Below are 115,343 nucleotides of genomic sequence, written 5' to 3'. Positions count from 1 at the left end.
ACCCAGGAGATCACTGTGAGGGATCAGCAGCAATCAATTAATGTAGTACTACAAACCGATTCAGAATCTTTAGATGAAGTTTTAGTCATTGGTTATGGGACACAAACTAAAAAGGAAATTACCGGTGCCGTGAGTGTGGTAGGTTCCCAAACTATCGAAGACCTTAACCCTACAAGGGTTGAGCAGGCTTTACAGGGAACTGTTGCTGGTGTGAATGTCACATCTACCTCAGGATCACCAGGAAGTAGCTCCACTATTAATATTAGGGGAATTAGTACCAACGGCGATAACAGACCATTAATATTAGTAGATGGGAACGTTATTGAAGATCTGAGTGTGATCAATCCTAATGATATTGAAAGTATTAACGTTTTAAAAGATGCTACCGCCGGTATTTATGGTGTACGAGCAGCCAATGGGGTTATCCTCATCACCACCAAATCTGGAACCTATAATACAGATCTAAAAGTGGAGCTGGACGCTTATACCGGAATACAACAAACCACGAGAAAACTTCCTGTTCTCAACGCTACAGAATATGCGGTGATCGTAAATGAAGCATATGCGGCGGCTGGAGAAAATCCGCCTTTTACCAATTTTAGAAATCTTGGTGAGGGAGTAGATTATCAGGATGAAGTGTTTTCTACGGCTCCAATTTCAGACATTAACCTTAATGTTTCTGGAGGAGGAGAAAAGTCAAAGTATTCTGTAGGAGCTTCCTATTTCAATCAGGATGGTATAGTAGGAGGTAGTAAGTCTAATTATGACAGACTTACCGCGAGACTTAATTATAATCTTGAAATAATAGAGAACCTTAAGCTCAATGTCTCAAGTATATATACCAATACAAATAGAAGCACGTTATCTGAAAATGCTCTTGGATCTGTATTATTTAATGCGGTGAACATGAATCCCAATCTGCCTATTTTCGATGAAAATGGTGATTTCACGCTTGCAGAGGGACTAGGGAACGAGGTAATTAACCCACTTGCTCAAATTGCAGATACTTTCAATGATACAGAGATCAATAAAATAAGTGGTGTTGGTGGTCTTGAATATATTCTGTGGGATAAATTATCAGCAAAAACTCAATTTCAGTTTAACTATTCTGAAGTAGATGGAAAATTTTTCTCTCCTGAGGTATTTTACGGTTCAGGAAAGGTTTTTAATGTAGACCGTAATAGTGTAACAGAAAACTTTGAAATATATCGCGATTATACATGGGATAACTTTTTAACCTATGATGATAGTTTTGGAGACCACAACCTGAAATACCTTCTGGGAATGTCAGTTTTTAAAACCACTGGAGATCTTGCCTCTCTTACCGGTTTTGAACTTCCCACCAATGATTATGGAAATGCCAGTATTGCTAATGCTGCTGAGGTTCAGGATAATTATCAAAATGGAGGTAATACTTTCGATTCCAGACTGCTTTCTTACTTCAGTAGATTACAATATGATTATAAAGGGAAGTACCTTTTTTCTGGTCTTATAAGACGTGATGGTTCTACAGCATTTGGTCCTGAAAATAAGTTTGGATGGTTTCCTTCAGCTTCTGTTGGTTGGGTGATTTCTGATGAGAATTTCCTTAAGAACAGCGATGCTCTAAACTTTTTGAAACTGCGTGCTAGTTACGGGATTATAGGGAATGATAGAATTCCTGCTTTTAGATATACCTCGTTATTAAACGGAGAAGGAACCTATGTTTTTGATAACGAACTGGTTTTTGGTAAAGCCGGTGGCGCTCTGGGCAATCCGGAAATTAAATGGGAAAAACAAAAAACGCTGGATGTTGGTTTAGATCTAAGACTTTTTGATTCCAGGGTTGATATAACAATGGATTATTTTAAGAAGAGAACAGAAGACCTTCTTGTTGTTTCCCAGGTGTCAGGTATTTTGGGAGTTGGAGCTCCCGGTGCTGCTCCGCCAGTTATAAATGGTGGTATTGTAGAAAATGAAGGTTTTGAATTTTCTATTGGTTATAATCAGATGGTAAATGACAATTTTAAGTTTAATATCAATTATAATCTTACAGTGCTTCAAAATGAGGTGATCTTTGTGAATAGTGAAAATGGCTTCCTAACCGGCGGGTCCTTCGGGATCGGACAGGAGCCACCATCAAGAATGGAAGCTGGTAAAACTTTAGGTTATTTCTACGGGCTGGAAACGAACGGGATCTTTCAGAATCAGGATGAAGTAGATAGCAGTGCAGAACAACCAAATGCAGCTCCTGGAGACATTAGATATGTAGATCAAAATGGTGATGGTATTATAGATACAGAAGACCGTGTGAATATTGGAGATCCTATTCCAGATTTCACGATGGGGATGAATCTGGGTTTCACCTTTAAGAACTTCGATTTTAATGCATATGCTTTTGCCTCTTTAGGTAACGAGATCGTTAGAAACTATGAACGTAATCAGCCTAATACCAACAGAACGAATTCCTATTTGGGAAGATGGACGGGTGAAGGTTCTACAGATAGTTTCCCAAGGGTAACCATAGGTGCAAATTCAAATAATTTGTTTTCAGATTTTTATGTAGAAGATGGTTCTTATCTGAGACTGCAGAATGTGCAATTGGGATACACACTGGATTCAGACCTTATAGCAAACACAGGAGTAGAAAAATTTAGAATCTATGCCTCTGTAAATAATGCATTTACGCTTACCGAATATAAGGGATATGATCCTTCGGCATCTAACGGTGCTCCTATTGGGGGTGGTATAGATCAGGGATTCTATCCGGTGCCTAGAGTTTATATGTTAGGAATTAATTTGAAATTTTAATTAGATGAAAACGAAAATAAACACAATCAATTGGATCCTCGCCTTTGCTTTTCTGGCATTGTCTGGATGTAGTGATGACTTCGTAGATATAAATAGCCAGGACGAGAACTCTGAAGACTATTTTAATACACCCGAAGAATATGATCTGGCATTGGTAGGAGCTTACGACTTACTTCAATCTACTTATCTAAATGTGATGCTAGGTGAAATAGCATCAGATAACACACTTGCCGGTGGCGAGAGTGCTACAGATGTTCCCGGTATTCAGGAAGTAGATGATATGGTTCACACACCGGTTAATCAGCAACTAAGGGATATCTGGAGCTGGATGTTTGCGGGGGTGAACCGTGCAAATTATGTACTGGAGTTTCAGGATAAGATAGATTTTGATGGAAAAACAGAGATCATTGCCCAGGCAAGATTCTTAAGAGCCTATTATTATTTTGAGCTTGTAAAGTGGTTTGGTGATGTCCCGTTAGCTGTTAATGAAAGAATACTGTTTGGGTCCCAGTTTGATATTCCAAGAACTCCCAAGGCAGAAATTTATGCGCTGATAGAACAGGATCTCATGTTCGCAGCTTCCAATCTCCCTGCAACCCAGGCTCAGGAAGGAAGAATAACTTCTGGAGCTGCACAGGCATTACTCGGGAAAGCTTATTTGTATCAGAATAAATTTACTGAAGCTGCCGCGGCATTTGAGCCGGTTATTAATGGCCCGTATTCTTTAGTACAGGATTATGAAAGCATATTTGAACCTGAAGGAGAGAATAATTCAGAATCTATATTTGAAGTTCAGTATACCGATAAAGAAGGAGCAGGATTTGGATGTTTACAATGTAGCGAAGGTAATGTTGCGGTTGGATTCAATGGAATTAGAAATTATTCAGGACCGGTATTCGAATCAGGATTCAGTTTCAATGTACCAGTACAGGAAGTAGTAGATATCTTTTCAGAAGACGATTTGAGAAAAGACGTTGCCATTCTTGATATTGAAGCATGGGCAGCTCAAACGGGAGCAACTTATTCTGAAGGATACGAACATACGGGATATTTCAATAGAAAATATATCTCAAGACAGGGAGACCTTAATACAGGGGATGCCAACCTTACAAATCCAAATAACTATCGAGCAATTAGACTGGCAGATGTTCTTTTAATGGCTGCGGAAGCTAATTTCAAAAAATCATCCCCAGATGAAGATAAGGCCAGGAATTACCTGAATCAGGTTAGAGATAGAGCAGGCCTTGAAGATGTAACACTTTCAGGTAGCAATCTTTTAAACCAGATATATGAAGACAGAAGACTTGAGCTTGTAGGAGAAGGACATCGTTTCTTCGATCTTGTAAGAACAGGAAGGGCTGCCGATGAAATTGATGGTTTCGTTTCAGGTAAACACGAATTATTCCCTATTCCGGCTATAGAGATACAGTTGGCAGGAAACAATTGGGAGCAAAATCCAGGTTATTAAAAAATTATAAAAAGAATAAAGATGAAAATATTCAGAATCTTAGCAATGCTTACCATCTCGCTTCTATTATTTACAGGATGCGAGGATGATGAAATTATGAATTATGCATTTCAGGAAATTTCTGCTCCTACAAATGTAACCGCATCTTTTGATGTGATGCAGGATGATTCAGGAACTGTGACCGTTACTCCTAGCGGTGATGGTGCTACAACCTTCGAAGTTTATTTTGGAGATACCGAGGATGAAACTCCCACGATCGCTGCTGCAGGAGAGACTCTTACTCATGTATATGACGAAGGGGAGTATATGCTTAGGGTGGTGGCCGTTGGATCTACAGGACTTACCAGCGAATTTAACCAGATGCTTACGATTGCCTTTAGAGCTCCTGAGAATTTGGAAGTAACAGTAGATCAGCCTGCAGGTGATCCAAGGAATATCACATTGAGTGCTTCTGCAGATTTTGCGACATTATTTGATGTGTATTTTACAGATTCAGAAGATGAAGAGCCTGTTCAACTAATGCCGGGAGAAAGTATTCCTTATTCATATGATGCTCCTGGGACCTACAGTATAAGAGTGGTTGCTCGTGGAGCAGGAGTTGCTACTACAGAAACTACGGTAGAAGTCGTGGTTCCAGAAGCTAATGATCCGGTTAAATTTCCTATCACTTATGATGAACCAACAGTAAATTATGCTCTTGGGGTATTTAATGGAGCCAGTTTTGAGGTGATTACAAATCCAGATCTATCTGGCGCGAATACGGCAGAAAATAACGTAGGTGCACTTACAAATTCTGGTGGTGCTTTTGAAGGTGGTTTTTATAATCTGGGGGAACCTCTGGATTTTAGTGGTAGTGCTAAAACAATATCGGTTAAAATTTGGTCTGATGTTGCGGTACCGGTATTACTTAAATTTGAAGGTGGTGTAAGCGGGGAACGTCAAACGGAAGTGACCGCAAATCATACTGGATCTGGATGGGAAGAACTCACCTTCAATTTTGCTACAGATGCCGTAAAAAGCTTTGTTGATGGAGATCCAGAGAATGGAACCCCATTCGTGCCTACTGGGCAGTATGGAACTATGGTTATCTTTATTGATGGTCCTGGAAATACAGCAGGTACCTTCTACCTTGACGATTTTAAACAAACTGGCGCTGCATTTGCTTCTGATATCGTTCAGGATTTTGAAGGAACTGCACCAGCTTTTACAGTATTTGGAGGGATTGCTGCAACTGAAGTTGTTGATAATCCAGACCCATCCGGGGCAAATACCACCTCTAAAGTGGCTAAACTTACCAAATCCTCGGGATCTGAGGTTTGGGCGGGTACTTTCTTTGAAACTGCGGCACCTTTAGATCTTAATACATATAATACAGTACGGGTTAGAACATGGTCTCCAAAGGCCGGGGCTACCGTTAGATTTAAATTAGAAAATCAAGCTGATAATAGTCTTTTCTACGAGGTAGATGCGGTTACTACGGTAGAGAACCAATGGGAAATTTTAGAATTTGATCTTAGTGGCGCTGATTCTTCGGTAGATTTTGGAAGAGTGGTGTTGTTTTTTGATTTCGGTAATAATGGAGATGACTCTGTTTATTATTTTGATGAGATCCAGTTGACCAATGGCGGAGTGGAAATGGCTTCGGATATGGTGATCGAAGATCTGGAAGGCGATGCTCCTGCTTATACCGTATTTGGAGGTATTCCGGGAATCGAAATTATCGATAATCCGGATCAATCGGGTGTAAATACATCAGCAACCGTAGCTAAACTCACAAAAACTGATGGATCTGAAGTTTGGGCGGGGACTTTCTATGAAGAAGAAATGCCGCTGGACCTTGATACTTACAGTAAAATGAAGATTAAAACCTGGTCTCCAAAAGCAGGAGCTACCGTTCGACTCAAGTTTGAAAATCTTGCAGATAATTCGCTTTTTTATGAGGTAGATGCTGTAACTACAGTAGAGAACGAGTGGGAAATTTTAGAATTTGATCTAAGTGGAGCTGATACTTCAATAGAATATGGCAGAGTAGTACTTTTCTTCGATTTTGGGAACAATGGAGATGGTTCTGAATATTACTTTGATGAATACACATTATCTAACTAGAATATTTGAAGACTATGAAGATGTTTAAAAATATAGCAATACTAACTCTGTTCATCGGATTGTTCTCCTGCCAGGAAGATGATCTTAATCTGGATACCATTATGGTTCCATCAGATCTTAGTATAAGTTCACAAATTAGTGATGATGGTTCAGGCCTTGTGCAGTTTAATGCTTCCGCAAACAATGCCATCACCTATGAATATAATTTTAGCGATGGTTCATCTGCGGTTGCGCCTAGCGGAAATTACACAAAACGTTTTACCAGGACAGGTCTTAACACTTACCTCGTAACCGTGGTTGCCTATGGGCAGGGAGGAGTTAGCAGTTCAAAATCTGTTGAGGTAGAAGTAAGGAGTGATTTCTCAGACCCTGACACTAAAGAATTTCTTACCGGAGGTAGTTCAAAAACCTGGTATGTTGCCTCTGCCCAGCCAGGGCATTTGGGTGTTGGACCTACAGAAGGGAATGGTTTTGAAAGCCCGATCTTTTATACTGCCGTGCCTTTTGAAAAAGGAGGAGATGAAGTTAGTTCATGTTTTTATACCGATGTGATCACTTTTGCTGAGAGTGGTGAAAACATTACTTATGAACTTAATAACAATGGCTTCACTTTCTTCAATGTAGACTATGCCGGAGAATTTGGAGGCGCTGCCGGGCAGGATGAATGCCTTGCTCTGGATACTTCAGGTGAAAAATCGGTGACACTTGCACCGGCTTCTTCAGGAATTCCCATGGAGCAATCTACGGGAACTGAGATCCAGATAGGTGGTGACGGATTTATGAGTTATTATATTGGTGCGAGTAACTATGAAGTGCTTGATATTACTCAAAACACTCTTTATGTAAGAGCTGTGATGGGAAATAATCCTGCATTGGCATGGTATCTTAAGTTCACTACAACGCCGTATGATCAGCAAACCGCCGGCGGAGGCGAAGAAGAACCTGAAGAATTTCAGACTCAATTTGAGGATCTAGCATGGTCTGATGAATTTGACGGAGACACGCTGGATACGGACACCTGGAACTATGAAATTGGAAATGGAACTAACGGTTGGGGTAATGGAGAAGTCCAGTATTACACTGAAGATAATATAAGCGTTCAGGATGGGAATCTTGTAATCACGGCGAAAAGGGAATCTGAAAGCGGATTTGAATTTACTTCAGGAAGGATCACCACACAGGATAAATATGAATTTACCTATGGGAGAGTTGAAGCGAGAGCAAAAATGCCTGAAGGGGGTGGAACATGGCCGGCAATTTGGATGCTTGGAGCTAATTTTGATGAAGTAGGGTGGCCTCAAACCGGCGAGATCGATATTATGGAATGGGTTGGAAACAATCCTGAAGAAACTTCTTCAGCGCTACATTTTCCAGGGAATTCTGGCGGTAACGCTGTGGTAGGTAGAACAGCCATTGCAAATGCCTCTTCTGAATTTCATACCTATACTGTAGAATGGACCTCAGAGAATATCATTCTTTTACTTGACGGTGAAGAGTTCTTTACTTTCACTAATGAAGCATCTTTACCATTTAATAAGGATTTCTTCCTTATAATGAATGTGGCTATGGGAGGCGGTCTCGGTGGAACCATAGACGATAATTTTCAGGAGTCATCGATGGAAGTAGATTATATAAGAGTATACCAGTAATTGTTTGTTTAGGCTATAAATTCCCGGGGTTTCGGCTCTGGGATTTATTCAATTAATCATGAGAAGATATTATTTAATTATTGTGTCCCTTTTTTTCGGGACCATGGGAACTTATTCCCAAAAATCAACGATTCCAAGTTCAATTAAGAACGTGGAGGCTAAAGTAGATTCTGTTCTTAATTTGATGACTTTAGAAGAAAAAGTTGGGCAAATGGTTCAGTATAATGGTAGCTGGGACCTAACAGGACCGGCTTCTGAAACCGGTAATAAGCAAAAGGAAGAAAGGCTCAAGAAAGGTCTTGTGGGTTCTATGCTCAATGTACTTTCTGTAGAAGCCACTGAAAAAGCACAGAGAATGAACATGGAAAATTCCAGGATGAAAATTCCTTTGATGTTTGGTTATGATGTGATCCATGGGTATAAAACAATCTTTCCTGTGCCGCTTGCAGAAACTGCCAGCTGGGATATGGATGCTGCACAGGAATCTGCAAGAATTGCCGCTTTAGAATCTGTTGCTGAAGGAGTGAACTGGACCTTTTCACCAATGATAGATATTTCACGTGATGCGCGTTGGGGTCGCATTATGGAAGGTTCAGGAGAAGATACTTATTTAACCTCTAAAGTGGCGGTTGCAAAAATAAAGGGATATCAGGGGGAAGACCTGGCTCATCCAAATACTATTGCGGCAACGGCCAAGCATTTTGCGGGATATGGACTTGCAGAAGGCGGAAAAGATTATAATGCCGTAAATATTGGAAAGAATGAACTTCATAATGTGGTGCTGCCCCCATTTAAAGCAGCTGCAGATGCAGGAGTGGCCACTTTCATGAACTCCTTTAATACTATTGACGGTATTCCGGCAACAGGAAACGCTTACCTGCAAAGGAAGGTCTTAAAAACTGACTGGAACTGGACCGGATTTATGGTTTCAGACTGGGGTTCTATTGCTGAAATGATCCCTCACGGTTTTGCATCAGATAAAATTCATGCTGCTGAAATTGCTGTTAAAGCCGGTAGTGATATGGATATGGAAGGTGGCGCCTATGAAGCCGGCCTTCAAAAACTGGTTGCTGATGGTAAAATTGATGAAACTCTTATTGATGATGCGGTAAAAAGGATTCTTCGGGTAAAGTTCAAAATGGGACTTTTTGAAGATCCTTACAGGTATATGAATCCTGATCTTAAAAAGAATGTCCAGTATCAGGACCATTTATCTACTGCGCGCGATATTGCTAAAAAATCCATAGTTCTTTTAAAGAATGAAAATGAGCTTCTTCCCATTAAAAATTCAGTAAAGAAAATAGCAGTTATTGGTCCGTTGGCAGATGATAAAGACACGCCCATTGGAAACTGGAGGGCACAGGGAGAGACAAATTCGGCTGTTTCGGTATTGGAAGGACTTAAAAATGCCAATTTAGATGCTGAGATCACGTATGCCCAGGGAGTAAAACTTGGCACGGGTGAAAGAAGTTTTCTAATGCCACTTAAGATCAATAAGACTGATACTACGGGAATGGGCGAAGCAGTGAGAAATGCCAAAAATGCCGAGCTGGTTCTAATGGTTTTGGGAGAAGATGCTTTTCAGTCTGGAGAAGGAAGAAGTCAGGTGAATATAGGACTGGCAGGACTGCAAAAGGAATTACTGAAAGAGATATATAAAATAAATAAAAATATAGTCCTTGTGCTCATTAATGGGAGACCGATGGAAATTGCCTGGTCTTCAGAGAATATCCCAGCGATCGTGGAAGCCTGGCAACTTGGATCTGAAAGTGGGAATGCCATCGCAGACGTACTTCTTGGAAAATATAATCCCTCGGGTAAATTACCGGTCTCTTTCCCCAGAGCGGTCGGGCAGGAACCACTGTATTATAATCATAAAAATACAGGAAGGCCAAGTAGCGCTGAACATGTAACCTATGCTCATTATACCGATATAGAGAACGGACCACTGTATCCTTTTGGCTTCGGACTAAGTTATACAGATTTTGAATACGGAAAACCATCAATTTCAGCCAGTAATTTAAAAGCTGGTGATTCCCTTAGTTTTAGTATTTCTGTAACTAATTCTGGCAATGTGAAAGGGCAGGAAGTGGTTCAGCTCTATTTACATGATTTGGTGGCAAGTGTTGCAAGACCTGTAAAAGAATTAAAAGGTTTTCAGTTGCTTGTACTTGAGCCGGGAGAAACTAAAAATGTGGAATTCATAATTACTGAAGAAATGCTTAAATTTTATACCGCTTTAGAAAAGTGGGAAGTAGAAGAAGGTGAATTTGAACTCATGGTAGGAGGAAACTCTGAAGAGGTACAATCTTTAAAATTTAATTTCAGCAAATCATGATAAAGTATTCCGAAATAATATTATCAGTATTTCTTGCAATGGGAACATTTTTCCCCGTAACTGGCCAGGAGAAAATGATCTTTCAGGAAGATTTTAATGGGGATCGTCTGGATATGAGTATCTGGAACTACGAAGAAGGTGATGGTTGCCCGAATCTTTGTGGATGGGGAAATAACGAAGAACAGGTCTATGACCGCAAATATGTTGAGGTGAAAGATGGAAACCTGGTGATCACTGCTGTAAAGAAAGAAGGACAATATTATTCAGGAAAGATCAACACTAAAGGGAATATAGAAATTACTTACGGAGTTATAGAAGTTAGAGCAAAAGTCGCTACAGGTAAGGGCCTCTGGCCAGCTATTTGGATGTTGGGTGCTGATATTAGTGAGGTTGGTTGGCCTGCCAGTGGCGAAATTGATATTCTTGAATATATAGGCAGAGAGCCGGGAATGGTCTTTACTTCACTTCATACTCCTGCCAGTCATGGGAATACTATAAACACAAAAAAGACGAGAATTGAAGATATCGAGGAAGGTTTCCATACGTATAAGACCGTTTGGACAAAAGATTATATCGAGTTTTTTGTAGATGATCATTCCCTGTATAAATTCATTCCAGAAAAAGATGATGAAGAGCATTACCCCTTTAAAAAGGATTTCTATTTTCTTATAAATATGGCTGTTGGAGGAAATTTAGGTGGCGCTGAAATCAACGACGAAGCCCTGCCTGATAAATTTTATGTGGATTATATAAAGGTAACTGAGTTGCCTGAAGAGTTGAAATAATTTCTATTTCCTAAAATTAGTAGATCCAGCCTGTATAAAAAAGTGAGAAACCTGATCCTGAATTTATTTCAGGATCTTATATAATTGAAAATAAAGATCAATTAAGAACTGAAATAAGTTCAACGTTAAGCTCTTTTATGTGTTATTCTAAGGAGAGAGAGGAGTTTCTGTCAAGCTGGAAGATTCTCTGCTTCCCTGGGTTTTGTTCTAATTTAAATTTCGTTTTTCAATAAAAAAGCGTTTTAAAAGTGAAGAAGCTTCTTCTTTCATCACTCCAGGGATTACTTCGGTTTTTGGATGAAGTTTCACACCAAATTTCCTATAACCTCTCTGAGTGTCTTCTGCGCCAAATACAATTTTTGAGATCTGACTCCAGTACAATGCGCCGGCGCACATCTGGCAGGGTTCCAGGGTGACATACATGGTGCAGTTCTGCAGATATTTGCCACCAAGAAAATTGGCAGCTGCAGTGATCGCCTGCATTTCAGCATGTGCAGTGACATCATTCAAAGTTTCTGTTAGGTTGTGGCCTCTGGCAATAATTTTATCATTGATAACCACGACGACCCCCACAGGAATCTCTCCTTTTTCATAGGCAGATTCAGCTTCTTCCAAAGCCTTTTTCATAAAATAGTCATCGTTGAAAGGAGAAAGCATTTTTAAAATTTTCCTGAAAGATATAAATTTTGAGTTTTCCTTTGGCTTCAGTAGTTCTTATTTCAGATTCCTTAATGTAACTTTGTTGGGTATGGCCACGAATATTTTAAATAAAATAAACAGTCCCGAAGATCTGCGAAAGCTTAAAAAACAGGATCTTGATCAGTTAACATCAGAGTTACGTAAATTCATCATTGATATCGTGGCAACCAAAGAAGGACATCTTGGGGCAAGTCTTGGTGTAGTAGAACTTACCATTGCCCTTCATTATATTTTTAATACTCCTGAAGATCTGCTGGTCTGGGATGTAGGCCACCAGGCTTACGGTCATAAAATTTTAACCGGAAGAAGAGATGTTTTTGACACTAATCGCCAATTAAACGGCTTAAGTGGTTTCCCTAAGAGAGATGAAAGTGAATACGATACTTTTGGAGTGGGGCACTCTTCCACTTCAATTTCAGCTGCTTTGGGGATGGCGATCGCTTCTAATTTAAAGGGAGCTACAGAAAAACAACATATTGCGGTAATCGGGGACGCCTCTATTGCTAGCGGGATGGCCTTTGAAGGGCTTAATCATGCCGGTGTCACCCAGGCAAATTTACTGGTAATTCTTAATGATAACGCAATTGGAATAGACCCCAGTGTTGGAGCTTTAAAGGAATACCTTACCAAAGCCAGGGTTGGATATAAACCTTCCAGCGATAATATTATTGAGGCTTTAAATTTTAAATATTTCGGTCCTGTAGATGGTCATGATCTGGAAGGTCTTTTAAATACACTGAAGGAAATGAAAAGTATAAAAGGCCCAAAGTTCCTTCATGTAATTACAAAGAAGGGGAAAGGTCTTAAAAAGGCGGAAGAAGATCAGGTGAAGTATCATGCTCCCGGCAAATTTGAACCGGAAACAGGCGAACTGTTGAAATATGATACTGACGGACTTCCTTTAAAATATCAGGACGTATTTGGTCTAACATTGGTTGAGCTTGCCGAAAAAAATAAAAAGATCATAGGGATCACACCAGCAATGCCTACTGGCAGTTCATTAAAATATATGATGAAGGCTTTTCCTGAAAGAGCATTTGATGTTGGGATTGCGGAGCAACATGCGGTAACGCTTTCTGCGGGAATGGCTACGCAGGGTTTTGTAGTGTATTGTGCGATCTATTCTACATTTTTACAAAGAGCCTACGATCAATTAATTCATGATGTAGCACTGCAAAATCTACCTGTAGTCTTTTGCCTGGATCGTGCAGGTCTGGTGGGTGAAGATGGCGCAACACATCATGGTGTTTTTGATATAGCTTATGCCAGGGCGATCCCAAATCTTATAGTCGCTGCACCCAGAAACGAGGTGGAACTCCGAAATTTGCTCTATACGGTACAACAAGGTTTAACCTCTCCAGTAATTATCCGCTATCCAAGAGGGAGAGGTGTTCTAAAAGAATGGAAACTACCATTTAAAAAGCTTGAAATTGGTAAAGCAGAGCATTTAAAGGAGGGTTCAGAAATTGCTGTATTAAGTCTTGGGAATATGGCAGGAAACGTTAAAGAAGCTATTAAAGAACTCAGTATGGTAGATCAGGAAAAGATCGCTCATTACGATATGAGATTTGTTAAACCCCTGGATAAGAAAATTCTGAATAAAATTTTCAAACAATTTTCTAAAATTATTACTGTGGAAGATGGAGTGATACATGGCGGTTTTGGATCTGCAATTTTAGAATATGCGGCAAACGTAGGTTTTAAAGGCGATTTAGAGCTTCTCGGTATTCCAGATAAATTTATTGAGCAAGGAAGTGTAGAAGAATTACAAGAAATAGCAAAAATTAACGTTCAAGGAATACAGCAAAAGCTGGAATCTATGATTTGATTTTTTTATTTTCGCAATTCCGAAAACCTAGTTCCATAAATGAAGTTCCAAATTCTACTATTCTTATTCTGCATTACATCAATTAAATCTCTAGCATCTGAATTTAAGTACCTTGCGATAAGGGACACTACAGCAACCACCGTTAAGGATACTACCAATACAGATTCTATGCTCATCTACTGGACAGAAAAGAATACCTTTGGTATGAATCTTAGCGAAGTAGCTTTTGTGAACTGGAATTCTGGAGGGAACAATTCTGTTTCGGCTCTTTTTTATGCAGGTTTTGACAGGAATTTTGAAAAAGATCTTACCATGTGGAAAAATTCTGCCTCTTTAAGATATGGGATCAACGCCCAGGAGGGCAGGGAAATAAGGAAGACAGAAGATGAATTACGGCTAAGATCGTCTTTTGGATTTAGAAAGGATAGTACATCAAACTGGTATTATTCAGCCAGGTTCAGTTTTAATACACAGTTTTCTAACGGATATAAATACCCGGATACCGAAGTGCCTATTTCGCAGTTCATGGCTCCCGGGTATACTTTTTTAGGTGCAGGAACCGAGTTTTCACATCCGGAAGAAGATCTTGCAGTTTATCTATCTCCCATAACTTTTAAATCTACCTTTGTACTGGATCAAAAACTGGCCAATGAAGGGATGTTTGGAGTAGAGCCCGCCGTAACCGATGAGCTGGGAAATATCATTAAAGAAGGTGAAAAATTACGGACGGAATTTGGTTTTCTGGTTACCAGTGATTTTAGTAAAGAAGTTTTTGATAATATAGACCTTAGTAATCAATTAAGCCTGTATTCAGATTATCTAAATAAATTTGGAAATATTGATGTAGACTGGCAAATGGCCGTAAATATGAAAGTGAATGATTTTGTGAAAGCAAATGTAGGCACCCATATTCGGTATGATGACGATGTGAAATTTAAAGAAGACATCAACGGAGATGGAAAACTGGAAACCTCCGGGCCACGTCTTCAGCTTAAGCAAATGCTTGGCGTTGGAGTGGTTTATGAATTTTGAGCAAAATTCAACTTTGTACGTTGTTTTCCAGGTTCATTGATAACTCGTGAAATATAGACCTTAAATTCTGTTCCAAAATTATCTTTGCTGATTAGTTCTACCTTACCTCCATGAGCTTCAGCAACCATTTTAACGAGGGTTAGACCTATTCCCCAGCTTTGTAATTCTTTCTTATTAGTACCTTTAGTATGGTCTAGAAAATTAAAAATTTCTTCTTGCTTTTCCTGTGGAATTGGAGGGCCAAAATTGTGAACTGCCAGACTTAAAAAACGCTCACATTCCTTAACAACTTTTAAACTGATTGGTTTTTCCGATTCCCCGTATTTAACTGCATTGGTGATAAGGTTCTCCAGAAGTCTTCTAATGGCTGTTGCGTCAAAAATTCCATTAAGCTCTTTATCTGCACATTCAAAAATTATCTTTTCTGAATAGATTTCTTCAGCTTCTTCATAAATAGTCCGGATATCTGAAAAGAGATTTATTTCAGAAAAACTTAGCATCATACCCTCTCCGGCTTTGACAGAAATAGAGTCCAGCAAACCTTCAATCATATGCAAAGCTTTGTCTACGCTATACATGCTCATTTTTCTCATCCTCTCTACCCGTTCAGGTCCGGCTTTTAAATCCAGCATTTCTATGCCAAGGCGAGCTGCAGATAAGGAATTTCGAATATCATGAGCCAATGTTCCAATCAGCTTATTTTGCATTTCCTGAATGGATTTGGTAAAAGCCTCCACAGATTTGAGCATGGATTTATCTATGCAGCATTTAAGTAGATGAATAGCCCCTGTATCAGTAACCTTGTGATTGTTGAACACTTCAATGATCTTATTATGAAAGATCATATACTCATGTATGATCTGGTCTACCGTAAAGTATTCTGAAGAAGCGCGGTGCCTCCCGTTCCAGGCTATTCTCTTCAATCTTCGCAATCTTAAAATCCTGTATATTCCAGTCTATAGTATCATGGCGCTCAAAAATATCAATGATATCGTCCAGAATATTGGGAATATGATCGTGTAAAGCTATTTTATGAGCGTGCTTTGCTGCATCTACATGTTGTAAAACTTCTTTTTCCCAGGCACAAATAATATTATCATGATTTTCCTGAAGTATTTGGGGAATTCTTTTCATTACTTGATTTTAGTCTGGTTTGCTGAAAGGAAAGAAGTGTAAATATTTAATTTTTTGAAAAATGTTTCACAAACATAGCTAAATATTTGATATGCAGACAGTCACAAAAAAATATATTTTTATACTATTTAAGTATTTAAACCCTGGAATTTTTTAAATGAGGATACAGTAAGTCCATCTGTGAGGGATGCTATATAGGAGCAAATTCCGATGAGTTTTTCATAAACTGAATGCTCCTCTTCGAGATAATTCAACTGAGGAACAGATTTTAGTACCAGCCTGGTGAAATTGGAATTTTCTTCTTCAACACCAGGAAGTATGGCTTTTGTGTAAGTATCCAGCAAATAAGAGAGCATGCGGTAACCGGCAATCTCTTTACTTATAACTTCTTCGCTCTGATAGATCTTTTCAATACTAATTTTTATAATATCCTTTATCTGGGCTTCATAACTGCTTTTATCAAACAGCGATTCATGAAACTCTCCTTTTAAAATAGCCTCTTCATTTTTGAGGAAAATATCTGCAGCTTCAGTAATAAGTGTATTTATTGCCAGCGCCCTAAGATAAGCCAGTCTATCTGCCGTATTTTTTAACTGATTATACTTGCCGGTGTTAATGTTATCTTTCACCAGTTTTATTAGATATTCAAGGGCGTAATCCTCATCAATAAGACCGAGGTTGATCCCGTCTTCAAAATCGATGATGGTATAGCAAATATCATCTGCCGCTTCCACAAGAAAAGCCAGTGGATGCCTGGTGTAACCAACATCTTTTCCTTCTCTGGTCTTTTTTAGCCCTAATTCTTCAGCAACCTCTTCAAAAGTTTGTCGCTCACTTTGAAAAAATCCGAACTTTTTATCTTCAATTTTTTTCGTAGGCTTATGTGGCAGAGATTCTTTTGGATATTTTGTGAAAGCACCAAGAGTAGCATAAGACAGTCTTAAACCACCTTCAATTCCCGGCCTGTTTTCAGTAAGAATTTTGAAACCGTTTGCATTACCCTCAAACTTTATAAGGTCCTGATATTCTTTTTCTGAAAGCTGATCTTTAAACCGCTTTCCATTACCATGGCTAAAATACTCCCCAATAGCTTTTTCTCCAGAATGGCCAAAAGGAGGGTTTCCAATATCATGTGCTAAAGCAGCTGCAGCAACGATGGCCCCAAAATCGTTCATTTGATACCCAAAGGTATCCCGTAAATGAGGATGTTTCTCCAATAATTTCTGACCTGTTAACCTACCCAAAGAACGACCAACTACTGAAACTTCTAAACTGTGGGTTAACCTCGTATGAACAAAATCTGTTTTTGAAAGGGGAATAACCTGGGTTTTATCCTGAAGACTTCTGAAAGCTGAGGAGAAAATGATACGGTCATAATCTACCTCAAAACCAAGTCGGGTTTCATTCTGTTCCTTTCTAAGTCTTTTATTGGTGTCTCCAAATCGCTTAAGAGATAAGAGTTGTTCCCAGTTCATTTTAGTTGATCGTTTCAGTGATTAGTCCGTAGATTTTGATGGTAAAAATAAGTAAAAAAGAGGCGTTTGGAAATTTTGCAATAGGGATCCTGGATTTTAATCCAGAATCTTCTGCTCCAGGAAGATTTGGAATAAAAAAAGGGAAGTAACTACTACTTCCCTCTTCTTAAATTCAAATTTGAATTAGCCAAATTTTTAAGATCCGCACATTAAGCAATCATCCCCTTCTCCTTCTTTAGACTGAGCAATAATAGCTCTTAGTTCCTCTGGTGACAAAGCTCCTTCTTTTTCAGATTGTTCAGAGATAGCAGGCGTGGTTTCTGCCTTTAGTTTTTCTGCAGCTTTTGCCGGTGCTTCTGAAACTACTGCTACGGGTTCTTTTTTCTTTTCTTTTTCCAGGGTGAATTTAATGGCATCCACCGCAGATTTGGTTCGAAGATAATACATTCCTGTTTTGAGTCCGCTTTTCCATGCATAAAAATGCATTGAAGTAAGCTTGCTGTAATTGGCATTTTCCATAAAGAGGTTGAGCGATTGCGACTGATCTATAAAATATCCTCTATGCCTGGACATGTCTATAATATCTTTCATGCTCAGTTCCCAAACCGTTTTATAAAGCTCCTTTAGATCTTCCGGAATAATATCAATATCCTGTACAGATCCATTATTTCTCATAATAGCATTTTTAACGTCATCTGTCCAAAGATTTCTGGAAACCAGATCTTCCAGCAAATGTTTATTTACCACGATAAATTCACCTGAAAGTACTCGTCTAGTATAGATATTGGATGTGTAGGGTTCAAAGGCTTCATTATTTCCTAAAATCTGGGAAGTGGATGCAGTTGGCATAGGAGCAAGCAAAAGTGAGTTTCTAACTCCATTCTTCATTACCTGTTTACGAAGTTTTGCCCAATCCCATCTACCGCTTAGATCTTCATCCTTGATACCCCAAAGATTGTACTGGAATTCACCTTCACTAATAGGAGAGCCTTTAAATGTTGAATAAGGACCTTCTTCTTTTGCCAGTTCCATGGACGCTGTTACCGCAGCAAAATAAAGTGTTTCGAAGATCTCCTGGTTTAATTTCTTAGCTTCATCTGAAGTGAATGGCATTCTTAACCTTATAAAAGTATCAGCAAGACCCTGCACGCCAAGTCCTACAGGCCGATGACGTATATTGGAGTTTTCAGCTTCTTTTACCGGATAGTAATTACGGTCAATTACCTTATTAAGGTTTTTTGTAACCCTTTTGGTGATCTTAAAAAGTTCTTTATGATCAAACTCGTTTCCTTTAACGAACATTGGTAAGGCGATAGATGCAAGATTACAAACTGCTACTTCATCTTTACTGGTATATTCCAGGATCTCTGTACACAAATTGGAAGAACGAATAGTTCCCAGATTTTTTTGATTGGATTTACGGTTCGCAGCATCTTTATAAAGCATGTACGGAGTTCCCGTTTCAATTTGAGACTCCATGATCTTTTCCCACAGCTCACGAGCTTTTATTGTTTTGCGACCTTTGTCTTCTTTTTCATATTTCTCATAGAGCTTTTCAAATTCATCTCCATAAGTATCAAAAAGTCCAGGGCATTCGTGTGGACACATTAATGTCCATTTTTCATTCTGTTCCACTCTTTTCATAAAAAGATCTGGCATCCACATCGCATAAAATAGATCACGGGCACGCATTTCTTCTTTTCCGTGGTTCTTTTTAAGATCCAGGAAATCAAAAATATCGGCATGCCATGGCTCTACGTACATGGCGAAAGAACCTTTTCTTTTTCCACCACCCTGGTCTACATACCTGGCAGTGTCATTAAAAACGCGAAGCATTGGGACGATACCGTTGGAAGTGCCGTTTGTACCAGAAATATACGAACCGGTAGCACGAACATTGTGAATAGATAAACCAATACCTCCTGCAGACTGGGAGATCTTAGCCGTCTGCTTTAATGTATCATAGATCCCGTCTATACTATCATCTTTCATAGTAAGAAGAAAACATGAGGACATTTGAGGTTTTGGTGTACCTGAATTGAAAAGTGTTGGGGTGGCGTGCGTAAAATATTTTTTAGACATCAGCTCATAAGTTTCTATAGCCGCGTCAAGATCATCAATATGTATTCCTATAGAAACCCGCATCAACATATGCTGGGGCCGCTCTGCGATTACCCCGTTTAATTTCAGTAGATACGATCTTTCCAGGGTTTTAAAGCCGAAATAATCATACCCAAAGTCACGATTGTAAATAATGGTAGAATCCAGTTTCTCTTTGTTATCGGAGATCACTTTATAAACTTCATCTGATAATAGCGGTGCTTTTTCGTCGGTACGCGGATTTACATATTCATATAAATCTGTCATCACTTCTGAAAATGTCTTTTTGGTGTTTTTATGCAGATTGGAGACTGAAATTCTTGCAGCAAGTTTCGCGTAATCTGGATGAGAAGTAGTCATAGTTGCAGCAATTTCGGCTGCAAGGTTATCCAGTTCACTGGTAGTAACATTGTCGTAAAGTCCTTCAATTACCCGCATCGCAACTTTTACCGGATCAACAAGTTCATTCAGGCCATAACAAAGCTTCTTAACTCTGGCCGTAATTTTGTCAAACATGACGGGTTCTTTTCTGCCGTCTCTTTTTACTACATACATAGGCTGTATTTTTAGTTAGCGGTGCCAGAGGATCTTTGTGAAAGAGCACTAGCATTCCAGGCCGGTGATTAAAACCGGATTAATAAATTAAAATTTCGGGTGAAAAATATTAAAGTTCAACTAGCGCCCCGTTGGGGGACGAGACGCAGTTGCTCTTTTAGAAATCGGCGTCAAAGCTGATCTCGTCTGATTCTTTGTCTTTGTTCATAACTCCTGCCTTCTGGTATTCGCTTACGCGCTTTTCGAAGAAATTGGTTTTACCCTGCAGGTTGATCATGTCCATAAAGTCGAATGGATTTGAAACATTATATTCTTTCTCACATTCCAGTTCAACCAAAAGCCTGTCTGTTACAAACTCAAGATACTGAGTCATCAACTTAGCATTCATTCCAATTAAACTTACCGGAAGTGATTCTGTAACGAATTCACGTTCTATATTTAGAGCATCGATAAGGATCTCTCTTATTTTTTCTTTTGGCACTTTGTTTACCAGGTGATGATTATGGAGATGAACCGCGAAGTCACAATGCATGCCTTCATCTCTGGAAATTAACTCGTTAGAGAATGTTAATCCCGGCATTAATCCACGCTTTTTTAACCAGAAAATAGAACAGAAAGCACCCGAAAAGAAGATCCCCTCTACTGCTGCAAAAGCGATCAATCTTTCAGCGAAAGAATCTGATTCTATCCACTTTAATGCCCAGTCTGCTTTTTTCTTAATAGCTGGAAAAACTTCAATCGCTTTAAATAACTGATCTTTTTCTTTATCATCCTTTACATAAGTGTCTATCAATAAAGAATAGGTTTCAGAATGTATATTTTCCATCATGATCTGGAAACCATAAAAGAATTTGGCCTCTGAATATTGAACTTCATTTACGAAATTCTCTGCAAGATTTTCATTTACAATTCCATCTGAAGCTGCAAAAAATGCCAGAATGTGTTTTAGGAAGTAACGTTCGTCTGAACTTAGTTTGTTATTCCAATCCGTAAGATCCTGATGAAGATCAATTTCTTCAGCGGTCCAGAAACAAGCCTCCATTTTTTTATACCAGTCCCAAATATCATGATGTTTAATTGGGAAGATCACAAATCGATCTTTGTTATCCTGTAAAATGGGTTCTTGCTGAGCCATAATTATTCCGGTTTTTTCGGTAGTTTTTAACTTTTATTGAAAAGTGTTTAACAAATATTTAAAAATGAGACGTATAATGAAAGAATTTAGGCTAAACGTTTTCAACAAAGTTTTCAACATGTTTAAGCCTTGATTTTTCATACATTCTTGTTAAAACATGGAATCAAGTGACTGAAAAACAATTGTTTGTAATTTGTTAATAATTTTATGAGCAAGCAAAGTCTTCTTGCTAATTCAGCTAGTAATTATGACCTGAAATCGTCTTGAATCGGGCGGAAAATAAAGGATTTTATATGCGAAAACCGGTAAATATTTACCGGTTTTCTAGAAAACAGAATTAACATTTTGGTTGGTCCACCTATAAAATTGTTGGTATAGATATTCTTTTTTAATTCTATGATAATCATATGATTCCCTTAATAAAATGATTTAAGAGAAATCGATATTACAGATAAAATCTTTTCGGGGGGTAGAAAGGTCTTTAATAGTAACTCCTTTCCATGAATTTAAGTCTCTAAATATAGTAAAATATTCGCTGATATTATAATTTAAGTATCTGAAAATTAATTCGTTATATTATTTCCTGGTCAGAACATTTTTGGCTACTTCCTCTAATTCACCATACCAGTCTTCTCCAAATTTTCTAATCAGCGCGTCTTTTGTGAACTTATAGATAGGAACCTGAAGTTCAGCCCCAAGGCTGCATGCATCATCACAAATTTCCCATCGATGATAATTTACCGCAGAGAACGATGAGTAATTCTGAACTCTAACTGGGTATAAATGACAGGAAACAGGTTTTTTCCAGTCGATATCTCCCTGGTTATAAGCCTCTTCAATTCCGCATAGCGCAGTCCCTTTATCATCAAAAGTAACATAGGCACAATCGGCATCATCTATCAATGGGGTTTCGATTTCACCATTCTCACGAGTAATATAGACTCCCTGTTTTTCGATGGCTTCGATACCTTCTTTTCGCAAGTAAGGTTTTACTTTAGGATAAATCTCCTCCATAATTGCCCGTTCTTCAGGTTCTACCGGAGCTCCGGCTTCACCATCGATGCAGCAGGCGCCTTTGCAGGCTGAAAGATTGCACACAAAATCATTTTTAATGATCTCTTCAGAAACTAAAGTTTTACCTAATTGAAACATGGGGCAAAGATAATTTTCTAAGTCTTAAGGCGAAGAAATTCTGGAATAAAATTCATATAAAATTAACATGGTTGTGGAATTGTTAATCAGATAAGATAAAGTACTTTTGCACGCAATTTTGAAAATAAGCTGGTTATGTTTAAAGTGTTAGATTTCAGGCAAATATTTACCGCAGGGATGATTCTTTTTGCAGTGATTGATATTATTGGAAATATCCCTATAATTATTGATTTACGTAAAAAAGTTGGGCATATCCAGAGCGAAAAAGCATCCATCGTAGCGGGGGTGATTATGGTGGTATTTCTTTTTCTCGGAAAGGAAATTCTAAACCTTATTGGGATAGATGTGAATTCTTTTGCGGTTGCAGGTTCATTTATCCTGTTCTTCCTGGCTTTAGAAATGATCCTGGGGATTAGTTTATATAAAGATGATGCGCCAGAGACTGCCTCTGTCGTTCCTTTAGCCTTCCCATTAATTGCGGGAGCGGGAACTATGACCTCCTTGGTTTCTTTACAGGCAGAATATGAAACAGTAAATATTATTGTTGCTATAGTTATCAATATTATATTTGTATACCTGGTTTTAAAATCTTCAGGAAAAATTGAGAAGGTGCTGGGAAGCCAGGGGATTAATGTAATTAGGAAAGTGTTTGGGGTAATTCTTCTGGCAATTGCTGTAAAACTTTTCGCCGCGAATATTCAGAGTTTATTTTCATGAAGTATCTTATTTATACCATTATTTTTCTAGCCGTTGTTTTTATTGGAATTAGTGTACGATCACTGGATCTTGATAATTTAATGGAAGGCGACAGCGGGAATGCATTGATTGTTATTGCTGCGAGCCTTTGCGTAATTGTTCTTATGGCTATCTTGTTAACGTCTAGAATGATTGCCAGGAAACATAAATAATGATGGATTTTGACGTATTAATTATTGGCGGTGGAGCCGCAGGACTTTCGTGTGCTTTGGTCATAGGTTCCGGTCTTGACAAGGAATTTGCTGAAAATAGAAAAGCAGGAATTATCCTGCATCAAAAGTCTTCTCATTTGCAGTCTGCATTGCTTAAAAATGTCTTCGGAATTGCACCCGGAACAAAAGGGATGGATGTACTGGATCAAGGTGTTAAGCATCTTACAGATATATATCCTGAAATGCGACAGGTTTCTTCGGAAAAAGTAAAGGAAGTAAATGAGATAAATGGGGGATTTCGGGTAATTACTAATAAGAGTGAATACACCACAGAGAAAGTAGTGGTCGCTGTAGGTTACACAAGCCCTTTTAGAATTAACGGACTCGAGGAGTATTTAATTCCACATAAAAAAGCAAAAATATCCAAAGACAGGGTCCAGCTAAAGAATGATGACCATTTAGTGAAACCGGGGTTATATGTTGCCGGAACACTGGCCGGCTGGCGTAGCCAATATGCTATCGCAAGTGGTAGCGGTGCCGCTGTGGCAACAGATATATTAACCAATTGGAATAATGGAGAGCACACCAAGGTGCATGATAAATTAGCTTAAAAAGTAAAAAATAAAGCTAATTGGGAATGTTATGATGGCTAATGCCATAAAACTCTGCTGTAGATTTCTATATAAAAGAGCCCGTTTAAGTTGTCTGGTGAAAATTTTATCATCACTAGAGCTTATTTGTCTCTTTAAAATATTTCGGGAAACATTAGATGTATTCACCAAAATATCTTTTTTCAAAAAAAGATAGGTGCTATTATCCAGTAGTCTGAAAGACACTGCGATTATAAATAAAAACAAAGGAGTTAGTGGCCAGATAGCCGATAGATATTGTAAAACATTTTCCATCGAGAATCCAAAGTATCATTTTTCCCTGGACAACTCAATTACTTTCATAATTATTCGGTCATCTTCGTTTAAATACCGTTCAAATGCATTAGTACCAAATAATTGTTGGGCAATTTCGGCTTTCAAATATTTCTTTAGAAGAGGTTTGCGTTCTTCACTTGTTCTTTCGTTACCAAGATTCATCGTTCTTAAATAGCGGTCAAAATCACTAATCATTTCCGGAGTTATTAGAATCTTTTCTTTGAATTCATCTTTGGTAATAGAATTGTAATATTCCCTGTTTTTTTCCAGTATGTCAAATACAAAGCGACTCATATAGCCGCTGCGTAATAAAAAGGTTAGTTTCTCTTTTTCAGAATCTGTATCTTTTGGTACAAAAATATCGGGGATGATGCCTCCTCCTCCATAAACGATCTTGCCGCCAGGAGTTTTATATCTTAATGAATCGTTGACTTCAATACTGTCTTCATTGTTTAATTCACCATTCTTGTAACGACGCATATAATCATTAAAGTAAGACTCATTCCCGTTTTTATAGGGCTTTTGAATAGATCTTCCCGTGGGGGTATAATATCTTGCAATGGTAAGTCTAACAGCACTACCGTCTCCTAATTCCATTTCCCGTTGTACAAGACCTTTTCCGTAAGATCTACGTCCTATAATGGTTCCTACATCATTATCCTGCAATGCACCGGCAACAACCTCGCTTGCAGAGGCAGAATTTTCATTAATAAGCACAAAAACCTTCCCGTTCTCAAAACTTCCTTCCCTCTGCGCATAGGTCTCTTCTATAGCTCCGCTTTTGTTTTTAGTAAAAAGAATGAGCTTGCCGTCTTTAATGAATTCATCTGCTATATTAATGGCTTCAGAAAGATAACCTCCGGGATTTCCTCTCAAATCCAGCGTTATCTGTTTAGCTCCTTCTTTTTTAAGCTCTTTTATAGACTGACTGAATTCCTTATAGGTAGTTTCAGAAAACCGGTCTATTTTGATGTAACCAAGATCTTCAGTAAGCATATAGGAGGCGTCTACACTTTTAAGCGGGACTTTGCCTCGTTTCAGTTTGAAGGTAAGAAGATCTTCTATGCCTTTTCTCAAAACTTTTAAGGTAACTTTTGTATTAGCCTTTCCTTTTAACTGGGTAGTAATAGAATCGTCACTTATTTCGCGATCAAATAATTTTTCGCCATTGGCATACAGGATACGGTCGCCGCCCCGAATACCAATTTTTTCGCTGGGACCACCTTCTAAAGCTTTTATTACAACAATGGTATCCTGAATTTTATAAAAGCTAACTCCAATTCCAACAAAATCACCTTTCATATTTTCGGTGACTCGGCTATATTCATCTTTTGGGATATATACAGAATGCGGATCCAGATTTTCCAGGATCTTGTTTACAGTAACATCTACAATACTATCTGTATTAACATCGTCTACATATTCATAATCTATGTAGTCTATAAGCCTGTTAAGTTTTTGCTTTTTTGGATTAGCAGAAAAAAGTTCGTCTGTAGGGTGAAAGTCAAGTCTTGCGCCAAGTATTAAACCAATGGCACATGCAATACTAAGTAATAGTGGTGTGTATATTTTATTCCTGCCTTTCAATCTTCCAGTTCTGTTATTTGCTCGAGATCAACTCCGGCTCTTTTTAAAAATTCAAGGCCTGAATTATCTTTATAATCTATTTGATAAACCAGCCTGCTAATACCAGATTGGTGTATTAGTTTACTGCATTCCTTACAGGGGGACATGGTGATGTATAATGTGGCATCCTTGCATGACTGTGTAGAACCGGCTACCTTAAGTATTGCGTTGGCCTCTGCATGTAAAACATACCATTTAGTATAACCTTCATCATCTTCACAAAAATTTTCAAAACCTGTTGGCGTACCATTGTATCCGTCAGAAATGATCATTCTATCCTTTACAATTAACGCGCCAACCTGTTTCCTGTTGCAATGGGATAATTTACTCCATTCTTTAGCAATTCTCAAATAAGCTTTATCAAATTTCAGCTGTTTTTTCTTATTCATGACAACTATAAGTATCTAGGTTGCAGAAATTAATAATAGGTTGCAAATTAATAGATTATTGATGAAAATATAGCTAAACAGACCTTTTATCTATAGCGCCAGATAACTTTCAACTAGAATAGGTAAGATAACTCCAATAACAATTGAGGCGGTGACCATGATCCAGTCTCTTTTTGATACGTTAAGAACGTTTTGAAGCAGAAAACCTATGATCATAACTGCAAAGACAACAATCAATTGTGCGGTTTCAATTCCCAATGCAAACTCAACCAAAGGCCAGAATTTACTTTCAGCTCCTGAAGCGATCATTTTAAAATAAGATGAAAATCCCAACCCGTGAATTAATCCAAAAAAAACGGTGGTGAAATAGAGTAAATTAAAATTAGTATTTCTAAGTTTTTTTCCGGCCGTTGCCAAGTCAAAAATAGCTGTCGCTAATATGGTAACGGGAATTAAAAACTCTACATAATTAGCATCTACTCGTACGATCTCATAAACCGAAAGGAAAAGAGCCAGAGTGTGGCCCAGGGTAAACAGAGTGACCAGCCACAATACACGTTTCCAGGTACTAAAACCGTAGGAGGCAACTAGCACGATAAGAAAAAGCACATGGTCGTATGCCTGCCAGTCCAGAACGTGATCTAGTCCAAGCTGAAAATAAAGCCAAAATTGCGACATAGTTGAGTTTGTTAGCGAAGTTTCGAAAGTACAACTTATTGGAATAATTGCAAAAATGTGAGCTATGAGTGAAATTATCTGAACCGAATGGACAAACCAAAAATACCTTTTTAATGGTATTTTTTTACTGAAGCTTCAGATGTATCTTAGCAATGACAATTAATTGATTTCGATTAAAATTTTTGGATACATAGAAATTTTGAGTAGGGTCAAAATTTCGAAATGTTATGTTGGGGTAAAATAATATATGGTGATCCAACTGCTGAAAAAAATCATTATTTGTCGTAAAAGCCTTCAGGATATTCCCGAAGGCTTTTTATTTGACTCCGTTCTTCGTAAAAATAGGATTGATTAATAAAATCAAACACCTTAGAATTTTATAATTCTTATATTTATTTTTCAATTAATAAACTCCTATGCAGGAAGATATTGAGAAGATCTCAGATTTCTGGAAAAAAACCTATTCAAGTCAGATAAGAGAGTATCGCGGTTTTGAAATTTCAGATGATTTCAAAAGGTTCGCTTCGGTATTTGCTCTTGGGCATTCCTATTTATATATCGTAAACCTTCATGATTTTGAATTAGAATATGTTTCAGATTCGGTAGAACTTTTTACGAATAAGAATCCCGGGGAGGTTAAATTAAACGATCTTCTAAGAATGATACTACCGGAGGAGATCGATAACATCAATTTAAAAAGCAGGGTCATAAGTGATTTTTACACCTCCTTTTTAGAAAAAGATCTTGTGCTGGCTTATAAGAACATGTTTTCTTATCGTTTGAAAGATGTTAATGGACAGGTAAGGACGATGCTTTATCAGGCAATTCCGCTAAGTGTTTTAGAGAATGGAACACCAGAGCATGTCTTGTGTATCCAAACCGATGTATCACACTTAAAGGTGTCCAGTACCAGTGCCGTATCTTTTATTAATATGAATGGCGGGGAATGTTATTTTAATATTGATATTTCTAAAAGGAAAATTTGATCCCCAGGCTTACGATGGAGGGAAAAATGATCTTGCAGAACTTTTTACAAAAAGAGAAATGCAAATAGTGGTTAGATTATCTAGAGGATTTAATGCAGAACAGATTGCGAATGAACTTAATCTATCTCCTCATACCATTAAAACTCACCGAAGAAATATCCTTAAAAAAAGTGGCTGTACAAATACTACAGAATTAGTGGCGAAATGCCTTGCCAACGGTGTAATTCCACCGGGATAGCATAAAAAAAGCCCTGTACAACAGGGCTTAAAATTTACTCAATGATTATTTTTAAATCTGTGGTGTTTCTTGCCCGCTCTCTTTTGTTGTATTTAGAGAATCTGCAGTAATTTCAGCTTCCATAGTTTCTGGGATGTTATCTGTTTTAACTTCAAGATTAGCATCATCCTGGATATTAACTTCTTCAACATTCTCCTCTACGGCATCCTTATTCTCATTTTTACATGAAGTAACTGAAATCATAAGAACAAGTGCAAGAGCACCAAAAAATTGTTTTTTCATTTTATTTGATATTATTAAAAATCGGGCGAATATATTTCAAAAAACAATATGCTGAACATTTTCAATAAAAATTATCTAAAGAATATAAAGTACATTAAATCAGATAATTAAATACTTTGTTTTTAGGGCGCAGGATTTCAAAAACCATTGGCAGGAGAAATTTTTATTGATGGGAATAATTTTTATTGAATTGAATCCTTAGAACTAAAATTTTTATATTTTTGCCATCCACTAGCTCGAGTGGCGGAATTGGTAGACGCGCTGGATTCAAAATCCAGTTCTTTCGGGAGTGCGGGTTCGATTCCCGCCTCGAGTACTAAAGAGATAAGCCGACTTTCATGAGTCGGCTTTTTTGCTTCAGATAATAATATTTTATACAAAATTCTTCAAGTATTTTTTTCATCTAAAACCTAAAATGTAAACCCAATTCTAATTCCTCCCCATTTGGTAGGGGATCCAGAATCAAATTCGCGAGTAAGTACCGTGCGCGAATATTCAAAATATAATGTTCTGGTCTTTAATATAAAACCATAATTAAATTGGCCGGTAAGTCTCGTTATTTCTTCAGAAGGAATCGTATACGGACTATCATTATTAAAAACTCCTCCTTGCAGTGTGGCATCATAGCCGATTAAGTTTCCTAAAACCTGGGAATATCCATAAAACTGAAATTTACTATTTCTTTTATCATCTGAAAATGCTGAATTTATAAGTCCAATATTAGTGTTGAGGCCAACAGATGCATTCGTAAATAAAGTACCAACTCGTGCGGTAGAGTTAGATTGCAGCGATACATAGTCTCCCGCTCTAAATAGCTGTTTTTCATAAGCTATCTCGTAGTTTATAACCATATCATTCTTTATCTGATTTCTCCAGCCTTTGGGAATGGTGTTTCCCGTGATCTTATGAATACCCGCCTGCATTTCTTTTCCAAAAGCACCGGGACCTATAAGCCCTAAACTTAACGAAGAGGTTAATCTGGACTTTGCCAGTGTATCTGTGGTAATGGCGAAACTCTTTAACATGATCGCGGCCGCAAAGGGGCGTTCTCCAAATTGGATTTCCGGACTTCCAATATCTGGAGCTGTAAAACCAATATGTTCTATGGCCAATCCATATTTGACCTCAGAATTTTCAGATGTTAAGAATAGATAATTAGCGGGATTTTTTTCTAAAAAGGGAGCAACCAGTTCAAAACTGTAACCTTGAGTATAATTTTCATCAGTACCAGAGAAATAATCGTTATCGTAATTGAATCTAAAATAAGAATCATTTTTAATATCCCGGAAAGATACCAGGTTATCTATTTTTTGAGCCGGTAAAAGGCTCGGAATCATAAAAAATAAAACAACAAGAGGATTATACTTCATACTATCATTTACGCAATGAGATAGGAACCGGTTTTAGCGAATAAATTTGTTCAACTTAATAATTGTAAATATCTAACTCTTTTATTTATCAATATCCTAGGACTGCGATGGAAGCTAGAGTTCGAGCTAAAAGCTTTTTCGCCATAGAATTTGTATTGAACAATGGTTAAATAAAAGTAAAACTTTTAAAGTTAATAGTAAAACTATTATATTTGTCAAATTTTAAGTTGGGATGGAAGAATTACTAAAAAACTTACGAATATCGGTTAGCGATAGCCTATACCTTAAAGATCCTGAATCCAGTGAGCTGGGAAGAAGGATTATAGAACATGGTATTCTGCTAATCGATAAGATTGGTTTTGAAAAATTCACTTTTAAGAAATTAGGTGCAGAGATTCATTCTAATGAAAGTTCTATTTATCGCTATTTTGAAAACAAGCATAAGTTCCTGGTATATATCACCAATTGGTTCTGGGGCTGGAAAGAATATCAGCTAACATTTTCAACCTTTGGTATTCATGATCCGGAAGAAAAATTATTGAAAGCTGTAGAAGTCATGGCGCATCCTGTAGAGCAGGATATCCGTTTTCAGCATATAGATGAGATGGCTCTCAATAATATTATTATTAATGAATCTTCAAAATCATATCTCACCAAAAAAGTAGATGAAGAAAACAAATCTGGTTGTTTTATGCTTTATAAAAATCTGGTAAAGCGATTTAGTGAAATGATTGGAAACCTGGATCCGGATTATAAATATCCATTCAGTCTGGCAACTACCATAATCGATGGTTCGCTGCACCAACATTTTATAAGTCAGCATTTTTTAAGTATTACAGATAGTGTGGATGAAAATAATCCTTCCATGTATTTTAAAAATTTAGTCTCAAATCTTCTAAATATATCCGATGGAAAATAAACTAACACCATTTCAGAGATTTATTGGATTGCTGAAACTGGAGCGCAGAGATTTCCTGCAGATCTTTTACTATGCTATTTTCGCCGGACTCGTAAGTCTTTCTGTTCCGCTGGGAGTTCAGGCGATTGTAAATTTAATGCAGGGTGCCAGGATTTCAACTTCCTGGTTCGTACTGGTTATCATTGTAACCCTGGGCGTTGCTTTTGTGGGAATTCTTCAATTGATGCAGATTAGGATTCTGGAGAATGTTCAGCAAAAGATTTTCACTAGATCTTCTTTTGAATTTATTTATCGTTTTCCAAAAATTAGAATGGATCAGCTTCGCAATTTTTATCCTCCGGAACTGGCCAATAGATTCTTTGATGTACTTATAATTCAGAAAGGACTTTCAAAAGTAATTATAGATTTTCCGGCGGCATTAACCCAGGTGGTCTTCGGTTTAATTCTGTTGTCACTTTATCACCCGTTCTTTATAATTTATGGATTGCTACTAGTTTTTTTAATTTACGTAGGTTTCAAAATTACCGCAAAAAGAGGTCTGGACGCCAGCCTTCTGGAATCTAAATATAAATACAGGATCGCACATTGGATTCAGGAAGTAGCCAGAAGTCTGGTAAGTTTTAAGATATCTGGACGAACCAATCTGGCTATCAATAAGAATGACCGTATGCTCACCGAATATTTGGTTGCGCGTGAAGGTCATTTCCAGGTGCTTAAAATACAATTTATTCAACTCATTATATTCAAGGTTTTGGTTACCGCAGGACTGCTGGCAATTGGAGGGATCCTGGTTCTTAATCAGCAAATGAATATCGGGCAATTTGTGGCTGCAGAGATCATCATTTTATTAATTATCGGTTCCGTAGAAAAAATTATTCTTGGCCTGGAATCTTTCTATGACATCCTTACTTCTCTGGAAAAAATGGGAGAGGTGGTAGACAAGAAACTGGAAGAACAGGAAGGAGATGAACCCTTTAATTTAGGCGAACCACTTACTATAGAATTTGATGGGGTAAATTATAAAGGTTTCAATGAGGAGCGAATTATTAAAAATGTAAATTTTAAAATAAATCCTGGAGACAGGATTCTGTTGAAGGGAACAAACGGTGCGGGTAAATCTACATTGCTTAAACTTCTTGCAGGTCTTATAAGGCCCAGCGTAGGTGAGATTTATGTAAACGATCTATCTCTAAAAAGTGTAAAGCTTAATCATTATAGAGGTATGCTTGGGCATTCTATAACCGAAGAAACTCCCTTTGAAGGGACAATTCTGGAAAATATTACACTTGGCGATCAGGATATTCCCATTCAGGATATCCAGTGGGCACTTGAGAAGACCGGGTTACTTGGCTTTGTAAGACAGCAACCCAAAGGCTTAAATACTATGATCTATCCAGAAGGGATCCAGATGCCTTTTTCGGTTTCAAAAAAGCTAATACTTGCGAGGAGTATTGTGAGGCGTCCCTCGGTTCTTATTCTAAACGATCCGTTGAATCAATTAGATCCTGAAGAAGAAGAAAGAATACTTAATTTTCTTTTTAGCGAAGAGAATAAATGGGCGATCCTGGTGGCCGGAAAAGGGGAGAAATTGGAAAGGTTATGCAACAGGCAGCTTTTCATGAAAAATGGAAAATTAACGAATAAGATCTTGTAAATGCTGAATATCACACATAACAAGCTGCACGAAAAAGTAGATCTTTTACAATATGCCTCGGGTAAGAAGGTTTTCAAAGAACGAAGCCGGAAATACTTCAATAGATTTCTGATCTCGTTTGGAGTGATCTTAATCATAGTTTTATTCCTGCCCTGGACACAAACGGTGGCTGGAAAAGGATATGTGACCACGCTAACTCCAGAGCAACGACCTCAAACCATACAGTCACCTATCCCGGGTCGAATTGAGCGATGGTATATCAATGAAGGTGATTTTGTTGAAAAAGGAGATACGATTCTACATATTTCAGAGATTAAAAATGAATATTTCGATCCGCAGTTGGTAGATCGTACCGGAGATCAGATTAGTGCGAAGGAAAGTTCGAAAAGGTCTTATGAAAATAAGATTCAATCTTTAAACAATCAGGTAAAAGCACTTCTACAAGAGAAACGATTGAAAATCAATCAGGCTGAAAATAAATTACAACAGAGCAATTTAAAGTTCCGAAGTGACAGTATAGATCTGGAAGCTGCGAAAACAAATCTTGCAATCGCCGAAACACAATTTGAAAGGGCCAGAATGTTGAATGAGGAAGGACTGAAATCGATGACAGATCTGGAGAACTCCAGATTAAAACTTCAGGAAGTTCAGGCAAAAAAAGTTTCCCAGGAAAATAAAGTGCTGGCTGCTAAAAATGATATTATTAATTCTGAAATAGAACTAAACCGCCTGGAAGCAGAATATCAAGAAAAGATCTCCAAGACCCAGAGTGATCGTTCTTCCGCCGAAAGTGCCATGTTTCAGACCCGTGCTGATATTAGTAAACTTGAAACCTCTTATGCCAATTATGATAAGAGGCGTGGCTTGTACTATATTCTGGCGCCACAGGATGGTTATATTAATAAAGCGATTAAAGCGGGAATTGGTGAAAGCTTTAAAGAAGGAGAACCATTGGTAGGTATTATGCCTTCTAATTACGAACTGGCCGTGGAAACTTATGTGGCTCCCATAGATATGCCTCTGTTGCATGTTGGGGAATCTGTGCGAGTTCAGTTTGATGGCTGGCCTGCGATTGTATTTAGCGGCTGGCCTAATAGTTCTTACGGAACTTATGGTGCAAGGATCGTAGCCATTGAAAACTTTATAAGTGCTAACGGAAAATACCGGGTTCTACTGGCGCCTGACGAAGATGAATATGCCTGGCCAAGTGAGATAAAAATTGGTTCGGGAGCCTCTACGCTGGCTTTACTGGAAGATGTACCTATCTGGTATGAACTCTGGCGCCAGTTAAACGGATTCCCTCCAAACTATTATTCTCCTGCCGATGCCGCAAATACAAAAGCGACTGAAAAATGAGAAAATTAATCTGCATTGTCATAGTATTGCTGACTCAGGTTACTTATGCTTTTCAACAGGATAGTTTAAGTCTGGATTTTGAGGAGTATCTGGCTATTGTGAAAAAATACCATCCGCTGGTAAAACAGGCGGGGTTAAAAGTTGATGAAGGAGATTTTAAACTTCTTAAAGCCCGGGGTTATTTTGACCCTAAGATTGAAGCAGATTTTTCTGAAAAGGATTATAAGAATACTGAGTATTATAACATTTTTGGAGCGGCCTTTAAGATCCCAACTTATTACGGACTTGAATTCAATGCGAAATTTGAAGATAATTCCGGGGAGTATCTAAATCCCCAGAACACGGTTCCAGATGAAGGTCTTTATTCGGCTGGGGTTTGTCTGGACATCACCAATGGTTTATTTATGAGCGAGCGTATGGCTGCTCTTAAACAAGCGAAGATATATCAGGATCAGTCCCAGGTGAAGAGGGATCTTATGATTGCTGATATTTTGTATAATGCTTCCAGCACTTATTTTGAATGGTATAGTGCCTATCAGAAACTATTGCTGTATCGTAATTTCCTGAATAACGCCGAGTTCAGACTGAAATCTGTAAAAACCCAGTTCAGGTTAGGGGATAAACCGGCGATAGATACCCTGGAAGCGAATATTACTTTAGAAAACAGGGAACTTCAATTAGAGCAAGCCAAATTGAATTATGTGAAAGCTTCTTTGAAATTATCAAATTACCTCTGGACAGCATCTAATATTCCATTAGAAATTACTCCGGAAGTAGTGCCGAATGACGATCTTTTTGAAAGAGTGACCGCCATGTGGATTGATAATGAAATTGAAGCCACAGAAGATATCGAGCAAAATCCTAAGATCAGGTTTCTGGAATATAATCTTGATATGTCGCAAATTGAAAGAAGGTTGAAATCCAATAAACTATTGCCAGATCTTGATCTTAGTTACAATTTTCTTACGAATCAGCCGGAGGAATGGCGAGGGATCAATACACAGGATTATAAATTTGGTTTCTCTTTCAAATTACCCATTTTTCTAAGAAAAGAGCGCGGGGATCTACAACTGGCCAAACTGGAGGTCGAAAATTCGCAATATGAACTTTTAAACGCCAGTCTGGAAATTCAGAATAAGTTAAAAGCACTTCAGAATGAGATCATTTCTTTCAGAAATCAACGCTTTAAACTGAATGGCTTGGTAGATGATTATGGAACGCTGGTAGATGCAGAACAAAGAAAATTTCAATTGGGAGACAGTTCACTCTTTCTGGTAAATAATCGCGAGAATTCATTTATTTCAGCAAAACTCAAAGAGATTGAAGTGATAGTAAAATACCTGAAAAGTCAGGCAGAATTGCTGAAAATCAAAGCCATTTTTTAAAACCGACATTCAGAATAGAAAATTTGCTCGTTGAGTCTTCCTTTAGGCGATATTTCTTTTTGTATCAGTAAGCTTTTCTGAAAAACGAGACCAAATTCAGGCTTGCAGCAATGCAGGCTTTTTAAATTTACAAATATGCCTCAAAAAAGTATCGATTATTCTGTTCTTGAACTGGCTGTAGTAGGGCAGGATATTCCGCATCATAAAGTTTTCGAAAATAGTGTTGAAATTGCACAAACTGCAGAGCGTTTAGGCTATAAAAGGTTCTGGCTGGCAGAGCATCATAATATGGTAAGCATCGCCAGTTCAGCAACTACCGTGCTTATGAGTCATATTGCTGCTAAAACTGAAAGCATTAGAATTGGGTCTGGAGGAATTATGCTGCCCAACCATTCCCCGCTTATCGTTGCGGAGCAATTTGGCACTTTAGGCTCGTTGTACCCCAATAGAATTGATATGGGATTAGGCAGAGCACCTGGAACAGATCAGGTAACCGCACATGCCATTAGAAGTGATCGTATGAATTCGGTTTTTAAGTTTCCGCATGAAATTGATGAAATTCAACGATACTTTAAAAATGAAAGGACGACTACAAAAGTAAGAGCTACGGTAGCCGAGGGAGTAGATGTGCCAATGTATATTTTGGGATCCAGTACAGATAGTGCTCATGTGGCGGCTGAAAAGGGACTTCCCTATGTATTCGCCAGCCATTTTGCACCTGCTCAGTTATTTCAGGCGATGGAAATCTATTACCGGGAATTTCAACCTTCACTGTATCTTGATAAACCATACAGTATTGCCGGTATCAATGTAATTGCTGCTGAAACCAATGCTGAAGCTGAAAAGATCTCTACAAGTTCTCTCAGAATGATGGTAGGCGTGCTAACAGGGAACCTGGATTATCTTCAGAAACCAGAAGAAATGAATGCTGAACTTACTGAAATTCGGAATCATCCTCAATTATCCCGAATGCTGGAATATGCCTTTGTGGGAGACCGTGAAACGATCAAGAAAAATACAGAAGATTTTATCAAGAAGACGGGAGTGGATGAGGTAATTGTAGCATCGCATATCTATCATCAGGAAGATCGTCTTAAATCTTTAAAGATCTTTTCAGAGATCATGAATGAGATCAAGGAGAGGTCTTAAGTATTTATAAAACTGCCTTAAAATATGATAAAAACGGTTAAATATTAGGCTCACAGAACAAAATTGATCTGCTTTTTCATTTATAATCTTTACCTTAAAAAGAAAAATTATGGAGGAGATAGTAAAGATCAAGTCAGTAGGTAATGTTACGCATGATGTTAAGAAATTCGTTGTCGAAAAGCCCTTGGGTTATAAATTTACACCGGGTCATGCCACAGAAGTTTCTATCAATAAAGAGAATTGGAAAGATGAAAAGCGACCGTTCACATTTACCAGTTTAAATGAAGATGATTTTCTGGAGTTTACGATCAAAATATATCCAGATCATGATGGGGCTACCGAACAGCTGGGCAAATTAAAACCTGGAGATGAATTGATAGTTCGGGATACCTGGGGAGCTATAGAATATAAAGGCCCAGGTTATATTATTGCCGGTGGAGCCGGGATTACTCCGTATATCGCGATGTTGCGTGATCTAAACAAAAAAGGCAAAACAGAAGGGATGCATCTTATCTTTTCCAATAAAACAGATAAGGATATTATTCTGAAAGAAGAACTGGATTCCTTGCTAAATAAGAACACCACTTATGTGATCACAGATCAGGAAGATACGAAACACACAAAAGCGTATTTGAATGAAGAGTTTCTTAAGAAAGAGATCAAAGATCTGGATAAACGATTCTATGTATGTGGCCCTCCGGAAATGACCGAGGAAATTAGTAATATTCTAGAAAAGTTAGGAGCAGATACAGATGCGGTGCAACTGGATGATCAATAACTATTTATTTAATACAAAGCCATATAGTTTATCTGGTTTTGCTATAGATCCTCCACAAAGAAGATCGCATTTCTATTTAGATCATATAGTCCGAATTCATTGGTGCCCCAGGAAGTTTTTAACCGTAATCTGTCTTCTGTAATCACTCCTTTTTCAACCAATTCCTTAAAAACAGGCTGAATATCTAATACAAATATTTTAATTACAGATCCGCCCAGTAAAGGGTCCTCCTCAGTATCGGCATGCCATTGAAGATGAATACAAAGGTTCTCCCTTCGCATAACGGCATACATTTCATCTTTTTGGAGTAATCTAAACCCTAGATTCGTTTTGTACCACTCCACATCTCTATTTAAATCGCTGGTTGGTAAAACGGGTGATATTTCAATAAAACCGGAATCCATAATAATTATTCTTCCAATTCAGATTTTAAATTTTCAAGACCAGTTTGAAGATCATCTCCAATCATTTCTTCAAAATCCATAAAAAGGAACATTAGGTTCATAGGGTAATCCATATGTCCGCTAAAGCCCCAGGCTACCCGTGTTTGATCGTTAGACACTTCTTCAGTTGTCATATATGCAGGTTCTGTAGATTCAAAAGGTTCATAAAAGCGCAGCTCAAAATCTATCCTCCTGCCTTCATCTATCTTCACAATTTCCTGCTCCCCTTTTCCAACCTCCTCGTTATCACTATCCCATGCAGAAACGAAACCAACAGTACCATCGGTACCTTTATATGTTTTTTTCATATCTGGGTCCATCATGGCCCATTTGCTGTAATTATCCTGGTTCTTTAAATACTTTACGTAATCAAAAACTTCCTCATTAGGCTGATTAATTACGATCTCTCTTTCTACTGCATAATCTTTCTGAACAAAAAGCGCAACAATAAGTGGGATTGCTATAATGATTACCAGAACGATCAGGATTTTCTTTAAGATTCTCATATTGAAAAGTATTTAGGCTGAAATTTAGAATGCAGCAGGCCACCTTCTAACAACCAAATTATGAAATTAATTCTATTTGAGATGGTTATAATTTTTTAAGGAATTGATTTCATATCTTATTCCATTCCCAAATTCCATATTTAAGCTCGTTTGGTAATTTATAACCTGATAGTTTTAGAGTGAGTAAAATATTTCCCCGATGATGTGCTTCATGATGAATAAAGTATCCAAGCAGGGGAATTATGCCTCTTTTAAAACCTTTCGTTATTCCTTTATTTTCAAAAGCCTTCGGTTAACATTTCACTTATAAGCGCTGCGCTTTCACTATGACAGTCTATGAGCATTGTAATGCTTTTTTTATCTGAAGCCTTGATGGTATGAAGTTCAGAAACCAGGTTTTTATTAAATCTTTCAAGTTTCCAGAACCTTACATTGTACATATGTGCCAGTTGGTGTCCAATAGTACCGCCACCACGTTTTGAAGTGGTGAGATCCAGCGCTTCGTTAGTAATAGAGTTAAGAAGAAGTAAATTTGTTCGATGGTTGATCAGCCAGGTATCAATAATTTGATCTTTGATAAAGTCCATTTTTTAAAAGAGGATGTATATATGTTTTGAAAAAAGATTAGCCTTTAGACTCTGCATACTTCTTAAAGTTATTGAGAATTGCCTGCCAGCCTTCCTTTTGCATCTCTACAGAGTTTTTATCTTCCGGTTCAAAAACTTCCTTTAGGCTTGTAGAATTATTATTTTCAGAAAACAGAACGCTTACCATCCTGTTATCGTCAAGTTTATAAACCAGTTTCTCGTTCTGCTTTATTTCCTTGTAAACCCCTGAAAAATAAAATCCAAAACTCCCGTCTTTAGCCTCCATTCTGTATAAAAACTTACCGCCTTTTTTGAGGTCATTTTCTGCTGACGGACATAGCCAGTCTTCTGAAGCATGATTCCATTGGATAATATGTTCCGGTTTGGTCCAGAACTCCCAAACTTTTTCTACTTTCTTTTCAATGTTCACTTTAACACTTATACTGTCTTTAGTTGCCATGTTTAGATCTTAAATTGATTGATCCTAAAATACCAAATTTCAGGGAGTTATTTTCTATCAAAAATCAAATAGGCTTATTGATCAATATTTCTCATTTTATAGAGATCATGATGAAATACAATGATGAAATAAATAAGAATAATAAGTAGGATTTCGTAGCCGCTTTTTACTTCAAAGCTATCTTTTCTGAAAACTAATTCCATGATAACATCCAGAAAGAAAAGTCCAAGTCCAAACAACAAGGCATTGGCGAGTTTCCCAAACCTCATTTCCGTAATTTCTTTGGTCTCATTCTTTTGATAGGAAAAACTGAAAAAAATGGCTCCTAGGAGAATAAGATCTTTAAATACCCATAGAAAGATATTTTGAGGACCCTGTAAGAGATCATGGATACTATAATTTAGGATCAAAAAGGCTATAGATATGAAAATAAGGGCTAAACCTATAAATTTGAAATATGAAGGGAGTAGTTTTTTCATTTAATAGATAATGGGGTTGAACTGAAATACTTTAGGTGCGAAGATGAGACCTTAGTTAAGGTTTAATGGTCTCTATGGTTTGGGTGTATTCAGAAGAATTAAATATCCTAACATTTATTTGATCATAGTGCCATTTTTCATCTATTCTATAGGCTTCAATATCTAATTTTGCATCTCCTTTTTCACCATTTATTTTTATGGTAGTACTAACTTTTTGGTTATTTTCAGAATACCTTACTTCACCATTTAGTATAACCATCTTATCTATAGGCTTTATAAATCCTATAGATTTCAGTACACGTTGATCCTTATTCGCATTTTCAATGGCATTTTTATATAGGTCATTATCAGCATAAGCCTGAGTAAGATCTGTAGCTATTTTGCCTAGTCCTGAGGAAGTGAACAAATAGAGTATAATTGTAATGATGCAGACTACAGGAACAAGCCATTTATAATTTCTATTGATCCACGGTCTTTTCATGAGATGTTATTTTTAATTATTCAGGAAAAAATGAAATTTTTGTTAGCCTTAAGCTGTTAAATAAATCTTCTCTAATTTTTGAATTCGACATTCTTATACAGCAAGTTTTTAAGGATGAATAAAAAAAATTAGCTTATGTATAGATCAATGCCAATATAAAAGGGATGGTAACTGTTACAGATATAATGGCCGGTTTTATCCAACTTTTCTTCTCGAACTCGATGTTCTTGCCAAGATATCTATTCCAGAAGTATTCGTTAAGAATAATAGCCCCCAGGATATTTAGTGGGATTGTAAGTCTATTGGTTCCCATAGAGTTTATGGTAAAAATCATACCTGCAGAATAAATAATTGAAAAGATTAATACCTGAACCCGTCCCTTTTGCTCTCCCTTTTTCTTGAGATTGCTCATTAGGATCACAGCTCCAAAAATGGTGGAAAAAATAAGAGAAAATGCGGTAATTACCCTTTTAGAGTAAAATTCCGGAAGGATTTCTGTGATCTCGTTTTCTTCGAACTCAATGTTAGCAGGATCTTCGGAATCTGTATTTTCAGATTTTTTCTCTTTAACTTCTGCTATATAACTGAAATTATTATTCAATACGATATGACTTTATATCAACTCTTATATTGGAAAACATGCAGAAGTAGGGATGCAGTTTTACCAATTCTTGGCTAGTTTCAAGCGAAGGTATAAAAATTCATACTAATCCCATAGGATATGGAAAAACTAATAAAAAATAGATATTTGCCACTAAATACCGTTGGAAAACCACTTTTTTGAAATCTGGTGAATATAACTAGATTCAGTCTTGGATTAACATTGTGGTAGTGGCACTTCTTCGATTTCTAAGCTCTTTTTCTACTTTATTCACAAATAAAAAGATCATTAACAGAGTAATGATAATAGAAATAATAAGAAGCTTAAACTGTCTCATCACTTCATTTCTGGCTTTGATACGAATCTTTTCTATAATCTCTTCCAGGATATCTCCCGGGATTTTGTCAGAAAAAATTCCATCCTGCCTAAGCTCATCCCTGTAGATATTTTCGCGAATATTCTCTTTGAATTTGGGTTTGTTAGAATGTAAAAGAGATTTGTTGTGATTTTGCTGACTTTTTATTTCATTTCTGCTGGACATAGATTTTGTCTTAATACTTAGATATGCTCTAAGCTTACGTCTTATTAATAACCAAAAGAATTAGCTCAAAAGATGAAGCGGCTAATTTTCAATAAGTTAATAAATTTTTGTCAACAGTGATTTTTACTACACGGCCGTTAGCTGTAATTGAAATAATTTTTGCTTAATTATCTTTAAAATACCCAGATACTTCTCAAATTGATTAACATTGGTGATTCCGTATTGGGAAACGAGACTAATACTGGAAGTATCATTTTTATCAATTTTCAGAAAAACTCTTTCTCCTTTTAGAAGATCTGAAAGCTTTCGATGAGAGATTAGATTTTCAATAAGGTGGACATCACCGTTTATTTCAAATTCTTGCTGGATTTTCCTGCTTTTTTGTATCAGGATAGAATCTATCATTTTTTGAAATTTAGATTTTGGGCTGATCTCTAAATATGTTTGCAGGTCATCCTCAAAATGAAGTCGTATGCTTGCAGGTTCGGTCACTCTCGAAATACCATTAACAGGATTAAAATTTAAGGTGATCTTTGAACCATTTATTTCAAAACTTCCGGTTTGGGGTTCGTAATGGTAAAGACCTAGTGGGCTTTTAATTGTAAGGTTTCTTTTTTCTTTATAAGGCAGGTTGTGTTTAACTGTAAGTTCTTTGATTAGGTTCATGGATGAGTTAGATTTTTCGGCTTATATCTAAATGGGATATAAGAAAATTTAGAAACGTACTATTCTTTCGGCTTATATAGTAGATACAGATTGTAGCAGATGGTTGCTTCAAAAATCAGAGAAATTTTGAGAAAATGAGGATTGTTTTTATTGTGTGCTCATATTCAGGGTTTTATGTGTGCCAATTGAGAAGGTAAAACCGGATAATATCCACGGACTATTTCCCCAAAGTTTATCATAGGCGGGGTTTTGAAATAGCATGCATGTTCACTATTCTTAAACAGGAATGTTTAGGAAGTTAAGAGAATATTCTGCAACAACTCTAAACGGCAATTGGAGCTAATATTCAGGTATTAATTAGTATCGGTTTCTGCCAGTTTCCTGGTGTCAACATATTGCTGAAAAGCGGTGATCTTCCCGTCTTCAAGCGTCCATAAATGTGCTGCCTGGACGTTATAGGCTTTTCCGGTTTTCCACTTGCCATCATAGCGAAGACTTGCAAAAACCTGATTGTTACTCATCTCATGTAACTCAATATCTTTTAAACTGAAGTATTCATGCTCTGTCATGATTCTGCCAAAAACCCCCTTTACAACTGCATCGGGACCAATATATGGATTGCCATCAGCATATTTATTACCCTCTGCTTCATTCCATTCTATCTCGGGATGCATGTTGCTAAGTGCTGCAGGAACATCCCCGGCTGCGAATGCCTTATATAGAGAGTCAATCATATCGATGTTCTTTGGATCTGAAATTAAGCCCAGCTGAGCCATAAAATCCATATTGTCCAAAAAATCATGTTCTTCCAGAATTTTGCCATTTTTCATTTTTACCAAAGTCACTCCCTCCATATCTATACTTTTTCCTGTAGCTGGAATTCCGAAGAAATCACCGGAATGTTCGCCACGAAACCTCCAGTGTTTCACGATATTATCATCCTGTCCAAAAATATTAATAATATCAAATTTGATATTTGAAAAGCCAGTAAGGAAATTTTGGTAATAGGCTTTAAAAGCCTCAATACCCTTGATATTTTCAGGATTGCTAACAAGAACAATATTTTCATCAAAGTTTGAAGTATTGATCGCGTTAATTTCTCCATTATTAATGATCTCATCCCAGGCCTGGGAGTACATCTGGATATTTTTTTCAGTTTGATTTTGCGTGTAGGCCATCGTAATGCCTGAAATTATAAAGACGAAGAGAAGTACTGTAGTTTTCATGTTAGCTGTATTAATTAAGTATCTTAAAATATTCTTGTATTTTGAAAAAAATAATCAACATTCGGGAGGTATAGAAATTCCCATATTAAATATATAAATTACTGAAATACAAATTCTTGTATTTTTGTGAAATAAGACGATCTATACAATTTACCGGATGACAGGTATTGTAATTGGAAGTGAAATGATGAATATACGTGTTAAACCAGGCACCTTATAAATCCTCTAAGGAAGTAATACTGGGCCAAGTATTTCGAACCAAATTAAGAAACCGGCAATTCCACCGGTGATTCCACTTAAAATAAATGTTGATCGTATATTTTTAGATATAATTTTAAATATCACATAGCAGGAAACTCCTAAGCCTATAAAGCCAAGTATTATAGGAAGGCTTCCTGATGATAAACCTAAATATTCAGAAATATACATTTCGTCGCCTCCAAAATAGATGCCTTCTTGAAAAACTATATTGTAAATTATGGAATGTACCAGGTTAAATACTTCCCGTAACCAGAAAAGCGAGAGAAATACCGCTAACCAGTCTATAGTATTTAACCCGTTTCTTTTTATTTTTTTTCTTCTAATCACTAAAATTAGTAGACCTATACACCCGGTAAGAATTGTTTGTATGGGACCCCCTATCAATATTAAAAAATCGTCAGACTTAAATTTTTCCATCCCTCTTTCAAATGCTTCCTTCTGTTCATATGGAAGATTATTTTCTATCTCATGTTCATTTTCGATATAAATCACATCCAGCTTGTTAGAAAGTTCTGAATTATCGTACCTCATGCTTCCATAGTGAAGGCTAGTGTCATATCCCAGGCTTTCAGCAGCAATTATATGCCCAAATTCATGGCTGATGGTTCCTATTACGGTGAATAGAATAAAAACGAAGATGAATATGATGGGCTTTTTAAAAATAAAGGAGATATTTAATAAATTTTACACCTACGGGTCTACTTAAGCTAATTTTCGGCAATTGTTCTCCGTTTATCAACCCTTATATTTCTTTCTTATTACCGAACTCATTTAACGGCCTGTAGATATATCCAGTAGCCATCTCTATATGGAATTTGGATATTATTAAACCCGGCTTGCTCAAGCCATTCTATTTGAAGATGATAATCTTCGGGCTTATCATATATACGATAATGTTCCATCACCCAATCCCATTTTTCTCCGCCGGGAAAGTTAGAATTCACAAAATCCCCCCATTCCTTTAACAATGCTGGATGAGCAGGATTTGTTTTATTTATCATAAGATCGCTATAGCAGAAGACACCTCCGCTTTTTAAGGATGAATAAATTTTTCTGAAAAGCGATTGTTTTTCTTTCGTATTACAGTGGTGCAGGCTAAAACCGGCTACCACAAGATCGTAATGATCCTTTTGAAAGCAAAAATCTTTAAAATAAGAGTTATGAAAATTAACAGTGTAATTATTGAACTGCTTACGACATAAATCAAGCATTTCTGAAGAAGCATCTACCAGATTAAATACAGCCTCTGGAAAATGCGGAATTAATTGAGCTGTGATATTACCATTCCCGCATCCAAGATCTAAAATAGCCTCCGGATTAAGATCCCTGGGAAGAAATTTACCAAAACTCGAAACCAGATCACGGTAATGAGGTACACAGCCAATCATATCGTTGGTGTAATTTTTTGAGAATTCATTAAATTCTATAGCTATGTCCTTCTCATTCTTCACAAGAGATCTTTTTTGAGAGTATTAAAGATATGATAATTAATCTATTTTGCGATTTAAAAGAGCCAGCGGTGAAAATTGTTATTTTACCATCTCTGTTTGGCTTGAGATATTTCCAGGTTCCCCTGTTAAACCTCTTTCGAAATCATCCCAGTCGTAAACAATCACGAAAATAAAAGCGGCTAATACTCCTAGTATGAAAAATTTAAGATCTCTACTTTTAAGATTGAAATTCATATAATTGATTTTAGGTTATGGTTGAATCCTGATAGACCGTATCTAAATAGGTTATATTATGCTTATCTAATTTTACTTTTCCTCCTGGTTAGTTGAAAAGGTACAGGTTAGAATGCTCAGAATTGCTGAAAGTATTAGGCTTATCATCAGTTTGATTTTACGAATATGAATAGTTTAGAACTTCTAGCAGATAAAACTAATAATTTCTAAACAAACCAACGGTTAAGACTGTTAAAAATATAATTTTTAAGGCTTTTACTTATTTAAATCACCTTTCTTGATAAGCAGGTGGTTTTATGCTGTTATCACAAGGATAAATTTTTAAATTTGCATGCAACGATAACAAAACACACAACAAAAACAACACAACATGCCTGCAACAGAAGCTAAGATCTTTAACTGTACCCAAAGTCGTGAACTTGCCGAGAAGATCGCCAAACGCTATGGTTCTAAACTGGGAAATGTAATCACCTCTACTTATAGTGATGGTGAATTTCAGCCTTCTTTCGAAGAATCGGTAAGAGGTTCGCGAGTATTTATCATAGGGTCTACGCATCCTGGCAGCGATCACTTAATGGAAATGTTATTGATGCTGGATGCTGCAAAGCGAGCTTCTGCAAGACATATAACGGCTGTAATGCCGTATTTTGGTTGGGCAAGGCAGGATAGAAAAGATAAACCTCGTGTACCTATCGCAGCCAAAATGATCGCAAGTATTCTGGAAACAGCAGGTGCTACAAGAATTATTACGATGGATCTTCACGCAGATCAGATCCAGGGATTTTTTGAAAAGCCTGTAGATCATCTCTATGCAAGTACTGTTTTTCTTCCATATCTTAAAAAACTTGGACTTGATAATTTAACGATTGCTTCCCCGGATATGGGCGGATCCAAGAGGGCTTATGCTTATTCTAAAGCGCTTGAAAGTGATGTTGTGATCTGTTACAAACAAAGAGCAAAGGCGAATGTGATCTCCCATATGGAGCTGATTGGTGATGTTACCGGGAAGAATGTGGTTTTAGTAGACGATATGGTGGATACTGCCGGAACTTTAACCAAAGCTGCAGACCTTATGATAGAACGGGGCGCGAAAAGCGTTCGTGCTATTTGTACACATCCCGTACTTTCTGGAGAAGCTTATGATCGTATTGAAAAATCAAAACTTCAGGAATTGATCGTTACAGATTCTATTCCGTTGCGCCAGGAATGCAAAAAGATTAAAGTGGTAAGCTGTGCTGAACTTTTCGCAGATGTGATGAGGAGTGTACAGGATAATGAGTCTATCAGCTCTAAGTTTATTATGTAATTCTTATTATTAATTATTACCACCGGTAAGATTCTGGATGCGCTCAGGTTCATTTTTATTCACAGCGTATATTTCCAGTTTTTTACCGGTCACTTTTTGAAATAGTTTAGACTTTCTTTCGGCACCCCATATTTCCAGTTCAGGATCGCCCATGGTGGTGATATAGAAATTCACCTTTTCGGTTGCGTTTTCTACCTCTAGTTTTTCCACATTTTGATAGTGACTACGATCAAGACCATCAGCCACCCTTAAAAGTGCTGAAAGTTTTTTTACTTTTTTGCGAAGTGGTTTTTCCAGCTTTTTATAAAGAAAATGTTTTTTCTTCGGAAAAGATCTTCGATGGTATCTCGCCACATTGGCCATGATATTGATCTCATCTTCAGTGAAGCCTTTTAAATCTGAATGTATAATAAGATAAAGTGCATGTTTATGATGTTTCCTATACGAGATGTAATAGCCAATATCATGCAGAAGACAGGCATATTCAAGCAACTCTCTGTCTCTTTCTTCAAGTTCCAGTTCTTGCCGGAAACAATCAAAAAGCTGGAGAGCCATTTTGGCAACGTGCTTAGAATGAGCTTCCATCCAATTGCATTTACGAAGTAATTCGTAAATACTTCGTTTTCTGGGTTCGGGAAAATTTGCGACCATATCCAGCTTTGGCCGTTCCTGTTTAATAAAGTTTAGAATCATCCCGTCCCTTAAAGCCGCTTCAGATATCTTGATGTTTTCTAGATTGAATTTTTTCACCAGGTATTTCACCAGTACCATCCCGGGATTAATGATATCTATTCGCTTTTCATCCAGCTGACTTATCTTTTTTCGCTCTTTCCTGTCCAGAATGATAAAATCTTTATAGAGAGATTTAAATTCTGAAGTTTCAAAAATTAGTTCATTAAGGCTCATATTGGCAGTATGCGAATTTCTTTTGGCTACCATCGCCCCAATGTTTTCCATAGTTCCCGAAGAACCTATCATGGTTTTTACATTATATTCTTTTAGAAGCTTTCCAATTTCATTCAGCTCTTTTTTATAGTGTTTTCGTAAAATTTTGATCTCTTCTTTTGAGATTGGATCTGTCTTCACAAATCTTGCAGCCATCCTGGCCACTCCTAATTTTAAACTCTTGTGATAAAGAAATTCTTCATTGTTGCCTATGATAAATTCAACGCTTCCTCCCCCTATATCCACCATAAGCACCATTTCTTCATTCAAAGCAATACTGTGTCTAATGGCGTAACCTATCAATTCAGCTTCTTTAGTACCTGGAATCGCCCTGGCCTTAATGCCAATTTCCTCCTGGATTCTTTGAATAAGATCACCCCCATTTTTAGCTTCCCTGATGGCACTGGTCGCAAAAGCCAGGATTTCTTCAACTTGCTGACTATCGCAAAGAACTTTGATGCGTTTTAGTGCATCCAGACCTCGTTGCATAGCGTCTTCACTCAAATGTTTATCCATTCCTTTTTCAGCAAGGATCACCATTTCCTTTAATTTATCAATGGTTCTAAAGCTGCCATCGGGATAGATATCTACAATAACCGCATGGAAGGAATTTGTTCCAAGATCTATGGCTGCGATTCGTTTTGTAGGAGATGAGTGGTTCATTTTTTAATTGGTTTTGGTGCTGTTAGTTTCCCGCCGCTGTTGGACACTTCAATTTACTCAAATTTGTCCTGAAAATTCGATAAGCTATTGTGAAATAATTAATTGATGGTGTCACTGAAGGCATTGTGCAGAAGTCGCAGGATATAGCACAGCGACCAGGTCTATGTATGAGATACTTTACAATGTTCAGAATAATTTCCAATTTTATAATTCCGCAGAACTTTTTAAGCTACAGGGTTTTATAGATAAATAAAAAGACCTACTTTTGCATCCTGAAATTTTTGCGCAAATGAAGGCAGTCCATTAAGTGACCAGACAACATTTGCTAATAGTAATTTAAAATATACAAATGAAATCAATTACGATCAACGGATCTAAAAGAGAAAGCGTAGGCAAGAAGGCAACGAAAGCTTTACGTAATGCTGGAGAGGTTCCTTGCGTATTGTACGGGGTAGAAGGTGATCCACTACACTTTGCAGCAGAGGAAAAATCATTCCAGAACTTAGTGTATACACCAGATGTACATACTGTAAAAATTAAATTGAAAAGTGGAGAGTCTTATGACGCTATCCTGCAGGATATTCAATTTCACCCTGTAACAGATGCTATTCTTCATATAGATTTCTACCAGATCTTTGGTGATAAGCCAATTACTATGGAAATCCCAATCCACACTGAAGGTGTTGCAAGAGGGGTTAAGAACGGTGGTGTATTAAGATACAACCTGCGTCGTCTTAAAGTAAGAGGATTGCCTGGAGATCTTCCAGATTATATCGTTGCGAATGTAACCAAACTTAAAATTGGTCAGAAGCTTTATGTAACTGGTGTAGATAGCAAAGATTTTGTAATTCAGCATCCAGATAACACGGTAATTTGTCAGGTAAGAACATCTCGTAACCTTGTTGAACTAGAAGATGATGAAGACGAAGATGAAGTAGCAGCAGATGAAGTGCCAGCAACTGAAGTTGACGATCAGGCAGCTGTAAAAGAAGGAGAAGATAAAGAATAAGCTTCTTTTGAATATATTTAAAAAGCATTCCTTTCGGGTCAGACCGATTTCGGAATGCTTTTTTATTTAATCTAATAATTGAAGTTGTCCAAAAATATAATTTTTGAGACAGCTTCATTCCTCATCGTTTCTCTTTTGGAGAGATTAGAACTGTTTTTTGCAGTTATAGATGAAACTTAAAACTTCGGTTTTGTTTTTCTAATTTAAAAGTATCTGATTAATTTTATCTTTACTAAAACACGAATTAGATGCTTTCATTCTTCGGAAGGATTTTAGGAAAAACAAAGACTGGCGAGAACATAGATCCCATGAAGAAATTTTTAATCGTTGGCCTGGGAAATATTGGTCCTAAATACGAAAATACCAGGCATAATATAGGTTTCAGGATTCTGGACGAACTGGCCCGTGAAAAGGAAGTCACTTTTGAAACTCAAAAGCTTGGCGATGTAGCAAGTTTTAAATTTAAAGGAAGAACTTTCATTTTACTGAAGCCGAGTACGTATATGAATTTAAGCGGTAAAGCCGTGAATTACTGGATGCAGAAGGAGAAGATTTCCATTGAAAACCTGCTGATTGTTACAGATGATCTAAATCTTGCCTTCGGAACCTTGAGATTGAAGACCAAAGGGAGCGATGGTGGCCATAATGGCCTAAAAGATATACAGGCACAATTAAATACCACGAAATATAATCGTTTTAGATTCGGGATCAGTGATGAATTCTCGAAAGGGAATCAGGTGAATTATGTTCTGGGGGAATGGGGCGATGATGAGGAGAGTAAAATGCCCGAGCGTCTAAAAACTTCAGCAAAATTGATACAATCTTTCGGAACCGCGGGTGTTTCCAATACAATGAATACATTTAACGGAAAATAGCAGAAATTGAAAGAGCATAAAGGAGCAAACTCATTTATAAGTGAACGTCAAACGGTGGTCACTATTGGTACTTTTGACGGGGTTCATGCAGGACATAGAAAAATTATTGAACGCCTTGTAAACTCTGCAAATGCAAACAGCCTGGATTCCGTAGTGCTTACTTTTTTTCCACATCCCAGAATGGTTTTGCAAAAGGAAAGTGGAATTCAGCTTATTAATACCATAGAGGAGCGTAAAAAGTTACTGCAGCAAACCGGGATAGATCATTTAGTGGTACATCCTTTTACGCATCAATTTTCAAGACTTACAGCGCTGGAATTTGTTCGGGATATTCTGGTGAATAAATTAAAGGCAAAAAAGATCATTATTGGCTATGACCATCGTTTTGGTCGTAACCGCACTGCAGACATTAATGATTTAAAACAATTTGGGCGAGATTTTGGCTTTGAAGTAGAAGAGATCTCACAGCAGGATGTAGAACAGGTTGCGGTAAGCTCTACCAAAATAAGGAATGCATTATTAGAGGGGCGTGTAGAAAGAGCCAATATGTACCTTCAGCATCCTTTTACTTTAAATGGAACTATTGTTAAAGGCCGTGGTATAGGCAAGGATCTTGGTTTCCCAACAGCCAATCTTGAAATTGCTGAAGATTACAAACTCATTCCAAAAAATGGTGTTTATGTGGTACAAACCAGAATTGATGGAGTGGACGTAAGGGGAATGATGAACATTGGCACCAACCCAACCGTGGGTGGAAAAGAGAAAACCATAGAGTCTTATTTTTTTGATCTCGATCAAGATTTGTATGGTAAAGAGATTGAACTGGAATTACTTGTTAGAATTCGTGATGAAAAGAAATTCTCTTCGGTAGACGATCTTAAGATCGCAATGAGACAGGACCAGGCATTTTCTAAACAATATTTAAAAGATAACCATGCTTAACAGGTGGCTTTTTAAACAAGTCGACAATTCAGCATTGGTCGTCTTCCGGGTGCTATTTGGCTTTTTAATTGCCATCGAAGCATTTGGAGCCATCTTCACTGGTTGGATACGAAGAACACTTATAGAGCCCGATTTCACTTTTAATTTTATAGGTTTTGAATTTCTGCAGCCTTTACCCGGCAACGGAATGCTTTGGTACTATGGCGTAATGGGTGTTTTTGGAATTTTTGTGATGCTAGGTTTTAAATACAGGCTTAGTATCATTTGCTATGGGATCATGTGGTCTGCGGTATATTTAATGCAGAAATCTTCCTACAATAATCATTATTACCTGTTGATGTTATTGTGCTTTATTATGAGTTTTTTACCGGCTCACCGCTGGTGTTCATTAGATGCGAAGATAAATCCCGAAACAAGCAGGGTTTCCATGCCTCGCTGGGTTTGGGTTGTCATTGTTTTGCAGCTTTTTATCGTTTATACATATGCATCAATAGCAAAACTGTACCCAGACTGGCTTGATGGAAGTTTCCCTGCTTTGCTAATGCGATCAAAAGCAGATTACTGGCTGGTGGGAGAATTTCTTCAGCAGGGCTGGATTAGATATGCGATCGCCTATTTCGGCTTGCTTTTCGATCTGTTAATTATTCCATTACTACTCTGGAAAAGAACCAGGTTAGCGGTGTTTCTGGCTGCGATCTTTTTTCATCTTTTCAACAGTTTTATTTTCCATATTGGTATTTTCCCATATATGTCACTTGCTTTTTGCATTTTCTTTTTTCCCCCTGAAAAGATCAATAAATGGTTTCTGCGGAATAAAAAGAGGTATTACGATAAAGGAGAGATCATAATTCCTTCATACCGGAATTTTTTGATAGGTGCGATGAGTGTTTGGTTTATCATTCAGCTGGCCCTTCCTTTAAGACACTGGTTCTTTCAGGATGATGTGCTCTGGACAGAAGAAGGTCATCGTCTAAGCTGGCGTATGATGCTACGCGGAAAAAGCGGAAGAATTGCTTTTAAAGTGGTAGAAAAGGGAACCAGCGATACGATTTTTATTGATAAAGAAGAGTATCTATCACGAAAGCAATTACGGGCAATTCCCACAAAACCAGATATGATCTGGCAGTTCTCACAGCGTATTGAAGAAGAGTATGCTAAAAAAGGAAAGAAGGTCGAGATCTATGCGGAAGGAAAAATTAGCGTAAACGGTGGACCTTACAAACCACTTATTGACCCGAAAGTAGATCTTGCAGCAGAAGAATGGCAGCATTTTCAACATCATGACTGGATTCTTCCCTCAAATTCGGAGTAATTATCTTACCGGCTTTTGTTACATTTGCTGCTTAGAAAAAATTATAAACGGTAAATAAAACGGCCTTATGTTACAGGTTTCAAATATTGCAGAACATAAAGAGAACTACATTAAAGCCCTTAAAAAAAGGAACTTTAACGCAGAAGATATTTTTGAACAGGTATTAACTCTGGATGAAACCAGAAGGTCTACACAGGCAAAGCTGGATGAAACGCTGGCGACTTCTAATAAAATGTCCAAAGAGATTGGATTGATGTTTAAAAATGGAGAACACCAAAAGGCGAATGTTTTAAAAGAAAAAACCGGAAAATTAAAGGAAGAGTCTAAAGAGCTTTCAGAAAAGCTTACTTCTACGGTTTCAGATCTTCAAAACTTACTTTATACGATCCCAAATATTCCGCATAAATCTGTTCCTGCAGGAAAGACCGAGGAAGACAATGAAGAGATCTATAAAGAGGGAGATATTCCTGTTCTTGCTGAAGGTTCACTGCCTCACTGGGAACTTGCTAAAAAGTATGATATTATAGATTTTGAACTGGGAAATAAAGTCACCGGGGCAGGATTCCCTGTTTATAAAGGTAAAGGAGCGAGACTTCAACGAGCCCTGATCACATGGTTTCTGGATAAAGCTATAGAAGCAGGCTATACTGAATATCAATTACCGTTAATGGTAAATGAGGCTTCTGGTCTTGGAACAGGCCAGTTACCAGATAAAGAAGGGCAGATGTATCATGTTACTGAAGATGATCTCTATCTAATTCCCACTTCTGAAGTCCCTATGACCAATATGTTCAGAGGCAGATTAATGAATGAAAAGGATTTTCCAGTTCTATGTACCGGCTATACGCCATGTTTCAGGAGAGAGGCAGGTTCTTACGGCGCCCATGTTCGTGGATTAAACCGTTTACATCAGTTTGATAAAGTGGAGATCGTAAGACTGGAAACACCTGAAAATTCTTATGCAGCTCTGGATAGTATGGTAGACCATATTAAAGGATTGCTTAAAGAGCTAAAATTACCGTATAGAATTTTAAGACTTTGCGGCGGCGATCTTGGATTTACTGCCGCCCTGACTTTAGATTTTGAAGTATTCTCTACCGCGCAGGATCGCTGGCTGGAAATTAGTTCTGTTTCTAACGTCGAGAATTTCCAGGCGAATAGACTGAAATTGAGATATAAAAATAAAGAGAACCAAAAGGAGCTGGTTCATACTCTTAATGGAAGTGCGCTTGCACTGCCAAGAGTGCTGGCAGGAATCCTGGAAAACTATCAAACCGAAAACGGGATCAAAGTACCTGAAGTATTAGTCCCTTACTGCGGATTCGATATGATAGATTAATCTCTTTATCACCATTTTAAAACAGCGCAAATGTTTATATTTACATATGCGCTGTTTTGTTTTTATGGCTTTATGGTGGTTAGCTGGTTGTGGACTTTATGCTCAAAGTGAACAGCTGGCAAAGAATTTTTTTGATCAGGGTGAATATGAAAAGGCACTAAAGATCTACCAGAAACTTTATGAGGGAAACCCTGCCAATCCGGTATATTTTAATGGAGTAGTTTCTGCGAACCAGCAGATGGAAAATTTTGAGGAAGCTGAAAAGATGTTAATGGAACGTCTTAGCCGCTCGGCCAACAATCCTTCCATTCTTATTGAATTAGGTCATAATTTCGAACTCCAGAACAACGAGGAAAAAGCTAAACGATTTTACGATGAAGCCTTACAGGCCATAGAGTCCAGGCCAAATTATGCCTATGCTATTGCCAGGGGTTTTGAGCAGTATAATTTATTAGATTATGCAGCGAAAGCCTATGAATGGGCCATGGAAAAAAGTGTTGATAGAAATTATAATCTTCAACTTGCACGTATTTATGGGGAACAGGGTAAAATTGAAGAGATGTTCAGCAATTACCTGGACCTTATAGAGGATGACATGAAATTCTACGGGATCGCGAACAGGGAATTTAACCGTTATATTTCTGAAGATGCACAGTCTGAAGCCAATATCATATTTAGAAAATTATTGCTGAAGCGACTGCAGGAGGATCCACAACTACTTTATAATGAAATGTTGAGCTGGTTATTTATCCAGCAAAAGGACTTTGATAAAGCCTTTGCGCAGGAGCGTGCTATTTTTAAAAGAAGCGAAAATTCTTTGCAGGGTATCCTGAATCTGGCAGTTCTGGCCAGGGAAGCCGAGGAGTTTGAAACCGCTGAAGAAATTATTGGTTATGCTATTGAAGAGTCGCCCTCCAGGACCTTCAACCTTCAGGCAAGGCATTTTCTTTTAAATATTAAGCAGGAAACAAGCGGTCGTGAAGATTTGGCAAAAGTAGAAGAAGATTTTAAATCACTTTTAGAGGAATATGGATATAGCCTGGAAACACTGGATGTTCAGATAGACTATGCCAATTTTATTGCTTTTAGTTTAGATAAAAAAGAGGAAGCAATCTCATTGCTGAAAAGATCTGCTGAGATTAGTCCGGATAAATTTAATACCGCTAAGGTGAAAATGGCGATGGCAGATATTTTGGTGGTTCAGGAAAAGTTTAACGAAGCGCTTATTTATTATTCGCAGATTCAAAACCTTGTGAAAAATGATGTCATTTCTCAGAATGCGAGGTTTAAAGTTGCAAAGACCAGTTATTATAAGGGTGATTTTGAATGGGCCAAGACTCAGCTTGATATTTTAAAATCTTCTACTTCACAGTTAATCGCGAATGATGCCATGGAACTGAGCTTGCTAATCAGTGATAACTCCCTGGAAGATTCTACACAAACTGCATTGAAGAAATTTGCCCATGCAGACCTGCTTACTTTTCAGAAAAAGTACAGTGAAGCTATACAGGAATTAGATTCAATCCTTGTATATCATAAAGGTGAAAAGATAGAAGATGAGGCATTACTGAGTCAGGCAAAATTATTCGAAGAAGAACAGAATTTTGAAAAAGCAGAAAAAAATTATCTTGAGATCATCAACTCATTTAATGATGATATACTTTCTGACAACGCTCATTATTTTCTTGCGGAATTGTATGCAAATCAACTTGAGGATCCTGAAAAGGCAAAGTCGCTTTACGAACAAATTATCTTTAACTTTGCCGATAGTATTTATTTTGTGGAAGCACGTAAAAAATACAGGATGCTTCGTGGAGACATTATAGAGTAATTCCAAAATTTAAAATTCTAGATATGATCATATATAACGTTACCATTAACGTTCAGGAGGATATTCATGATAAGTGGATAAAATGGATGAAAGAAGAGCATATTCCAGATATGCTGGCGACTAAAAAATTTACAAAAGCTTTAATGACGAAAGTTTTGGTGCAGGAGGCTATGGGCGGAATTACTTATTCTGTACAATATACTACAGAGAGTAAAGAGATGCTGGAGAAGTATTATACTGAAAATGCTGACGAAATGCGTTCTAGATCAAAAGCCTTTGAAGGTAAATTTGTAGCGTTTAGAACTGAACTGGAAGTGATCACCGAGCAGTAATTTCTGCGTCAAATTATTATTATGAAAGATAAACACCGCGCTCCTCAGGGAAATTCATCTGATGTTAGAGCCAAAAAACATCTGGGACAACATTTTCTTACCGATGAGAATATCGCGGCGAAGATAGCAGATACCTTAAGCTACGATAATTACGAGAAGGTTCTGGAAATAGGCCCAGGAATGGGGGTGCTTACCAAATATCTTCTGGAAAAGGATACAGAGGTTCATGTGATCGAGATCGATACAGAGAGTGTGGAATATCTTGAAAGTCATTATTTACATTTGCGAGGTCGCATTCATGAAAAAGATTTTTTAAAGCATGACCTTGGCCAGATATTCAGAGAAGAACAATTTGCCGTAATTGGGAATTTTCCTTATAATATTTCAACGCAGATCGTTTTTAAAGTGCTTCAAATGCGGGATCAGATTCCTGAATTTTCAGGAATGTTCCAAAAAGAAGTTGCGAAACGTATCTGTGAAAAGGAGGGAAACAAAACTTACGGAATTTTAAGTGTGCTTACGCAGGCATTTTATGAAGCAGAATATCTGTTCACGGTTCCGCCTTCAGTTTTTAATCCGCCGCCAAAAGTAGATAGTGGAGTTTTGCGATTACGAAGAAAAGAAAATTTCAGTCTGGATTGCAACGAAAAATTGTTTTTCAGAATCGTTAAAACTTCCTTTAACCAGCGTAGAAAGACGTTGCGCAATAGTTTAAAAAGTCTTAATCTTCCAGATAATTTAAGGGAAGATACTATCTTTGGCCTTCGGCCGGAGCAACTCGGTTTCCAGCAGTTTATTGAGCTGACACAAAAAATTGAGCCGTATGCAATTTCAAATAACTGAAGAATTAATAGATAAGATACAGTACCTCATTGAAGAACAAAACAATGAGGAATTGTTGCTGCACCTGGAAGAAGTGCACCATGCCGATATTGCTGAAATTCTTACTGAATTAAATCTTGAAGAAGCTACGTACCTTGTTAAGCTTCTTGACAGTGAAAAGACAGCAGAGGCTCTTATGGAGCTGGAAGAAGGAGTTAGGGAACGAATTCTTGAAAATCTGTCTGCAAGGGAGATCGCATCAGAGCTTAACGAGATGGATACTGATGATGCAGCAGATATCATCTCTGAACTTTCCCTTGAATTACAGCAGGATGTAATTTCCGAAATAAAAGACGAACAGCACGCAGATGATATTGTGGAGCTATTACGTTATGATGAAGATTCTGCTGGTGGTTTGATGGCAAAAGAGCTGGTTAGGGTAAATGAAAACTGGAGCGTTACTGGCTGTATGGCTGAAATGCGCAAACAGGCTGAAAATGTGACCCGTGTGCATTCGATTTATGTGGTAGATGATAAAAACAAATTAAAAGGGAGGCTCTCACTAAAGGATCTACTTACCGCATCCAGTGATGCCAACATAAGTGATATTTATATTCCGCAGGTAGATTTTGTAAATGTGCATACCGAAGGTGAGGAAGTAGCCAGGATTATGCAGAAATATGATCTGGAAGCCATTCCGGTAGTGGACGAAATGAATCGTTTGGTTGGTAGAATTACCATTGATGATATTTTAGATTTTGTAAAGGAAGAGGCAGAGAAAGATTACCAGATGGCGGCAGGTATCTCTGAAGATGTAGAGGCAGATGCGAGTATCTGGAGATTAACAAGGGCACGTTTACCATGGTTAATTTTAGGCTTGTTTGGAGGTCTTGGTGCTGTGTATGTAATGAAAGGCTTTGAAGAAGCCCTGGCAAATTATGTAGAGCTTTTCTTCTTTACTCCATTAATTGCTGCGATGGCAGGGAATGTTGGGGTACAGTCCAGTGCGATCATCGTGCAGGGGCTTGCTAATGATAATTTAAAAGGCAGTTTATTTAACAGGCTATTAAAGGAAATAGGTCTTACTTTGATTAACGGAGTAGTTTTGGGAATTCTGGTGATTCTTTTTGGCTTTATTGTGGGACAACCCCAAATTGTAAGCTTAACCATTGCACTGGCTTTGATCACAGTGATCATATTGGCCGCGCTTATAGGTACTTTTGTGCCTATAATACTTGATAAACAAGGCATCGATCCGGCGATCGCTACAGGGCCTTTTATCACTACCAGTAATGATATTTTCGGAATCTTTATTTTCTTCTTCCTGGCGAAAACCATCCTTGGGTTTTAGAATACTTCCCTATTTTTTCGACGGTTGATAATCATTCTTTAAATTTGCAAGTTCCGTTTTTGGTAGATAGCTGAAACTACGGAGAATGCTATTTTATAACTAATTTGAAAAAGAAAAGAATATGATTATTCTGCATGCCGATACCAATCATCCAACCTTGATGAAAAAGCTGGAAGAGGCCGGGCATCACAATATTGAAGGATACGAACAAACCAGAGAAGAGACACTTCAAAATCAACATTTATACGACGGAATTGTAATTAGAAGTCGCTATAAGATTGATCGGGAATTTATTGATGCTGCTCCAAACCTTAAATTTATTGCCCGGGTTGGCGCCGGTCTGGAAAGTATAGATGTAGAGTACGCGAAAGAAAGAGGAATTCAACTTTTTTCAGCGCCAGAAGGAAATAGAAATGCCGTAGGGGAACATTCGCTGGGAATGCTGTTATCGCTATTCAACAAGCTTAATAAAGCTGATAAAGAGGTTCGTGAAGGTCTTTGGCATCGTGAAGAGAATCGCGGTGTTGAATTAGATGGCAAAACAGTAGGGCTTATTGGTTACGGAAATATGGGAAAAGCCTTTGCCAAAAAACTAAGGGGGTTTGACGTAGATGTGATATTCTATGATATCAAGGAAGGAATTGCCGATGAGAATGCCCGCCAGGTGGAATATAATGAGTTCTGTGAAAAAGCAGATGTGGTGAGTTTGCATTTTCCACTGACTGAAGAAACGGAACATATGTTCAATAAAGAATTTATCAGTAAATTCAAGAAGCCATTCTGGTTCATCAATACGGCAAGAGGAAAAAGTGTGGTAACAGCAGATTTGGTGGAAGCTCTCAAGGAAGAAAAAATATTAGGAGCAGGCCTGGATGTACTGGAATATGAAAAAGCATCTTTTGAAAGCCTTTTCAGTAATAAAAAGAATGTTTCTATTAGTGCTGCCGATCCTATTCCCGAAGCCCTAAGAGAATTAATGTTCATGCCCCATACTTTATTGAGTCCACATGTGGCAGGATGGACTAAAGAATCTCATGAAGGTCTTGCAACAGTAATCGCAGATAAAATTATCGCAGCCTTTGGCGAAGGTGATGCGGAAAAACCATAGAAATCATGAAAAACAGGGTAACAGGTTTAGGCGGATTTTTCTTTAAATCTAAAGATCCGGACAACGTAAAGAAATGGTATAATGAACATCTTGGTCTTAATACCGATCAATATGGCTGTACGTTCTGGTGGAAGGATAAAGAGGGTAATGACTGCTCAACACAATGGAGCCCCATGAGTGAGGATACCGATTATTATAAGCCTTCACAAAAGCAATTCATGATGAACTTCAGGGTGGAAAATCTTGAGGAATTACTGAAAGTGCTAAAAGAAGAAGGTGTTGAAGTTGTGGGAGAAATGGAAACCTATGATTACGGTAAGTTTGGCTGGGTCATGGATCCTGAAGGAAATAAGATTGAACTTTGGGAACCTGTAGATCAGGTATTTCTTGATCAGGAGAAAAAAGATTAGGTATTGTTGAATTTTCAAACCTGGCTATGTCTCACCCTGAACTTGTTTCAGGGTCTCCAAAGATGATGAATCAAGTTCAGCATGATGATTTTTTTGACATTTCGAGCGAAAGCAATTTGCATAGGTTTACCCATAATTAAATTGAAAGATTACTTCTCTTAGTTCGTAATGACTTTTAGGTATACTTCCTAATATTCATTGGAAATAAAAAAAACCTTGCAGAAGCTAACTTCTACAAGGTTTTTAAATAATAATATTGGTGCTATCTAACCTAACTGACTTAGTTCAATAAGTGCAGACTTTATAGACTCTTCACCTTCAATAGCTTCAAAAGTTATATTTTTCACCAATGGGTCTGCCAGTGACATTACGAGTATAAAAGCAACATCATCTCTGGATATTTCACCTCTTTCATTCAAAGAACCTTTAGCCACTTTAACTTTTGCCAGTCCAAGATCATCGGTAAGTGCTCCGGGACGAAAAATGGTATAACTGAGTCCGCTTTCTTTTAAGTATTCATCAGCTTCTTTTTTAGCCTCTAAATAATGCTTTAGGTCTTCATTTTTTGAAGGATCATCGGCTCCCATAGAGCTTAGCATTACAAATTTTTTCACATTTGCTGCTTTGGCGGCATCAATCAATTTTTTGGCACCTTCCAGGTCTACAGCAATGGTTTTATCTTTTCCTGTGCTTCCTCCTGAACCAGCTGCGAAGATCACTTTATCAATACCTTTCATCGTGTGGCTTACATCTCCTTCAAGATCACCCATCACGGCTTCTACCTCCATATCTTCAAATTGCTGTCTTTGCTCTTCTTTTCTGATAAGAGCCAGCGGATTAAAACTTTCAGAATTATTTAGAATTTCAATAACCCTTTTTCCAGTATGACCGGTTGCCCCGGCAATTAATATATTTTCCATAGTTTTTCTGTCATTTTTACATTTTACAAGATACGGAGGAATAGAAAGATTGCCCAGCGATGGCTTTGGAATAACAGTATATTAACAGGTTCGGAGCTTCAGAGTTCGAAGATTCCAGTTTAAAAAAAAATAATTCATGCTAAGATTTAATCTTTCACATTCTACCAACAACTCATCTCATTGAGGCAGCCTTGTCTTCCAGTTCTTTTTGAAATTCTTCCATAACCGGTTTTACAGTGCTTTCAGGAAGATCGGCAATTCTAATATACATCAAGCCATCTACGGCATCATTGAAAAGAGGATCTACATTAAATGCAACCACCTTTGCATTTTGTTTGATATATTTCTTTATAAGTACGGGAAGTCGAAGATTTTCCGGCTCCAGCTCATCGATGATCTTGTCAAATTTGTTCAGATCAGCTTCACTTTCATCAAATACAAGATCCTTATCTGCATCTTCAAGTTTTACCTTAAATTCTTTTTTTGGTCGAACATATTGGGCAACATAGGGGTCGTAATAATTAGATTTCATGAATTCGATCATCAGCGATTTGGAGAAATTGCTGAATTTATCACTGATAGTTACCCCTCCAATAAGATATTTATGCTCCGGGAATCTCAGAGTGCAATGCACAATACCTTTCCATAATAGGAATAAAGGCATCGGTTTTAACTGGTATTCTTTAATGATAAAAGCTCGTCCCATCTCGATAGACTGACTCATCATTTTATACAATTCAGGCTCGAACCTGAAAAGATCCTGAAGATAAAATCCGTCGATCCCGTGATTGGCGAAAATCTCACTGCCCATTCCCATCCTATAGGCTCCGGCGATTTTTCCAGCGTCATTATCCCAGAGAAAAAGATGGTGGTAATGATTGTCAAATTTGTCTAAATCTATGCTGTTATTAGTCCCTTCGCCAACCGCTCTAAAAGTAATTTCGCGTAAACGTCCAATTTCATTGAGAATATTTGGGATCACCTCACGTTTCGCAAGGAAAACCTCATAATTTTTGCTTTGAAGAAGGCGTTTATCCATTTTCCGGCAATTCTCAACTTCCATTGTCATAAGTTCAGAATTCGTCTCTTCTGCTATATCTTTTGGAGACCTCGGAATTTTGAGAGTTTTTGGCAGGCTGGAAAGCAATTTCTTTTTTTCAAAGACATTCGCTAGCATATATGTTTTTCTTCGCAAAAATGCAGTATAGGCTTCAAGATTTGTATGCTCTTTTTGATCTTCTACTGAAATTGGATGGCCTATTCTTACTTTTATCTTCCGGCGATGCTGCGAAAGCATTTCACTGGGAAGTTTTGCGGTTCTCAAGACATCGCTCATAGAGGCAAGTCGATAGAAAAAGAGACTGTTTTTCGCATGAAAATAAATTGGAATCACCGGCACGCTGGATTTTTGAATCAGCTTCATTGCTGAAGGTTCCCAGGCTCTGTCTACAATATGTCTTTTATCCCTGTCAGTCGATACTTCACCTGCCGGGAATATTCCCAGAGCATGCCCGTTTTTCAAATGCCCAATGGCATTTTTCATTCCACTAAGGCTGGATTTAGCTTCCTTACGATCTTCAAAAGGATTTACAGGCAGGATATATGGTTTTAGCGGATCTAATCTGTGCAGCAAAAAATTAGCGATAACTTTATAATCTGGCCGGCTTTGTAATACCAGTTTCATCAGGATCATGCCGTCAATGCCACCAAGCGGATGATTTGAAATGGTAATGAACGGCCCTTCTTTCGGAATCCTTTTCAGGTCTTTCTCCGGAATTTCAAAATCGATATCAAATTCCTTTAATATCGAATCAATAAATTCAGTGCCTTTTAGCTCCTTTCTTTTATCATATTCCTTATTGATCCTGGAAAGCTTTGTAGTTTTTAGAATCAGCCACCCAATTCCGGTTCCAAGGAACCCAAGTTTTCGTAGGTTCATAACATTGGCAACTTCTTTGGCGCTTACGATTCCCATGAGATCATTGGTTTGGTTCAGTTAAAAGTAAGAAATCAAAATTTAGTTTTCCGCAACCAGCTGAACAGTATTCTGAGTAAGCTGTTTCAAAAGCACATTTTTGTCCTTTTCAAGGCTGTTGATGGCTTCTTCATTGAAATGCCTTATCGTATAAAGCGAAACCCCTGTCTTATAATTTACTTTGAAACGGGCCTTTAAATGTTGAATGAGCTTTTCCAGCTGATTGAATTTATTATCTACGCAAACCCTGAAACTAATGGCTGAATTCTGAATAAGATCAACCTTCATCTGATATTGATGGAAAAGTTTGAATATTTCTGAAATATTCTCTTCTACCATAAATGAAAAATCCAGCGAGGACAATGAGATAAGCACCTGGTCTTTTTTTACGATGAAGCAGGGGATTTCAGGAAATATCGTTTTCCCTTTACTTACTGAAGTACCGTCTTCCGAAGGGTTTATAAAAGAGCGAACGAATAGAGGGATTTCTTTTTGCTGTAATGGCTGAAGTGTTTTTGGGTGTATTACCGAGGCTCCGTAAAAAGCAAGTTCTATTGCTTCTTCATAAGAAATATTATTAAGCAACTGTGCATTTTCGAAAAACCTGGGATCGGCATTCAGAACTCCGGGAACATCTTTCCAGATCGTGACATTTTCAGCATTGAGACAGTAAGCCATGATAGCCGCCGAATAATCTGAACCTTCCCTTCCCAGCGTAGTGGTAAAATTGTTAGGATCTGAAGCGATAAACCCCTGAATGATATTTAGCTTTTTTGGATCTATATTTTCCTGGACAAGCTCCTGGGTTTTGCTCCAATTCACCTTTGCATCCCGGTAAGTACTATCGGTTTTTATAAAATTTCGCGCATCAAGCCAGTTGGTGCTTAAATTTTGAGAATTGAGATATTCACTTACAATAGTGGTAGAAGCGAGTTCGCCAAAGCTCACGATCTGGTCGTATACAAAATCGTATCGATTTGATTTGTTGTGCTGAAGGAAATTTTCAAGTTCAGAAAACAAGGTTTCAACTTTAAAATAGACAGAATCATCTTTGTTTGGAAAAAGCGCTTCCATAATAGTTCGATGATAATTTTTTACCTCCTCCAGGCTTGCCGGAATCTTAGTTGTTCCCAGGTAATCTTTTACCACTAATTCTAAAGCATTCGTGGTTTTTCCCATTGCAGAGATCACGATAAGCTTATTCTCGCTACCGGTCTCATTGAGAACTTTGATAAGATTTTTGACTCCTTCGGCATCCTTTACGGAAGCTCCTCCAAACTTAAAAATTTTGATCACTTTTTTGTGGCATTTTTTTGAATTCCGCCTTCTTCCATATGCACGGTTTTCCAGCTTTCTTTAATTTCAGCACCTGTATTCTCATAGAACTCAATGGCATTTCTGTTTCCTTCAGAAACCACCCATTCTATACGTTTAACGCCGTGATCGTGGCCATATTTTACAACCTCTTGGTAAAGCGCCCCACCAAGACCTGTACCTCTCATGCTTTCACGAACTATAAGGTCTTCCAGATGAACAGTTCTGCCTTTCCAGGTAGAAAATCTGAAATATACCAAAGCCATACCCTCGATTTTCCCGGAAACATCAGCTACAAAGCATTTAAAATTGCCGTTGTCAAAACCTTCTTCTTCCAGATCTTCAATAGTAACTTCTACATCATCAAGATGATTTTCGTGAGCTGCCAATTCTTTGATAAGTTCCAGAACATGGCTCATGTCTTCCCTTCTGGCTTCGCGTATTGTATATTCCATTTTGTGTTTTTTAGAGGTCAATTAAATGAGCATTGAATCAATTTATATAATTCTGAAATACATCAAGGTCCACTCTTCATTTATGATATTTAACAAAAATACAGAATGAAATTTATAAGCCTATTAAAGCCGTCTTAAAGGATGCCTTTATTCTGAAGATATTGATGCATAGATTTTTCATCCATTTGTACCGTATCCCAATCTTCCATGACATTGGCGCCACTTCTTCGGTAAAAGTCTGCAGCATCTGTATTCCAGTTTAAAACTACCCATTCGGTACGTTTTACCTTCTGTTCTGCAGCAAATTTTATGACTTCAGTATAAAGAGCAGATCCCAATCCCTTTCCTCTTAATTTTTCTCTTACAATGAGATCTTCCAGATGCACCGTTTTACCTTTCCATGTAGAGTACCTGAAATAGATAAGCGCCATTCCTTCAATCTTTCCATCAGCTTCAGCAACAAAACAATGGAAAGCAGGGTTTTCTCCAAACCCATCTCTTATAAGATCATTTTCATCTATGATCACTGCCTCGGGCTCTTTTTCAAATACGGCTAGTTCATTGATAAGTTCCAGGACGCTTTGCATATCCTGTTTTTCAGCTTTTCTAATCTTGATATCCATGAAAAATAGTTTCTATTGATAAATTAGTTTGAGACAAATTTTAACCCGACTATAGACAGGATCAAGGTGCTAATAAAGAATAACCTCCAGAAACCTGCAGGTTCTTTAAATGCCAGAATTCCAAGGAGTACGGTTCCTACTGCTCCAATCCCTGTCCAGACTGCATAAGCGGTGCCAATAGGTAATTCTTTTGTGACTTTCACCAGTAAAGACATGCTGATAACCAGACATATAACAAATGCTATATACCAGAGCGTGGCTTCATTTCCAGAAGCATTTTTAGCTTTTCCAAGACATGCTGCGAAAGCAACTTCAAATAGTCCCGCGATAATGAGTAAAATCCAGTTCATATCGTTTGTGTTGACCTCACAAATCTAAACAATGATTTACTTTATGAGCGAAAACGTTGTAGTAAGGTTTAAATTTAATACTTTAGCCAGCGAAAAATAAAAATATCCATGCCTAAGCAAAATCAGACTCTCGGAGAATTTATTATTGAAAATCAATCAGATTTCCCGGGCTCTTCGGGAGAACTTTCGAGATTGATAAATTCTTTAAGACTTGCTGCAAAAGTAGTGAACCATGAAGTTAATAAAGCCGGACTGGTAGATATTATTGGTGCTTACGGAGAAACTAATATTCAGGGAGAAGATCAGCAAAAGCTGGATGTTTACGCTAATAATAAGTTTATTCAAACTTTAACCAACCGGGAAATTGTTTGTGGAATCGCTTCTGAAGAGAATGACGATTTTATACAAATTAAAGGTCATAAGGGAGATAATCAGAATAAATATGTGGTACTAATAGACCCGCTTGACGGGAGCTCTAATATCGATGTAAACGTTTCTGTAGGAACTATTTTTTCTATTTATCAGCGAGTAACGCCAGTTGGAACACCAGTTCAAAAAGAGGATTTTCTTCAACCGGGAAATAAGCAGGTGGCTGCTGGGTATATTATTTACGGGACTTCTACCATGCTGGTTTACACAACAGGACACGGGGTAAACGGTTTTACGCTGAATCCTGCCTTAGGCTCCTGGTATCTGTCGCATCCTGATATGAGATTTCCGGAAGAAGGGCAGATATATTCTATTAATGAAGGAAATTATATTCATTTTCCACAGGGAGTTAAAGATTATATTAAATACTGTCAACAGGAAGAAGGAAACAGACCGTATACTTCAAGATATATAGGTTCTATGGTTTCAGATATCCATAGAAATATGATCAAAGGCGGAATTTTTATGTACCCTAAAAGTTCAAAAGCCAGTGAAGGGAAACTTCGATTACTTTACGAGTGTAATCCTTTTGCATTTATCACGGAACAAGCAGGCGGAAAGGCCAGTGATGGATTTACACGAATCATGGATATCGAGCCTACTGAATTGCACCAGCGGGTACCATTCTTCTGCGGAAGCATAAAAATGGTAGAAAAAGCTGAAGAATTTATGGCAAATGCTAAATCAAATCCTGAGTCTCAGGAATTCTCCTTTTCAAGCAAATAACGATAATCTTCAAAGTTTAGCTGTCCGCTAAAGATCTGGATAGAACGTTTAATGATGCCTTCTGAAGCCTGGCTTGAGAACCCAAGACCTATGGCATATTTTCTAACAAGCTCAATTTCCTCATTATCAATTTCATGGTCGGCGAAGATAATCCTGAATAGGTCATGAAGACGTTCCAATCTCCTTTCAATACTGTTGTATGCGGAAAGTGGAAATGATTTTGGGTTTTCAATAACCTTAGCATATTCATCTTCACTAATATCAAGTTTCCTTGCGAAGCGTTTAAGAAGTAATTCTTCATCGTTATTGATCTCGCCATCTACAGCAGCAAGATTTACAATAGAAGCGAAATGACTAAGATTACGCAGGTGCTCTCCCGAGCCAAATAAATCTGAAAAAGACATTATAGTTTCAATTTTATAATACAAATATAGTTAAACCAGTAAGTTTTTAATGCCGGGCGGGGTCTAAAATAAAGCTAGTCAATCGCTAATCTTTTCTTAATCCCTTTAAGCTGAGTTTTTCTTTAATTAAATTCAGTCTTTTCTAAGAAAAAATGAAAACACCTCTTCTGGCATTTAACGATAAGGGAATATACTGCGAGGCGGCAGATGTATATCTGGATCCGTGGAAACCGGTAGATAAAGCGATCATTTCGCATGGCCATGCAGATCATTCACGCTGGGGGCATAAAAAGTATATCACGCATCATAGTAATGTTCCAATTATCAAACATCGGCTGGGAGATATTGTGGTTTCCGGAGTTGAATGGAACGAAAATTTTACGATCAACGGAGTGAAATTTTCACTTCATCCAGCCGGACATATTATAGGTTCCTCACAAATTAGAGTAGAATACAAAGGAGAAGTCTGGGTGTTTACAGGAGATTATAAAACTGAAAACGATGGGGTTGCCGTACCCTATGAACCTGTGCAATGTGATACATTTATTACGGAATGTACTTTTGGTCTGCCTGCATTCAAATGGACGCCTCAGAAAGAGGTTTTTAATGATATCAACAATTGGTGGCAACAAAATCAGGATGACGGCAGGACTTCTGTCCTTTTTGGATATTCGTTGGGTAAAGCTCAGCGTTTATTAAAGCATCTCGATTCTTCTATTGGAAAGATATATACCCATGGGGCTATTGAGAATATGACCGAGGTGTTAAGGGCACAAATAGATTTTCCGGAAACTACAAAAATTACCAGAGAGACTAAAAAGGAAGAAATTAAGGGAAATATCGTACTGGCACCCGGGAGTGCTCATGGAACCACCTGGATCAAAAAGATGGTACCGTATGTAACGGCTTCTGCAAGTGGATGGATGACTTTTAGGGGTGCACGAAGAAGAAGAGCGATCGATAAAGGTTTTGTATTGAGTGATCATTGTGACTGGCAGGGATTGCTCACATCCATAAAGGAAACTGGTTGCGAAAAAGTGATTTGTACCCATGGATATACTGATATATTTTCCCGGTTTCTGAGAGAAAAGGGATATGATGCTAGAACTGAAGAAACGCAGTATGAAGGAGAAACAGGTCAGTTGGAAAATGATAGTGAAAAAGATTCAGAATGAAAGCATTTGCAGATCTTATAAAAACCCTGGATAGTACGAATAAAACCACTTTAAAAGTGGCGGCTCTAACAGAGTATTTTAAAAATACGCCTGAAAAAGATAAAGTCTGGACTATTGCGATTTTGAGTCATCGTCGTCCGCCAAGACCTGTGAATACTACGTTAATGCGAGAATGGGCTTCAGAATTGTCAAAAATTCCACTCTGGCTGTTTGAAGAATCCTATCATATCGTAGGTGATTTAGCTGAAACTATTGCACTGGTTATTCCGCCGGCAGAAGATTCCACAGAAAAAAGTCTGAATCAATTTCTGCAGGAGATCATAGAGCTTAAGAAGAAGTCCGAAGAGGAAAAGAAAGCATATCTTTTTGAAAACTGGTTAAACCTGAATTATTACGAACGCTTCGTTTTTACCAAACTCATTACCGGTAGTTTTAGAATAGGTGTGAGTCAGAAATTAATGACACGAGCCTTATCAAAAGCAACCGATATTGACGAAGACATCCTGGCCTATAAATTAATGGGAAACTGGGAGCCTTCGAAGATCACATTCAACAAGCTAATTCTGGAAGAAAACGAGGAAGATTTTCTTTCTAAACCTTATCCTTTCTACCTGGCGTATGCGATTGAGGGCGAACCAGAAGAATTAGGGGAGGTGTCGCAGTGGAGTGCCGAGCACAAATGGGATGGTATTCGTTCCCAGGTGATCATAAGGAATGATGAATTGTTTGTCTGGAGCCGGGGAGAGGAGCTGGTTACAGATAAATATCCTGAGTTTGAGGCCTTTGTTCAGGAAATTCCTAATGGAACGGTGCTGGACGGTGAGATTTTACCGTTTCCGAAAGGAGAAATAGGAACTTTCAAAGATTTACAAACCCGGATTGGCAGGAAGAACATCAGTAAAAAGTTACTGGAGAAAACTCCTGTGATTTTAAAAGCTTATGATATTCTGGAGTGGGAAGGCAATGATATAAGAGATATGGCTTTTGGTGAACGTAGAAAGATTCTGGAAAATCTCTATCATAAAGTAAAGACAGAAAGTTTGTCTTTACATTTATCTGAAACTATTCAGTTTAAGAATTGGGAAGAAGCGGCACTGGAACGTGAGAATTCCAGAGAAGTAAAATCTGAAGGTTTGATGCTGAAAAGATTGGATTCTCCATATCTGGTAGGTAGAAAGAAAGGTGACTGGTGGAAATGGAAAGTAGATCCTCTCACCATTGATGGGGTACTTACCTATGCTATGCGCGGTCACGGAAGAAGAAGTAACTTGTTTACTGATTACACATTTGGCCTCTGGGATGAAGAAAAAAAGGAGCTGGTAACCTTTGCAAAGGCTTATTCCGGTCTAACTGATAAAGAATTTAGAAGCCTGGATGCGTGGATCAAAAAAAATACACTTGAACGTTTTGGACCGGTTAGAAGTGTAAAGCCGCATCATGTTTTTGAAATTGCCTTTGAAGGAATTGCAGAATCCAAAAGACATAAGAGTGGAGTGGCGACTCGTTTTCCCAGGATTCTTCGCTGGAGAAAAGATAAAAAGATGGAAGATGCAAATACTCTGGAAGATCTAAAAGCACTTATCCCGTAATATGAAAAGGGCAGAATTAATAGATCTGGCAGAAAACTGGTTTTCTCAACAGGGATGGAAACCTTTCAAGTTTCAGAAGGATACCTGGAAAGCATATTTACAAAAGAAAAATGGGCTGCTAAATGCGCCTACGGGTAGTGGGAAAACGTTCGGACTCTGGGTGCCGATTGTACTGGACTACATCAAAAAAAATCCGGATTATCAAACCAAACATAAAAAAGGTTTAAAAGCCATCTGGATCACTCCGCTAAGAGCACTTTCCGTAGAAATTGAACAGGCAGCAAGCAGGTTCGCCGAGGAGATGGGAACTCAATTTACAGTAGGAATCAGGACCGGAGATACTTCTCAAAAAGAGCGGGCCGCTCAGAAAAAAGCGATGCCCGATCTGCTAATTACCACACCTGAAAGTCTTCATCTGCTGTTATCTTCAAAAGATTACGATAAGACTTTCAAAAATCTTCAGGCTATCGTGATCGATGAATGGCATGAATTGCTTGGAACTAAACGCGGAGTTCAGGTGGAATTAGCTTTATCCCGATTAAAAACCGTTTCTAAAGATCTTCGAATCTGGGGAATTTCAGCTACTATTGGGAATTTAGAGCAGGCACGAGAAGTCCTTTTGGGGCCAACTTCTGAGGCTTTGGAAAATTCAGTGATGATAAAAGCCAATCTCAATAAGAAAATTGAAGTGCGATCTATTATCCCGGAAACGATGGAAAAATTTCCGTGGCGGGGACATATGGGGTTACATCTGCTGGATGAGGTAGTGCCCATTATAAATAATTCAAGAACAACCCTTCTATTTACCAATACAAGATCGCAGTGCGAACTCTGGTTTCAGAAATTAATGCATAAATATCCTGAATTTGCAGGCGAGGTAGCCATGCACCACGGTAGTATTAATAAGGAAACAAGACTTTGGGTAGAGCAGGCCATAAGAAATGAAAGTTTAAAAGCAGTAGTTTGTACCTCCAGCCTTGATCTTGGGGTAGATTTTGCCCCGGTAGAAACCATCATTCAAATTGGCGGACCTAAAGGAGTTGCCAGGTTTTTACAGCGTGCAGGCCGGAGTGGGCACCAACCGGGTAAAGTGAGTGTTATTTATTTTCTACCTACCCATGCTATTGAACTTATTGAAGCCTCTGCACTTCAGAAAGCGGTAAAGAAAAAAGCAGTTGAAGACAGAGTTCCTTACTTAATGAGTTTCGATGTACTGGTTCAGTATTTAAACTCTCTGGCCGTATCCGATGGTTTTTATCCTAAAGAGATCTTTCCGGAAATTGCTTCTACGTTTTGTTTTCAGGGAATTAGCGAAGAGCAATGGGTCTGGATCCTAAATTTTATCACTAAAGGAAGTCAAAGTTTACAAGCTTACGACGAGTATAAAAAAGTGGAAATCGAAGAGGACGGCAGATTTAAGATAAATAATCGTGGTGTGGCCATGCGCCACCGACTTCAAATTGGAACTATTGTAAGCGATGCTATGTTAAGTGTAAAATACATGAAGGGTGGTTATATAGGCACCATGGAAGAATGGTTTATTTCAAAGCTGAAACCAGGGGATGTTTTCACATTCGCAGGCCGAAACTTAGAGCTGGTGAGAATTAAAAATATGCAGGTCCTGGTACGTAAATCATCAAAAAAGACCGCAAAGGTTCCCAGCTGGATGGGGGGTAGAATGACATTTTCGGCACAAATGAGCGAGTTGTTACGTGAGGAACTATATGCTGCAGCAACCCTGGAGAAAGGTCAGAAAACAAGTAAAGAGTTAAACGCGCTTTCAGGTATTTTTGAGAGACAAAAGAAAGAATCTATCATCCCGAAAAGCGATGAATTTTTAATTGAAACTTTTAAAACCAGGGAAGGTTATCATGCGGTATTTTATCCTTTTGAAGGCAGGTTTGTGCATGAAGCGCTGGGAAGTTTACTGGCTTACAGAATCAGTCTTTTATCGCCCATTAGTTTTTCGATAGCTTTTAACGATTATGGTTTTGAATTGCTTTCAAATCAGGAAATAGATATGCAACAGGTAATAGATAATGATCTTTTTAGTGCAGATTTTTTAATGGACGATCTTTATAAAAGCCTGAACGCAACAGAAATGGCCCGAAGAAAATTCAGGGATATTGCTGTAATTGCCGGCCTCGTATTTACGGGTTACCCAAATAAACTAGTAAAGAGTAAACATCTTCAATCCAGTTCTCAGTTACTTTTTAGTGTTTTTAGAGATTATGAAGAAGATAATTTACTGTATCAGCAAGCCTTTAGAGAAACTTTTGAGCATCAGTTAGAAGAAGGCAGGTTAAGGTTGGCGCTTGAGCGAATCCAGAATCAAAACGTCGAATGGCGAAAATGTGAAAAACCAACGCCTTTCTCATTTCCGATTATTACTGACAGGCTGCGGGAAAAACTGTCTTCAGAAAAACTGGAAGACAGAATACGGAGAATGCTAAAGCAACTGGAGAATTAATTATTTTCTCTTATCTGTTTATCTACATAATGCCTCACCACTTCTGTAACCACACCAAAGGCGACGTGGGCAAAAAGTTCATTCATTTGCATTCTTATGGGTACATCTGTAGGCTTGGGTTCCAATCCCATAATTGGCAAAGAGGTTTCATGAGTAGAGGCCCAGGTGGTCGCGCCAAATGCAATACCATCCATAGGCCTGAGGCCGTAACGGTCTTTTTTTCCATATCCATAAGCAGCTCCAAGGGAACCACCAACCGGGATATTCACTAATTGCTCAGCCAACGCCTCATTTTCAATACTTACAGGTGACCCTGTTATCTTTGTTGAAAGATCATCTACGATCTTTATTTGAGCTGAACTTTGCTCGATCTTCCTAACCGGTAAAAATTGTTCAATTAGAGATTTTACAGCAGTTCCGGCCAATCCCCCTACAAACCCAGAAATAAGTCCGCGACTTGTATTAGACATATATGAATCTTTCTGAAGAAAAGTACTAACGCTCATAATCTATTTCATTTTTGCAGATTAAAACTATTTATTCGTTAGGTTCTGTCCAATCATTTAACATGTATTTGGCATTGCCGTTACAATTTTTAATATTTTTGAATATGAGTGAAAAATTGAATATTGCAATTATACAGGCCAATCTTCACTGGGAAGATGCAGAGGCGAATAGAAAGCTTTTTTCAAAGGAAATTGAAAAGATTTCCGATGAAGTTGAATTGATTATCCTTCCTGAAATGTTTACCACTGGGTTCAGTATGAATGCGCAAGAACTTGCTGAAGAAACGGAATCTGAAACCCTAAGTTGGATGCGAAAAATCGCAAAAGCCAAATCTTCTGCTGTAACTGGAAGTGTGATCATTACCGAAAATGGCAATTATTATAACAGATTATTCTTCGTTTTCCCTGACGGCTCTTATAAATTATATGATAAAAAACATACGTTTACCCTGGCAAAGGAAGATCAAACTTATACCGCCGGAACCGAGAGGCTAATCGTAAATTATAAAGGCTGGAAGATTTGCCCGCTAATTTGTTATGATCTACGTTTCCCGGTTTGGGCGAGAAATACGGTGGATTATGATCTTTTGATCTATGTGGCCAACTGGCCGGAAAAACGCGTCAACGCCTGGGACGCCCTGTTGAAAGCCCGCGCCATCGAAAATATGAGTTATTGTATTGGTCTTAACCGTACTGGTAAAGATGGCGATGGTTATGTGTATAATGGACATTCCGCAGCTTATGATCCGCTTGGAAAGGAACTCACAGAATTAGACCGATCAGATGCTTTTACTACTGAATTCAGTATCGATAAAGAAAGTTTAACTAAAGTTAGAACCGGCTTGAAATTCCTTCAGGATCGGGATCATTTTACTTTAAACTAAAAGTTTCTACTTTATCCCAGTTGCTTCTCACATCTATGGTGTCGGGATAATAGAGTATTCTTTCAGGCTGTCGCTTCTTCAGATAATTTCCGGTATCCCACTTCATGTTGGAGTTGGTGTCATAGATCACTCGAATTAAGAAATCTCCAGGATTTAAGAAGTCAAAAGTGAATTTACTTGAATTTTCTGAATATTGCTCTGCCATCACTTCTCCTTTGGTAGTGGTGAGTTGTACTATAATTGGAAATGACTGGATATTTTGAAGATTCACAATAATTCTACCATATTCTGATAAAGCTTTGGTCCTTACCCTCTGTACTATAGTATCGTTGGTATCCTGAAAAAGATCGGTGATCGCCCCGGGGAATGCAGAAACCTGATAAATATTTTCAGGAATTTTCTCAAATTTTAAAACTACTTCATTCTTAATCGGAAAGAATTCGGTTGTAAAAGAAACCTCCGAGGAGTCCTGATCAATCACTTTTATAAATTCATCTCTATGCTCTACAATTGGTGTGTTGGCCTTGAATTTAAAATCTTTATTTATTCCGCCAGATTCTGTAGAAACAGCGAGGGAATCCCTGTCTAAACTGCCTAATCTGGATAGTAGCAGGGTATCTCTGGTTTTCGGGGTGCTTACTTCAAAGACAAGGCTATCAAGTTCAGGTTTTATGTTATACCAGTAATAAAGGCTGTCTTTTTCAGGGTCTTTGATAACACGGTAATCATACCCCTGTGGTGTTGTTGAGAGTACTTTTATATTAAGACTATCCAGATCTGTGACACCTTCATACCCAAACAGGATTTGATTTCCTTTAGAATGAGCAGGACGTTTTGGGTTAAAATCTAATTTTTCCTTAAAAACGGTAATATTATAAGTACTGTCTGTTGGGATAGTTACTTGATCTGCAATAAATCCGATTTTTTCAGATTTCGGGTTGTAAAGATAGTTGTCATTAGAATCCATAATACCCACCATTCTATAAGTTCCGGCCTTTAAGTTTTCCAGGGAAAAAGTAAATGTGCTGTCTTGAGAATAGGTGACATATCTTGGAGTTTCCTTGTAGACAATAGAATCTGTATAGGTAGAATCTACTTCATAAAGCATAACCGAAATTGGTTGCGAAGGAGCTTTCAGTCTGGCATCCTTTACCGTTCCGGAGACGCTGAGTGAATCTATATAATCTCCTGTGGAAAATACATATTTGAAATAATTATAAGGGTTAGATTCGTTATTATCTACGATACTTTTTCCAAAGTTAATGGCGTAAGTCGTGTTTTCCTCTAAAGTATCAAAAATCTCAATTTTTATATCTTTTCTGGCTGTTCCCAAAGGCATGATATTGGGCTTTGGATTCATTGGAGGAGAAACAATGATCTGCTGTTGAGGTTTATCCAGTTTTATATATTCATCAAAATAAATTCTAATCTCTTTTTTGTCAAATTGAGTGCTATAATTCTCAGGATTTGCACGGATAAACTTTGGAGGTTCTTCATCTATAGGTCCCCCCTCGGGCATTCCTTTTTTGGCACATTGCACCAAAGTAAAGAGCAAGATCAAAACGAGTATAAAACCGGGTACCTTTTTTTTCATAAACTGAAACTGAAATCTTTTAGCAAAGAAACAATTATTTTAAATTACAACGCAAAGCTTAATCTGTAATTGCCATGGTGGCGATGCTTATTTTCATACCCGGGATCTCGTATAGCTTATGGGCACAGGCCTCCAGGGTAGCTCCAGTGGTTACCAGATCATCTACCAAAAGAATATGTTTGCCCGCTAAATTTTCAGAATTCTGAATTTTTAAAGTTTCTTCAAGTTTGCCCCAGCGTGACAATCTGGTTTTTAGGGTTTGAGTTTGGGTCGCACTTATTTTTAAGAGTACGGTGTCGAGATAGTCAGTATTTAAAGATTTAGCTAGTTCTTTTCCGAAATCCTCCACCTGGTTATAGCCTCTCTGTCTCAACCTTGTCTTATGTAAGGGTACGGGAATAACAACATCGATGAGGTTCATCCAATTAGAATCTGCAAGTTCTGCTCCCAGCCATTTACCCAGATAGGTTCCAATTTCGCGATGTCCCCTGTATTTAAGGTCGTGAATTAATTGCTGAACTCCGGCTTTTTTTCGGAAGTGCAGTAATGCCGTAGCTTTTTCTATCTTTACCCTGCCGTAAAATACTTTTTTAACAGGGTTCTCGTTATCAAGGTGGTAACTGGTAATCGGTAGATCATGGATACAGGAAGTACAGATAAGCTCTTCATTTTTGAGTAATTCTGCCTCACAAATGTGACACACGCTTGGATAAAGAAGATTTATTAAATCGTGAAACATTTGTTAAGGGCTTGTACCATACTTGATTAAACATCTAAATTTACGAACTAAATTAAACTTATGATGACAGAAAAAAAGAACAATACCGCATTAAAGATTCTAACCGGTATTCTGGCTGTAGCCCTGGTTGCGCTTAGCATTTATACCATAAAATTTTATAATGAAGAAAAAGAGAATAAAGAGATTCTTCAAAAGGAAAAAGCTGTAATCGAAGATGAACTCAATGAGCTTATCGTAAAGTATGATGAAGCTATTGATGAAAATGAGGTTATGGATCAGGATCTTGTGAATGCAAGAGATAGGATTTCGAAATTATTAGATTCAGTTAAGGATAACGAAGCTAATCTAGTCCTGATTTCAAGATATCGTAGAGAGATTGGAAATCTAAAAACGGAGAAAGATCGTCTTTTTCGTGTGGTAGATAGTTTGAGTGCCCAAAATCAAATGCTTTCAACTTCCTTGGATAGCACTAGTGTAGCTTTAGAACAACGCACTAAATTTTCAGACTCATTAAAGACAACCAATCAAAGTCTTTCTACAAAGGTTGATAAGGCCTCAAGGTTAAAGGTAACCAGTCTTTCTGGAGAAGGAGTAATTGTAAGAAATAGCGGTAAACTGGTTGAAAACGATAATAATCGACGTGTAGATCAAATTAGAACCTGTTTTACTATTACTACTAACGATCTCGCTGAAGCCGGTGAGAAGCATATGTACGTGCAGGTATATAATCCTGAAAATGAACTGGTGGGTGATGAACTGGTGGTGCAGCATGAAGGAGGAACTATGGTCTATAGTGCAGCATCTAAGGTTTTCTATGAAAATGAAGAGCTTGATGTATGTATCCTGGCAAATACGAACGAGGATAGATTACTGGAAGGTAATTATAAAGTATATGTTTATAATGATGCTATACTTCTTGGTACAGGAAGTTTTAGTCTCAATTAATCTTAATTAATAATTTAAAGACCGTCCTGGATATTATTCAGGGCGGTTTTTTTATTTTTGCGCCATGGCAAAACAAGAAGATCTTTTTAAGAACGTAATATCCCATGCTAAAGAGTATGGATATATTTTCGCATCCAGTGAAATCTATGACGGCTTAAGTGCAGTTTATGATTATGGACAGAACGGTGCTGAATTAAAGAAAAATATCAAAGATTACTGGTGGCGCAGCATGACGCAGCTTAACCAGAATATCGTTGGGATAGATGCTTCTATTTTAATGCATCCAACCACCTGGAAAGCTTCAGGTCACGTAGATGCTTTTAATGATCCGCTTATTGACAATAAGGATTCTAAGAAGAGGTACAGAGCAGATGTTCTGGTAGAGGATCATGCTGAAAAACTTCTTCAGAAAGCAGAAAAGGAAATTAAAAAAGCCAGGAAACGCTTTGGGGAAGATTTTGATGAAGCGATGTACCGGGAAACTAATCCCAGAGTTAAGAGATACCTTGATGACAGAAAGGAAATTCTTGAGCGATTAGCTCGCTCGCTTACCAATGAAGATCTGGCCGATGTTAAAGCGCTAATTGAAGAACTTGAAATTGCAGATCCAGATACAGGCTCAAAAAACTGGACAGAGGTAAGACAATTTAACCTGATGTTCGGGACTAAACTTGGTGCTTCAGCCGATTCTGCTACGCAATTATACCTTCGCCCGGAAACTGCCCAGGGAATCTTTGTAAACTTCTCTAATGTGCAAAAAACCGGAAGAATGAAAATTCCTTTTGGAATTGCGCAAATAGGAAAAGCTTTTCGTAATGAAATTGTAGCAAGACAATTCATCTTTAGAATGCGGGAGTTTGAACAGATGGAAATGCAGTTTTTTGTACGTCCCGGGGAAGAACTGGAATGGTATGAAAAATGGAAAGAAATCAGGCAAAACTGGCATAAATCTTTAGGGCTTGGAGAAGAAAACTATCGTTTTCATGATCATGAGAAATTAGCACATTACGCAAACGCCGCATCTGATATTGAATTTAATTTCCCATTTGGATTTAAAGAACTGGAAGGAATACACTCAAGAACCGATTTTGACCTGAAAGCCCATGAAGAACATTCCGGTAAAAAATTAAGGTTTTATGATCCTGAATTAAAGGAGAATTATGTGCCTTATGTTATTGAAACCTCTATAGGGCTGGATAGAATGTTCTTATCGGTACTTTCTTCCTCATTAAAAGAAGAAGATCTTGGAGATGGTAATACAAGAACGGTATTAAAATTACCTGCTGTTCTCGCACCAACGAAGGCAGCAATTTTACCGTTAGTTAAAAAAGATGGATTGCCAGAGCTCGCGCAAAAGATCGTTGATGAGCTTAAGTGGGACTTTAGCGTTCAATATGATGAAAAGGATGCTATAGGAAGAAGATATCGCCGTCAGGATGCCACAGGTACTCCGCTGTGTATCACCGTAGATCATGATTCGCTGGAAGATAATGCTGTAACAGTTAGATTTCGTGATTCTATGGAGCAAAAACGAGTGGCTATAGAAGAGCTTGACAATTTGATTAGAAAAGAAACAGATTTCAAAACCTGGATGAAAGGTTTTTCAGAATAAATTTTCAAATAATTTTTAATTATTTAAGAAGGCAATTGATTTATTAATTGCCTTTTTTATTTCAATTAAATCGATAATGTCTATTTTTAAACAATTATTTCAATAAGAACCATTTGAGTGATGAAAAAACTACTCCTATTATTTTCTCTTAGCTTTATTTTTCATCTAAATTCTTCAGCCCAAATAAATGAGATTGCCGGGCCGGCTTTTATAGATTCGGCCAGCGTTGTGAAAGCGGGGCCTTTGTCTAAAGCACGATTAATTCGGCCTCAGGAGAAAGCAAAACTATATAATCCAAGAAATCGGGGTATTAATAAAGTGGTTCCGGGGAAGGGGTTGCCAAAAACTATAGATCCTGCGTTACAGAGTAAGATGGGAGATATCCCGGTAAAAGCACCGATCTTTTCTTTTGATGGGGCAGTTTCAAGATCAACCCCGTCAGATCCTACAGGTGCGGTTGGGAAAAATCATTATGTAAACGCATGGAATAGTGCATTTGCTATATGGGATAAAGAAGGAAATCAACTGGTCCCACCTTCTGCATTAGAAAGTATTGGAGGAGCTTTTAGTAACGAAAATGATGGTGATCCTATTGTCTTTTATGATGAATCGGCAGATAGGTTCATTCTTATGCAGTTTAGTGCTGAAGCCGGCAACGGAAGCTCTTCGCCTGCGGCACTATTATTTGCTGTTTCCCAGGGTCCAGATCCTATAAATAGTGGCTGGTATACTTATAGGTTTAATATGGAGTCTCTACCAGATTACCCAAAAATATCTTTATGGAATGATGGTTATTATATAACCACTAACAAGAATGCATTAGCCCCTCAGGGAAGAGAGATCGTATATGTTCTGGAAAGGGACAGGATGCTCCAGGGACTGGATAATGTTCGAATTCTCGGTTTTCCGCTTCCTGGTATACAAAACAACGGATTTTACAGTCCGGCAGGATTTAGTGTAATGGGCACAGATCTTCCACCTCCCGGAAATGCTCCTATAATATATTTACAGGATGATGATTGGGCTGGAGTTAATCAGGATCATTTGAAATTGTGGCTAATCAATGTAAACTGGAACAATATCGCGTCTTCTACAATAGAAGAAAGTCAGGAACTTACAAATGGAGTCTCACCCTTTACGGCAACCTTTGACGGGGGTGGTTTTCAAAATCTTGCCCAACCAGGCGATACGCCCGATATTGATGCGCTACAGGGAGCCATGATGTATATGACACAATATAGAAGGTTTGGTACGCACAACTCGGTGGTTATGAATTTTGTGGTAGATGTAGAACCATCTGCAGCAAAACACGCAGGTATAAGGTGGTATGAGTTAAGACAACCTAATGATGATGCGCCATGGAGCGTATATCAGGAGGGCACATATGCACCAGATAATAGCGATCGTTTTAGTGGAAGTATCGGGATAGACCTACGAGGAAATATCGCCATGGGATACACGGTTTTAAATGATAATCCTGCGAATCCTGTTTTTCCATCCATTAGATATACCGGTCGATTTGTGAATGACCAGTTGGGAGTGATGACTATACAGGAAGAGTCTATTGTGGAGGGTAATAGCCCGCAACCAAGACCGGAAGGTAGATACGGTGATTATGCACACCTGAGTATAGATCCTGTAGATGATCTAACATTCTGGCATAATGCTGAATATTTTGAAGGTGTAGACAGAGTGAATAAAGTGGGTGTGTTTAGAATTGCCGCCAATGAACCTAATGATCTGGGGGCTGTGGCATTGCTGAGTCCCCAAAATGCAACTTTAACCAATTCAGAAGCAGTGACCATTAGAATTAGAAATTACGGTACCAATGCCCAGTCTAATTTTGAGGTAAGTTACAGTATCAATGGCGGTACTGTAGTAACTGAAACCTATGAAGAAACCATTCCGGCAGAGAGTTCTGCTGAATTCACCTTTGAAGTTACAGGTGATTTTTCTGAAATTGGTGAAATATATACGGTCACCATCGCCACAAACCTTGAAAATGATTCTAACACCAATAATGATGCAATAGAAGTGGAGATTAAGAACCTGCCTCCTAATGATGTGGGGGTAACTTCTATAGACTCTCCTTTTACCGATGAAAATTTAACGAGTACCGAAGAAGTGACGGTCACCATTTCAAATTTAGGTGGAGAGCCACAACAAAATTTCCCCGTAAGCTATCAAATTGGGAATAATGCACCTGTTCTTGAAACCTATAGTCAGGTACTTTCGGTAGGGGAAGATGCGGTCTATACTTTTAATAGAACGGCCAATCTTTCCGGTTTTGGAAGATATATGATCGAAGCCAGAACAAGACTGGAAGATGATTTTGATCCTTCTAATGATGCGGAAACAATTTCTGTCGCGAATCTGGATTGTATTCCGGAAGGATCAGATTGTTCCCAGGGCGATGGTATTTTTTATTTTGAACTTGGAGAATACAGAAACGAAAGGATTCCCTGTACAAATGGGTATATAGATTTTATAGGGGGAACTACAGATTTGGATAGGTCGCAGGGAGATTTTACCGTAACCGTTCAAACTGGATTTGCTGAGGGTGAACGTGAGAAATTTTCTATGTGGATAGATTTTAATGATAATGCAGTTTTTGAAGATGATGAGCGTTTGATCACTTCAGAAGTTATTCCACAGGCGAACAGGCAGTTTTCCTACGATTTTTCTATTCCGCGTGATGCCGATCTTGGACAGCATTTACTAAGAATAAGAGCGGGAGATACAGATTTTGCAGGAGATCTTAACGATCCCTGTTCCGTGATGGCTTATGGAACTACCCATGATTATTCGGTAAATGTTACCGATAGCACTCTGGATATCGAAGATTTTATTCTGAATGAAGCAGAATTGGTGGTAGTAACTTTACCTAATCAGGACAATCAATTCAGGGCTATAATGGAAACAAGCTTCCATGAACCTTTGAGGATCACCGTTCATAATGTTCTAGGCCAGAAAATGATCGAAAATGAAGTTCGTAATGACGGAGATGCATATGTTTATGAACTCGACATGTCCTATGCTGCGAGAGGAGTTTACCTGGTAAGATTCGGAACAAGAAAAGTCGGGAAAGTAGCACGATTTATAGTGAAATAGTATTTCTGTGATTGCGCGTATAGTCACGAGGTAACTATGACGGCAAAAAGCCGATACTTTTTTGAAGATCGCAACCAATCCTCATTTGTAATTCCTGCAGATAGCCTTATTTTTGAAAAAACTCAATTTACATGACCATTATTTCCTATAACGTAAACGGTATTCGTGCCGCTATACGCAAAGGTTTATTAGACTGGCTTCAGCAGTCAAATCCAGATATAGTTTGTATACAGGAAATCAAAGCGCACCCGGAACAGTTGGATCTTTCTGAATTTGAAAAAGCGGGATACCCCTACCATTACTGGTATCCGGCTACTAAGAAGGGCTATAGTGGTGTTGCTATTCTAAGTAAAACTGAACCGAAAAATGTTACCTACGGTACTGGTATTGAATATATGGATTTTGAAGGCCGAAGTATTCGTGCAGATTTTGAAGATTTTTCCGTAATGAGTCTTTACTTACCCTCGGGAACCAACATTAACAGGCTGGAACTTAAATTCAAATTCATGGATGATTTTCAGCGATATATAGATCAGTTAAAACTGGAAATCCCAAACCTTATCATTTCCGGAGATTATAATATTTGTCATGAAGCGATAGATATTCACGATCCTGTAAGACTTAAAAATGTTTCAGGGTTTCTTCCGGAAGAAAGAAGATGGATAGATGGCTTTATGGAAAATGGATTTATAGATTCATTTCGCCATTTTAATGATGAACCAGATCATTATTCATGGTGGAGTTACAGGGCCAACGCGAGAAATAATAACAAAGGCTGGCGTATAGATTATAATCTGGTATCAGAACCATTAAAAGAACGTTTAAAACGGGCTGTTATTTTGCCTCAGGCATACCATAGTGATCATTGTCCCGTTCTTGTAGAAATAGAATAACATATTATGAAAATTAGACTTACCTCTTTTTTAGCTTTATTGATATTAGTGAGTTCCTGTGTTTCTTCGAAGAAATACGGAGAATTAGAAAATAGAAATGCCGATTTGCAAAGAAAGAACCGTTCTGTAAACGATGAATTAGATGGCTTTAAAGCCTCTAATGAGAAAATGGAGAAAGAACTCACTGGTTTAAAAACCGATTTTGAAAGTCTTACTACAGAACGCAATCAGTTATTGGAAAAATTAACTGCTCTGCAAAAAAACTATGAAAGTCTGGAAAAATCTTATGATGCTTTAGAGCAAAATAGTTCAGCCGCCATTGCTGAAAATTCAAGACAAAATAGAGAGTTGCTGGCCCAACTGGATGAGAAAGAAGCGAGCCTAATACAGGAAAAGAACAGGCTTGAAAAACTGCAAAAAAATCTTGCAATGCGTTCTCAAAGAATCGACGAATTAGAAAGTGTGATCGCGGCAAAAGATGCAAAAATGAATGCACTTAAAAATGCTGTTTCTAATGCGCTTACCAATTTTGAGGGCAAGGGTTTAAGTGTGGAACAACGAGATGGGAAGGTATATGTTTCTATGGAAAATAAATTACTTTTTAGCTCTGGTAGCTGGGCCGTAAATTCTGAAGGCCGCAAAGCAGTACAGCAATTAGGTAGTGTCCTGGCTCAAAATCCCGATATAGCCGTTTTAATTGAAGGTCATACAGATAATGTTCCTTATGGAGGAAGCGGTCAGTTGCAAGATAACTGGGATCTTTCAACAAAAAGAGCCACTTCAATAGTTCAGATTCTAAGAGAGAACACAAATATAGATCCGCAGAGTTTAACAGCGGCTGGAAAAGGAGAATTTGCACCTGTTGCATCAAATGATACTGAAGCAGGTAAAGCTAAGAACAGGAGAATAGAAGTGATACTAACTCCCAAACTGGATGAAATAACCAGGGTTTTAAACGAAATAGACTAAGATATAATGAAGTATACCAAACTTCCGAATACTAATATAGAAGTTAGTAAGATTTGCCTTGGTTCCATGACCTGGGGTCAACAAAATACAGAAGCAGAAGGTCATGAACAAATAGACTATGCGCTTGATAAAGGTGTGAATTTTATAGATACCGCTGAGATGTATTCGGTGCCTGCCAGACCAGAAACTCAGGGAAGCACTGAGAAAGTTATTGGAACCTGGTTAAAGAAAACCGGTAGACGTGAAGATGTGGTGATTGCTTCTAAAGTAGCCGGGCCCGGAGATATGGTTTCTCATATTCGCAAAGACCTTGGATTTCATAAGGCTGCGATAGAAGATGCTATAGATAAAAGTTTAAAAAGACTTCAGACAGATTATATAGATCTTTATCAATTACACTGGCCAGAGCGTAATGCGAATTTCTTCGGAAAACGAGGCTACGAGCATGAGGCTGATGAGCAATGGCAGGATAATTTCAGGGAAATCCTGGAAAGTTTGAAATATTTTATCGATAAAGGGAAAATAAGACATATAGGTCTTTCGAATGAAACACCATTTGGCCTGATGCGTTTTCTGGAAGAAAGTAAAAATGATCTCCCAAGAGTGGTAACGGTGCAAAACCCATACAATCTACTGAATAGAAAGGATGAGATTGGATTAACAGAGATCTATCATCGTGAAAATGTAGGTCTTTTTCCTTACTCCCCTTTAGGGATGGGAACCTTGAGCGGAAAACATCTGGATGGGGTTAAAGAAAACACGAGACTAAGCCTGTTTCCTCAATACAATAGATATTCTAATGAGGAGGCTGTAAAAGCAACCAGGGAGTATAAGAAACTGGCAGATAAATATAATATGAGCCTAACACACCTGGCGCTGGCATTTGTGAATCAGCAGCCATTTGTAACCAGCAATATTATTGGAGCCACGAGTATAGAGCAGCTAAAAGAAAATATTGAAAGTATAGAGGTAGTTCTTTCAGAAGAGATCCTTGAAGGGATCAATGAGATTCATAACTCAATTCCCAATCCGGCTCCTTAATTAAGAGATTGCACCAGGCTTTCATGGATGAACATAGAACGGTCCAGGCTGTCTCTTACGTGGAACCAGTCCGCAGTTTTGCCCTGTACCATTAGGATTTCCCCTATTTTTCCTTTTTTAATAATGGAAGAATTACTGGCTGCCGGTTTATTTCTGAAATTTGCAGTTTGAGCATTCACCTTTAATCTTGAAGATATTTCTATTTCTTCATTTACTTTAGCTTCTAGTTCTTCTGTTATATAAACAAAACCTAACGGATCTATGGCGCCTTCATTTCTTCTATAGATTCCGAAATGTAAATGAGGGGGAGTGGTCTTTGCATTCCCGGTGTTTCCAACAAAACCAAGTGTATCCCCCGGGTTTACCCTGCCAAGATCGGGGATTATACTATCCAGATGTGCATAATATAGTGATTGTTTGCGTTTGCTGTCTCGCAGCCAAACCTGTTTCCCTCCAAGACCTTTTTCACCTGTATATCCAACCCTGCCAGACGTTGGAGCGATCACTGGTGTTCCCTTTTTAGCAAAAATATCTATTCCCTTGTGATCTCTTCTGCCACCATCACGCATATCGCCCCAATAACTACCAATATCTGCATTGGCTCCATTTAAAACAGGAAATAAGTAGGTAGGAGATTTTTTAATCTTAATTTGGAATTGCGTGTTTGCTTCAATTTCAGGTTGAATTACAATTTTATATAAGCCTTTCTCATTAACCTCGAACCTTAAATTTTTAGTCTCTATTTCACCAGATTTTATCTTTTCAAATTCTTTACTACCAGAATTGGTTTTTTTGTAAAGTTCAGAAAAAATGAGTGTTGAGGAGGTGTCGGTAATGATTTCGGCCTCTACAACTTCTCCTGGAATTAGATAGGTTGCATACGAATAAATTGCAAAATTTCGTGGTTTTAACTCCCCGGTTTCCAGATATGGTAATTCTATTTCAAGACTGTCATTAAGGGCTTTAGGAATCCTGTTTTCCCAGATTTTGAAGATTTCATCTGAAATATTATTGTCTTTTTTGTATTGTTCCTTTTCAGAAAGACCAGTAATTAACTGTTCAGCTTTTTCCAGCTGAGAGCAGGATAGGAAAGAAAAAGATATAAGGAAAAATAGTATTTTTCTGAATCGCATATTTACTCAAATAGAGTCAAATATAATCAGTAATTATGCCATTTCTATTCAAAAAGGTGGCTAACTACATCTTCAATTTTCGCTACTTTGATAATCCTGATCTGAAAATCGCCTTTCGGAATTTTACTTTGTTTTGAAACCATAATGGAAGCAAATCCTAGTTTTTCAGCTTCCATTATGCGTTGTTCAATTCGCGTAACAGGTCTTATTTCTCCTGCAAGTCCTACTTCAGCAGCAAAACAGGTGTCTTTTTCTAAAGAAATATCTTCATTTGATGAGAGTATAGCTGCAACAACCGCAAGATCTATTGCGGGGTCATCTACGCTAATTCCCCCTGTGACGTTCAAAAAAACATCTTTTGCCCCAAGTCTAAAACCGGCTCTTTTTTCCAGTACTGCCAAAAGCATATTAAGTCTTTTAGCATTATAACCTGTAGTAGATCGTTGAGGTGTTCCATAGACCGCAGTACTCACAAGCGCCTGTATTTCTATCATTAATGGACGCATTCCTTCTAATGTAGAGGCAATCGCTGTGCCGCTTAGGTCTTCATCGTTTTTGGAGATCAGAATTTCGGAGGGATTGGTTACCTCTCTTAATCCGCTGCCTTGCATTTCATAAATTCCAAGTTCGTGCGTAGAGCCAAACCTGTTCTTATGTGCTCGCAAAATTCTATAAACATGGTTTCGATCCCCTTCAAACTGAAGAACGGTATCTACCATGTGTTCGAGTACTTTTGGTCCGGCAATACTCCCTTCCTTGGTAATATGACCTATCAGGATCACCGGCGTATTACTTTCTTTAGCGAATTTAATAAGCTCTGCGGTGCATTCTCTAATTTGGGAGATACTTCCCGGCGAACTTTCAATATAATCGCTGTGAAGTGTTTGAATGGAGTCTATGATCACCACTTCAGGCGCTACTTCTTCTACCTGACGGAAGATACTCTGGGTTTTAGTTTCTGTTAAAATTAAGCAGTTGGCAGGATTGGGATTGATGCGTTCTGCACGCATTTTAATTTGCTGCTGACTTTCTTCTCCCGAAACATATAGCACTTTGTAATTTAAGCCAAGTGATATCTGCAGCAAAAGAGTGCTTTTCCCAATACCGGGTTCGCCTCCAAGAAGCGTTAAGGACCCGGGAACGAGGCCACCTCCAAGAACCCTGTCTAATTCATTATTCCCGGTATTCATCCGGTTTTGCGGAGTATTCTCAATATCTCCTATCAGCAATGGTTTTGATGCTTTTTTTGCTTCTTTTTTTGCTGAGGTCTTCCAGTCTTTTGGATCTGGTTTTTGCACTAATTCCTCAACAATGGTATTCCAGTCGCCACAGGAATTACATTTTCCCTGCCATTTGGAATACTGTGCACCACATTTCTGACAATAATAAGTAGTCTTAACCTTTGCCATTTAACTGATCAATTTTACGCTAATAACCGAAATCTTTTTTGATCGCATCGGCTTTCTCCAACATAAAATCAGTGTTTATAAAGGCAATTTTTTCCTGCCCGTAGGCATTTTGGTATATTCTCATCGCCTTCTTAGGATTCCCTGTTTCTTCTTCATACCTGGCTTCGAAGAACGTGCCTAGCATAGTTCCTGGGTAGTGATCAAACGCCATTTTATATAATGCTTTATATTCTTCCCAATTTCTGGTTTTTTCTATCGCATTATAGACCGCCATGAAATCATTAACACTTATTTTTCTTTTAATCCCATATAACTCTTCAATAGAGCTATACTTTTCAGCTAAATATTCAGATGGGGAAACCGAAGTTTGAAGTAGGATTTCATTATAATCTCTCGTTGAAATAGGCCTGTAGATTTCGAACATACTGGAAATGGCTGAAGGAATTGCCTTACCTACCAGGGAATAATGCGTTTCATTCTCAAAATCCTGAAACTTATAAGTGACCATCTTATTTTCGATGTTTTTAAGCTGATTGTCAAAGCTTAAAATATCTTTCTTAAGGGCAGGAATATCATCACTGGCTGTTGCCATGTAATACCATTTTTTTGATTCGGCTGTTTTCAGGGCATTTGTAATCCTACTGGCCATCTCAGGAGCCAGGTCAGGGCTTAAATTAATATAGCCCTGGAAGATTGGAGACTGCTTGAGAAGGTAATAGTTTATAAAATTCGAAGTAAAATCGTGCCCTACGATCATCCTGAAATTAGCGGTCCTGTACTTTTGATCTAGTTGCGCAAGAAGTTCCATTCCTATAAACTCAAAGAATTTAGCGCCTTTTCCAGTTGGGAGAAAGTTATTATCGGCATAAGCGGTGTCATCCATTCTTATTCCATCCTGATTTACGCCGACAACGATCATTTCCGGGATATCTTCCCAATAAGAATAATAATCTACCATTCCTGCTACTGGCTCGAATAGATAATCTCCATCGAGAACCACCACCACGGGATAGCGTTTTTCCTTGTTTTCTTCGTAATTACGTGGAAGCTGAATCTTTATTTGCCTGGTTTCTCCCAGTTTTTGAGAAGAAAGACTTTCATGTTTAATCTGCGAATTGCTCACTATTGGCAAGGCAATTGCCAATAGCATTAGTAATAATTTTTTCATAGGTGTAGTATTGATTCGGGCCTACAATATAATTATTATTTCTTACTGTTTAAAAGAGGGAGTAAAATAAAGGATAAACCTCCAAACAGCAGAACCACAAATGTTTGTGTAGCCCAGGAGATCCATCCAAAAGCTTCGGCCGCTTGTGGCTGGACTCCAAAAAATGCCAATACACCGCCCACAGCAAGTGGGTAAACCCCTATTCCGCCGTTCGTTGCAGAAACCGCAAAAGAGCCTACTACAAAGGCTGCCATGATGGTGCCTACAGGAGCATTGGCAGTTTCCGGAATACTTAGTTTAATGATAAAAAACATGATTAGATACATAGACCAAATGAAAACGGTATGGAATATAAATGCCCATTTTTGCTTCATTTTCAGAATACTTTTCATGCCTTCCAGAAGGCCTTTGGCCAGTTTTCTTATTTTTTTAAATGGCATCCAGTTTGAACGCTTAACGATCATAATTCCAATAACGATGAAGGCCACTGAGCCAAGAAAGAAGAGAAATGTATTTAGTGGCTTGATATTCTGATCGTTTAAATAGATAAGAAGATCATCGGTTTGCAGGATTACAACGATTCCTATGATCAACATTAAAATTAGAAGATCTGCAACCCTTTCAGATATAATGGTTCCAAAACCTTTTTCAAAGGGCACTTCTTCATAGGTGGAGAGTGTAACGGCACGCAATACTTCTCCTGAACGGGGAATACCGAAATTTGCCAGATAAGCGACCATTACTGCCATAAATCTGTTAGCCTGTGAGGATTGGTATCCCATAGGCTCCAGCATAAATTTCCACCGGTAAGCTCTGGAAAAGTGGGAAATTGTTCCAAGAAGAAAGGATATGAAAATCCAGAATTTATTAGCATCAACAATGCTCTGCCATAAATTTTCACGTTCTTCCTGCGTGGAGCTCTTTAGTGAATACCAGATCAAAAAAATCCCCAAAATTAAGGGGATACTGATCTTTAATATTCTGATAAGTTTTTTCTTCAAAGAATTCTTAATTCAAGAGGTTGGTTTCTTCATCTGGAAATACAAGAGCCGGCTTAAAGTTTTTAGCTTCTTCAATTTCCATAATTCCGTAGGCAATAATAATAAGGATATCACCTTTGGCAACTTTACGTGCTGCCGCACCATTCAAAGTAATTTCACCGGTATTTCTCGGTCCCGGAATAACATAGGTTTCTAAACGTTCGCCATTATTATTATTTACGATCTGAACTTTTTCCCCTTCAATAATATTGGCGGCTTCCATAAGATCTTCATCAATGGTAATGCTGCCAATATAATCTAAATCGGCTCCAGTTACTTTTACTCTGTGAATTTTTGATTTTACTACGTGAATTTGCATTTTTAAAATTAGTTGTCCAGAGCAATATTATCAATTAACCTAATGTCATTTGCGTATGCGGCAATAAAAGCTCTGTATTGTTTCCCTTTTTCTTTAGTACTTATTTTTTTTAGAGTTTCTGAATTTGCAATTTCAAAATACTCCAATTTAAGGTGTTTATTACTTTTGAACTGATTTTCAACCCAATTCGTAACATATTCTGCACTTTCTGTGCCAAATAGCTGGTTGGCAGTCTTTAGTGTTTTATATATAAAAGCAGCTTCCACACGATGTTGGCTACTTAGACGCTCGTTTCTTGAAGACCTTGCAAGTCCGGAAGTTTCTCTTAGAATGGGACATCCAACAATCTCTACAGGAAGGCCTGTGGTTCGGGTTAATTTTTTGATAATCTGGAGTTGCTGGTAATCCTTCTCTCCAAAAAAGGCTTTATTGGGAGTAATGATTTCGAATAGATGCTTTACTACGGTACCAACACCGTCAAAATGGCCAGTTCTAAATTCACCTTCCATAACCGATTCCAATCCTTCAAAATCGAAATTTTGAGAAAATATCTTATCGCCGTACAATTCATTGGCAGTAGGTGAAAAAACCCAGATATCTGCTTTTTCCTTTTTTAATAGCTCCAGATCTTTTTCAAGATTTCTGGGGTATTTTTCAAGATCTTCCGGATTGTCAAACTGGGTGGGATTTACAAATATACTTACCACAACCTGATCAGATTCCTTCAGGGCATTCTGCACAAGAGAAAGGTGCCCTTCATGGAGCGCTCCCATTGTTGGAACCAGTCCAATGCTTTTTCCGTCAGATTTTATCCGTTGGATCGCCTGTATAAGTGGTTGTTTCTCCCTAAAAACCTGCATTTTATTATAAAATTAACAGCGTGCAAACTTAATATATCTCTGGCAATCTGCATAAATTTTTGTAATTTTGCGTGTTTTTTATTCGGAAACGTAACTAAAGTAAAGAATTTATGAAAGATAAGAGAGTGTTATACGTCTCGTCTGAAGTTATACCCTACTTACCTGAAACCGATATCTCCTCAACCTCTTTTGAAGCTGCAAAAATGGTTAATAACCTTGGAGGTCAAATCAGGATTTTTATGCCAAGGTTCGGGAATATTAATGAACGAAGGCATCAATTACATGAAGTGATTCGCCTTTCAGGAATGAATCTTGTAATTAATGATTTGGATATGCCGCTTATTATTAAAGTCGCTTCTATTCCAAAAGAAAGAATGCAGGTTTATTTTATTGATAACGAAGATTACTTTAAAAGGAAAGCAACATTAACCGATGAAGACGGAAATCTCTTTTCAGATAATGATGAAAGAGCAATTTTCTTTGCTAAAGGAGTGATAGAGACGGTGAAGAAGCTTAACTGGTCTCCAGATATTATCCATGTGCATGGATGGTTGGCTTCCTTGCTTCCCTTGTATCTAAGAAATTACTATGGTAATGAGCCATTATTCAAAGATTCTAAAATTGTCACTTCTGTATACAATCAAAGTTTTGATGGGACGTTAGATGAAGAGTTAAGAGAGAAGATTTTATTTGACGGTCTGGAAAATTCTAATGTGAAACATTTAAAGACACCAAACTTTGTAAACCTTATCAAGACCGCTGTAGATAATTCTGATGCGGTGGTAATGGGTGGCGATAATGTTCCAGAAGATTTGAAGACGTACGTAGACAGGCTTAACAAACCGGTGCTTCCTTTTACCGAAAAGGAGAATTTCTCTCACGCTTACCAGGAATTTTACGACACTAAAGTATTGTCTGAATAGTAAGAAAAGTATTAAATGAGATTAAATAAATTATTTAGAATAACAGCTGTGATGGCTGTTGTTTTCGCTTTTGTAGCATGTGATGAAGATTTCACGGAAATTGGAGGGGAAATTATCACAAATCCTTCAAATGTTGAACTGAGAGAAGTTGAAGTAAATGCATACTCTCAAAAAATAAATTCAATTCAGACTAATAACCTGAATAATTATTTTTTAGGTTCCATAAATCATCCTGTTTATGGTGAAAGTACCGCAAATATCGTTACTCAGGTAAGTTTATCTCCAACAGATCCAGATTTTGGAGAGAACGTTCAGCTGGATAGTGTGGTAATGACGATACCTTATTATTCTACTGAAGTTGAATCAACAGGAGATGAGTCTGAAATCGAATATAGGTTAGATTCAATTTATGGGAATGGTTCTTTCAATCTTAAAATTTATGAAACAGGCTTTTTTCTAAACGACCTTGATCCTGATGCAGATTTTGAACAACGCCAAAAATATTATTCAGATCAGCAGGAAGCTGTTGAACAAAATATTATAGGAGAGCCTTTGTATGTTGAAAATAATTTTGAACCTTCAAATGAGCCGTATGTATCATACGAGTTAAATAATGTAGGCGAGAATGATACGATCACGAATACTCCGGCATTTAGAGTAAAACTCCCGATAGAATTTTTTCAGCAAAAAATTATAGATAGGGAAGGCTCTGATGACCTTTCAGATAATAGCGGATTTAAAAATTATTTCCGAAGTCTATTGATAGCAGCCGAATCTAATGGTTCGGGAAATCGTCAGATTTTATTAAATCTGGCCAGTCAGGATGCTAAAATTAGTTTGTACTATACATCTGAAGTCGAGGGTACTGATGGCGAAATTGAAAGAGCCAGGGGTACTTTAGCTTTAAACATTTTCGGCAATAATCGTTTTAATACGTATACGGGCGAATTTCCAGCAAATATCACTCAGTTAATCGAAAATCAGTCGGCAGAAACAGGAGCTGAAAACCTGTATCTGAAAGGACAGGAAGGGAGTATAGCAGTAATTGAATTATTTCCAGATTCTGAAGTTCTGGAAAATTTGAAAGAGGAAGAATTATTGATAAATGAAGCCGAACTTACTTTCTATGTAAATGAAGATTTATCAGGTGATATCTTACAACCCAGGCGTTTGTATATTTTTGATCTAACCAATAATTCTATAATCGCAGATTACGCTCTAGATGCTTCTTATAATCCTGCTGATCCTGAGCAATCCCTTACGAGTTTTTCTCAACCTTTAAAGGTTGCTGAAGATGGAAGCGGATCATTCTATAAATTAAGGATCACCAATCACGTTAGTAATATAATCAATGAAGATTCTGATAATGTGAAACTGGGACTGGTTGTTGTTCCAAATATCAATACGCTTGCAGTGAGAGATCAACAGGGTGGAGTTACAGGAGCTTTCAATTCGGCAACTAAAGATGCGCCTGCGTTAATAGATCAGTTGCCGTCTGGTACTTTGCTAACCCCTTATGGAACTGTGTTGCACGGAAACCTATCAGCAGACGACGAAAAAAGACTTAAGTTAAATATTTTTTATACCAACTTTAATTAGTAGAAAAGATGTGTGGAATTGTTGGATATATTGGGCATAGAGAAGCCTATCCCATCGTTTTAAAAGGATTACAAAGACTTGAATATAGAGGTTACGATAGTGCGGGAATAGCTCTTTACGACGGGACCGAGCTCAAAATGAGTAAAACCAAAGGTAAGGTAGCCGATCTCAAATCCCGTTTAGAGAGTGAAATCTCTACAAATGGTACAGTTGGAATTGGTCATACCAGATGGGCGACTCACGGGGAGCCAAATGATGTAAATTCTCACCCACATTATTCTAATTCAGGAGACCTTGTGATTATCCACAACGGGATTATAGAGAATTACGATGCGCTTAAAAAAGAGCTTAAAAAGAGAGGTTATACTTTTAAAAGTGATACAGATACTGAAGTACTCGTTAACTTAATTGAAGATGTAATTAAGGAAGAAAAGGTAAAGCTTGGAAAGGCAGTTCAGATCGCTCTTAACCAAACGGTTGGAGCATATGCAATTGCTGTTTTTGATAAAACCAAGCCAGATGAAATTGTAGTGGCTCGTTTGGGAAGTCCTTTGGCAATAGGTGTTGGTGAAGATGAATTCTTTGTAGCTTCAGATGCCTCTCCTTTTATTGAATTCACCAATAATGCTATCTACCTGGAAGACGGGGAAATGGCAGTGATTAGAAGACATAAGGAAGTAAAAATTAGAAAAATTAAAGATGATTCATTGGTAGATCCTTACGTTCAGGAGCTTCAAATGAACCTGGAGCAGATAGAAAAAGGCGGCTACGAGCATTTTATGCTGAAGGAGATCCATGAACAGCCTAATGCCATTAGTGATACCTATAGAGGTAGAATGCTGGTAGATCAGGGGCTCATTAGAATGGCCGGTGTAGACGATAATATTGAAAGAATCTCTAATGCAAAGAGATTTATCATTGTAGCATGTGGTACTTCATGGCATGCTGGTCTTGTTGCTGAATATATTTTTGAAGATATCGCTAGAATTCCTGTAGAAGTAGAATATGCTTCAGAATTTAGATATAGAAATCCCGTAATTTCTGAAAATGATGTAGTTATTGCAATTTCTCAAAGTGGAGAAACGGCAGATACTATGGCAGCGATTAAGCTGGCTAAAGAAAAAGGAGCATTCGCTTTTGGTGTATGTAATGTAGTGGGGTCTTCTATTTCAAGGGAAACTCATGCCGGAGCTTATACGCATGCCGGGCCAGAGATTGGGGTTGCCTCAACAAAGGCTTTTACCACACAAATTACGGTGCTTACTTTAATGGCTCTTAAGCTTGGGAAATTTAAAGGAACCATTTCTCATAGCGACTTCCAGTTTCATTTGCAGGAGCTGGAAAGAATTCCGGAGAAAGTAAAAGAGGCTTTAAAATCTGATAAATTAATTCAGGAAATTGCCGATAAATATAAAGATGCAACGAACTGCTTGTATTTAGGTCGTGGGTATAATTTTCCTGTGGCTTTGGAAGGAGCATTAAAACTTAAGGAAATTTCATATATACATGCAGAAGGTTATCCTGCTGCTGAAATGAAGCATGGTCCTATCGCCCTTATAGATGAACAAATGCCGGTAGTAGTGATCGCAACCAAAAAAGGGCATTATGAAAAAGTGGTGAGTAACATCCAGGAGATAAAATCCAGAAAAGGGAAAATTATTGGAATTGTTACAAAAGGAGATGAAGAAGTTAGAGAGCTGGCAGATTATGTAATTGAAGTTCCCGAGACTATGGAATCGCTTAGTCCATTATTAACTACAATTCCATTACAGTTGTTATCTTACCATATTGCGGTAATGTTAGGCAAAAATGTAGATCAGCCTAGAAATCTGGCTAAATCAGTTACAGTAGAATAATAATTTAAATCGAAAATATTCTAAAAGCTCTCTGGAAAAATTCAGGGAGCTTTTTTATTTACTATTTAATAATATTCCATTTAATGGAGGCTTTTAAATCAGATTATTAGCGGTTTTGGCAAACATTAAAAACTTCTCAAATTTTCAATATGTTTTTTGCCAGAAAAATTTATCTTTGCAGCCTGAAAATGACCTGTTTCATTTTAATGGTTTTTCAAATCAGCGAAATAGGTTTTTGAATTTTACTATTAAAAATTAAAGAATTAGATAAATGTCTAAAGTCACAGGTAAAGTTGCCCAGATTATTGGTCCTGTAGTTGACGTTGTGTTCGACTCAGAAAATGCTGAACTTCCAAAAATCTACGATTCTTTGGAAATCACCAGAAAAGACGGTTCTATTTTGGTTCTAGAGGTACAGTCTCATATTGGTGAAAATACCGTAAGAACTGTTTCTATGGATTCAACAGACGGTTTAAGCCGTGGTGTTGAAGTACTTGCCACCGGAAATCCAATCCAAATGCCAGTAGGTAAAGATGTTTACGGACGTCTTTTCAATGTTATTGGAGATGCGATCGATGGTTTAGGAAACCTTCCGAAAGCTGGTAAAGATGGACTTCCAATTCACCGTGAAGCACCAAAATTTGAGGATTTATCTGTGTCTACTGAGGTTCTGTTTACCGGAATTAAAGTAATTGATCTTATTGAGCCTTATTCAAAAGGGGGTAAGATTGGACTTTTTGGAGGTGCAGGAGTTGGTAAAACAGTACTTATTCAGGAATTGATTAACAACATTGCTAAAGGTCACGGTGGACTTTCTGTTTTTGCAGGAGTTGGTGAGCGTACTCGTGAAGGGAATGACCTTCTTAGAGAGATGTTGGAATCTGGAATTATCAAGTACGGTGACGATTTCATGCATTCTATGGAAGAAGGCGGATGGGATCTTCAGAAGGTAGATAAAGAGGTAATGAAAGACTCTAAGGCTACTTTCGTATTTGGACAGATGAACGAACCACCTGGAGCACGTGCTCGTGTGGCTCTTTCTGGACTTACAATTGCGGAATACTTCCGTGATGGAGCTGGAGAAGGTCAGGGAAAAGACGTTCTTTTCTTCGTAGATAATATTTTCCGTTTTACACAGGCTGGTTCAGAGGTGTCTGCACTTCTTGGACGTATGCCGTCTGCGGTAGGATATCAGCCAACGCTTGCAACCGAGATGGGTGCGATGCAGGAGCGAATTACTTCTACTAAAAATGGATCTATTACATCTGTACAGGCGGTTTACGTACCTGCAGATGACCTTACAGATCCGGCGCCGGCAACAACGTTTGCCCACCTGGATGCAACTACAGTACTTTCTCGTAAAATTGCTGAGCTGGGTATTTATCCTGCGGTAGATCCACTGGATTCTACTTCAAGAATTCTTACTGCTGATGTTCTGGGCAATGAGCATTATGACTGTGCGCAAAGAGTAAAAGAGTTATTACAGAGATATAAAGAACTTCAGGATATTATTGCCATTCTTGGTATGGAAGAACTTTCTGAAGAGGATAAGCTTGCGGTTTCGCGTGCAAGACGTGTACAGCGTTTCCTTTCTCAGCCGTTCCACGTTGCAGAGCAGTTTACTGGTCTTAAAGGAACGCTTGTAGATATCAAGGATACTATTAAAGGCTTCAACATGATCATGGACGGAGAACTTGATAAGTATCCGGAAGCTGCCTTCAACCTTAAAGGGACTATTGAAGAAGCGATCGAAGCCGGAGAGAAAATGCTTGCCGAAAATTAGTAGGCAGTCTTCAGTAACAGTTGGCAGTAAAAAGCCATGAAATTGTTAACTGATAATTGATAACTGATAATTGAAGAAATGTATTTAGAGATAGTAACTCCAGAAGCTGTAGTATTTAGAGCAGAGGTAGACGCGGTAAAAGTACCGGGGCACGATGGTGAATTCCAGATGTTGAATAATCACGCTCCAATCGTTTCTACTTTAACGGAAGGTGAAGTAAAGATCAATCTTACTGCCGGAAGTGAAAATGAAGTAAAAAGAAAAGATCAGTCTGGATTTAGAACTGAAACTTCAGAGCCTAATGTGGTTTACTACACAATTAAAGGAGGAGTTCTTGAAATGAAAGATAACAAGGCGATCGTTTTAGCTGATTAGCTTTCAAAACATATAATAAAAAAAGGCCTTTCGTTTGAAGGGCCTTTTTTTGTGTTCTAATTTCATACTTTCAAAGTCAGTGACCTCTTTAAAATCCATTATTTAGCTTCAAGCCATTCTTCCCTATTTTTCAGTGCATCTTTTGAAGCGTCTTCATCCAGACTTATGGTGTAGGCAGGATTTTTTCCCAATTGCACTTCTGTGGTTTTTTGAATACCGAATCTTTTAAAGCTTATTTTTATTTTTCCTTCTTTGGAATTTTGAATGATTTCATCCATTTCTTTTCTGGTTTTCATTTCAGTCCCATTAAAGCTTAAAATAATATCTCCGGCGGTTAATCCTGCTTTGTATGCCGGGCTGTCATTAAAGGTGTTTCTGGTAATTTCCAGACCGGAATCTGTTTCTTTTACTGAAGCTCCAAAATGGTTTTCTTCTTTCTGCAGCAACTTAATGCCTACACTCTTAAGTAATTCCTTATAATTGGGCATCTTACTTTTATAGATATAATTGCTGAAAAAATTACTGGCAAATTCAGCTCCGGCATATTTTTCCAGTGTTTTTTCAATATCCTCAATTTTGTAGGCAACTTCATTTTTCCCGTGTTTTTCCCACATCAATTTCATAAAATCATCAAGATTTAGATCTTTTTGCCTCAAAGAGAGGTCTAGAGCAAGTCCAAGTATGCTTCCGTAGGAATAGTAAGAAACGAAGGTGTTTTCGCGGTTGGTAGGGTCTACAGAAGTTGCCGCATCTACAAATGGAGCCTGGTAGCTCATTTCAATAGGACTAAAGTATTCCAGGGCCGGTGAGTTCCAGACATAGTTAAAAGTGCCGGTAAGACCTTCTATATACTCTTTAGGAGTTTTTACATTTGCTCTGCAAAGCATCAATCCGGTGTAGTAGCTGGTAAAACCTTCAGCAAACCATAGTGAGCCGGTCATGTTTGCTTTAGAAAAATCGAAAGGTTCCAGTTCAGCAGGTCGTATGCGCTCCACGTTCCAGGCATGGAAAAACTCGTGGGCAACTGTCCCGATATTTCCTTTCATTCCACCTTCAGCAAGACTTTCTTTATCTGTTAAAATAGTACTGTTTCTATGTTCCATTCCATCGCCCGAAACATTAGGCATATAGCAGGCAAGAAAAGTATATTTGTTGTAATCAAATTCTGGTAAGTTTCCGAAAACCGCTTTTTCCTGCTTAACGATTCTTTCCACCTGATCAAAATATTCGGCAAATTCTTCTTCGGTGCCCTGATGATGTAAAGCAAACTGAATTTCCTGCCCGTCAAGTTTAAAAGATTTCATGTCAAAATCACTAATTTCTGTGGGGCTGTCCATAAAGTAATATAGATTTGGAGCGGTATAGGTGGTTCCCGATTTTTGCTTTAATTGAGTCGCAACTTTCCAGTTTAGATCTTCTCTCACATTAAAATTTACCTCAATAGGTCTGTGCTCAAATTCTTCCGCATACATAAATGTCGCCGGAATATTTAAATGGGCATGAGTTTCATCAATTTGTGAGTAAGTTCCGTCACCGCGATTGGCAAACAAGATATATTCAATATTCACGCTTCCATCGTGACCGCTTACTTTCCAGGAATATGGATCATTTCTTTCAATTTTGAGCTCATTTCCTTTGCCATCTGTAGCTTTAAACCCATAAACATTTTTCACAAATTCATGCAGCGCATAACGGCCGGGAGATGTTCGGCTCATTCTAATGTTAAGCTCGTTTGTTTTTACCTCCGGAAAAGAGATTTTAACCTTTGCTTCATGATGTACTGCATTTTCAAAAGAAATATGATAGCTATTGGTTTGGGCATTTCCTATAAAAGTTAGAAATAGGAATGCTAAAAGAATCGTACGCATAGTATTTTTTAAGATTTGCACTAAAGTAAAAATTTTATTTAACTGTAAACAGGTGCAATCTTATTAGACTTGAGACCTGGCCACCTAATATCCAGAATGAATAATAATAAACCTCTTCAAGGCGATATTTCTCAAATTTAACAGCAAACACTTTTCAATTTTTTCATAGAATATTAAGAAGTGTCCAAAATATTAAATCGGTGTTTACATCTTATATTTCAAAAACTATGAATAGCAAATTACATTGAGGGATTAAAGGTTTCCTTAAAACTAATTCTTCAATAATAACTATTATATTTGCCGGAAACAGATTTCACTAAGTATGCTTACCGCAATTCTTACAGGTTTTTTATTTTCTATTTTTCTCGTGTTTGCGGGAAGATTTTTTAAAGGTAAGCTCTCTATCCTTGCATCTTTAGTTCCATTAGGTCTTTTTATATACTTTTTTCAATTTATCGCTCCAGTTTCCAACGGGGAGATAATTATGAGATCTTACGAATGGATCCCTTCATTTGGAGTGGATCTTGGTTTTAAGCTGGATGGCCTTTCGTTGCTGTTTTCTTTAATGATCACCGGGATTGGGTTCCTGGTCTTTGCCTATACTGCATCTTATCTTAAAGGTCATGAGTACCTGGATAGGTTCTATGGATATTTAGGTTCCTTTATGGGCGCGATGCTTGGTCTGGTACTTTCGGATAATATGATCACCCTGTTCGTATTCTGGGAATTAACAAGTATTAGTTCTTTCTTTTTGATCGGTTTTAATAATACGAATCCTGCTTCCAGGAAGTCGGCCATGACCGCTCTTGGAATTACCGGGATTGGTGGTTTGTTCCTCTTGGCGGGAGCCTTGCTTTTAAACAATATTTCAGGTACGTACAGCATTTCAGAAATGCTCACAATGAGTGAAGCAATTCGAGCAAATGAATTCTATTTCCTTGCAGTATTATTCATATTCGGGGCTGCTTTTACCAAATCGGCTCAATTTCCTTTTCATTTCTGGTTACCTGGAGCTATGAAGGCACCCACACCGGTTTCTACTTATCTGCATTCAGCCACGATGGTAAAAGCTGGAGTTTACCTGTTAATGCGTTTTACGCCGGTACTTGGCGGAGAAGAAATCTGGAACACCACTTTAATTCTTGTTGGAGCGATTACGATGCTGTATTCCGCAGTTCATACTATTTTTAGAACAGATCTTAAAGGGGTGCTTGCTTATTCAACAATATCTGCATTGGGTATTTTAGTTTTCCTAACCGGATTAGGCACCCAGGAAGCTTTTCTGGCTGCAGCAGTATTTATCATCGTTCATGCGCTTTATAAAGCCACCCTATTCCTTGTTACGGGAATTATAGATCATCAAACACATACCAGGGATCTTACTCGTCTCTCCGGATTGAATAAAATAATGCTTCCTGTTGGAATTGCAGGGATTTTAGCCGCTATTTCCAGTGCAGGTATCCCGCCAACCATTGGTTTTGTTGGAAAAGAATTAACGTATGAGTCGGTCTTTCATGGAGAAACATTGGTGATATTTCTTACTATAGCCATCGTACTTACAAAGATTCTATTGTTATATGCAGGCTTCGTAGCCGGTATAAAACCTTTTACAGGAAAACTGCACGACGAACATGCAAATGTAAAAATGCCCGGTTTTCTTATGTGGGTTCCGCCCTTATTGCTAGCAACCCTGGGTGTGGTATTTGGTGTTGCGCCGTATTTAATTGAATCAGCTTTAATTAAGCCTGTAGTGGAATCTCTGGGAGCTGATGCTTCTGAAATTCATTTAGCTCTATGGCATGGATTTAATATGGTTCTTGTTCTTAGTTTGATTACCATTGGAGTGGGGATAGCACTTTATTTCTGGATAAAACCATCCAAGAAGCTGGAAACTGGTATCGCGAAATTCGATTTTGTTGCCCCCGAAAATATCCTGGAAAGATTTAATAAACTGTTTGTTGATATTTCTAAATTCTGGACCAGTTTCTTTCAGAATGGGTATCTACGGAACTATATTTCGATCATTATTTTATTTCTCGTGGTTCTCGTGGGATATATTATGATAGGCAATACAAGATTTACGATAGATTATAACTCACTGTCTAAAATTACCGTTTATGAGATCACTACCACTCTTATTTTAATTGCGGGGATCTTCTATACGGTTTTTACGCAGTCAAGGCTTGCTGCTGTCGCGGCGATGGGTGTCGTAGGATTATCTATTTGTTTGATCTTTGTGTTTTATAGCGCTCCAGATCTTGCGATGACGCAATTTTCCATAGATACGCTTACGGTCATTCTTTTTGTGCTGGTATTGTACAAACTCCCGAAATATTTAAAATTATCAGATTATAAAACCAGGCTTAGAGATGGTGTATTATCTACCATTTTTGGATTGATCATTACAACGCTGGCCTTGGAAGTGCTTTCAGAACCGGTGAGTAAAGAGGTTGGTGATTTTTACGCTGCCAATTCTTATATTGAAGCTCATGGAAAGAACGTGGTGAATGTTATTCTTGTAGATTTTAGAGGAGCAGATACACTAATAGAAATTTCAGTATTATCCATTGCGGCAGTGGGTGTATTTGGATTGATGAAGTTAAGGTTGAAAATGAAGGATAGAAGAAGATATGCCGATACAAGATTAAATATCGAATCTGAGAAAGAGAAAAAGAATTTATAACGAATGCGAACTACTATAATTTTAAAAACAGCTTCTAATTACCTTTTACCGGTACTGTTGGTGTTTTCTATTTTTATTTTGCTTCGCGGGCATTATTTGCCTGGCGGTGGTTTTGTAGGAGGACTAATTGCATCTATTGCATTTATCCTGCATTCATTTGCTAACGGACTTTCAAAAACAAGAGAGCTACTCATTATGCATCCTGGGTTTTTACTTCCGGTAGGCCTGGCCATCGCATTTTTAGCTGGACTGGCGCCAGTAGCATTTTTTGACCTTCCTTTTATGACGGGTTTATGGTCACATGATCAAATCGCGATCCTGGGAAGTGTAGGTTCAGCATTATTTTTTGATATAGGAGTATATCTCGTGGTAAATGGAGTAACCCTCACCATTATTTTCACAATTTCAGAATCGGCCTAATATGGAGATCCTTTTAGCATTAATGGTAGGAATTTTATATGGAACAGGTATCTATATGATGCTGCGCCGAAGTATGGTTAAACTTATTATAGGAATCATCCTGCTTGGGAATGGAGCAAACCTCCTTATTTTTCTTTTAGGAAGAATTACCAAAGGAGCACCACCAATTATTTCTGAAAACGCCAAGGTTTTTGTAGACGCCTATGCAGATCCTGTTCCGCAGGCATTGATACTTACAGCAATCGTTATAAGTTTTGGACTTCAGTCTTTCGCTATTGTATTGGTAAAAAGAGCGCATACGGTAGTTAGAACTGATGATCTGGATGAAATGAACGCAACCGACGAAGATTCATGAATGAACAACTAATATTATATCCTCTTTTTCTCCAGATGGCCATCAGTATCATTCTGATGTTTGGCTGGTCAAAAATTAAATTTCAGAAGGTTTTTAGCGTGATTGGTAGTGTCTTAAGTTTAGGCCTTTCCATCTGGTTATTTACATTTATCTGGAATAATGGAACCCAAACCATACAGGCAGGAAACTGGGAAGCTCCTTTTGGGATCACCTTTGTTGCTGATATGCTTTCAGTCACACTGGTTCTGCTTACAGCTATTTCTGGACTTGCTGTTTCTATTTTTTCAGGTGCATCAGTACTAAAAGACCGGTTACGATTTGGTTATTTTCCCATATTTCACTTTTTACTGCTTGGTCTTAATGGAGCTTTTCTAACTGGTGATATTTTTAATTTATATGTCTGGTTTGAAATCATCATTATCAGTTCTTTTGTATTGATCACCATTGGAGGAGAGAAGGCTCAGCTGGAAGGTGCGGTGAAATATTTTACGCTGAATATTCTTGCTTCCATGATTTTCCTGACTGCTATCGCAGTACTTTACGGGATTACGGGTAGTTTGAATATGGCAGATCTTGCAGGGCAGATCGCTGAAGTTGAGAACAGAGGGCTCGTGCAAATAACAGCTTTATTATTTCTTATTGGCTTCGGAATAAAAGCAGGGGTTTTTCCGCTCTATTTCTGGTTACCGGCATCTTACCATACACCACCATTTGCAGTTTCTGCGATCTTTGGTGGTTTATTAACCAAAGTCGGGGTTTACGCATTGATAAGGGTATTCACCCTGATATTCGTAGGAGATACTTTTCTGAATAATATTATTATGATCATTGCGATCTTAACCCTGGTTAGTGGAGGGATAGGAGCGTTGGTACAAAACAATATGAGAAAGGTTTTCTCGTATCTTATCATTTGCCACATTGGGTACATGATCGCGGGTATAGGTATGTTTACTGAAATTGCCATTGCAGGAGCGATTTTCTATCTCATTCATGATATTATCGTAAAAACAAATCTTTTCATGATTAGCGGCGTAGTGTATAGAATTAAGGGAACAAACAGCATGCGTGATCTTGGCGGGATCTATGCCAAATGGCCAAAGATTAGCTTACTGCTATTTATACCATTGTTTTCACTGGTGGGAATTCCACCGCTTTCAGGATTCTGGCCTAAAATAAATTTGATAAAAGCTGGGTTTACCAATGGTTCTTACATTACTGTTGGAGCGATTATTTTTGCCAGTTTTATCACCCTGGTAATTATTGCAAAGTTGTGGTCTGAAGTATTCTGGAAAGAAGATAAAGAACTGCCTTTAAGAAGTAATTTTGGGTATTTTTCAAAAATGACCAATGCTAAGAGGATGCAGTTTATAATTCCTGTGGCTTTTTTAAGTATTGTATCTTTGTATATTGGTTTTGGTGCTGAACATATTCAGGAACTTTCGGCAAGAATTGCAGATGAACTGGTAAACAGTGAAGGCTATATTAATGCAGTTCTAAAATCGAAGAATTAAGAGATAATGAAGAATAAATTTCTGTCTAACATATTATTGACCTTTGTATGGGTAGCACTTACAGGAGATTTTTCTTTTGAAAATTATCTTTTTGGATTCTTTCTGAATTTTCATATTCTTTGGCTCATTACCGTAAAAAGAAAGAGTAGTACCTACTTTCTCATTGTTCCCAAGATCATTATTTTACTGGTGTTCTTTTTATATGAGTTAATAAAGGCAAATATTGAAGTTGCATACGAGGTAGTCACGCCTAAACTTAATATGACTCCGGGAATCATTATGGTACCTCTGGATATAAAGTCTGATATAGGAATTACCATGTTGGCGAATATGATCTCGCTAACACCGGGAACATTGAGTCTGGACGTATCAAATGATAAAAAAGTACTATTTGTGCATGCAATGTATGTTAAGGATAGAGAGAGGTTTATCAGAGGTATAAAAAATGGGTTTGAACGTAGAATACTGGAGGTATTGTCATGACATTATTTGAATATTTACATTTTATAATTTTGCCCATTCTGGTGGTTTCGGCCGTTCTTATTTTATGGCGTTTTATAAAGGGACCAAGCATTGCTGATAAGATTGTTGCACTGGATCTTTTGATTACTACCGGGATTGGGATTATAGCTGTTTATAGTATCATATATAATCAGTCTACATTGATGGATACTGCTTTAATTTTAGCTTTAATAGCCTTTTTAAGCACGGTTGCCTTATCATATTATCTTGAAAAAAGAAAAAGAAAATGATAGACATAATTATAGGAACCATAGCAACTTTTGGAGCTCTGTTTGTACTTTTAGCGGCAATAGGGATCGTAAGAATGCCAGATACCTACCTAAGGATTTCAGTAACTACAAAAGCGGCTACCTTAGGTGTAGGATTGGTTTTGCTATCTACCACTGTTTATTTTAGCAATGCTGATGTGACTTCACAGGCATTTGTGATCATTTTATTTTTGTTTTTAACGGCCCCGGTAAGTGCTCACCTAATTGGGAGAGCTTCGTACTTTATAGGGGTGAAACTTTGGGATAAGTCTGTAGTTGATGAGCTTCGCGGAAAATATCAAAAAAACACACATATTTTGAAGAGTGTGGTAGACGACACTCCTGAAGACAATGTAGACCATTCCAAAATGAAAGATAAGTAAGCTTAATCTTTACTTTTTTCTTTCTTTTTCCTGTCCATTAATTTTCTTTCAATAAGACTAAAAAAGAAATTAACGAAGATTATAAGGATCGTAGTAACTACAAGCTCTTTAAAATAACCAAAGCCAGAAAGACATCCAATAGCCGCACTACACCAGATAGTTGCAGCGGTAGTAAGCCCCTCGACATCTTTACCTTTTTTCATGATGGTACCGGCCCCAATAAATCCAATACCAATAATTACCTGACTAAGAACCCTGGTCATATCTGCATATTCTGCACCCTCAAATTCAAGGGACATCATAATAAAAATGCTCGCACCAAGGGCGACCAGGGCATGCGTTTTTAAACCAGCATGTTTCCCTCTAAACTCACGTTCCAAACCAATACATAAGCCCGCAATAACAGCGACTCCTGTTTTAAGTGCAAAATCTATGATATCCATATTATAAAAGAATCCTGTTTTATATTTTAGTACAATGAAAAAACTACCTTTAAAATTAGATAAAAGACTCCAAAAGAGAAAGGAAGAGGATTCTTTTAGGGAATTATTATCATTTTCAAAGGGAGTAGATTTCTTTTCTAATGATTATCTGGGTTTTTGCCATTCTGAAATTATAGCAGAAAATACTGTGAAAATAATGAAGGAGTATGGAACTTTTAATGGTTCTACAGGCTCCAGGCTGCTATCTGGGAATCACCCGCTTTTTAAAAAATTAGAAAATCAGCTGGCAAGTTTTCATAATTCTCAGGCTGCATTGATATTCAATTCTGGATATGATGCGAATGTTGGTTTCTTTTCGGCCATTTTACAGAAAGAAGATGTCGTCTTTTATGATGCGTATTCCCATGCTTCCATAAGGGATGGTCTTAATATGAGCCTGGCTAAAAAGTATAAATTTTATCATAATGATCTTGAAGATCTACAAAATAAACTAGAGCGTTTAACCTCAAAAGGCGATAGTTCTGAGATCTATATTGTGACCGAATCTGTTTTCTCCATGGACGGTGATTCTCCAGACCTCAAATCTATGCTGGATATTACTGAGAATTATAACGCACATTTGATCATTGATGAAGCTCATGCTACCGGGGTTATCGGTGATAAAGGAGAGGGCCTGGTGCAGCACTTGAAATTAGAGAAAAGGGTCTTTGCTCGTATCCATACTTTTGGGAAAGCCATAGGTTGCCATGGAGCTGCTATTCTTGGAAGCACAGCTTTAAAAGAATATTTAATAAACTTTTCCCGCAGCTTAATTTACACTACTGCCCTGCCACCACATACGGTTGCTACCGTTATTGCTGCTTATCGATATTTGGAAAGTGACCAGGCCACTTTGAGTAAACTGAAGAAGAATATTGAGCATTTCAAAGCTGAGATCATTAAAAACGAACTTCAGAATTTATTCGTTAATAGCGATTCTGCGATACAGGCCTGTATTATTTCAGGAAATACAAATGTGAAAAAAGTAGCATCAGAGCTTCATAATAAAGGTTTTAATGTAAAGCCTATTCTGTCACCAACAGTCCCGCAAGGAAGCGAAAGACTAAGATTTTGTATTCATTCTTATAATTCTCCTGAAGAAATATCGGAGGTCTTAAAAGTCTTGGGTAATTTTGTGGCAAATAATCAATAATGCCGAAGACATTTTTTATTACCGGAATTGGAACTGAAGTAGGAAAAACCATCGCCTCTGCAATCGTGACCGAAGCAATGGGTGCAGATTACTGGAAGCCGATACAGGCAGGAGATCTTAAGAATTCTGACTCCCATAAAGTAAAGAAGCTGGTTAGTGACACCGATTCTCATTTTTTTGATAATTCTTATGCGTTGAATACGCCAATGAGTCCGAATGCAGCTGCGGAAATTGATGGAATTGAGATCGATCTAAAAAAGATAAAAAGACCGGTTACTGAAAAAGATCTGGTAATTGAAGGTGCGGGCGGATTGATGGTGCCACTTAATAATAAGGAAGTCATCGCAGATCTAATTTCCAAAGAAGATGTTGTGATCCTTGTTTCCAGACATTACTTGGGAAGTATCAATCATACGTTGCTAAGTATTGAGGCATTAAAAAGCAGGGGAATTACCAACATAGCGATCATTTTCAGCGGAAATGAGCATACTACTACTGAAGATGCTATTAAAAAACTTGGAAAAATAGAGGTAATTGGCCGTATTGAAGAAGAACCCTATTTTGATGAAATGGTAGTGAAAGAATATGCCGGAAAATTTAGAAAGAGACTATGCGAGATATAGAAGTGGAGAAAGAGAGCCTGGAAGAAAGGGATAAAAAGCATTTATGGCACCCTTTAACGCAACATAAAACGAGTGTTGGAATGTTGCCTATAAAAAAAGCCAAGGGCTGTATTCTAACTGATGAAGATGGGAAAGAATATATAGACGGGATTTCTTCGTGGTACACGGCTGTATATGGACATTGTAACGAATATATCACCACCAAGGTCGCTGCACAAATGCAAAACCTGGATCAGGTGGTTTTTAGCGGATTCACGCATAGACCTGCAATAGAACTTTCTGAAGCTTTAATTGAGATATTGCCAGCAGGTCAGCAAAAACTATTTTTCAATGACAACGGTTCTACGGCAACCGAGATCGGGATCAAAATGGCGTTGCAATATCATCATAATCTTGGGAATGACCGTAAAGTGATGCTGGCTTTTGAAGAAGGTTTCCATGGCGATACTTTTGGCGCCATGTCGGTTTCTGGTTTATCTGTTTATAATGGAGCTTTTAAAGATCATTTTATCAGGGTAGAACGAATTCCTGTACCTACAGGTGAAAATAATGAAGAAGTTATTTCCACTTTAAAAGAACTTATAGAAGATCATCATATCGCCGGTTTTATTTACGAACCTTTAATCCAGGGTGCTGCGGCTATGAAATTTCATGATGCCGATGGTTTGAATGAAATTTTAAAGATATGTAGGGAAAATGATATTGTGAGAGTAGCAGATGAGGTGATGACAGGTTTTGGTAAGACAGGGAAATATTTCGCTTCAGACTATATGGAGGAAAAACCCGATGTGGTTTGTATGTCTAAAGCATTAACCGCAGGTTTGCTACCAATGGGGCTTACTTCATGTTCTCAAAAGATTTATGATGCTTTTTATTCTGAAGATATCGCCAAAGGATTATTTCACGGCCATACCTATACTGCGAATCCCTTAGCTTGTGCAGCGGCTTTAGCTGGTGTGGAACTATTGGTTTCTGAAGAGATGCAGGTAAATATTCAAAATATCACCAAAGCTAATATTGATTTTGTAACTAAATTGAATGCACACCCAAAAGTAACAAATGCAAGAAGTATGGGGGTGATCTTTGCCTTTGAACTGGATGTGCAAACCGATCGTTACGGAGGTCTTAGAAATCAACTTTTTAAATTTTTTATGGATAATGGTGTATTTCTTCGTCCATTGGGAAATACTATTTATATCCTACCGCCCTATGTGATTTCAGAGAAAGAGCTACAGAGAGTATATTCGGTTATAGAGGATTCATTATCAGTTTTCTAAAAAAAATTGGAACCGTAATGATATTTTGAAAATTCGATTCATTTTTTATCTAATTTAGATAGGTTAATCTGAATATTATGATGCATCCTTATACGAGATTGAAATGGATCAATGATCAAAAGGGTTTTGGCGTTGTTGCGACGCGGTTTATTCCGAAGGGGACTATTACCTGGGTGCAGGATGAACTGGATAGGGTGTTTCAACCTGAAGAACCCGAAAATTTTAAGTCTGCTGCCAGAGAGCAATTAGAAAAATATAGTTTTCGAAATAGCAAGGGAGAGCATATTCTATGTTGGGATATTGCAAAATATATCAATCATAGTTTTAAGTCCAACTGCCTGTCTACGGCTTATAATTTTGAAGTAGCTGTAAGAGATATTCTTATAAATGAAGAGCTTACCGATGATTATGGTTATTTGAATTTATCTGAATCTTTCGTTCCTGAAGATGAAGGGGTTGTTAGAAAAACAGTATTTCCAGATGATATCCCCAAATTTTATAAACAGTGGGATAAACAACTGGAGCCTTTATTTCCTGTAATTGAAAAATTAGAACAGCCGTTGTTAGATCTACTTTCAGAAGAGGTGAGAACTGAAATTAAGCAGGTAGCTAGCGGAAAGAAAAAAATGCCCTCCACCAAAAACCTCTATTTTCAACCTGAGAAAAGCAGAATTTAATCCTGGTAAATTTAGCAAGTCGCCAATTCAGCCTTATTTTTGCTAAAAAATTAAGCCTTTGAAAAATCCGATTTCAATAAGCTCAATCGGCACTATTTCTCCTTTAGGGAAAACTTCTGAAGAGATCTGGAAAAACTACCTTTCAGATGATCATTTTTTTCATTTAAGAGGAGCAGGTAGAGATGCTTCCTGGATGGGAAATTTGCCGGAAGCAATTCAGAAGGATGTAGCTCAATTAAGAAATGAAAATTCTAAATATCGTCACCTGGATGAGTCGGTACTTTACGCAATATTGGCAGGAAGAGATGCTGTTAAAGATTTAAGCCTTTCTAATAATAATGCGGGTATTAATATAGGTAGCAGTAGAGGGGCGACCAGGCTTTTCGAAAAATATCATGAAGAATACCTTCAAACCGGCAGAGCTTCTACTTATAGTTCACCATCTACAACTCTTGGAAATATATCATCATGGGTAGCGCAGGACTTACAAATTAACGGACCTGAATTTTCGCATAGTGTCACCTGTTCTACCGGAATGCATTCTATTTTAAATGCCATCGCATGGATACAAAGTGGAATGGCAAACAATTTTCTGGCTGGCGGAAGCGAAGCCCCGCTCACCGGTTTTACCCTGGCGCAAATGAAGGCAATGAAGATCTATGCTACTGAAAATATTGATTTTCCATGTCGCTCACTGGATATGGATAAATCAAGAAACTCCATGATCTTAAGCGAAGGCGCCGGCATTGTTACTTTAAGTGCAAATGAAGATTTAGGTACTTTGGCAAGTATCAAAGGAATTGGTTTTGCGAATGAAAAACTAAAACATGGCGCATCGCTTTCAAAAAATGGCAAATGCCTTCAGAAGTCTATGAAAATGGCGATGGGGGACATCACGGAAAAAGAGATAGATGTTGTGGTGATGCACGCCCCGGGAACGATAGGAGGGGATCTTTCAGAAGTAAATGCGGTAAAAAAGGTGTTTTTAGGTAAATTACCTGCAATTACAAGCAATAAGTGGAAAACAGGGCATAGCTTTGCAGCTTCGGGGATATTGAGCCTTCAAATGGCGATTTTAATGCTTCAAAAGCAGCAGTTTTTACCGGTTCCTTTTTCAGAATTTAAACAACAACCAGATAAAATAGAGAATATATTAGTGAACTCTGTAGGTTTTGGGGGGAATGCAGTTTCCATCCTGATTGGAAGAAATTAGAAATTGTTAGCTTCCAAAATTATAAATCTATAGGAGCTTTCCTTATTAAACCTTAGTTTTCATTATTTTTGAATTCAAATCTAATTACATGGCAATTAAACACGACTGGACCAAAGAAGAAATTCTAGAGATATATAATAAGCCTTTTATGGAGTTGCTTTATGAAGCAGCGTCTGTTCACCGTCAACATCATGACCCTAATACCGTTCAGGTTTCTACCCTGCTTTCTATTAAAACAGGAGGGTGTCCTGAAGATTGCGGATATTGCCCCCAGGCAGCCCGTTATCATACAGATCTTGAAGGGAATGACCTTATGAGTGTTAATCAGGTAAAAGCACAGGCTTTAAGAGCAAAAGCTTCTGGAAGTTCCCGTGTTTGCATGGGCGCTGCCTGGAGAAATGTAAAAGACGGTGAAGAATTTGATAACGTACTGGAGATGGTGCGAACTATCAATAAACTGGATATGGAGGTTTGCTGTACGCTGGGAATGCTTACTGAAAATCAGGCAGAGCGATTGGCAGAGGCAGGATTGTATGCTTATAATCATAATCTCGATTCTTCAGAAGAATATTATAAAGAAGTAATTTCTACAAGAGGATATCAGGATAGACTGGATACTATTGGGAATGTGAGAAAAACGAATGTGACTGTTTGTAGCGGTGGAATTATAGGAATGGGAGAAAGCGAAGCAGACCGGGCAGGGATGTTGGTAGCACTTTCAACTTTGAATCCGCAGCCTGAATCTGTACCGATCAATGCTTTAGTGCCGGTGGAAGGAACGCCGATGGAAGAACAGGAACCTGTGCCAATTTGGGAGATGATACGAATGGTTGCTACTACCAGAATTGTGATGCCAGAGACCCAGGTGAGACTTTCTGCAGGAAGAACTCAAATGAGTAGAGAAGGACAGGCAATGTGTTTCTTTGCAGGAGCCAATTCTATTTTTGCAGGAGATAAACTGCTAACAACTCCAAATCCTGATGTAAATGAAGATATGGAAATGTTCAAAATACTGGGGCTGAATCCTCAAAAAGCCTTTGAAAAAAAGTCTCAACCGGAAAGTGTCGCTGCAGAAAAATCAAAATATCAGTCGCAGGGAGAGAAACCTAAATGGTCACGTCCTGAACATAAAATTGAAAGAAATCTGGAGGCTCAACAAAAAGCCAGGACTAAGGCGTAGTTTTTAATACTATATAATTGAAACTGGATCTTCAAAATATTCCCAGAAGAAAGAATCTTTCAAAAGAAGATTTTCTCCGGGAATATTTTATACCAAAGAAGCCTGTAATAATTGAAGATATTACGGAAACCTGGCCTGCTTATAGAAAGTGGGATTTCGATTATTTTAGGGAAAAAGCAGGTGATATTGTTGTGCCATTGTATGATGGTAAACCTGCAAAGGGAAAGCAGAGTTCTCACGGGGTGGCTATGAAAGTACCTTTTAAGAAGTATATTGATATTCTTCACAAAGGTCCCACAGATCTAAGAATGTTTTTCTTTAACCTTCTTCAAAATTGCCCTGATCTTGTTAGTGATTTTAAATATCCAGATCTTGGTGTAAAGTTTTTTAAGAAACTACCTGTGCTGTTTGTTGGTGGCGAAGGCGCTAAAGTGGTGATGCATTATGATATGGATCTTGCAAATAACTTTCATTTTAATTTTATAGGAGAAAAAAAGGTGATTCTTTACCCACCAGATCAAACGCGATTTCTTTACAAGGTTCCCTATTCCATTGTAAGTATGGAAATTATAGATATGGATGATCCAGATTTTGAGAAATATCCGGCTCTGGCAAAAGCAAAAGGTTTTGAAGCGAGATTGCGACATGGAGATGCTTTGTATATTCCCAGTCGCTGGTGGCATTTTATTAAATATGAAACTCCTAGTTTATCCTTAACTTTAAGATCGTTGCCAAAATCACCGAAAAAAATTGCAGAAGTGCTTAAAAATTTATTGTTTGTACGTAATTATGATAATTTGATGAGAAAACTGAGGGGGCAGGAGTGGATAGATTATAAAAACCGGGTGGCAATTAAAAGAAGTAATAGAAATGTTGGGATAGAAGAATGAAGCAAGCAAAAATGAACCTTGAGCAAATACCCAGAGTTGAAAGAATATCAAAATCAGATTTTCTAAGGGATTACGTACAGCCTCAAAAACCAGTGGTTATTGAAAGATTTATTGATGACTGGCCGGCATACGAGAAATGGAACCTGGATTATATCAAGGATGTTGCAGGGGATAAAATAGTTCCGCTATATGATAATCGCCCAATTTCCTCAAAATATAAATTCAATGAAGCTCATGAAAAAATGAAAATGAGCGAATACATTGATCTTTTAAAAGCAGGACCAACAAACTATCGCATCTTTCTTTACCATTTAATGAAGGAAGTGCCCAGCCTCCAGAAAGATTTCAGGTTTCCCAATGCAGGACTTCGTTTTTTAAAACAATTACCCATGTTGTTTTTTGGTGGGGAGAATTCGAAGGTTTTTATGCATTATGATATAGATTATGCTAATATTCTTCATTTTCATTTTCACGGAAAAAAGCAATGTATATTATTCCCACCTTCAGAAAGTAAGTATTTGTATAAGGTCCCGCATGCCCTTATAGCCAGAGAGGATATTAATTTCGCAAATCCCGACTTTGATAAGTTTCCCGTATTGAAGAAGGCAAAAGGTTATGTGACAGAATTAAATCATGGAGAGACATTGTATATGCCTGAAGGTTACTGGCATCATATGACGTATCTTACCGCAGGCTTTTCAATGAGCTTAAGAGCTACTCCGCGTACCCTCACCAACTTTTCCAAGGCAGTCTATAATCTTGTGTTTATGAGACATTTTGATAACTACATGCGTAAGCTAAGAGGACAGAAATGGATAGATTATAAGAATGAGCAGGCCGTTAAACGAACCCATAGAAAGAACGATATTAGTCTATGATCTCATTCACACAGTTAAATACAAGAGAAGATTCATAGCCTTTGCGAAGTAAATGATCAACTAGTATTTTTTTCTTTTTGAATGAATTGGCTTCTAAGATCTTTTCTGCTTTCTTCTCTGCCAGCTCATAAAGAGTGTTTTGATAATCTAATTCCTTGATTTCTGATAACCCTAATTTAATGATGGGTGAGGAAATATCCTTTTTCTTAAGTTCCTGAATAATTTTAATACGTCCCCATTTTTTAATTCTGAATTTTCCACGAACAAAACTACGGGCAAATCTTTCTTCGTTTAGAAAATTCTCCTGCATCAGGGAAATAATGATCTTTTCTTTTGCCTCCGGGATCATTTTCATCTGGGTAAGTTTGTCTTCAACTTCTTTTTGAGACCTGTCGCGATAGGCGCAATAGTGCATCAGCTTTTGAAGCGCTTCTTCTACCGTATAAGTTTTCTGGTTAGGCTGCATTTTTAGACAGGTAATTCTTTAGATTGATGAGCTGAAAGATAATCGTACAAAGCAGCCAGATGGAGAAGCAAACCACTTCTGCAGCAATGATATAATAAGTATCGTGAATGTTGATCGTGAGATTCTCCCCATAAAATGTGAATCCAAAGATGAGGGTAATAATACTCACAATAATAGAATACGTTCTCATGTTTCAAATATAGAATTTTGGAGATTATTCAGGAGGGTATATGGATAGGCAATTTTAACCCGGAAAAAAAAGCCTCCCATTTAGGAAGGCTTTGATATGCAGTTTACTACTAATAGCTGTTCTACTTTGCTTTCTTGTTTAATCTACTTTCAGCTAATTTGTCAAGCTTATTATCAGCATTATATTCCTCATCCAGGGTTTTCTGAAGTTTCCTGGCGATGTCTTTATGCCCTAATTCTTTGGCATATCTAACCACGGTGCCGTATCCAGAAATTTCATAATGCTCCACTCGTTGTGCGTCTGCGATAAGACCTGCATCACGTACTTCTTCAGAAGCGTCTTCTTTAAGAAAATCTTCGGCCTCTTCAATAAGTCCTTTCATGGCCTTACAGGTTTCACCGGTTGGTTTAATGCCTAATTCCTTACAAATCTCACTTAATCTTTCTTTATGCTCCCTGGTTTCTTCCAGATGTCCTTCAAATGCCTCTTTAAGTTTTTTATCATGCGCATTCTTTACCATTTTTGGTAATGCTTTGATAAGCTGATTTTCTGCACTATAAAGATCCTTTAACTGATGCTCGAATAATTCTTTTAAATCTTTCATGATTTTATATTTATTGGTTAATAAAGTCTAAATCTAATCCTGAAAAATAGGTTCTTAAGTTAAAGCACTACTAAAGATTTGTTGCTTATATATTAAAGTGAAATAAAGTCTTCCAATTGCATTAAATCTTGATCTCAAATGAGTTAAATGAAAAAAATGCACAAAAAAAACGCCTTCCAAATTAATGAAAGGCGTTTCTTATTATTTGATCACTTTCCCGTCTTTATCGTGAAAGTGGTACTCTAAATACGTGTAAGCATCGCGAGGTAAAATTTTCACCCAACGTTTGTGGTCTACAAACCACTTAGATCGGGGAGATGGAAAGCCTTTCGTTAAAAATGCTGCAATAAATGGATGTGCGCTAAGCGTGATCTTTTTATGTTCTTTCTTGATCAGTTTTTCAAGGTCCACTTTTATCTTGTTCACCAAACTTATTGGTGCTTCAATTTCACCATTTCCGTTAGGATTTTCCTCACGGGTTTTGATGTTCATTTCTGGCCTTACGCGCTGTCTCGTAATTTGTACTAATCCAAACTTACTTGGAGGCAAAATTTTATGTTTCGCCCTGTCGTCACTCATTTCATTCCTGAGGTGGTCATAAAGCGTTTTTCTATTCTCCGCTTTATTCATGTCTATGAAGTCTACTACGATAATTCCTCCCATGTCACGAAGTCGTAACTGTCGGGCTATTTCAGTAGCGCTAATCATATTTACCTCCAGTGCGGTATCTTCCTGATTCTTAGATTTATTAGAACGGTTTCCGCTATTTACGTCTACAACGTGCATGGCTTCAGTATGTTCTATAACCAGGTAGGCGCCTTTACTCATGGAAACGGTGCGCCCAAAGGAAGTTTTTATTTGTCTTTCGATACCACTTTTTTCAAAAATGGGTTGATTGGATTGATGCAATTTTACGATTGATTCTTTTTCTGGAGCAATTTCGCTCACATAATCTTTAATTTGGGTATAAAGTGTTTCATCGTCTACGACTATAGAAGTAAAGGAGTCATTAAAAATGTCTCTTAACAGGGACGAAGCCCTGTTCAATTCTCCCAGTACTTTAGAAGGATGATGTGGTTTATACAGTTTTTTACACATGGCTGTCCAGCGACCTACTAAATTTTGGAGATCTCTGTCCAGTTCTGCTACTTTTTTGCCTTCGGCTACGGTTCTTACAATAACCCCAAAACCTTTGGGTTTAATGCTTTTTACCAGTCTCTTTAAACGTTCCTTTTCATCTTTGCTTTCAATTTTTTGAGAAACTGAAATTCGGTTTGAAAAAGGGACCAATACAATATATCGGCCAGGTAAGGATAGCTCTGAGCTTATCCTGGGACCTTTAGTAGAGATAGGTTCTTTTACGATTTGAACCAGTAGCGACTGATTTGATTTTAAGACATCGGCAATAGAGCCGTTTTTGTCTATATCCTTTTCAAAAGTAAAATTCTTTAAAGAATAAT

The 115,343-nt window shown here is 37.8% G+C and carries 110 protein-coding genes and 1 tRNA gene (2 of these 111 running past the window's edge); 63 read left to right on the top strand and 48 right to left on the bottom strand.

What is annotated here, in order from left to right:
• The 6 genes in view from BLT95_RS09650 to BLT95_RS09625 are tightly spaced (at most 58 nt apart) and all read left to right on the top strand, a layout consistent with a single transcriptional unit that may run on beyond the window.
• On the top strand, nt 1-2,790 hold the 3' portion of the coding sequence (locus BLT95_RS09650; RefSeq protein ID WP_089665884.1) for a TonB-dependent receptor. 234 nt of this gene lie to the left of the window's left edge; 2,790 of the gene's 3,024 nt are visible here — the last part of the coding sequence; the start codon falls outside the window, past its left edge; it ends in the stop codon at nt 2,788-2,790.
• A 4-nt stretch (nt 2,791-2,794) separates the two neighbouring features.
• Nucleotides 2,795-4,258: a RagB/SusD family nutrient uptake outer membrane protein gene (locus BLT95_RS09645; RefSeq protein WP_089665883.1), complete on the top strand. Its 1,464-nt coding sequence runs from the start codon at nt 2,795-2,797 to the stop codon at nt 4,256-4,258.
• Nucleotides 4,259-4,279: 21 nt separating this feature from the next.
• Nucleotides 4,280-6,364 (top strand): hypothetical protein, encoded by a 2,085-nt coding sequence (locus BLT95_RS09640; RefSeq protein WP_089665882.1) that lies wholly within the window; start codon nt 4,280-4,282, stop codon nt 6,362-6,364.
• 14 nt (nt 6,365-6,378) lie between these two features.
• Nucleotides 6,379-8,013, top strand: coding sequence for a family 16 glycosylhydrolase (locus BLT95_RS09635; protein WP_089665881.1), 1,635 nt, complete (start codon nt 6,379-6,381; stop codon nt 8,011-8,013).
• 58 nt (nt 8,014-8,071) lie between these two features.
• Nucleotides 8,072-10,351 carry a beta-glucosidase BglX gene (gene bglX, locus BLT95_RS09630; RefSeq protein WP_089665880.1) on the top strand — a complete coding sequence of 760 codons (2,280 nt, stop codon included), beginning with the start codon at nt 8,072-8,074 and terminating at the stop codon, nt 10,349-10,351.
• Nucleotides 10,348-11,136 (top strand): glycoside hydrolase family 16 protein, encoded by a 789-nt coding sequence (locus BLT95_RS09625; RefSeq protein ID WP_089665879.1) that lies wholly within the window; start codon nt 10,348-10,350, stop codon nt 11,134-11,136. Before bglX ends, BLT95_RS09625 begins: the two co-directional genes overlap by 4 nt.
• 207 nt (nt 11,137-11,343) lie before the next feature.
• Here the strand turns inward: BLT95_RS09625 and BLT95_RS09620 are convergent, their stop codons facing one another.
• Complete coding sequence (locus BLT95_RS09620) at nt 11,344-11,793, bottom strand: nucleoside deaminase (RefSeq protein ID WP_089665878.1); 450 nt, start codon at nt 11,791-11,793, stop codon at nt 11,344-11,346.
• A gap of 91 nt (nt 11,794-11,884) precedes the next feature.
• Here BLT95_RS09620 and BLT95_RS09615 point away from each other — a divergent pair, with 91 nt between their 5' ends.
• Both BLT95_RS09615 and BLT95_RS09610 read left to right on the top strand, forming a co-directional pair.
• A complete protein-coding gene (locus BLT95_RS09615; RefSeq protein WP_089666897.1) occupies nt 11,885-13,663 on the top strand; it encodes a 1-deoxy-D-xylulose-5-phosphate synthase in 1,779 nt (592 codons plus the stop codon).
• A 39-nt stretch (nt 13,664-13,702) separates the two neighbouring features.
• Nucleotides 13,703-14,695 (top strand): DUF3078 domain-containing protein, encoded by a 993-nt coding sequence (locus BLT95_RS09610; protein WP_089665877.1) that lies wholly within the window; start codon nt 13,703-13,705, stop codon nt 14,693-14,695.
• On the opposite strand, the gene BLT95_RS09605 is transcribed toward BLT95_RS09610, so the two are convergent.
• From BLT95_RS09605 to BLT95_RS09580, 6 genes are all read right to left on the bottom strand, one after another.
• The gene (locus BLT95_RS09605; protein ID WP_157718038.1) at nt 14,683-15,618 is read right to left on the bottom strand and encodes a HAMP domain-containing sensor histidine kinase; all 936 of its coding nucleotides are present in this window, start codon (nt 15,616-15,618) and stop codon (nt 14,683-14,685) included. The genes BLT95_RS09610 and BLT95_RS09605 overlap by 13 nt on opposite strands.
• Nucleotides 15,545-15,829, bottom strand: a complete 285-nt coding sequence (locus tag BLT95_RS09600; RefSeq protein WP_089665875.1) for an RsbRD N-terminal domain-containing protein — start codon at nt 15,827-15,829, stop codon at nt 15,545-15,547. The genes BLT95_RS09605 and BLT95_RS09600 overlap by 74 nt, the downstream gene beginning before the upstream one ends.
• Nucleotides 15,830-15,957: 128 nt before the next feature.
• The gene (locus BLT95_RS09595) at nt 15,958-17,304 is read right to left on the bottom strand and encodes a deoxyguanosinetriphosphate triphosphohydrolase (RefSeq protein ID WP_089665874.1); all 1,347 of its coding nucleotides are present in this window, start codon (nt 17,302-17,304) and stop codon (nt 15,958-15,960) included.
• A gap of 195 nt (nt 17,305-17,499) precedes the next feature.
• Nucleotides 17,500-19,959 (bottom strand): ribonucleoside-diphosphate reductase subunit alpha, encoded by a 2,460-nt coding sequence (locus BLT95_RS09590; protein ID WP_089665873.1) that lies wholly within the window; start codon nt 19,957-19,959, stop codon nt 17,500-17,502.
• A 157-nt stretch (nt 19,960-20,116) separates the two neighbouring features.
• Nucleotides 20,117-21,094 (bottom strand): ribonucleotide-diphosphate reductase subunit beta, encoded by a 978-nt coding sequence (locus BLT95_RS09585; RefSeq protein ID WP_089665872.1) that lies wholly within the window; start codon nt 21,092-21,094, stop codon nt 20,117-20,119.
• A 576-nt stretch (nt 21,095-21,670) separates the two neighbouring features.
• Nucleotides 21,671-22,246 carry a DUF3109 family protein gene (locus BLT95_RS09580; protein WP_089665871.1) on the bottom strand — a complete coding sequence of 192 codons (576 nt, stop codon included), beginning with the start codon at nt 22,244-22,246 and terminating at the stop codon, nt 21,671-21,673.
• A 135-nt stretch (nt 22,247-22,381) separates the two neighbouring features.
• On the opposite strand from BLT95_RS09580, the gene BLT95_RS09575 reads away from it, so the two are divergent.
• The 3 genes from BLT95_RS09575 to BLT95_RS09565 are packed head-to-tail and all read left to right on the top strand — an operon-like array spanning nt 22,382 to nt 23,765.
• Nucleotides 22,382-22,963 carry a MarC family protein gene (locus BLT95_RS09575; RefSeq protein ID WP_172822583.1) on the top strand — a complete coding sequence of 194 codons (582 nt, stop codon included), beginning with the start codon at nt 22,382-22,384 and terminating at the stop codon, nt 22,961-22,963.
• The gene (locus BLT95_RS09570; RefSeq protein ID WP_089665870.1) at nt 22,960-23,154 is read left to right on the top strand and encodes a hypothetical protein; all 195 of its coding nucleotides are present in this window, start codon (nt 22,960-22,962) and stop codon (nt 23,152-23,154) included. Before BLT95_RS09575 ends, BLT95_RS09570 begins: the two co-directional genes overlap by 4 nt.
• 2 nt (nt 23,155-23,156) lie before the next feature.
• Nucleotides 23,157-23,765, top strand: a complete 609-nt coding sequence (locus BLT95_RS09565) for an FAD-dependent oxidoreductase (RefSeq protein WP_089666895.1) — start codon at nt 23,157-23,159, stop codon at nt 23,763-23,765.
• Nucleotides 23,766-24,074: 309 nt separating this feature from the next.
• Here the strand turns inward: BLT95_RS09565 and BLT95_RS09555 are convergent, their stop codons facing one another.
• The 3 genes from BLT95_RS09555 to BLT95_RS09545 form a co-directional block, all read right to left on the bottom strand.
• On the bottom strand, nt 24,075-25,667 hold the full coding sequence (locus tag BLT95_RS09555; RefSeq protein ID WP_089665868.1) for a S41 family peptidase: 1,593 nt from the start codon (nt 25,665-25,667) through the stop codon (nt 24,075-24,077).
• Complete coding sequence (locus tag BLT95_RS09550) at nt 25,664-26,095, bottom strand: dCMP deaminase family protein (RefSeq protein WP_089665867.1); 432 nt, start codon at nt 26,093-26,095, stop codon at nt 25,664-25,666. The genes BLT95_RS09555 and BLT95_RS09550 overlap by 4 nt, the downstream gene beginning before the upstream one ends.
• Nucleotides 26,096-26,185: 90 nt before the next feature.
• Entirely contained in the window at nt 26,186-26,773 is a 588-nt protein-coding gene (locus BLT95_RS09545; protein WP_089665866.1) for a HupE/UreJ family protein, read from the bottom strand.
• Between the two features lie 416 nt (nt 26,774-27,189).
• On the opposite strand from BLT95_RS09545, the gene BLT95_RS09540 reads away from it, so the two are divergent.
• Nucleotides 27,190-27,759 carry a hypothetical protein gene (locus tag BLT95_RS09540; protein ID WP_089665865.1) on the top strand — a complete coding sequence of 190 codons (570 nt, stop codon included), beginning with the start codon at nt 27,190-27,192 and terminating at the stop codon, nt 27,757-27,759.
• A complete protein-coding gene (locus tag BLT95_RS09535; protein WP_157718037.1) occupies nt 27,734-27,997 on the top strand; it encodes a LuxR C-terminal-related transcriptional regulator in 264 nt (87 codons plus the stop codon). The genes BLT95_RS09540 and BLT95_RS09535 overlap by 26 nt, the downstream gene beginning before the upstream one ends.
• Before the next feature lie 51 nt (nt 27,998-28,048).
• Here BLT95_RS09535 and BLT95_RS09530 read toward each other — a convergent pair whose 3' ends face one another.
• On the bottom strand, nt 28,049-28,279 hold the full coding sequence (locus tag BLT95_RS09530) for a hypothetical protein (RefSeq protein WP_089665863.1): 231 nt from the start codon (nt 28,277-28,279) through the stop codon (nt 28,049-28,051).
• Between the two features lie 234 nt (nt 28,280-28,513).
• On the opposite strand from BLT95_RS09530, the gene BLT95_RS09525 reads away from it, so the two are divergent.
• A tRNA-Leu gene (locus BLT95_RS09525) sits at nt 28,514-28,595 on the top strand.
• A 94-nt stretch (nt 28,596-28,689) separates the two neighbouring features.
• Here BLT95_RS09525 and BLT95_RS09520 read toward each other — a convergent pair.
• On the bottom strand, nt 28,690-29,649 hold the full coding sequence (locus tag BLT95_RS09520) for a lipid A deacylase LpxR family protein (RefSeq protein ID WP_089665862.1): 960 nt from the start codon (nt 29,647-29,649) through the stop codon (nt 28,690-28,692).
• A 232-nt stretch (nt 29,650-29,881) separates the two neighbouring features.
• On the opposite strand from BLT95_RS09520, the gene BLT95_RS09515 reads away from it, so the two are divergent.
• The 6 genes from BLT95_RS09515 to BLT95_RS09490 all read left to right on the top strand — a co-directional run bounded on the left by BLT95_RS09515 (nt 29,882) and on the right by BLT95_RS09490 (nt 36,890).
• A complete protein-coding gene (locus BLT95_RS09515) occupies nt 29,882-30,568 on the top strand; it encodes a TetR/AcrR family transcriptional regulator (RefSeq protein ID WP_089665861.1) in 687 nt (228 codons plus the stop codon).
• Nucleotides 30,558-32,222: an ATP-binding cassette domain-containing protein gene (locus BLT95_RS09510; RefSeq protein WP_089665860.1), complete on the top strand. Its 1,665-nt coding sequence runs from the start codon at nt 30,558-30,560 to the stop codon at nt 32,220-32,222. The genes BLT95_RS09515 and BLT95_RS09510 overlap by 11 nt, the downstream gene beginning before the upstream one ends.
• Nucleotides 32,223-33,578, top strand: a complete 1,356-nt coding sequence (locus BLT95_RS09505; RefSeq protein WP_089665859.1) for an HlyD family efflux transporter periplasmic adaptor subunit — start codon at nt 32,223-32,225, stop codon at nt 33,576-33,578. It begins immediately after the preceding gene.
• On the top strand, nt 33,575-34,963 hold the full coding sequence (locus BLT95_RS09500; RefSeq protein WP_089665858.1) for a TolC family protein: 1,389 nt from the start codon (nt 33,575-33,577) through the stop codon (nt 34,961-34,963). Before BLT95_RS09505 ends, BLT95_RS09500 begins: the two co-directional genes overlap by 4 nt.
• A 135-nt stretch (nt 34,964-35,098) precedes the next feature.
• Nucleotides 35,099-36,112, top strand: a complete 1,014-nt coding sequence (locus BLT95_RS09495) for an LLM class flavin-dependent oxidoreductase (RefSeq protein WP_089665857.1) — start codon at nt 35,099-35,101, stop codon at nt 36,110-36,112.
• A 109-nt stretch (nt 36,113-36,221) separates the two neighbouring features.
• Nucleotides 36,222-36,890, top strand: a complete 669-nt coding sequence (locus BLT95_RS09490; protein WP_089665856.1) for an FAD-binding oxidoreductase — start codon at nt 36,222-36,224, stop codon at nt 36,888-36,890.
• Nucleotides 36,891-36,931: 41 nt separating this feature from the next.
• Here BLT95_RS09490 and BLT95_RS09485 read toward each other — a convergent pair whose 3' ends face one another.
• The 13 genes from BLT95_RS09485 to BLT95_RS14315 all read right to left on the bottom strand — a co-directional run bounded on the left by BLT95_RS09485 (nt 36,932) and on the right by BLT95_RS14315 (nt 44,826).
• Nucleotides 36,932-37,294 (bottom strand): VOC family protein, encoded by a 363-nt coding sequence (locus BLT95_RS09485; RefSeq protein ID WP_089665855.1) that lies wholly within the window; start codon nt 37,292-37,294, stop codon nt 36,932-36,934.
• 5 nt (nt 37,295-37,299) lie between these two features.
• A complete protein-coding gene (locus BLT95_RS09480) occupies nt 37,300-37,839 on the bottom strand; it encodes an SRPBCC family protein (RefSeq protein ID WP_089665854.1) in 540 nt (179 codons plus the stop codon).
• 278 nt (nt 37,840-38,117) lie between these two features.
• A complete protein-coding gene (locus BLT95_RS09475) occupies nt 38,118-38,426 on the bottom strand; it encodes a hypothetical protein (RefSeq protein WP_089665853.1) in 309 nt (102 codons plus the stop codon).
• Nucleotides 38,427-38,463: 37 nt separating this feature from the next.
• Nucleotides 38,464-38,886 (bottom strand): SRPBCC family protein, encoded by a 423-nt coding sequence (locus tag BLT95_RS09470; protein WP_089665852.1) that lies wholly within the window; start codon nt 38,884-38,886, stop codon nt 38,464-38,466.
• 74 nt (nt 38,887-38,960) lie between these two features.
• The gene (locus BLT95_RS09465) at nt 38,961-39,365 is read right to left on the bottom strand and encodes a hypothetical protein (RefSeq protein ID WP_089665851.1); all 405 of its coding nucleotides are present in this window, start codon (nt 39,363-39,365) and stop codon (nt 38,961-38,963) included.
• A gap of 55 nt (nt 39,366-39,420) precedes the next feature.
• A complete protein-coding gene (locus BLT95_RS09460; protein WP_089665850.1) occupies nt 39,421-39,846 on the bottom strand; it encodes a cytochrome c oxidase assembly factor Coa1 family protein in 426 nt (141 codons plus the stop codon).
• A 133-nt stretch (nt 39,847-39,979) separates the two neighbouring features.
• On the bottom strand, nt 39,980-40,447 hold the full coding sequence (locus tag BLT95_RS09455; RefSeq protein ID WP_089665849.1) for a hypothetical protein: 468 nt from the start codon (nt 40,445-40,447) through the stop codon (nt 39,980-39,982).
• 205 nt (nt 40,448-40,652) lie between these two features.
• Complete coding sequence (locus BLT95_RS09450; RefSeq protein WP_089665848.1) at nt 40,653-40,988, bottom strand: hypothetical protein; 336 nt, start codon at nt 40,986-40,988, stop codon at nt 40,653-40,655.
• Nucleotides 40,989-41,114: 126 nt separating this feature from the next.
• Nucleotides 41,115-41,654, bottom strand: a complete 540-nt coding sequence (locus tag BLT95_RS09445) for a hypothetical protein (RefSeq protein ID WP_089665847.1) — start codon at nt 41,652-41,654, stop codon at nt 41,115-41,117.
• A 353-nt stretch (nt 41,655-42,007) separates the two neighbouring features.
• Entirely contained in the window at nt 42,008-42,880 is an 873-nt protein-coding gene (locus BLT95_RS14490) for an ester cyclase (protein ID WP_089665846.1), read from the bottom strand.
• A 225-nt stretch (nt 42,881-43,105) separates the two neighbouring features.
• Nucleotides 43,106-43,672 carry a hypothetical protein gene (locus tag BLT95_RS09435; protein WP_231896351.1) on the bottom strand — a complete coding sequence of 189 codons (567 nt, stop codon included), beginning with the start codon at nt 43,670-43,672 and terminating at the stop codon, nt 43,106-43,108.
• Nucleotides 43,673-43,908: 236 nt separating this feature from the next.
• A complete protein-coding gene (locus BLT95_RS09430) occupies nt 43,909-44,592 on the bottom strand; it encodes a class I SAM-dependent methyltransferase (protein ID WP_089665844.1) in 684 nt (227 codons plus the stop codon).
• Nucleotides 44,593-44,670: 78 nt separating this feature from the next.
• The gene (locus BLT95_RS14315) at nt 44,671-44,826 is read right to left on the bottom strand and encodes a hypothetical protein (RefSeq protein ID WP_157718036.1); all 156 of its coding nucleotides are present in this window, start codon (nt 44,824-44,826) and stop codon (nt 44,671-44,673) included.
• Nucleotides 44,827-45,196: 370 nt separating this feature from the next.
• On the opposite strand from BLT95_RS14315, the gene BLT95_RS09425 reads away from it, so the two are divergent.
• Nucleotides 45,197-46,132, top strand: coding sequence for a ribose-phosphate pyrophosphokinase (locus tag BLT95_RS09425; protein ID WP_089665843.1), 936 nt, complete (start codon nt 45,197-45,199; stop codon nt 46,130-46,132).
• Between the two features lie 9 nt (nt 46,133-46,141).
• Here the strand turns inward: BLT95_RS09425 and BLT95_RS09420 are convergent, their stop codons facing one another.
• Nucleotides 46,142-47,740: a Ppx/GppA phosphatase family protein gene (locus BLT95_RS09420; protein WP_089665842.1), complete on the bottom strand. Its 1,599-nt coding sequence runs from the start codon at nt 47,738-47,740 to the stop codon at nt 46,142-46,144.
• 349 nt (nt 47,741-48,089) lie between these two features.
• On the opposite strand from BLT95_RS09420, the gene BLT95_RS09415 reads away from it, so the two are divergent.
• The 11 genes from BLT95_RS09415 (at nt 48,090) to BLT95_RS09365 (ending at nt 59,071) form a co-directional block, all read left to right on the top strand.
• Nucleotides 48,090-48,749, top strand: coding sequence for a 50S ribosomal protein L25/general stress protein Ctc (locus tag BLT95_RS09415; RefSeq protein WP_089665841.1), 660 nt, complete (start codon nt 48,090-48,092; stop codon nt 48,747-48,749).
• Between the two features lie 248 nt (nt 48,750-48,997).
• On the top strand, nt 48,998-49,624 hold the full coding sequence (pth, locus tag BLT95_RS09410; RefSeq protein WP_089665840.1) for an aminoacyl-tRNA hydrolase: 627 nt from the start codon (nt 48,998-49,000) through the stop codon (nt 49,622-49,624).
• Nucleotides 49,625-49,630: 6 nt separating this feature from the next.
• The gene (locus tag BLT95_RS09405) at nt 49,631-50,566 is read left to right on the top strand and encodes a bifunctional riboflavin kinase/FAD synthetase (RefSeq protein ID WP_089665839.1); all 936 of its coding nucleotides are present in this window, start codon (nt 49,631-49,633) and stop codon (nt 50,564-50,566) included.
• The gene (locus tag BLT95_RS09400) at nt 50,559-51,878 is read left to right on the top strand and encodes an HTTM domain-containing protein (protein WP_089665838.1); all 1,320 of its coding nucleotides are present in this window, start codon (nt 50,559-50,561) and stop codon (nt 51,876-51,878) included. The genes BLT95_RS09405 and BLT95_RS09400 overlap by 8 nt, the downstream gene beginning before the upstream one ends.
• 67 nt (nt 51,879-51,945) lie before the next feature.
• Complete coding sequence (serS, locus tag BLT95_RS09395; protein ID WP_089665837.1) at nt 51,946-53,217, top strand: serine--tRNA ligase; 1,272 nt, start codon at nt 51,946-51,948, stop codon at nt 53,215-53,217.
• Between the two features lie 46 nt (nt 53,218-53,263).
• Nucleotides 53,264-55,048 carry a tetratricopeptide repeat protein gene (locus BLT95_RS09390; RefSeq protein ID WP_089665836.1) on the top strand — a complete coding sequence of 595 codons (1,785 nt, stop codon included), beginning with the start codon at nt 53,264-53,266 and terminating at the stop codon, nt 55,046-55,048.
• Between the two features lie 23 nt (nt 55,049-55,071).
• Nucleotides 55,072-55,380, top strand: a complete 309-nt coding sequence (locus BLT95_RS09385) for a DUF4286 family protein (protein WP_089665835.1) — start codon at nt 55,072-55,074, stop codon at nt 55,378-55,380.
• A 21-nt stretch (nt 55,381-55,401) separates the two neighbouring features.
• Entirely contained in the window at nt 55,402-56,223 is an 822-nt protein-coding gene (gene rsmA, locus BLT95_RS09380; protein WP_089665834.1) for a 16S rRNA (adenine(1518)-N(6)/adenine(1519)-N(6))-dimethyltransferase RsmA, read from the top strand.
• Nucleotides 56,204-57,553: a magnesium transporter gene (mgtE, locus tag BLT95_RS09375; RefSeq protein ID WP_089665833.1), complete on the top strand. Its 1,350-nt coding sequence runs from the start codon at nt 56,204-56,206 to the stop codon at nt 57,551-57,553. Before rsmA ends, mgtE begins: the two co-directional genes overlap by 20 nt.
• A gap of 121 nt (nt 57,554-57,674) precedes the next feature.
• Nucleotides 57,675-58,661, top strand: coding sequence for a 2-hydroxyacid dehydrogenase (locus BLT95_RS09370; RefSeq protein WP_089665832.1), 987 nt, complete (start codon nt 57,675-57,677; stop codon nt 58,659-58,661).
• Nucleotides 58,662-58,666: 5 nt separating this feature from the next.
• Complete coding sequence (locus BLT95_RS09365; protein ID WP_089665831.1) at nt 58,667-59,071, top strand: VOC family protein; 405 nt, start codon at nt 58,667-58,669, stop codon at nt 59,069-59,071.
• A 266-nt stretch (nt 59,072-59,337) separates the two neighbouring features.
• Here the strand turns inward: BLT95_RS09365 and BLT95_RS09360 are convergent, their stop codons facing one another.
• From BLT95_RS09360 to BLT95_RS09335, 6 genes are all read right to left on the bottom strand, one after another.
• Nucleotides 59,338-59,991: an SDR family oxidoreductase gene (locus BLT95_RS09360; protein ID WP_089665830.1), complete on the bottom strand. Its 654-nt coding sequence runs from the start codon at nt 59,989-59,991 to the stop codon at nt 59,338-59,340.
• Between the two features lie 172 nt (nt 59,992-60,163).
• Nucleotides 60,164-61,966, bottom strand: a complete 1,803-nt coding sequence (locus BLT95_RS09355; protein ID WP_089665829.1) for a lysophospholipid acyltransferase family protein — start codon at nt 61,964-61,966, stop codon at nt 60,164-60,166.
• A 42-nt stretch (nt 61,967-62,008) separates the two neighbouring features.
• The gene (locus BLT95_RS09350) at nt 62,009-63,259 is read right to left on the bottom strand and encodes an aspartate kinase (protein WP_089666894.1); all 1,251 of its coding nucleotides are present in this window, start codon (nt 63,257-63,259) and stop codon (nt 62,009-62,011) included.
• Nucleotides 63,259-63,735, bottom strand: a complete 477-nt coding sequence (locus BLT95_RS09345) for a GNAT family N-acetyltransferase (RefSeq protein WP_089665828.1) — start codon at nt 63,733-63,735, stop codon at nt 63,259-63,261. The genes BLT95_RS09350 and BLT95_RS09345 overlap by 1 nt, the downstream gene beginning before the upstream one ends.
• Before the next feature lie 134 nt (nt 63,736-63,869).
• Nucleotides 63,870-64,358 (bottom strand): GNAT family N-acetyltransferase, encoded by a 489-nt coding sequence (locus BLT95_RS09340; RefSeq protein ID WP_089665827.1) that lies wholly within the window; start codon nt 64,356-64,358, stop codon nt 63,870-63,872.
• Nucleotides 64,359-64,381: 23 nt separating this feature from the next.
• A complete protein-coding gene (locus tag BLT95_RS09335) occupies nt 64,382-64,708 on the bottom strand; it encodes a multidrug efflux SMR transporter (protein ID WP_089665826.1) in 327 nt (108 codons plus the stop codon).
• A 108-nt stretch (nt 64,709-64,816) separates the two neighbouring features.
• On the opposite strand from BLT95_RS09335, the gene fbp reads away from it, so the two are divergent.
• Nucleotides 64,817-65,863: a class 1 fructose-bisphosphatase gene (gene fbp / locus BLT95_RS09330; protein WP_089665825.1), complete on the top strand. Its 1,047-nt coding sequence runs from the start codon at nt 64,817-64,819 to the stop codon at nt 65,861-65,863.
• Here the strand turns inward: fbp and BLT95_RS09325 are convergent.
• Nucleotides 65,836-66,267 carry a TerB family tellurite resistance protein gene (locus tag BLT95_RS09325; protein ID WP_089665824.1) on the bottom strand — a complete coding sequence of 144 codons (432 nt, stop codon included), beginning with the start codon at nt 66,265-66,267 and terminating at the stop codon, nt 65,836-65,838. The two genes, fbp and BLT95_RS09325, sit on opposite strands and share 28 nt — an antisense overlap.
• 152 nt (nt 66,268-66,419) lie before the next feature.
• Here BLT95_RS09325 and BLT95_RS09320 point away from each other — a divergent pair, with 152 nt between their 5' ends.
• From BLT95_RS09320 to BLT95_RS09310, 3 genes are read left to right on the top strand one after another with little or no spacing between them, the layout of a single operon-like run.
• Nucleotides 66,420-67,442, top strand: a complete 1,023-nt coding sequence (locus tag BLT95_RS09320; protein WP_089665823.1) for a ligase-associated DNA damage response exonuclease — start codon at nt 66,420-66,422, stop codon at nt 67,440-67,442.
• Complete coding sequence (locus BLT95_RS09315) at nt 67,439-69,031, top strand: ATP-dependent DNA ligase (protein ID WP_089665822.1); 1,593 nt, start codon at nt 67,439-67,441, stop codon at nt 69,029-69,031. The genes BLT95_RS09320 and BLT95_RS09315 overlap by 4 nt, the downstream gene beginning before the upstream one ends.
• A 1-nt stretch (nt 69,032) precedes the next feature.
• Nucleotides 69,033-71,501 carry a ligase-associated DNA damage response DEXH box helicase gene (locus BLT95_RS09310; RefSeq protein ID WP_089665821.1) on the top strand — a complete coding sequence of 823 codons (2,469 nt, stop codon included), beginning with the start codon at nt 69,033-69,035 and terminating at the stop codon, nt 71,499-71,501.
• Here BLT95_RS09310 and BLT95_RS09305 read toward each other — a convergent pair.
• Nucleotides 71,498-72,007 carry a DUF1440 domain-containing protein gene (locus BLT95_RS09305; protein ID WP_089665820.1) on the bottom strand — a complete coding sequence of 170 codons (510 nt, stop codon included), beginning with the start codon at nt 72,005-72,007 and terminating at the stop codon, nt 71,498-71,500. The two genes, BLT95_RS09310 and BLT95_RS09305, sit on opposite strands and share 4 nt — an antisense overlap.
• A 104-nt stretch (nt 72,008-72,111) precedes the next feature.
• Here BLT95_RS09305 and BLT95_RS09300 point away from each other — a divergent pair, with 104 nt between their 5' ends.
• The gene (locus BLT95_RS09300) at nt 72,112-72,891 is read left to right on the top strand and encodes an amidohydrolase (protein WP_089665819.1); all 780 of its coding nucleotides are present in this window, start codon (nt 72,112-72,114) and stop codon (nt 72,889-72,891) included.
• Here BLT95_RS09300 and BLT95_RS09295 read toward each other — a convergent pair.
• Both BLT95_RS09295 and BLT95_RS09290 read right to left on the bottom strand, forming a co-directional pair.
• On the bottom strand, nt 72,878-74,485 hold the full coding sequence (locus BLT95_RS09295; protein ID WP_089665818.1) for an Ig-like domain-containing protein: 1,608 nt from the start codon (nt 74,483-74,485) through the stop codon (nt 72,878-72,880). The genes BLT95_RS09300 and BLT95_RS09295 overlap by 14 nt on opposite strands.
• A 58-nt stretch (nt 74,486-74,543) precedes the next feature.
• On the bottom strand, nt 74,544-75,224 hold the full coding sequence (locus BLT95_RS09290) for a phosphoribosyltransferase family protein (protein ID WP_089665817.1): 681 nt from the start codon (nt 75,222-75,224) through the stop codon (nt 74,544-74,546).
• Nucleotides 75,225-75,284: 60 nt separating this feature from the next.
• Here BLT95_RS09290 and BLT95_RS09285 point away from each other — a divergent pair, with 60 nt between their 5' ends.
• The 6 genes from BLT95_RS09285 to BLT95_RS09260 all read left to right on the top strand — a co-directional run bounded on the left by BLT95_RS09285 (nt 75,285) and on the right by BLT95_RS09260 (nt 83,795).
• Nucleotides 75,285-76,169, top strand: coding sequence for a hypothetical protein (locus BLT95_RS09285; protein ID WP_089665816.1), 885 nt, complete (start codon nt 75,285-75,287; stop codon nt 76,167-76,169).
• A gap of 64 nt (nt 76,170-76,233) precedes the next feature.
• Entirely contained in the window at nt 76,234-77,781 is a 1,548-nt protein-coding gene (locus BLT95_RS09280; protein WP_089665815.1) for a glycine--tRNA ligase, read from the top strand.
• 120 nt (nt 77,782-77,901) lie between these two features.
• Complete coding sequence (locus BLT95_RS09275) at nt 77,902-80,892, top strand: T9SS type A sorting domain-containing protein (RefSeq protein ID WP_172822582.1); 2,991 nt, start codon at nt 77,902-77,904, stop codon at nt 80,890-80,892.
• Between the two features lie 131 nt (nt 80,893-81,023).
• The gene (xth, locus tag BLT95_RS09270; RefSeq protein ID WP_089665813.1) at nt 81,024-81,785 is read left to right on the top strand and encodes an exodeoxyribonuclease III; all 762 of its coding nucleotides are present in this window, start codon (nt 81,024-81,026) and stop codon (nt 81,783-81,785) included.
• A 6-nt stretch (nt 81,786-81,791) separates the two neighbouring features.
• A complete protein-coding gene (locus BLT95_RS09265; protein WP_089665812.1) occupies nt 81,792-82,754 on the top strand; it encodes an OmpA family protein in 963 nt (320 codons plus the stop codon).
• Between the two features lie 6 nt (nt 82,755-82,760).
• Nucleotides 82,761-83,795 carry an aldo/keto reductase gene (locus tag BLT95_RS09260; RefSeq protein WP_089665811.1) on the top strand — a complete coding sequence of 345 codons (1,035 nt, stop codon included), beginning with the start codon at nt 82,761-82,763 and terminating at the stop codon, nt 83,793-83,795.
• Here the strand turns inward: BLT95_RS09260 and BLT95_RS09255 are convergent.
• From BLT95_RS09255 to panC, 6 genes are read right to left on the bottom strand one after another with little or no spacing between them, the layout of a single operon-like run.
• Nucleotides 83,792-84,928: a M23 family metallopeptidase gene (locus BLT95_RS09255; protein ID WP_089665810.1), complete on the bottom strand. Its 1,137-nt coding sequence runs from the start codon at nt 84,926-84,928 to the stop codon at nt 83,792-83,794. The two genes, BLT95_RS09260 and BLT95_RS09255, sit on opposite strands and share 4 nt — an antisense overlap.
• Nucleotides 84,929-84,972: 44 nt before the next feature.
• Nucleotides 84,973-86,337 carry a DNA repair protein RadA gene (radA, locus tag BLT95_RS09250; protein WP_089665809.1) on the bottom strand — a complete coding sequence of 455 codons (1,365 nt, stop codon included), beginning with the start codon at nt 86,335-86,337 and terminating at the stop codon, nt 84,973-84,975.
• A gap of 19 nt (nt 86,338-86,356) precedes the next feature.
• Nucleotides 86,357-87,505: an alpha/beta hydrolase-fold protein gene (locus tag BLT95_RS09245; RefSeq protein WP_089665808.1), complete on the bottom strand. Its 1,149-nt coding sequence runs from the start codon at nt 87,503-87,505 to the stop codon at nt 86,357-86,359.
• A 35-nt stretch (nt 87,506-87,540) separates the two neighbouring features.
• Nucleotides 87,541-88,458: a lysylphosphatidylglycerol synthase transmembrane domain-containing protein gene (locus BLT95_RS09240; RefSeq protein WP_347584301.1), complete on the bottom strand. Its 918-nt coding sequence runs from the start codon at nt 88,456-88,458 to the stop codon at nt 87,541-87,543.
• 55 nt (nt 88,459-88,513) lie between these two features.
• Nucleotides 88,514-88,864 carry an aspartate 1-decarboxylase gene (panD, locus tag BLT95_RS09235; protein WP_089665806.1) on the bottom strand — a complete coding sequence of 117 codons (351 nt, stop codon included), beginning with the start codon at nt 88,862-88,864 and terminating at the stop codon, nt 88,514-88,516.
• Between the two features lie 8 nt (nt 88,865-88,872).
• A complete protein-coding gene (gene panC, locus BLT95_RS09230; protein WP_089665805.1) occupies nt 88,873-89,724 on the bottom strand; it encodes a pantoate--beta-alanine ligase in 852 nt (283 codons plus the stop codon).
• A 110-nt stretch (nt 89,725-89,834) separates the two neighbouring features.
• Here panC and BLT95_RS09225 point away from each other — a divergent pair, with 110 nt between their 5' ends.
• The 5 genes from BLT95_RS09225 (at nt 89,835) to BLT95_RS09205 (ending at nt 96,260) form a co-directional block, all read left to right on the top strand.
• A complete protein-coding gene (locus BLT95_RS09225; RefSeq protein ID WP_089665804.1) occupies nt 89,835-90,647 on the top strand; it encodes a glycogen/starch synthase in 813 nt (270 codons plus the stop codon).
• Between the two features lie 15 nt (nt 90,648-90,662).
• Nucleotides 90,663-92,246, top strand: coding sequence for a DUF4270 domain-containing protein (locus BLT95_RS09220; RefSeq protein WP_089665803.1), 1,584 nt, complete (start codon nt 90,663-90,665; stop codon nt 92,244-92,246).
• 8 nt (nt 92,247-92,254) lie between these two features.
• A complete protein-coding gene (gene glmS / locus BLT95_RS09215) occupies nt 92,255-94,102 on the top strand; it encodes a glutamine--fructose-6-phosphate transaminase (isomerizing) (RefSeq protein ID WP_089665802.1) in 1,848 nt (615 codons plus the stop codon).
• Nucleotides 94,103-94,373: 271 nt separating this feature from the next.
• On the top strand, nt 94,374-95,885 hold the full coding sequence (gene atpD / locus BLT95_RS09210; protein ID WP_089665801.1) for a F0F1 ATP synthase subunit beta: 1,512 nt from the start codon (nt 94,374-94,376) through the stop codon (nt 95,883-95,885).
• Nucleotides 95,886-95,963: 78 nt separating this feature from the next.
• On the top strand, nt 95,964-96,260 hold the full coding sequence (locus BLT95_RS09205; protein WP_089665800.1) for a F0F1 ATP synthase subunit epsilon: 297 nt from the start codon (nt 95,964-95,966) through the stop codon (nt 96,258-96,260).
• Between the two features lie 98 nt (nt 96,261-96,358).
• On the opposite strand, the gene BLT95_RS09200 is transcribed toward BLT95_RS09205, so the two are convergent.
• A complete protein-coding gene (locus BLT95_RS09200) occupies nt 96,359-98,128 on the bottom strand; it encodes a PDZ domain-containing protein (protein WP_089665799.1) in 1,770 nt (589 codons plus the stop codon).
• A gap of 322 nt (nt 98,129-98,450) precedes the next feature.
• Between BLT95_RS09200 and BLT95_RS09195 the strand changes: the two genes are divergently transcribed.
• Genes BLT95_RS09195 through mnhG form a run of 7 tightly spaced genes read left to right on the top strand, consistent with a single transcriptional unit; the run spans nt 98,451 to nt 104,250 of the window.
• Complete coding sequence (locus BLT95_RS09195) at nt 98,451-100,811, top strand: putative monovalent cation/H+ antiporter subunit A (protein ID WP_089665798.1); 2,361 nt, start codon at nt 98,451-98,453, stop codon at nt 100,809-100,811.
• Between the two features lie 3 nt (nt 100,812-100,814).
• Nucleotides 100,815-101,231, top strand: coding sequence for a Na+/H+ antiporter subunit B (locus BLT95_RS09190; protein WP_089665797.1), 417 nt, complete (start codon nt 100,815-100,817; stop codon nt 101,229-101,231).
• A 1-nt stretch (nt 101,232) separates the two neighbouring features.
• Nucleotides 101,233-101,586: a Na+/H+ antiporter subunit C gene (locus BLT95_RS09185; RefSeq protein ID WP_089665796.1), complete on the top strand. Its 354-nt coding sequence runs from the start codon at nt 101,233-101,235 to the stop codon at nt 101,584-101,586.
• Entirely contained in the window at nt 101,583-103,097 is a 1,515-nt protein-coding gene (locus tag BLT95_RS09180) for a proton-conducting transporter membrane subunit (protein WP_089665795.1), read from the top strand. The genes BLT95_RS09185 and BLT95_RS09180 overlap by 4 nt, the downstream gene beginning before the upstream one ends.
• Before the next feature lie 6 nt (nt 103,098-103,103).
• Nucleotides 103,104-103,580, top strand: coding sequence for a Na+/H+ antiporter subunit E (locus BLT95_RS09175; RefSeq protein ID WP_089665794.1), 477 nt, complete (start codon nt 103,104-103,106; stop codon nt 103,578-103,580).
• A complete protein-coding gene (locus tag BLT95_RS09170; protein ID WP_089665793.1) occupies nt 103,577-103,849 on the top strand; it encodes a cation:proton antiporter in 273 nt (90 codons plus the stop codon). The genes BLT95_RS09175 and BLT95_RS09170 overlap by 4 nt, the downstream gene beginning before the upstream one ends.
• Nucleotides 103,846-104,250 (top strand): monovalent cation/H(+) antiporter subunit G, encoded by a 405-nt coding sequence (gene mnhG, locus BLT95_RS09165; protein WP_089665792.1) that lies wholly within the window; start codon nt 103,846-103,848, stop codon nt 104,248-104,250. Before BLT95_RS09170 ends, mnhG begins: the two co-directional genes overlap by 4 nt.
• A 2-nt stretch (nt 104,251-104,252) precedes the next feature.
• On the opposite strand, the gene BLT95_RS09160 is transcribed toward mnhG, so the two are convergent.
• Nucleotides 104,253-104,693, bottom strand: coding sequence for an MgtC/SapB family protein (locus BLT95_RS09160; protein ID WP_089665791.1), 441 nt, complete (start codon nt 104,691-104,693; stop codon nt 104,253-104,255).
• A gap of 34 nt (nt 104,694-104,727) precedes the next feature.
• Here BLT95_RS09160 and BLT95_RS09155 point away from each other — a divergent pair, with 34 nt between their 5' ends.
• The 8 genes from BLT95_RS09155 to BLT95_RS09120 all read left to right on the top strand — a co-directional run bounded on the left by BLT95_RS09155 (nt 104,728) and on the right by BLT95_RS09120 (nt 112,623).
• Nucleotides 104,728-105,885 carry a pyridoxal phosphate-dependent aminotransferase family protein gene (locus tag BLT95_RS09155; RefSeq protein WP_089665790.1) on the top strand — a complete coding sequence of 386 codons (1,158 nt, stop codon included), beginning with the start codon at nt 104,728-104,730 and terminating at the stop codon, nt 105,883-105,885.
• Complete coding sequence (gene bioD, locus BLT95_RS09150) at nt 105,885-106,508, top strand: dethiobiotin synthase (protein ID WP_089665789.1); 624 nt, start codon at nt 105,885-105,887, stop codon at nt 106,506-106,508. Before BLT95_RS09155 ends, bioD begins: the two co-directional genes overlap by 1 nt.
• The gene (gene bioA, locus BLT95_RS09145) at nt 106,496-107,785 is read left to right on the top strand and encodes an adenosylmethionine--8-amino-7-oxononanoate transaminase (RefSeq protein WP_089665788.1); all 1,290 of its coding nucleotides are present in this window, start codon (nt 106,496-106,498) and stop codon (nt 107,783-107,785) included. Before bioD ends, bioA begins: the two co-directional genes overlap by 13 nt.
• 77 nt (nt 107,786-107,862) lie before the next feature.
• Nucleotides 107,863-108,462 (top strand): SET domain-containing protein, encoded by a 600-nt coding sequence (locus tag BLT95_RS09140; RefSeq protein WP_089665787.1) that lies wholly within the window; start codon nt 107,863-107,865, stop codon nt 108,460-108,462.
• Between the two features lie 58 nt (nt 108,463-108,520).
• Nucleotides 108,521-109,675 carry a beta-ketoacyl synthase N-terminal-like domain-containing protein gene (locus BLT95_RS09135; RefSeq protein ID WP_089665786.1) on the top strand — a complete coding sequence of 385 codons (1,155 nt, stop codon included), beginning with the start codon at nt 108,521-108,523 and terminating at the stop codon, nt 109,673-109,675.
• A gap of 88 nt (nt 109,676-109,763) precedes the next feature.
• Nucleotides 109,764-110,855 carry a biotin synthase BioB gene (gene bioB / locus BLT95_RS09130; RefSeq protein WP_089665785.1) on the top strand — a complete coding sequence of 364 codons (1,092 nt, stop codon included), beginning with the start codon at nt 109,764-109,766 and terminating at the stop codon, nt 110,853-110,855.
• Between the two features lie 17 nt (nt 110,856-110,872).
• Nucleotides 110,873-111,745, top strand: coding sequence for a cupin-like domain-containing protein (locus BLT95_RS09125; RefSeq protein ID WP_089665784.1), 873 nt, complete (start codon nt 110,873-110,875; stop codon nt 111,743-111,745).
• Nucleotides 111,742-112,623 (top strand): cupin-like domain-containing protein, encoded by an 882-nt coding sequence (locus BLT95_RS09120; protein WP_089665783.1) that lies wholly within the window; start codon nt 111,742-111,744, stop codon nt 112,621-112,623. The genes BLT95_RS09125 and BLT95_RS09120 overlap by 4 nt, the downstream gene beginning before the upstream one ends.
• On the opposite strand, the gene BLT95_RS09115 is transcribed toward BLT95_RS09120, so the two are convergent.
• From BLT95_RS09115 to BLT95_RS09100, 4 genes are all read right to left on the bottom strand, one after another.
• Nucleotides 112,613-113,089 carry a regulatory protein RecX gene (locus BLT95_RS09115; RefSeq protein ID WP_089665782.1) on the bottom strand — a complete coding sequence of 159 codons (477 nt, stop codon included), beginning with the start codon at nt 113,087-113,089 and terminating at the stop codon, nt 112,613-112,615. The genes BLT95_RS09120 and BLT95_RS09115 overlap by 11 nt on opposite strands.
• On the bottom strand, nt 113,079-113,279 hold the full coding sequence (locus tag BLT95_RS09110; RefSeq protein WP_089665781.1) for a hypothetical protein: 201 nt from the start codon (nt 113,277-113,279) through the stop codon (nt 113,079-113,081). The genes BLT95_RS09115 and BLT95_RS09110 overlap by 11 nt, the downstream gene beginning before the upstream one ends.
• A 121-nt stretch (nt 113,280-113,400) precedes the next feature.
• Nucleotides 113,401-113,883, bottom strand: a complete 483-nt coding sequence (locus tag BLT95_RS09105; protein ID WP_089665780.1) for a ferritin-like domain-containing protein — start codon at nt 113,881-113,883, stop codon at nt 113,401-113,403.
• 201 nt (nt 113,884-114,084) lie between these two features.
• Nucleotides 114,085-115,343: the 3' portion of an Rne/Rng family ribonuclease gene (locus BLT95_RS09100; RefSeq protein WP_089666893.1), read on the bottom strand. Its footprint extends 280 nt past the window's final position; 1,259 of the gene's 1,539 nt are visible here — the last part of the coding sequence; its start codon lies off the right edge, out of view — the gene reads right to left on this strand; it ends in the stop codon at nt 114,085-114,087.

This window comes from Gramella sp. MAR_2010_147 (genome assembly GCF_900105135.1).
Lineage (GTDB): Bacteria > Bacteroidota > Bacteroidia > Flavobacteriales > Flavobacteriaceae > Christiangramia.
The sequence above is the reverse complement of the archived record's forward strand: the minus strand, read 5'-3'. Positions and strand labels throughout refer to the sequence as shown.

What these genes read in the sequence shown, in the direction of transcription:
- BLT95_RS09520 (WP_089665862.1), bottom strand. Translation starts at nt 29,649, where the DNA reads ATGAAGTATAATCCTCTTGTTGTTTTATTTTTTATGATTCCGAGCCTT.
- BLT95_RS09570 (WP_089665870.1), top strand. Translation starts at nt 22,960, where the DNA reads ATGAAGTATCTTATTTATACCATTATTTTTCTAGCCGTTGTTTTTATT.
- BLT95_RS09360 (WP_089665830.1), bottom strand. Translation starts at nt 59,991, where the DNA reads ATGGAAAATATATTAATTGCCGGGGCAACCGGTCATACTGGAAAAAGG.
- BLT95_RS09505 (WP_089665859.1), top strand. Translation starts at nt 32,223, where the DNA reads ATGCTGAATATCACACATAACAAGCTGCACGAAAAAGTAGATCTTTTA.
- BLT95_RS09595 (WP_089665874.1), bottom strand. Translation starts at nt 17,304, where the DNA reads ATGAACTGGGAACAACTCTTATCTCTTAAGCGATTTGGAGACACCAAT.
- BLT95_RS09480 (WP_089665854.1), bottom strand. Translation starts at nt 37,839, where the DNA reads ATGAGAATCTTAAAGAAAATCCTGATCGTTCTGGTAATCATTATAGCA.
- BLT95_RS09510 (WP_089665860.1), top strand. Translation starts at nt 30,558, where the DNA reads ATGGAAAATAAACTAACACCATTTCAGAGATTTATTGGATTGCTGAAA.
- BLT95_RS09185 (WP_089665796.1), top strand. Translation starts at nt 101,233, where the DNA reads ATGGAGATCCTTTTAGCATTAATGGTAGGAATTTTATATGGAACAGGT.
- BLT95_RS09545 (WP_089665866.1), bottom strand. Translation starts at nt 26,773, where the DNA reads ATGTCGCAATTTTGGCTTTATTTTCAGCTTGGACTAGATCACGTTCTG.
- BLT95_RS09170 (WP_089665793.1), top strand. Translation starts at nt 103,577, where the DNA reads ATGACATTATTTGAATATTTACATTTTATAATTTTGCCCATTCTGGTG.
- BLT95_RS09415 (WP_089665841.1), top strand. Translation starts at nt 48,090, where the DNA reads ATGAAATCAATTACGATCAACGGATCTAAAAGAGAAAGCGTAGGCAAG.
- BLT95_RS09645 (WP_089665883.1), top strand. Translation starts at nt 2,795, where the DNA reads ATGAAAACGAAAATAAACACAATCAATTGGATCCTCGCCTTTGCTTTT.
- BLT95_RS09475 (WP_089665853.1), bottom strand. Translation starts at nt 38,426, where the DNA reads ATGGACTTTATCAAAGATCAAATTATTGATACCTGGCTGATCAACCAT.
- rsmA (WP_089665834.1), top strand. Translation starts at nt 55,402, where the DNA reads ATGAAAGATAAACACCGCGCTCCTCAGGGAAATTCATCTGATGTTAGA.
- panD (WP_089665806.1), bottom strand. Translation starts at nt 88,864, where the DNA reads ATGCAAATTCACGTAGTAAAATCAAAAATTCACAGAGTAAAAGTAACT.
- BLT95_RS09445 (WP_089665847.1), bottom strand. Translation starts at nt 41,654, where the DNA reads ATGAACCTAATCAAAGAACTTACAGTTAAACACAACCTGCCTTATAAA.
- BLT95_RS09175 (WP_089665794.1), top strand. Translation starts at nt 103,104, where the DNA reads ATGAAGAATAAATTTCTGTCTAACATATTATTGACCTTTGTATGGGTA.
- radA (WP_089665809.1), bottom strand. Translation starts at nt 86,337, where the DNA reads ATGGCAAAGGTTAAGACTACTTATTATTGTCAGAAATGTGGTGCACAG.
- BLT95_RS09200 (WP_089665799.1), bottom strand. Translation starts at nt 98,128, where the DNA reads ATGCGTACGATTCTTTTAGCATTCCTATTTCTAACTTTTATAGGAAAT.
- BLT95_RS09255 (WP_089665810.1), bottom strand. Translation starts at nt 84,928, where the DNA reads ATGCGATTCAGAAAAATACTATTTTTCCTTATATCTTTTTCTTTCCTA.
- bioD (WP_089665789.1), top strand. Translation starts at nt 105,885, where the DNA reads ATGCCGAAGACATTTTTTATTACCGGAATTGGAACTGAAGTAGGAAAA.
- BLT95_RS09310 (WP_089665821.1), top strand. Translation starts at nt 69,033, where the DNA reads ATGAAAAGGGCAGAATTAATAGATCTGGCAGAAAACTGGTTTTCTCAA.
- BLT95_RS09550 (WP_089665867.1), bottom strand. Translation starts at nt 26,095, where the DNA reads ATGAATAAGAAAAAACAGCTGAAATTTGATAAAGCTTATTTGAGAATT.
- BLT95_RS09385 (WP_089665835.1), top strand. Translation starts at nt 55,072, where the DNA reads ATGATCATATATAACGTTACCATTAACGTTCAGGAGGATATTCATGAT.
- BLT95_RS09105 (WP_089665780.1), bottom strand. Translation starts at nt 113,883, where the DNA reads ATGAAAGATTTAAAAGAATTATTCGAGCATCAGTTAAAGGATCTTTAT.
- BLT95_RS09340 (WP_089665827.1), bottom strand. Translation starts at nt 64,358, where the DNA reads ATGGATATCAAGATTAGAAAAGCTGAAAAACAGGATATGCAAAGCGTC.
- panC (WP_089665805.1), bottom strand. Translation starts at nt 89,724, where the DNA reads ATGCAGGTTTTTAGGGAGAAACAACCACTTATACAGGCGATCCAACGG.
- BLT95_RS09300 (WP_089665819.1), top strand. Translation starts at nt 72,112, where the DNA reads ATGAGTGAAAAATTGAATATTGCAATTATACAGGCCAATCTTCACTGG.
- BLT95_RS09490 (WP_089665856.1), top strand. Translation starts at nt 36,222, where the DNA reads ATGGAGGAGATAGTAAAGATCAAGTCAGTAGGTAATGTTACGCATGAT.
- BLT95_RS09610 (WP_089665877.1), top strand. Translation starts at nt 13,703, where the DNA reads ATGAAGTTCCAAATTCTACTATTCTTATTCTGCATTACATCAATTAAA.
- BLT95_RS09110 (WP_089665781.1), bottom strand. Translation starts at nt 113,279, where the DNA reads ATGAGAACGTATTCTATTATTGTGAGTATTATTACCCTCATCTTTGGA.
- BLT95_RS09465 (WP_089665851.1), bottom strand. Translation starts at nt 39,365, where the DNA reads ATGAAAAAACTACTCCCTTCATATTTCAAATTTATAGGTTTAGCCCTT.
- BLT95_RS09515 (WP_089665861.1), top strand. Translation starts at nt 29,882, where the DNA reads ATGGAAGAATTACTAAAAAACTTACGAATATCGGTTAGCGATAGCCTA.
- BLT95_RS09420 (WP_089665842.1), bottom strand. Translation starts at nt 47,740, where the DNA reads ATGAACCACTCATCTCCTACAAAACGAATCGCAGCCATAGATCTTGGA.
- BLT95_RS09640 (WP_089665882.1), top strand. Translation starts at nt 4,280, where the DNA reads ATGAAAATATTCAGAATCTTAGCAATGCTTACCATCTCGCTTCTATTA.
- BLT95_RS09265 (WP_089665812.1), top strand. Translation starts at nt 81,792, where the DNA reads ATGAAAATTAGACTTACCTCTTTTTTAGCTTTATTGATATTAGTGAGT.
- BLT95_RS09620 (WP_089665878.1), bottom strand. Translation starts at nt 11,793, where the DNA reads ATGCTTTCTCCTTTCAACGATGACTATTTTATGAAAAAGGCTTTGGAA.
- BLT95_RS09390 (WP_089665836.1), top strand. Translation starts at nt 53,264, where the DNA reads ATGCGCTGTTTTGTTTTTATGGCTTTATGGTGGTTAGCTGGTTGTGGA.
- BLT95_RS09635 (WP_089665881.1), top strand. Translation starts at nt 6,379, where the DNA reads ATGAAGATGTTTAAAAATATAGCAATACTAACTCTGTTCATCGGATTG.
- bioA (WP_089665788.1), top strand. Translation starts at nt 106,496, where the DNA reads ATGCGAGATATAGAAGTGGAGAAAGAGAGCCTGGAAGAAAGGGATAAA.
- BLT95_RS09120 (WP_089665783.1), top strand. Translation starts at nt 111,742, where the DNA reads ATGAAGCAAGCAAAAATGAACCTTGAGCAAATACCCAGAGTTGAAAGA.
- BLT95_RS09400 (WP_089665838.1), top strand. Translation starts at nt 50,559, where the DNA reads ATGCTTAACAGGTGGCTTTTTAAACAAGTCGACAATTCAGCATTGGTC.
- fbp (WP_089665825.1), top strand. Translation starts at nt 64,817, where the DNA reads ATGCCTAAGCAAAATCAGACTCTCGGAGAATTTATTATTGAAAATCAA.
- BLT95_RS09435 (WP_231896351.1), bottom strand. Translation starts at nt 43,672, where the DNA reads ATGAGGTACGATAATTCAGAACTTTCTAACAAGCTGGATGTGATTTAT.
- BLT95_RS09600 (WP_089665875.1), bottom strand. Translation starts at nt 15,829, where the DNA reads ATGAAAAGAATTCCCCAAATACTTCAGGAAAATCATGATAATATTATT.
- BLT95_RS09180 (WP_089665795.1), top strand. Translation starts at nt 101,583, where the DNA reads ATGAATGAACAACTAATATTATATCCTCTTTTTCTCCAGATGGCCATC.
- BLT95_RS09485 (WP_089665855.1), bottom strand. Translation starts at nt 37,294, where the DNA reads ATGGATTCCGGTTTTATTGAAATATCACCCGTTTTACCAACCAGCGAT.
- BLT95_RS09530 (WP_089665863.1), bottom strand. Translation starts at nt 28,279, where the DNA reads ATGAAAAAACAATTTTTTGGTGCTCTTGCACTTGTTCTTATGATTTCA.
- BLT95_RS09325 (WP_089665824.1), bottom strand. Translation starts at nt 66,267, where the DNA reads ATGTCTTTTTCAGATTTATTTGGCTCGGGAGAGCACCTGCGTAATCTT.
- atpD (WP_089665801.1), top strand. Translation starts at nt 94,374, where the DNA reads ATGTCTAAAGTCACAGGTAAAGTTGCCCAGATTATTGGTCCTGTAGTT.
- BLT95_RS09585 (WP_089665872.1), bottom strand. Translation starts at nt 21,094, where the DNA reads ATGGCTCAGCAAGAACCCATTTTACAGGATAACAAAGATCGATTTGTG.
- BLT95_RS09205 (WP_089665800.1), top strand. Translation starts at nt 95,964, where the DNA reads ATGTATTTAGAGATAGTAACTCCAGAAGCTGTAGTATTTAGAGCAGAG.
- BLT95_RS09160 (WP_089665791.1), bottom strand. Translation starts at nt 104,693, where the DNA reads ATGGATATCATAGATTTTGCACTTAAAACAGGAGTCGCTGTTATTGCG.
- xth (WP_089665813.1), top strand. Translation starts at nt 81,024, where the DNA reads ATGACCATTATTTCCTATAACGTAAACGGTATTCGTGCCGCTATACGC.
- BLT95_RS09280 (WP_089665815.1), top strand. Translation starts at nt 76,234, where the DNA reads ATGGCAAAACAAGAAGATCTTTTTAAGAACGTAATATCCCATGCTAAA.
- bglX (WP_089665880.1), top strand. Translation starts at nt 8,072, where the DNA reads ATGAGAAGATATTATTTAATTATTGTGTCCCTTTTTTTCGGGACCATG.
- BLT95_RS09590 (WP_089665873.1), bottom strand. Translation starts at nt 19,959, where the DNA reads ATGTATGTAGTAAAAAGAGACGGCAGAAAAGAACCCGTCATGTTTGAC.
- BLT95_RS09305 (WP_089665820.1), bottom strand. Translation starts at nt 72,007, where the DNA reads ATGAGCGTTAGTACTTTTCTTCAGAAAGATTCATATATGTCTAATACA.
- BLT95_RS09140 (WP_089665787.1), top strand. Translation starts at nt 107,863, where the DNA reads ATGATGCATCCTTATACGAGATTGAAATGGATCAATGATCAAAAGGGT.
- BLT95_RS09225 (WP_089665804.1), top strand. Translation starts at nt 89,835, where the DNA reads ATGAAAGATAAGAGAGTGTTATACGTCTCGTCTGAAGTTATACCCTAC.
- BLT95_RS14490 (WP_089665846.1), bottom strand. Translation starts at nt 42,880, where the DNA reads ATGAAAACTACAGTACTTCTCTTCGTCTTTATAATTTCAGGCATTACG.
- BLT95_RS09295 (WP_089665818.1), bottom strand. Translation starts at nt 74,485, where the DNA reads ATGAAAAAAAAGGTACCCGGTTTTATACTCGTTTTGATCTTGCTCTTT.
- BLT95_RS09275 (WP_172822582.1), top strand. Translation starts at nt 77,902, where the DNA reads ATGAAAAAACTACTCCTATTATTTTCTCTTAGCTTTATTTTTCATCTA.
- pth (WP_089665840.1), top strand. Translation starts at nt 48,998, where the DNA reads ATGCTTTCATTCTTCGGAAGGATTTTAGGAAAAACAAAGACTGGCGAG.
- BLT95_RS09575 (WP_172822583.1), top strand. Translation starts at nt 22,382, where the DNA reads ATGTTTAAAGTGTTAGATTTCAGGCAAATATTTACCGCAGGGATGATT.
- BLT95_RS09260 (WP_089665811.1), top strand. Translation starts at nt 82,761, where the DNA reads ATGAAGTATACCAAACTTCCGAATACTAATATAGAAGTTAGTAAGATT.
- serS (WP_089665837.1), top strand. Translation starts at nt 51,946, where the DNA reads ATGTTACAGGTTTCAAATATTGCAGAACATAAAGAGAACTACATTAAA.
- BLT95_RS09470 (WP_089665852.1), bottom strand. Translation starts at nt 38,886, where the DNA reads ATGGCAACTAAAGACAGTATAAGTGTTAAAGTGAACATTGAAAAGAAA.
- BLT95_RS09540 (WP_089665865.1), top strand. Translation starts at nt 27,190, where the DNA reads ATGCAGGAAGATATTGAGAAGATCTCAGATTTCTGGAAAAAAACCTAT.
- BLT95_RS09565 (WP_089666895.1), top strand. Translation starts at nt 23,157, where the DNA reads ATGGATTTTGACGTATTAATTATTGGCGGTGGAGCCGCAGGACTTTCG.
- BLT95_RS14315 (WP_157718036.1), bottom strand. Translation starts at nt 44,826, where the DNA reads ATGAATTTCAATCTTAAAAGTAGAGATCTTAAATTTTTCATACTAGGA.
- BLT95_RS09155 (WP_089665790.1), top strand. Translation starts at nt 104,728, where the DNA reads ATGAAAAAACTACCTTTAAAATTAGATAAAAGACTCCAAAAGAGAAAG.
- mgtE (WP_089665833.1), top strand. Translation starts at nt 56,204, where the DNA reads ATGCAATTTCAAATAACTGAAGAATTAATAGATAAGATACAGTACCTC.
- BLT95_RS09345 (WP_089665828.1), bottom strand. Translation starts at nt 63,735, where the DNA reads ATGGAATATACAATACGCGAAGCCAGAAGGGAAGACATGAGCCATGTT.
- BLT95_RS09370 (WP_089665832.1), top strand. Translation starts at nt 57,675, where the DNA reads ATGATTATTCTGCATGCCGATACCAATCATCCAACCTTGATGAAAAAG.
- BLT95_RS09495 (WP_089665857.1), top strand. Translation starts at nt 35,099, where the DNA reads ATGCCTCAAAAAAGTATCGATTATTCTGTTCTTGAACTGGCTGTAGTA.
- BLT95_RS09285 (WP_089665816.1), top strand. Translation starts at nt 75,285, where the DNA reads ATGATGACAGAAAAAAAGAACAATACCGCATTAAAGATTCTAACCGGT.
- bioB (WP_089665785.1), top strand. Translation starts at nt 109,764, where the DNA reads ATGGCAATTAAACACGACTGGACCAAAGAAGAAATTCTAGAGATATAT.
- BLT95_RS09355 (WP_089665829.1), bottom strand. Translation starts at nt 61,966, where the DNA reads ATGGGAATCGTAAGCGCCAAAGAAGTTGCCAATGTTATGAACCTACGA.
- BLT95_RS09190 (WP_089665797.1), top strand. Translation starts at nt 100,815, where the DNA reads ATGCGAACTACTATAATTTTAAAAACAGCTTCTAATTACCTTTTACCG.
- BLT95_RS09500 (WP_089665858.1), top strand. Translation starts at nt 33,575, where the DNA reads ATGAGAAAATTAATCTGCATTGTCATAGTATTGCTGACTCAGGTTACT.
- BLT95_RS09460 (WP_089665850.1), bottom strand. Translation starts at nt 39,846, where the DNA reads ATGAAAAGACCGTGGATCAATAGAAATTATAAATGGCTTGTTCCTGTA.
- glmS (WP_089665802.1), top strand. Translation starts at nt 92,255, where the DNA reads ATGTGTGGAATTGTTGGATATATTGGGCATAGAGAAGCCTATCCCATC.
- BLT95_RS09290 (WP_089665817.1), bottom strand. Translation starts at nt 75,224, where the DNA reads ATGTTTCACGATTTAATAAATCTTCTTTATCCAAGCGTGTGTCACATT.
- BLT95_RS09115 (WP_089665782.1), bottom strand. Translation starts at nt 113,089, where the DNA reads ATGCAGCCTAACCAGAAAACTTATACGGTAGAAGAAGCGCTTCAAAAG.
- BLT95_RS09580 (WP_089665871.1), bottom strand. Translation starts at nt 22,246, where the DNA reads ATGTTTCAATTAGGTAAAACTTTAGTTTCTGAAGAGATCATTAAAAAT.
- BLT95_RS09195 (WP_089665798.1), top strand. Translation starts at nt 98,451, where the DNA reads ATGCTTACCGCAATTCTTACAGGTTTTTTATTTTCTATTTTTCTCGTG.
- BLT95_RS09245 (WP_089665808.1), bottom strand. Translation starts at nt 87,505, where the DNA reads ATGAAAAAATTATTACTAATGCTATTGGCAATTGCCTTGCCAATAGTG.
- BLT95_RS09315 (WP_089665822.1), top strand. Translation starts at nt 67,439, where the DNA reads ATGAAAGCATTTGCAGATCTTATAAAAACCCTGGATAGTACGAATAAA.
- BLT95_RS09425 (WP_089665843.1), top strand. Translation starts at nt 45,197, where the DNA reads ATGCCTGCAACAGAAGCTAAGATCTTTAACTGTACCCAAAGTCGTGAA.
- BLT95_RS09615 (WP_089666897.1), top strand. Translation starts at nt 11,885, where the DNA reads ATGGCCACGAATATTTTAAATAAAATAAACAGTCCCGAAGATCTGCGA.
- BLT95_RS09320 (WP_089665823.1), top strand. Translation starts at nt 66,420, where the DNA reads ATGAAAACACCTCTTCTGGCATTTAACGATAAGGGAATATACTGCGAG.
- BLT95_RS09335 (WP_089665826.1), bottom strand. Translation starts at nt 64,708, where the DNA reads ATGAACTGGATTTTACTCATTATCGCGGGACTATTTGAAGTTGCTTTC.
- BLT95_RS09220 (WP_089665803.1), top strand. Translation starts at nt 90,663, where the DNA reads ATGAGATTAAATAAATTATTTAGAATAACAGCTGTGATGGCTGTTGTT.
- BLT95_RS09365 (WP_089665831.1), top strand. Translation starts at nt 58,667, where the DNA reads ATGAAAAACAGGGTAACAGGTTTAGGCGGATTTTTCTTTAAATCTAAA.
- BLT95_RS09625 (WP_089665879.1), top strand. Translation starts at nt 10,348, where the DNA reads ATGATAAAGTATTCCGAAATAATATTATCAGTATTTCTTGCAATGGGA.
- mnhG (WP_089665792.1), top strand. Translation starts at nt 103,846, where the DNA reads ATGATAGACATAATTATAGGAACCATAGCAACTTTTGGAGCTCTGTTT.
- BLT95_RS09450 (WP_089665848.1), bottom strand. Translation starts at nt 40,988, where the DNA reads ATGTCCAGCAGAAATGAAATAAAAAGTCAGCAAAATCACAACAAATCT.